This is a genomic window from Neisseria sp. S1 (genome assembly GCF_048060015.1).
Taxonomy (GTDB): domain Bacteria; phylum Pseudomonadota; class Gammaproteobacteria; order Burkholderiales; family Neisseriaceae; genus Neisseria; species Neisseria arctica.
On record NZ_JBLUPI010000008.1, the window covers coordinates 1 to 114994 of the forward strand.

The 114994-nt window shown below is 46.7% G+C and carries 122 protein-coding genes, 3 tRNA genes, 1 other RNA gene and 2 pseudogenes (1 of these 128 cut by a window edge); 24 read left to right on the forward strand and 104 right to left on the reverse strand.

Translation table 11 applies throughout. The features are described from left to right. Positions 1-492 precede the first annotated feature (492 nt). The gene (locus ACEPPX_RS07300) at positions 493-1299 is read right to left on the reverse strand and encodes a cytochrome C assembly family protein (protein ID WP_416623517.1); all 807 of its coding nucleotides are present in this window, start codon (positions 1297-1299) and stop codon (positions 493-495) included. Positions 1300-1411: 112 nt separating this feature from the next. On the opposite strand from ACEPPX_RS07300, the gene ffh reads away from it, so the two are divergent. Beyond that, positions 1412-2773 carry a signal recognition particle protein gene (gene ffh / locus ACEPPX_RS07305; RefSeq protein WP_047761883.1) on the forward strand — a complete coding sequence of 454 codons (1362 nt, stop codon included), beginning with the start codon at positions 1412-1414 and terminating at the stop codon, positions 2771-2773. Positions 2774-3141: 368 nt separating this feature from the next. On the opposite strand, the gene ACEPPX_RS07310 is transcribed toward ffh, so the two are convergent. Together ACEPPX_RS07310 and ACEPPX_RS07315 are read right to left on the reverse strand one after the other, a co-directional pair. Beyond that, positions 3142-6069 (reverse strand): Rne/Rng family ribonuclease, encoded by a 2928-nt coding sequence (locus tag ACEPPX_RS07310; protein ID WP_416623600.1) that lies wholly within the window; start codon positions 6067-6069, stop codon positions 3142-3144. 54 nt (positions 6070-6123) lie between these two features. After that, positions 6124-6321 carry a hypothetical protein gene (locus ACEPPX_RS07315; RefSeq protein ID WP_416623518.1) on the reverse strand — a complete coding sequence of 66 codons (198 nt, stop codon included), beginning with the start codon at positions 6319-6321 and terminating at the stop codon, positions 6124-6126. Positions 6322-6610: 289 nt separating this feature from the next. Between ACEPPX_RS07315 and ACEPPX_RS07320 the strand changes: the two genes are divergently transcribed. From ACEPPX_RS07320 to ACEPPX_RS07330, 3 genes and pseudogenes are all read left to right on the forward strand, one after another. Then, positions 6611-7594, forward strand: a complete 984-nt coding sequence (locus ACEPPX_RS07320) for an RluA family pseudouridine synthase (RefSeq protein WP_416623519.1) — start codon at positions 6611-6613, stop codon at positions 7592-7594. A 175-nt stretch (positions 7595-7769) separates the two neighbouring features. Then, positions 7770-8420, forward strand: a pseudogene (locus ACEPPX_RS07325) (HAD-IA family hydrolase). 62 nt (positions 8421-8482) lie between these two features. After that, entirely contained in the window at positions 8483-9463 is a 981-nt protein-coding gene (locus tag ACEPPX_RS07330; protein WP_416623520.1) for a S49 family peptidase, read from the forward strand. A 235-nt stretch (positions 9464-9698) separates the two neighbouring features. Here the strand turns inward: ACEPPX_RS07330 and ACEPPX_RS07335 are convergent, their stop codons facing one another. The 10 genes from ACEPPX_RS07335 to ACEPPX_RS07380 form a co-directional block, all read right to left on the reverse strand. Beyond that, positions 9699-11609, reverse strand: a complete 1911-nt coding sequence (locus tag ACEPPX_RS07335) for a transglutaminaseTgpA domain-containing protein (protein WP_416623521.1) — start codon at positions 11607-11609, stop codon at positions 9699-9701. 396 nt (positions 11610-12005) lie between these two features. Further along, positions 12006-12950 carry a hypothetical protein gene (locus ACEPPX_RS07340; protein ID WP_416623522.1) on the reverse strand — a complete coding sequence of 315 codons (945 nt, stop codon included), beginning with the start codon at positions 12948-12950 and terminating at the stop codon, positions 12006-12008. Next, positions 12934-13845 carry an AAA family ATPase gene (locus tag ACEPPX_RS07345; RefSeq protein WP_416623523.1) on the reverse strand — a complete coding sequence of 304 codons (912 nt, stop codon included), beginning with the start codon at positions 13843-13845 and terminating at the stop codon, positions 12934-12936. The genes ACEPPX_RS07340 and ACEPPX_RS07345 overlap by 17 nt, the downstream gene beginning before the upstream one ends. Before the next feature lie 363 nt (positions 13846-14208). Beyond that, positions 14209-15651 carry a metalloprotease TldD gene (tldD, locus tag ACEPPX_RS07350; protein ID WP_047761898.1) on the reverse strand — a complete coding sequence of 481 codons (1443 nt, stop codon included), beginning with the start codon at positions 15649-15651 and terminating at the stop codon, positions 14209-14211. 633 nt (positions 15652-16284) lie between these two features. Further along, positions 16285-17163: a hypothetical protein gene (locus tag ACEPPX_RS07355; RefSeq protein ID WP_416623524.1), complete on the reverse strand. Its 879-nt coding sequence runs from the start codon at positions 17161-17163 to the stop codon at positions 16285-16287. Continuing rightward, on the reverse strand, positions 17160-18902 hold the full coding sequence (locus ACEPPX_RS07360; protein ID WP_416623525.1) for a bifunctional biotin--[acetyl-CoA-carboxylase] ligase/type III pantothenate kinase: 1743 nt from the start codon (positions 18900-18902) through the stop codon (positions 17160-17162). Before ACEPPX_RS07360 ends, ACEPPX_RS07355 begins: the two co-directional genes overlap by 4 nt. Next, entirely contained in the window at positions 18899-19405 is a 507-nt protein-coding gene (locus tag ACEPPX_RS07365) for an adenylyltransferase/cytidyltransferase family protein (RefSeq protein WP_416623526.1), read from the reverse strand. The genes ACEPPX_RS07360 and ACEPPX_RS07365 overlap by 4 nt, the downstream gene beginning before the upstream one ends. A gap of 239 nt (positions 19406-19644) precedes the next feature. Continuing rightward, a tRNA-His gene (locus ACEPPX_RS07370) sits at positions 19645-19720 on the reverse strand. Positions 19721-19736: 16 nt separating this feature from the next. Then, positions 19737-19813 (reverse strand) — tRNA-Arg (locus ACEPPX_RS07375). Positions 19814-19854: 41 nt separating this feature from the next. Further along, positions 19855-19932 (reverse strand) — tRNA-Pro (locus ACEPPX_RS07380). Between the two features lie 238 nt (positions 19933-20170). On the opposite strand from ACEPPX_RS07380, the gene folD reads away from it, so the two are divergent. From folD to ACEPPX_RS07395, 3 genes are all read left to right on the forward strand, one after another. After that, positions 20171-21028, forward strand: a complete 858-nt coding sequence (folD, locus tag ACEPPX_RS07385; RefSeq protein ID WP_416623527.1) for a bifunctional methylenetetrahydrofolate dehydrogenase/methenyltetrahydrofolate cyclohydrolase FolD — start codon at positions 20171-20173, stop codon at positions 21026-21028. Between the two features lie 216 nt (positions 21029-21244). Then, positions 21245-22114 (forward strand): formyltetrahydrofolate deformylase, encoded by an 870-nt coding sequence (purU, locus tag ACEPPX_RS07390; RefSeq protein WP_416623528.1) that lies wholly within the window; start codon positions 21245-21247, stop codon positions 22112-22114. Further along, positions 22057-22677: a hypothetical protein gene (locus ACEPPX_RS07395; protein WP_416623529.1), complete on the forward strand. Its 621-nt coding sequence runs from the start codon at positions 22057-22059 to the stop codon at positions 22675-22677. Before purU ends, ACEPPX_RS07395 begins: the two co-directional genes overlap by 58 nt. A 121-nt stretch (positions 22678-22798) precedes the next feature. Here the strand turns inward: ACEPPX_RS07395 and rnhB are convergent, their stop codons facing one another. From rnhB to rplC, 33 genes are all read right to left on the reverse strand, one after another. Beyond that, complete coding sequence (gene rnhB / locus ACEPPX_RS07400) at positions 22799-23389, reverse strand: ribonuclease HII (protein ID WP_416623530.1); 591 nt, start codon at positions 23387-23389, stop codon at positions 22799-22801. 200 nt (positions 23390-23589) lie between these two features. After that, entirely contained in the window at positions 23590-24759 is a 1170-nt protein-coding gene (lpxB, locus tag ACEPPX_RS07405) for a lipid-A-disaccharide synthase (RefSeq protein ID WP_416623531.1), read from the reverse strand. A 249-nt stretch (positions 24760-25008) separates the two neighbouring features. Further along, complete coding sequence (locus tag ACEPPX_RS07410; RefSeq protein ID WP_416623532.1) at positions 25009-26184, reverse strand: phosphoglycerate kinase; 1176 nt, start codon at positions 26182-26184, stop codon at positions 25009-25011. Between the two features lie 122 nt (positions 26185-26306). Continuing rightward, positions 26307-27638: a tRNA (N6-isopentenyl adenosine(37)-C2)-methylthiotransferase MiaB gene (gene miaB / locus ACEPPX_RS07415; protein ID WP_047760976.1), complete on the reverse strand. Its 1332-nt coding sequence runs from the start codon at positions 27636-27638 to the stop codon at positions 26307-26309. A 15-nt stretch (positions 27639-27653) separates the two neighbouring features. After that, entirely contained in the window at positions 27654-28028 is a 375-nt protein-coding gene (locus ACEPPX_RS07420; protein WP_416623533.1) for a hypothetical protein, read from the reverse strand. A 228-nt stretch (positions 28029-28256) separates the two neighbouring features. Further along, positions 28257-28643 (reverse strand): 50S ribosomal protein L17, encoded by a 387-nt coding sequence (gene rplQ / locus ACEPPX_RS07425; RefSeq protein WP_047760978.1) that lies wholly within the window; start codon positions 28641-28643, stop codon positions 28257-28259. A 24-nt stretch (positions 28644-28667) separates the two neighbouring features. Further along, positions 28668-29654 carry a DNA-directed RNA polymerase subunit alpha gene (locus ACEPPX_RS07430; protein ID WP_416623534.1) on the reverse strand — a complete coding sequence of 329 codons (987 nt, stop codon included), beginning with the start codon at positions 29652-29654 and terminating at the stop codon, positions 28668-28670. A 25-nt stretch (positions 29655-29679) separates the two neighbouring features. Next, positions 29680-30300: a 30S ribosomal protein S4 gene (gene rpsD / locus ACEPPX_RS07435; RefSeq protein ID WP_047760980.1), complete on the reverse strand. Its 621-nt coding sequence runs from the start codon at positions 30298-30300 to the stop codon at positions 29680-29682. 18 nt (positions 30301-30318) lie between these two features. Continuing rightward, on the reverse strand, positions 30319-30714 hold the full coding sequence (gene rpsK / locus ACEPPX_RS07440) for a 30S ribosomal protein S11 (RefSeq protein WP_002216249.1): 396 nt from the start codon (positions 30712-30714) through the stop codon (positions 30319-30321). A gap of 18 nt (positions 30715-30732) precedes the next feature. Further along, the gene (gene rpsM / locus ACEPPX_RS07445) at positions 30733-31095 is read right to left on the reverse strand and encodes a 30S ribosomal protein S13 (RefSeq protein ID WP_047760981.1); all 363 of its coding nucleotides are present in this window, start codon (positions 31093-31095) and stop codon (positions 30733-30735) included. Between the two features lie 60 nt (positions 31096-31155). After that, positions 31156-31269, reverse strand: a complete 114-nt coding sequence (rpmJ, locus tag ACEPPX_RS07450) for a 50S ribosomal protein L36 (protein WP_003697674.1) — start codon at positions 31267-31269, stop codon at positions 31156-31158. Positions 31270-31292: 23 nt separating this feature from the next. Then, complete coding sequence (gene infA, locus ACEPPX_RS07455) at positions 31293-31511, reverse strand: translation initiation factor IF-1 (RefSeq protein WP_003684714.1); 219 nt, start codon at positions 31509-31511, stop codon at positions 31293-31295. Positions 31512-31515: 4 nt separating this feature from the next. Further along, the gene (secY, locus tag ACEPPX_RS07460; RefSeq protein WP_416623535.1) at positions 31516-32832 is read right to left on the reverse strand and encodes a preprotein translocase subunit SecY; all 1317 of its coding nucleotides are present in this window, start codon (positions 32830-32832) and stop codon (positions 31516-31518) included. Between the two features lie 14 nt (positions 32833-32846). After that, positions 32847-33281 carry a 50S ribosomal protein L15 gene (rplO, locus tag ACEPPX_RS07465; RefSeq protein ID WP_047760983.1) on the reverse strand — a complete coding sequence of 145 codons (435 nt, stop codon included), beginning with the start codon at positions 33279-33281 and terminating at the stop codon, positions 32847-32849. Between the two features lies 1 nt (position 33282). Beyond that, positions 33283-33468 carry a 50S ribosomal protein L30 gene (gene rpmD / locus ACEPPX_RS07470; protein WP_047760984.1) on the reverse strand — a complete coding sequence of 62 codons (186 nt, stop codon included), beginning with the start codon at positions 33466-33468 and terminating at the stop codon, positions 33283-33285. Next, complete coding sequence (rpsE, locus tag ACEPPX_RS07475; RefSeq protein ID WP_047760985.1) at positions 33461-33979, reverse strand: 30S ribosomal protein S5; 519 nt, start codon at positions 33977-33979, stop codon at positions 33461-33463. The genes rpmD and rpsE overlap by 8 nt, the downstream gene beginning before the upstream one ends. 22 nt (positions 33980-34001) lie before the next feature. Next, entirely contained in the window at positions 34002-34355 is a 354-nt protein-coding gene (rplR, locus tag ACEPPX_RS07480; RefSeq protein WP_047760986.1) for a 50S ribosomal protein L18, read from the reverse strand. Between the two features lie 14 nt (positions 34356-34369). After that, positions 34370-34903, reverse strand: a complete 534-nt coding sequence (rplF, locus tag ACEPPX_RS07485) for a 50S ribosomal protein L6 (RefSeq protein ID WP_047760987.1) — start codon at positions 34901-34903, stop codon at positions 34370-34372. A gap of 16 nt (positions 34904-34919) precedes the next feature. Beyond that, the gene (rpsH, locus tag ACEPPX_RS07490) at positions 34920-35312 is read right to left on the reverse strand and encodes a 30S ribosomal protein S8 (protein ID WP_416623536.1); all 393 of its coding nucleotides are present in this window, start codon (positions 35310-35312) and stop codon (positions 34920-34922) included. Between the two features lie 15 nt (positions 35313-35327). After that, positions 35328-35633, reverse strand: coding sequence for a 30S ribosomal protein S14 (gene rpsN, locus ACEPPX_RS07495; protein ID WP_047760989.1), 306 nt, complete (start codon positions 35631-35633; stop codon positions 35328-35330). Positions 35634-35635: 2 nt separating this feature from the next. Further along, entirely contained in the window at positions 35636-36175 is a 540-nt protein-coding gene (gene rplE, locus ACEPPX_RS07500; protein WP_416623537.1) for a 50S ribosomal protein L5, read from the reverse strand. Between the two features lie 15 nt (positions 36176-36190). Then, positions 36191-36514, reverse strand: coding sequence for a 50S ribosomal protein L24 (gene rplX / locus ACEPPX_RS07505; RefSeq protein WP_047760991.1), 324 nt, complete (start codon positions 36512-36514; stop codon positions 36191-36193). Positions 36515-36526: 12 nt separating this feature from the next. After that, complete coding sequence (rplN, locus tag ACEPPX_RS07510; RefSeq protein WP_002215434.1) at positions 36527-36895, reverse strand: 50S ribosomal protein L14; 369 nt, start codon at positions 36893-36895, stop codon at positions 36527-36529. Between the two features lie 228 nt (positions 36896-37123). Beyond that, positions 37124-37387 (reverse strand): 30S ribosomal protein S17, encoded by a 264-nt coding sequence (rpsQ, locus tag ACEPPX_RS07515; RefSeq protein ID WP_047760992.1) that lies wholly within the window; start codon positions 37385-37387, stop codon positions 37124-37126. Then, entirely contained in the window at positions 37387-37578 is a 192-nt protein-coding gene (gene rpmC, locus ACEPPX_RS07520; RefSeq protein WP_047760993.1) for a 50S ribosomal protein L29, read from the reverse strand. The genes rpsQ and rpmC overlap by 1 nt, the downstream gene beginning before the upstream one ends. Continuing rightward, entirely contained in the window at positions 37578-37994 is a 417-nt protein-coding gene (rplP, locus tag ACEPPX_RS07525) for a 50S ribosomal protein L16 (RefSeq protein ID WP_047760994.1), read from the reverse strand. Before rplP ends, rpmC begins: the two co-directional genes overlap by 1 nt. Continuing rightward, complete coding sequence (gene rpsC, locus ACEPPX_RS07530) at positions 37978-38676, reverse strand: 30S ribosomal protein S3 (protein ID WP_047760995.1); 699 nt, start codon at positions 38674-38676, stop codon at positions 37978-37980. The genes rplP and rpsC overlap by 17 nt, the downstream gene beginning before the upstream one ends. Before the next feature lie 9 nt (positions 38677-38685). Next, positions 38686-39015: a 50S ribosomal protein L22 gene (rplV, locus tag ACEPPX_RS07535; RefSeq protein WP_047760996.1), complete on the reverse strand. Its 330-nt coding sequence runs from the start codon at positions 39013-39015 to the stop codon at positions 38686-38688. Between the two features lie 8 nt (positions 39016-39023). Continuing rightward, positions 39024-39302, reverse strand: coding sequence for a 30S ribosomal protein S19 (gene rpsS, locus ACEPPX_RS07540; RefSeq protein ID WP_002215422.1), 279 nt, complete (start codon positions 39300-39302; stop codon positions 39024-39026). A gap of 5 nt (positions 39303-39307) precedes the next feature. Next, positions 39308-40141 (reverse strand): 50S ribosomal protein L2, encoded by an 834-nt coding sequence (gene rplB, locus ACEPPX_RS07545; protein ID WP_047760997.1) that lies wholly within the window; start codon positions 40139-40141, stop codon positions 39308-39310. A 5-nt stretch (positions 40142-40146) separates the two neighbouring features. Then, positions 40147-40461 (reverse strand): 50S ribosomal protein L23, encoded by a 315-nt coding sequence (rplW, locus tag ACEPPX_RS07550; RefSeq protein WP_200900171.1) that lies wholly within the window; start codon positions 40459-40461, stop codon positions 40147-40149. Further along, positions 40458-41078 (reverse strand): 50S ribosomal protein L4, encoded by a 621-nt coding sequence (rplD, locus tag ACEPPX_RS07555; protein ID WP_047760999.1) that lies wholly within the window; start codon positions 41076-41078, stop codon positions 40458-40460. The genes rplW and rplD overlap by 4 nt, the downstream gene beginning before the upstream one ends. Further along, positions 41078-41722 (reverse strand): 50S ribosomal protein L3, encoded by a 645-nt coding sequence (rplC, locus tag ACEPPX_RS07560; RefSeq protein ID WP_416623538.1) that lies wholly within the window; start codon positions 41720-41722, stop codon positions 41078-41080. The genes rplD and rplC overlap by 1 nt, the downstream gene beginning before the upstream one ends. A gap of 480 nt (positions 41723-42202) precedes the next feature. Between rplC and ACEPPX_RS07565 the strand changes: the two genes are divergently transcribed. Beyond that, positions 42203-42616, forward strand: a complete 414-nt coding sequence (locus ACEPPX_RS07565) for an META domain-containing protein (protein WP_053008333.1) — start codon at positions 42203-42205, stop codon at positions 42614-42616. Between the two features lie 242 nt (positions 42617-42858). Here the strand turns inward: ACEPPX_RS07565 and ACEPPX_RS07570 are convergent, their stop codons facing one another. Next, positions 42859-43662: a carbon-nitrogen hydrolase family protein gene (locus ACEPPX_RS07570; protein WP_416623539.1), complete on the reverse strand. Its 804-nt coding sequence runs from the start codon at positions 43660-43662 to the stop codon at positions 42859-42861. A gap of 158 nt (positions 43663-43820) precedes the next feature. Between ACEPPX_RS07570 and ACEPPX_RS07575 the strand changes: the two genes are divergently transcribed. Continuing rightward, on the forward strand, positions 43821-44138 hold the full coding sequence (locus tag ACEPPX_RS07575; RefSeq protein WP_416623540.1) for a hypothetical protein: 318 nt from the start codon (positions 43821-43823) through the stop codon (positions 44136-44138). A gap of 158 nt (positions 44139-44296) precedes the next feature. On the opposite strand, the gene oppF is transcribed toward ACEPPX_RS07575, so the two are convergent. From oppF to ACEPPX_RS07600, 5 genes and pseudogenes are all read right to left on the reverse strand, one after another. Continuing rightward, positions 44297-45292 carry a murein tripeptide/oligopeptide ABC transporter ATP binding protein OppF gene (gene oppF / locus ACEPPX_RS07580; protein ID WP_416623541.1) on the reverse strand — a complete coding sequence of 332 codons (996 nt, stop codon included), beginning with the start codon at positions 45290-45292 and terminating at the stop codon, positions 44297-44299. Next, positions 45289-46260: an oligopeptide ABC transporter ATP-binding protein OppD gene (gene oppD, locus ACEPPX_RS07585; RefSeq protein WP_416623542.1), complete on the reverse strand. Its 972-nt coding sequence runs from the start codon at positions 46258-46260 to the stop codon at positions 45289-45291. Before oppD ends, oppF begins: the two co-directional genes overlap by 4 nt. A gap of 9 nt (positions 46261-46269) precedes the next feature. Then, positions 46270-47178, reverse strand: a complete 909-nt coding sequence (oppC, locus tag ACEPPX_RS07590) for an oligopeptide ABC transporter permease OppC (protein WP_047761005.1) — start codon at positions 47176-47178, stop codon at positions 46270-46272. A 63-nt stretch (positions 47179-47241) separates the two neighbouring features. Further along, positions 47242-48162, reverse strand: coding sequence for an oligopeptide ABC transporter permease OppB (oppB, locus tag ACEPPX_RS07595; protein ID WP_416623543.1), 921 nt, complete (start codon positions 48160-48162; stop codon positions 47242-47244). A gap of 103 nt (positions 48163-48265) precedes the next feature. Then, positions 48266-49927: pseudogene (locus ACEPPX_RS07600) on the reverse strand (ABC transporter substrate-binding protein). Between the two features lie 252 nt (positions 49928-50179). Here ACEPPX_RS07600 and glnE point away from each other — a divergent pair. Then, positions 50180-52876 carry a bifunctional [glutamate--ammonia ligase]-adenylyl-L-tyrosine phosphorylase/[glutamate--ammonia-ligase] adenylyltransferase gene (glnE, locus tag ACEPPX_RS07605; RefSeq protein ID WP_416623544.1) on the forward strand — a complete coding sequence of 899 codons (2697 nt, stop codon included), beginning with the start codon at positions 50180-50182 and terminating at the stop codon, positions 52874-52876. Between the two features lie 259 nt (positions 52877-53135). Next, positions 53136-54107: a TerC family protein gene (locus tag ACEPPX_RS07610; protein ID WP_047761009.1), complete on the forward strand. Its 972-nt coding sequence runs from the start codon at positions 53136-53138 to the stop codon at positions 54105-54107. 83 nt (positions 54108-54190) lie between these two features. Here the strand turns inward: ACEPPX_RS07610 and ACEPPX_RS07615 are convergent, their stop codons facing one another. From ACEPPX_RS07615 to ACEPPX_RS07630, 4 genes are all read right to left on the reverse strand, one after another. Further along, positions 54191-54874, reverse strand: coding sequence for a 2,3-diphosphoglycerate-dependent phosphoglycerate mutase (locus tag ACEPPX_RS07615; protein ID WP_416623545.1), 684 nt, complete (start codon positions 54872-54874; stop codon positions 54191-54193). 198 nt (positions 54875-55072) lie between these two features. After that, positions 55073-55434: RNase P RNA component class A (gene rnpB, locus ACEPPX_RS07620), an RNA gene on the reverse strand. A gap of 44 nt (positions 55435-55478) precedes the next feature. After that, positions 55479-55805, reverse strand: coding sequence for a hypothetical protein (locus ACEPPX_RS07625; protein WP_416623546.1), 327 nt, complete (start codon positions 55803-55805; stop codon positions 55479-55481). Positions 55806-55855: 50 nt separating this feature from the next. After that, positions 55856-56284, reverse strand: coding sequence for a surface-adhesin E family protein (locus ACEPPX_RS07630; RefSeq protein ID WP_047761012.1), 429 nt, complete (start codon positions 56282-56284; stop codon positions 55856-55858). A 70-nt stretch (positions 56285-56354) separates the two neighbouring features. Between ACEPPX_RS07630 and recQ the strand changes: the two genes are divergently transcribed. Then, positions 56355-58667 (forward strand): DNA helicase RecQ, encoded by a 2313-nt coding sequence (gene recQ / locus ACEPPX_RS07635; protein ID WP_416623547.1) that lies wholly within the window; start codon positions 56355-56357, stop codon positions 58665-58667. An 86-nt stretch (positions 58668-58753) separates the two neighbouring features. Here the strand turns inward: recQ and ACEPPX_RS07640 are convergent, their stop codons facing one another. The 5 genes from ACEPPX_RS07640 to ACEPPX_RS07660 form a co-directional block, all read right to left on the reverse strand. Next, the gene (locus ACEPPX_RS07640; RefSeq protein WP_416623548.1) at positions 58754-59383 is read right to left on the reverse strand and encodes a site-2 protease family protein; all 630 of its coding nucleotides are present in this window, start codon (positions 59381-59383) and stop codon (positions 58754-58756) included. A gap of 85 nt (positions 59384-59468) precedes the next feature. Further along, the gene (locus tag ACEPPX_RS07645; RefSeq protein ID WP_047761015.1) at positions 59469-60089 is read right to left on the reverse strand and encodes an L-threonylcarbamoyladenylate synthase; all 621 of its coding nucleotides are present in this window, start codon (positions 60087-60089) and stop codon (positions 59469-59471) included. 180 nt (positions 60090-60269) lie between these two features. Beyond that, the gene (locus tag ACEPPX_RS07650; RefSeq protein WP_047761016.1) at positions 60270-61106 is read right to left on the reverse strand and encodes a PHP domain-containing protein; all 837 of its coding nucleotides are present in this window, start codon (positions 61104-61106) and stop codon (positions 60270-60272) included. After that, positions 61099-61287: a hypothetical protein gene (locus tag ACEPPX_RS07655; protein WP_416623549.1), complete on the reverse strand. Its 189-nt coding sequence runs from the start codon at positions 61285-61287 to the stop codon at positions 61099-61101. The genes ACEPPX_RS07650 and ACEPPX_RS07655 overlap by 8 nt, the downstream gene beginning before the upstream one ends. Further along, entirely contained in the window at positions 61271-61504 is a 234-nt protein-coding gene (locus tag ACEPPX_RS07660; RefSeq protein WP_416623550.1) for an RNA-binding S4 domain-containing protein, read from the reverse strand. The genes ACEPPX_RS07655 and ACEPPX_RS07660 overlap by 17 nt, the downstream gene beginning before the upstream one ends. A 123-nt stretch (positions 61505-61627) precedes the next feature. Between ACEPPX_RS07660 and ACEPPX_RS07665 the strand changes: the two genes are divergently transcribed. Next, the gene (locus tag ACEPPX_RS07665; RefSeq protein ID WP_416623551.1) at positions 61628-61798 is read left to right on the forward strand and encodes a hypothetical protein; all 171 of its coding nucleotides are present in this window, start codon (positions 61628-61630) and stop codon (positions 61796-61798) included. Continuing rightward, complete coding sequence (locus ACEPPX_RS07670; protein ID WP_416623552.1) at positions 61795-62562, forward strand: ParA family protein; 768 nt, start codon at positions 61795-61797, stop codon at positions 62560-62562. The genes ACEPPX_RS07665 and ACEPPX_RS07670 overlap by 4 nt, the downstream gene beginning before the upstream one ends. Here the strand turns inward: ACEPPX_RS07670 and ACEPPX_RS07675 are convergent. After that, positions 62542-62682 (reverse strand): hypothetical protein, encoded by a 141-nt coding sequence (locus tag ACEPPX_RS07675; protein WP_416623553.1) that lies wholly within the window; start codon positions 62680-62682, stop codon positions 62542-62544. The genes ACEPPX_RS07670 and ACEPPX_RS07675 overlap by 21 nt on opposite strands. A gap of 177 nt (positions 62683-62859) precedes the next feature. Between ACEPPX_RS07675 and ACEPPX_RS07680 the strand changes: the two genes are divergently transcribed. Next, positions 62860-63531, forward strand: coding sequence for a glutathione S-transferase family protein (locus tag ACEPPX_RS07680; protein WP_416623554.1), 672 nt, complete (start codon positions 62860-62862; stop codon positions 63529-63531). 203 nt (positions 63532-63734) lie between these two features. Here ACEPPX_RS07680 and phoR read toward each other — a convergent pair whose 3' ends face one another. The 25 genes from phoR to ACEPPX_RS07805 form a co-directional block, all read right to left on the reverse strand. Beyond that, positions 63735-65066 (reverse strand): phosphate regulon sensor histidine kinase PhoR, encoded by a 1332-nt coding sequence (gene phoR, locus ACEPPX_RS07685; RefSeq protein ID WP_416623555.1) that lies wholly within the window; start codon positions 65064-65066, stop codon positions 63735-63737. 2 nt (positions 65067-65068) lie between these two features. Then, entirely contained in the window at positions 65069-65767 is a 699-nt protein-coding gene (gene phoB, locus ACEPPX_RS07690) for a phosphate regulon transcriptional regulator PhoB (protein WP_047761022.1), read from the reverse strand. A 257-nt stretch (positions 65768-66024) separates the two neighbouring features. Further along, complete coding sequence (gene proB, locus ACEPPX_RS07695; RefSeq protein ID WP_416623601.1) at positions 66025-67155, reverse strand: glutamate 5-kinase; 1131 nt, start codon at positions 67153-67155, stop codon at positions 66025-66027. Between the two features lie 73 nt (positions 67156-67228). Further along, positions 67229-67528 carry a DUF2818 family protein gene (locus ACEPPX_RS07700; RefSeq protein WP_416623556.1) on the reverse strand — a complete coding sequence of 100 codons (300 nt, stop codon included), beginning with the start codon at positions 67526-67528 and terminating at the stop codon, positions 67229-67231. 199 nt (positions 67529-67727) lie between these two features. After that, entirely contained in the window at positions 67728-69170 is a 1443-nt protein-coding gene (nuoN, locus tag ACEPPX_RS07705; protein ID WP_416623557.1) for an NADH-quinone oxidoreductase subunit NuoN, read from the reverse strand. 9 nt (positions 69171-69179) lie between these two features. Next, positions 69180-70676, reverse strand: coding sequence for an NADH-quinone oxidoreductase subunit M (locus tag ACEPPX_RS07710; protein WP_416623558.1), 1497 nt, complete (start codon positions 70674-70676; stop codon positions 69180-69182). Positions 70677-70712: 36 nt separating this feature from the next. Continuing rightward, complete coding sequence (nuoL, locus tag ACEPPX_RS07715; protein ID WP_416623559.1) at positions 70713-72743, reverse strand: NADH-quinone oxidoreductase subunit L; 2031 nt, start codon at positions 72741-72743, stop codon at positions 70713-70715. A gap of 17 nt (positions 72744-72760) precedes the next feature. Beyond that, positions 72761-73066, reverse strand: a complete 306-nt coding sequence (nuoK, locus tag ACEPPX_RS07720; RefSeq protein WP_047761027.1) for an NADH-quinone oxidoreductase subunit NuoK — start codon at positions 73064-73066, stop codon at positions 72761-72763. Further along, entirely contained in the window at positions 73063-73725 is a 663-nt protein-coding gene (locus tag ACEPPX_RS07725; RefSeq protein ID WP_416623560.1) for an NADH-quinone oxidoreductase subunit J, read from the reverse strand. The genes nuoK and ACEPPX_RS07725 overlap by 4 nt, the downstream gene beginning before the upstream one ends. Before the next feature lie 11 nt (positions 73726-73736). Next, the gene (nuoI, locus tag ACEPPX_RS07730; protein ID WP_416623561.1) at positions 73737-74216 is read right to left on the reverse strand and encodes an NADH-quinone oxidoreductase subunit NuoI; all 480 of its coding nucleotides are present in this window, start codon (positions 74214-74216) and stop codon (positions 73737-73739) included. 15 nt (positions 74217-74231) lie between these two features. After that, positions 74232-75281 carry an NADH-quinone oxidoreductase subunit NuoH gene (gene nuoH, locus ACEPPX_RS07735; protein ID WP_047761030.1) on the reverse strand — a complete coding sequence of 350 codons (1050 nt, stop codon included), beginning with the start codon at positions 75279-75281 and terminating at the stop codon, positions 74232-74234. Between the two features lie 2 nt (positions 75282-75283). Then, on the reverse strand, positions 75284-77545 hold the full coding sequence (gene nuoG, locus ACEPPX_RS07740; protein ID WP_416623562.1) for an NADH-quinone oxidoreductase subunit NuoG: 2262 nt from the start codon (positions 77543-77545) through the stop codon (positions 75284-75286). Between the two features lie 83 nt (positions 77546-77628). After that, complete coding sequence (locus ACEPPX_RS07745; RefSeq protein WP_416623563.1) at positions 77629-78042, reverse strand: hypothetical protein; 414 nt, start codon at positions 78040-78042, stop codon at positions 77629-77631. Between the two features lie 103 nt (positions 78043-78145). Beyond that, positions 78146-79441, reverse strand: coding sequence for an NADH-quinone oxidoreductase subunit NuoF (nuoF, locus tag ACEPPX_RS07750; protein ID WP_416623564.1), 1296 nt, complete (start codon positions 79439-79441; stop codon positions 78146-78148). A gap of 144 nt (positions 79442-79585) precedes the next feature. Next, positions 79586-79903: a cupin gene (locus tag ACEPPX_RS07755; protein WP_416623565.1), complete on the reverse strand. Its 318-nt coding sequence runs from the start codon at positions 79901-79903 to the stop codon at positions 79586-79588. An 83-nt stretch (positions 79904-79986) separates the two neighbouring features. Beyond that, positions 79987-80460, reverse strand: a complete 474-nt coding sequence (nuoE, locus tag ACEPPX_RS07760) for an NADH-quinone oxidoreductase subunit NuoE (protein ID WP_047761034.1) — start codon at positions 80458-80460, stop codon at positions 79987-79989. Continuing rightward, the gene (locus ACEPPX_RS07765; protein WP_416623566.1) at positions 80460-81716 is read right to left on the reverse strand and encodes an NADH-quinone oxidoreductase subunit D; all 1257 of its coding nucleotides are present in this window, start codon (positions 81714-81716) and stop codon (positions 80460-80462) included. The genes nuoE and ACEPPX_RS07765 overlap by 1 nt, the downstream gene beginning before the upstream one ends. After that, positions 81709-82296, reverse strand: coding sequence for an NADH-quinone oxidoreductase subunit C (locus tag ACEPPX_RS07770; protein WP_047761036.1), 588 nt, complete (start codon positions 82294-82296; stop codon positions 81709-81711). Before ACEPPX_RS07770 ends, ACEPPX_RS07765 begins: the two co-directional genes overlap by 8 nt. A gap of 9 nt (positions 82297-82305) precedes the next feature. After that, positions 82306-82785: a NuoB/complex I 20 kDa subunit family protein gene (locus ACEPPX_RS07775; protein WP_009115715.1), complete on the reverse strand. Its 480-nt coding sequence runs from the start codon at positions 82783-82785 to the stop codon at positions 82306-82308. Then, positions 82776-83132, reverse strand: a complete 357-nt coding sequence (locus tag ACEPPX_RS07780) for an NADH-quinone oxidoreductase subunit A (RefSeq protein WP_416623567.1) — start codon at positions 83130-83132, stop codon at positions 82776-82778. Before ACEPPX_RS07780 ends, ACEPPX_RS07775 begins: the two co-directional genes overlap by 10 nt. Positions 83133-83682: 550 nt before the next feature. Next, positions 83683-85536, reverse strand: a complete 1854-nt coding sequence (locus tag ACEPPX_RS07785) for an ABC transporter ATP-binding protein (protein WP_416623568.1) — start codon at positions 85534-85536, stop codon at positions 83683-83685. 110 nt (positions 85537-85646) lie between these two features. Next, positions 85647-86231 carry a Holliday junction branch migration protein RuvA gene (gene ruvA, locus ACEPPX_RS07790; protein WP_416623569.1) on the reverse strand — a complete coding sequence of 195 codons (585 nt, stop codon included), beginning with the start codon at positions 86229-86231 and terminating at the stop codon, positions 85647-85649. Between the two features lie 129 nt (positions 86232-86360). Beyond that, positions 86361-87089 carry a septal ring lytic transglycosylase RlpA family protein gene (locus ACEPPX_RS07795; RefSeq protein WP_416623602.1) on the reverse strand — a complete coding sequence of 243 codons (729 nt, stop codon included), beginning with the start codon at positions 87087-87089 and terminating at the stop codon, positions 86361-86363. A gap of 130 nt (positions 87090-87219) precedes the next feature. Further along, on the reverse strand, positions 87220-87684 hold the full coding sequence (trmL, locus tag ACEPPX_RS07800; protein WP_416623570.1) for a tRNA (uridine(34)/cytosine(34)/5-carboxymethylaminomethyluridine(34)-2'-O)-methyltransferase TrmL: 465 nt from the start codon (positions 87682-87684) through the stop codon (positions 87220-87222). 50 nt (positions 87685-87734) lie between these two features. Then, positions 87735-88448 carry a ComF family protein gene (locus ACEPPX_RS07805; RefSeq protein WP_416623571.1) on the reverse strand — a complete coding sequence of 238 codons (714 nt, stop codon included), beginning with the start codon at positions 88446-88448 and terminating at the stop codon, positions 87735-87737. On the opposite strand from ACEPPX_RS07805, the gene bioH reads away from it, so the two are divergent. The 4 genes from bioH to ACEPPX_RS07825 all read left to right on the forward strand — a co-directional run bounded on the left by bioH (position 88447) and on the right by ACEPPX_RS07825 (position 93456). Then, positions 88447-89190 carry a pimeloyl-ACP methyl ester esterase BioH gene (gene bioH, locus ACEPPX_RS07810; protein WP_416623572.1) on the forward strand — a complete coding sequence of 248 codons (744 nt, stop codon included), beginning with the start codon at positions 88447-88449 and terminating at the stop codon, positions 89188-89190. The two genes, ACEPPX_RS07805 and bioH, sit on opposite strands and share 2 nt — an antisense overlap. 213 nt (positions 89191-89403) lie before the next feature. Then, positions 89404-90201, forward strand: a complete 798-nt coding sequence (locus ACEPPX_RS07815) for a methyltransferase domain-containing protein (RefSeq protein WP_416623573.1) — start codon at positions 89404-89406, stop codon at positions 90199-90201. A 298-nt stretch (positions 90202-90499) separates the two neighbouring features. Further along, on the forward strand, positions 90500-91474 hold the full coding sequence (moaA, locus tag ACEPPX_RS07820; RefSeq protein WP_416623574.1) for a GTP 3',8-cyclase MoaA: 975 nt from the start codon (positions 90500-90502) through the stop codon (positions 91472-91474). Between the two features lie 314 nt (positions 91475-91788). After that, positions 91789-93456, forward strand: coding sequence for a bifunctional metallophosphatase/5'-nucleotidase (locus tag ACEPPX_RS07825; RefSeq protein ID WP_416623575.1), 1668 nt, complete (start codon positions 91789-91791; stop codon positions 93454-93456). Positions 93457-93667: 211 nt separating this feature from the next. On the opposite strand, the gene ACEPPX_RS07830 is transcribed toward ACEPPX_RS07825, so the two are convergent. The 12 genes from ACEPPX_RS07830 to pyrH all read right to left on the reverse strand — a co-directional run bounded on the left by ACEPPX_RS07830 (position 93668) and on the right by pyrH (position 106323). Continuing rightward, entirely contained in the window at positions 93668-95068 is a 1401-nt protein-coding gene (locus ACEPPX_RS07830; protein WP_416623576.1) for an L-serine ammonia-lyase, read from the reverse strand. Positions 95069-95223: 155 nt separating this feature from the next. Further along, positions 95224-96000, reverse strand: coding sequence for an acyl-ACP--UDP-N-acetylglucosamine O-acyltransferase (gene lpxA / locus ACEPPX_RS07835; RefSeq protein WP_416623577.1), 777 nt, complete (start codon positions 95998-96000; stop codon positions 95224-95226). Between the two features lie 54 nt (positions 96001-96054). Next, a complete protein-coding gene (fabZ, locus tag ACEPPX_RS07840; RefSeq protein ID WP_047761047.1) occupies positions 96055-96510 on the reverse strand; it encodes a 3-hydroxyacyl-ACP dehydratase FabZ in 456 nt (151 codons plus the stop codon). Positions 96511-96523: 13 nt separating this feature from the next. Next, positions 96524-97567 carry a UDP-3-O-(3-hydroxymyristoyl)glucosamine N-acyltransferase gene (lpxD, locus tag ACEPPX_RS07845; RefSeq protein WP_416623578.1) on the reverse strand — a complete coding sequence of 348 codons (1044 nt, stop codon included), beginning with the start codon at positions 97565-97567 and terminating at the stop codon, positions 96524-96526. A 98-nt stretch (positions 97568-97665) separates the two neighbouring features. Beyond that, the gene (locus ACEPPX_RS07850; RefSeq protein WP_416623603.1) at positions 97666-98178 is read right to left on the reverse strand and encodes an OmpH family outer membrane protein; all 513 of its coding nucleotides are present in this window, start codon (positions 98176-98178) and stop codon (positions 97666-97668) included. Between the two features lie 37 nt (positions 98179-98215). Next, positions 98216-100624, reverse strand: coding sequence for an outer membrane protein assembly factor BamA (gene bamA, locus ACEPPX_RS07855; protein ID WP_416623604.1), 2409 nt, complete (start codon positions 100622-100624; stop codon positions 98216-98218). An 8-nt stretch (positions 100625-100632) separates the two neighbouring features. After that, complete coding sequence (gene rseP / locus ACEPPX_RS07860; protein ID WP_047761050.1) at positions 100633-101970, reverse strand: RIP metalloprotease RseP; 1338 nt, start codon at positions 101968-101970, stop codon at positions 100633-100635. Positions 101971-101979: 9 nt separating this feature from the next. Then, complete coding sequence (gene ispC, locus ACEPPX_RS07865; RefSeq protein ID WP_416623579.1) at positions 101980-103167, reverse strand: 1-deoxy-D-xylulose-5-phosphate reductoisomerase; 1188 nt, start codon at positions 103165-103167, stop codon at positions 101980-101982. Between the two features lie 123 nt (positions 103168-103290). Further along, positions 103291-104088 (reverse strand): phosphatidate cytidylyltransferase, encoded by a 798-nt coding sequence (locus tag ACEPPX_RS07870; protein ID WP_416623580.1) that lies wholly within the window; start codon positions 104086-104088, stop codon positions 103291-103293. Between the two features lie 6 nt (positions 104089-104094). Next, positions 104095-104847, reverse strand: coding sequence for an isoprenyl transferase (locus ACEPPX_RS07875; RefSeq protein WP_416623581.1), 753 nt, complete (start codon positions 104845-104847; stop codon positions 104095-104097). Positions 104848-104863: 16 nt separating this feature from the next. Continuing rightward, a complete protein-coding gene (gene frr / locus ACEPPX_RS07880) occupies positions 104864-105421 on the reverse strand; it encodes a ribosome recycling factor (protein WP_047761054.1) in 558 nt (185 codons plus the stop codon). Between the two features lie 182 nt (positions 105422-105603). Beyond that, complete coding sequence (gene pyrH, locus ACEPPX_RS07885) at positions 105604-106323, reverse strand: UMP kinase (RefSeq protein WP_047761055.1); 720 nt, start codon at positions 106321-106323, stop codon at positions 105604-105606. A gap of 66 nt (positions 106324-106389) precedes the next feature. Between pyrH and ACEPPX_RS07890 the strand changes: the two genes are divergently transcribed. Continuing rightward, positions 106390-106590 carry a hypothetical protein gene (locus ACEPPX_RS07890; RefSeq protein ID WP_152667048.1) on the forward strand — a complete coding sequence of 67 codons (201 nt, stop codon included), beginning with the start codon at positions 106390-106392 and terminating at the stop codon, positions 106588-106590. 135 nt (positions 106591-106725) lie between these two features. On the opposite strand, the gene tsf is transcribed toward ACEPPX_RS07890, so the two are convergent. The 3 genes from tsf to ACEPPX_RS07905 all read right to left on the reverse strand — a co-directional run bounded on the left by tsf (position 106726) and on the right by ACEPPX_RS07905 (position 108808). Then, positions 106726-107580 (reverse strand): translation elongation factor Ts, encoded by an 855-nt coding sequence (gene tsf, locus ACEPPX_RS07895; protein ID WP_047761056.1) that lies wholly within the window; start codon positions 107578-107580, stop codon positions 106726-106728. Between the two features lie 134 nt (positions 107581-107714). Further along, on the reverse strand, positions 107715-108452 hold the full coding sequence (gene rpsB / locus ACEPPX_RS07900) for a 30S ribosomal protein S2 (RefSeq protein WP_047761057.1): 738 nt from the start codon (positions 108450-108452) through the stop codon (positions 107715-107717). Between the two features lie 158 nt (positions 108453-108610). Next, positions 108611-108808 carry a hypothetical protein gene (locus tag ACEPPX_RS07905; RefSeq protein ID WP_416623582.1) on the reverse strand — a complete coding sequence of 66 codons (198 nt, stop codon included), beginning with the start codon at positions 108806-108808 and terminating at the stop codon, positions 108611-108613. 315 nt (positions 108809-109123) lie between these two features. Here ACEPPX_RS07905 and ACEPPX_RS07910 point away from each other — a divergent pair, with 315 nt between their 5' ends. The 3 genes from ACEPPX_RS07910 (at position 109124) to ACEPPX_RS07920 (ending at position 111650) form a co-directional block, all read left to right on the forward strand. Then, a complete protein-coding gene (locus tag ACEPPX_RS07910; protein WP_416623583.1) occupies positions 109124-110458 on the forward strand; it encodes a D-serine ammonia-lyase in 1335 nt (444 codons plus the stop codon). 232 nt (positions 110459-110690) lie between these two features. After that, on the forward strand, positions 110691-111305 hold the full coding sequence (locus tag ACEPPX_RS07915; RefSeq protein ID WP_416623584.1) for a 5-formyltetrahydrofolate cyclo-ligase: 615 nt from the start codon (positions 110691-110693) through the stop codon (positions 111303-111305). Positions 111306-111413: 108 nt separating this feature from the next. Then, positions 111414-111650 (forward strand): TM2 domain-containing protein, encoded by a 237-nt coding sequence (locus ACEPPX_RS07920; RefSeq protein ID WP_047761061.1) that lies wholly within the window; start codon positions 111414-111416, stop codon positions 111648-111650. 74 nt (positions 111651-111724) lie between these two features. On the opposite strand, the gene ACEPPX_RS07925 is transcribed toward ACEPPX_RS07920, so the two are convergent. Continuing rightward, positions 111725-112525 carry a mechanosensitive ion channel family protein gene (locus ACEPPX_RS07925; protein WP_416623585.1) on the reverse strand — a complete coding sequence of 267 codons (801 nt, stop codon included), beginning with the start codon at positions 112523-112525 and terminating at the stop codon, positions 111725-111727. Positions 112526-112587: 62 nt separating this feature from the next. On the opposite strand from ACEPPX_RS07925, the gene ACEPPX_RS07930 reads away from it, so the two are divergent. Continuing rightward, positions 112588-113541 (forward strand): YheT family hydrolase, encoded by a 954-nt coding sequence (locus tag ACEPPX_RS07930; protein WP_416623586.1) that lies wholly within the window; start codon positions 112588-112590, stop codon positions 113539-113541. 129 nt (positions 113542-113670) lie between these two features. Here ACEPPX_RS07930 and dinG read toward each other — a convergent pair whose 3' ends face one another. Beyond that, positions 113671-114994: the 3' portion of an ATP-dependent DNA helicase DinG gene (dinG, locus tag ACEPPX_RS07935; protein ID WP_416623587.1), read on the reverse strand. The gene runs 809 nt beyond the window's last position; only the last 1324 of its 2133 coding nucleotides appear in the window; the start codon falls outside the window, past its right edge — the gene reads right to left on this strand; its stop codon occupies positions 113671-113673.

A 114994-nucleotide genomic window follows, 5' to 3' on the forward strand; every position in this document is an offset into this window, starting at 1 on the left:
CACCAAAATTTTATCTGTCAAGACTAAAAGCAACCAATCCGTTTACTCAAAATCCCAACCGTGGTACAATCTACAGTCAGTTTTATTCACCGCCTCAGCAGCGAAGAACCGAACTATACACAACCCATACAAAACCCGTCAACCCCCAAAACAAAAAATCCCCCAGAAAAAATTGCACCCGTCTGTTTTACAACAGAATTTTTTATAACTAAAAATAGACAAAACAGACGATGCCGCCATCGGAAACATCATACCTCTTCGACACCCAAACTCACCCGCACCGCTACCCATTCACCTTCAGCCACCTAGCAAAAACACTACAGTTACCCTCTCTTCCTCTTCCATGAATAGAGCTGCTAAATAATTTTAATTATTTAATATCAGCTAATTTAGATAACCGTCCACCTAAAATAAATGCCGTCTGAAATTCTTCAGACGGCATTTATTTTGATATACAAAGTACTACAACACAGCTAAATAATATTTATTATGTTATGGCAAAATGACTTCAAGCACAAATTTGGAACCGACATATGCCAGCATCAAACTAACAAAACCTGCAATTGTCCACAATGCCGCCTGTTTACCTCTCCAAGAAGTCATATTTCTTTTTAGCAGAAGTCCGCCATAAATCAACCAAGATAATATACCGAAGACAGTTTTATGTGATAATTCTGCAGGTTTGCCAAATACAACCTCAGCAAAAAATGTACCACTAATAACGGAAAATGTTAGCAGTAAAAAGCCAACCTCCATTCCTTGAAACATAAGTTTTTCCAGACTTAGCAAAGGAGGCAGAAATTTGGTAAAGGGGGAGAGGCGGTGTTTGTGCAGATTTCTGTTTAACAATAAAATCAACACGGCCAATAACGTAACAATTCCAAACAAACCATATGCAAGCAATGACCCGCTAACATGCAGTATAAAAGGCCAATTACTAATTTGATAGCCGACGTAATGGCCAGGGAAAATGACTGCTATCAATAATGAAAAAGCGGCGCAAGGATATAAAAGGAGCTGCAACCCCTTTAAGCGGTAAAAAAAACTACCTGCCCAATACATCGTCAACATTAACCAGACAATAAGACTGACGGCATAACCAAACCCCATGACCAAAACTTGATCTCTCAATACCGGCAATGCCAATACTGCTCCGTGTACAAGCAAAATAGGAGCCAATATAGCAAGCTCGGTTTTTAAAGGATAGTGTTGCCGAACACCTTCTTTTTTATATTGAAGCCATGCAAAAACGGCCAATCCGGCATACACCAGTATCAGACAAATCAATATAATAGGCATGACAAACTTTCTACGCGCGCATATTCAGAAGCGCACTCGTGGTGTAAAATACGGTAATTTTATCAAATAACGCCAAACTCGTGGCGGCCATTCTCAATAAGTAAGGAAGTACATGTTAGATAATTTAACAAGCCGCTTTAGTAATGTATTTAAAAACATTCGCGGACAATCAAAACTCACAGAAGATAATATCAAAGAAGCATTGCGTGAGGTACGTTTGGCATTATTAGAAGCTGATGTTGCCCTACCTATCGTTAAAGATTTTGTAAACAGTGTAAAAGAAAAAGCCCTCGGCCATGAAATCGCCGATAGCCTCACACCCGACCAAGCATTTATCGGAGTCGTAAATGAAGCGCTGGTCGAGTTGATGGGTAAGGAAAACCACAGCCTGAATTTAGCCGTTTCACCACCTGCCGTCGTGTTAATGGCAGGCCTGCAGGGGGCGGGTAAGACAACTACGGTAGGCAAACTCTCCCGCCTATTGAAAAATGACCACAAGAAAAAAATCCTTGTGGTCTCCGCCGACGTTTACCGCCCTGCTGCAATCGAGCAGCTAAAACTCCTCGCAAACCAAGTAGGCGTTGACTTCTTCCCCTCCAGCACAGAACAAAAACCAGTAGAGATTGCCCGTGCAGCAGTCGATTATGCAAAGAAACATTTCTATGATGTTCTTATGGTCGATACAGCCGGTCGCTTAGCTATTGATGAAGAAATGATGGCCGAGATTAAAGCACTACATGCAGCCGTCAACCCGGTCGAAACTTTATTTGTCGTAGACGCCATGCTTGGGCAGGATGCCGTAAACACAGCAAAAGCTTTCAATGAGGCCTTACCGTTAACGGGTGTAATCCTAACCAAAATGGATGGCGATTCACGCGGTGGTGCGGCTCTATCTGTCCGCCAAACTACTGGCAAACCGATTAAATTTATCGGTACGGGCGAAAAAGTTACCGGTTTGGAACCCTTCCACCCGGATCGTATTGCCAGCCGTATTTTAGGTATGGGTGATGTATTAACGCTGATTGAAGACGTACAAAAAGGAATTGATGAGGAAGTCGCTGCCAAAATGGCTAAAAAGCTGCATAAAGGCAAAGGCTTCGACTTAAATGACTTCAAAGAGCAAATTCAACAGATGCGCAATATGGGCGGCCTGGAAAGCATCATGTCTAAAATGCCCGGAGAGATAGGGCAGCTTTCCAAGCAGATTCCAGAAGGCACGGCTGAAAAGGCCATGAGCCATGTAGAAGCGATTATCAACTCTATGACAGCCAAAGAGCGGGCTAATCCCTCAATTATTAAGGCCAGCAGAAAACGCCGTATCGCCGCCGGTTCAGGAACCAGCGTGCAAGAAGTAAATAAAATGCTGAAACAATTTGAGCAGTCTCAGCAGATGATGAAAATGTTTAGTGGCAAAGGCATGAGCAAACTTATGAATCTTGCCAAAGGAATGAAAGGCCGCTTCCCCGGTTTATAAATTCCTATCTTACCATTTAGGCCTTGATCATAATTAATACGGATCAAGGCCTAATTTTATAACAACCGCTTTTCCATACATATTCCTATGGAATCACAATTTAGGGAATAAGGGAAACCGTGCACCACTTAATTTAGAAAATAATCTTACTTTTCACAAATAAGCAAATAAGTCAGTGCAATAAACTTTTTGCCAAGCTGAACCAAAATTTAATCATTTTATATTCAGCCACACTTAACTCATACTAAAACGGCTATTAAAAATAACTGCCTCTGCTATTTATATATTCAAAAATATGCCGTCTGAACCATGATTTTCAGACGGCATATTCCGAGAATTACCTAAAACTAACAATATTCACTAACAATCTACTCAATCAGCAAACCAGGTTTATTTGTTTCAACCTGAATTAAAGATTGCTCCTCATGAATCGTTTCAATTGTTTTTGGCAGATCCGAACGGCGCAGGCCTTTAGGTAATTCTAAAGCCGGCATCTGTTTAGCTGCTTCCAAAGCTTCAATACTGGTTTGCACCAAAATCAAACCACCCAAATCAGACTCTTGCACAACACTACTCGACGCTGAATTTGTTAAAGCACTGCTTGAAGATTCTTGCACAAATTGCTCTTTCATCAACTCTTCAGATGGTTTCTTATCATCTTCGGCTTCAATACCTATCAATTGAGCTACAGCTTTTTGTACTTTCGCCGCTGCTTCATTGACTATGGTTTCTTCTGGAATGTTTTCTTCCGTTTCTACAGAAATATCATCCTCAATTGCAAACAACCCAACGGCCACATTATCAGCTTCATCCGATACTGCTGGCAAAACAATGGTTACCGGCTTATCAATAGGTGTATCTGCTTGCGGAACAACCACATCAACAGCCATCGGAACAGGCACGGCAACAGGCTCTTCTGCCGCACCGCCTAACACGTGGGCAACAGCATTTCGCACTTTATCCCCCACCTCCTCAATCATCAAGTATTGCTCGATTTTGGCAGCCGAAGGGATATTACGTTTTTTACTGTTATTGCGACGGTCTCTTTGATTACGGTTGTTACGCTCGTTGCGCTCCGTATTACGGTTACGCTTATGCGCACTATTCTTACCGTCGGCATCACCGCTCAAATTCACCACTATAGGTTCTTGTTTTTGCACATTAGCGGTACTTGCCGCAACAGATGCTACTTTCTCATTTGCCTCTAATGCGGCTACCGGAGCAACAATTTCTTCCTGACGACGCGGCTCATTACGGTTATTGCGGCGGCGGTTATTAGTATTAACCGATTCATTAGCACCGGTGTCTTCTACTGCTACTGAATTCTTTCCGCGTCGCTCCTCTGCGTTACCGTTTGACGCTCCGTTGTTACGGTCACGACCAGTATTGTTTTCACTTTGCTGATCGCGTCGGCCACGCTGGTTACCGCGAGTATCGGCTGCTTCTACAACCTCCGCTTTTTCCTTATCGGTATCGTACTCATTACGTCGACTTTGATTACCGTTGTTTCGGCGGGGATTATGGCGGCGATTCTGCTGTCGACGGCTTTTACCATTCGTCTGCCGTTGGCTTGGACGGGGATTAGCCGCTTGTTTTTCAGGCTCCGCTTTAGTTTCTTCCGAATTGCCAAATACACGGCCAAACCAAGCCTTAATACTATCCCACCATGAACCGCCGGTTGAAGTCTCGCTTACTGTGGGAGCAGGCTGGGTATGCTTCACCCCCTTAACAGCCGGCTCAGGGCGTGCCGCTTTGACTTTATCGCCATTAAAAGGCAGATTATCTTGTTTTTCAGGCTCGGCCACACGCTGGTAGCTAGGTGCCGCATTTTCATCCACATCATCATTACGCACGCGGCTAACGTCATAATGCGGATTCTCCAAATGAATATTCGGAATCAGGAAAACCGATACGTCCAAACGCTCTTCTAATCCGAACAGCTCGGCCCGTTTCTCATTCAACAAAAAGGTTGCCACATCCACCGGTACTTGTGCATGTACCTCGGCGGTATTGTCTTTCATCGCTTCTTCTTGAATGATACGCAATACATGCAATGCCGTTGACTCGATGCCACGGATCACACCGGTGCCGGCACAACGTGGACAGGCAACATGACTGCTCTCTCCCAAAGCCGGCTTCAGGCGCTGACGGCTAAGCTCCAACAAGCCAAAGCGGGAAAGCTTGCCCATTTGCACACGGGCACGGTCTTTTTTCAGAGCATCACGCAGGGTATTTTCCACATCGCGTTGATGCTTAGGGTTTTCCATATCGATAAAATCAATAACTACCAAACCGCCTAAGTCGCGCAAACGCATTTGGCGCGCTACTTCTTCGGCTGCTTCCATATTGGTTTTAAAAGCAGTATCTTCGATATCAGCACCACGGGTTGCGCGGGCAGAGTTAACGTCTACCGACACCAGCGCTTCGGTATGGTCAATGACAATGGCACCACCTGACGGCAGACTGACACTGCGTGAGAAAGCACTTTCGATTTGGTGTTCTATTTGGAAACGTGAAAACAGGGGAGTATGATCTTCATAAAGTTTCAGACGGCCGATATTATTCGGCATCACATAACTCATGAATTCGGAAACCTGAGCATAAACCTCTTGGTTATCAATCAGAATTTCACCGATATCGGGACGGAAATAATCGCGTACGGCACGGATCACCAGGGAGCTTTCCATAAAGAGCAAGTAAGGTTCGTGATGTGCCTTACCCGCCTCTTCGATAGCGTGCCAAAGCTGTAGTAGGTAGTTGAAATCCCACTGCAACTCTTCCACACTGCGGCCTATGCCCGCCGTGCGGGCAATCAGACTCATACCGCGGGGCACATCCAATTCGGCCATCGCACTTTTGAGCTCTTGGCGTTCTTCGCCTTCGATACGGCGCGACACGCCGCCGCCCCTCGGATTATTCGGCATCAAAACCAAGTAACGCCCGGCCAAGCTGATAAAGGTGGTCAACGCCGCGCCTTTATTTCCGCGCTCGTCTTTTTCCACCTGCACGATAACCTCCATACCTTCTTTAAGCACATCTTGGATACGTGCACGACCGCCTTCGTAATCTTGGAAATACGAACGGGACACTTCCTTAAAAGGTAAAAAGCCGTGGCGGTCGGTTCCGTAATCAACGAAACACGCTTCCAGCGACGGCTCAATACGGGTGATCACACCCTTATAAATATTACCTTTACGCTGTTCTTTTCCCAGCGTTTCGATATCCAAATCCAACAGGGTTTGTCCATCGACAATAGCTACGCGCAACTCTTCGGCCTGCGTAGCATTAAATAACATACGTTTCATAAAAACGACCTCGTTCTTTATTTTTAGCACTCACGAGGCGCGTAATCAGTTTTCGACACTTGCTTTGCCACCAATGGTCAGGCCGTCTGAAAACGGCGTGTAGGGCAGGATTCCGGATATAAGAAGGTTAATGTAAAGAACAAGGCACATATCAAAATATGCCGAAAGCCGATGCCGTACTTTCAAAATGCGCATCAGGCCGAAAATCTGAGCCGTATCTTCTTTATCATCGTTCGACGGCATCGCTGCCCGAAAACTGCGCCGTGCGTCTTATGCGCGGGCGGACTTCCGTCGAAAAGGTCAAACTTAACTACCACTCTGCCCTGCTGGCTTGCGCATGACAAAGGAAAATGCTTTGTGGAGTGCGTTTTTAATATAAAATATTTCTATTCGCAATTTTTCAGCTTGCGGCCAAATACTGCCGCATAAACTCTCGGGTAGGCTGTGATTTTTTATACTTTCAGACGACCTCAAAATTAGATTGGTATACTGCATGTCTGAACAGCCAAACCGTTATCGGATTATAGAGAAAATGCCAACAATTAGCAAAGACTTGGTGAACCATCTCACCATTCCCGAAGAAGATGCCGGACAACGTTTGGACAACTTTTTGATCAAAATTTTGAAAGGTGTTCCTAAAAGCCATATCCAACGCATCATTCGCGCCGGAGAAGTGCGTCTGAACAAAAAACGTTGCAAGCCGACCGATCGTATTTCGACAGGCGACCTCCTGCGCATTCCGCCTATACGTATCGCCGAAAAAATCAAGCCTGTCGCGTCGCACAACGCCCCTGCCCGTGAATTTGATATCGTATATGAAGATGATGTCCTGCTGGTAGTCAACAAACCCAGCGGTATAGCCGTACACGGAGGCAGCGGTGTCAGTTTCGGAGTTATCGAGCAACTCCGGCGTGCCCGCCCCGAGGCGCGCTATCTCGAATTGGTACACCGTTTGGACAAAGATACCAGCGGCCTGCTGATGATTGCTAAAAAGCGCAGTGCCTTAGTGAAGCTCCACGAAGCCATCCGAAACGATCATCCGAAAAAAATCTACCTTGCCCTTGGCATCGGAAAACTGGTTCAAGATAAAACCCACGTCAAGCTCCCACTATTCAAATATACCGGCGCACAAGGCGAAAAAATGGTGCGCGTAAGCGAAGAAGGCCAGTCTGCCCATACTATATTCCGCGTATTGCAAAGATATAACGGCGATATCTTGCACCAAATAGGCCTCTCAAACCTTACTTATGTGGAAGCCACCCTAAAAACCGGCCGCACCCACCAAATCCGCGTTCACATGCAATCGCAAAACTGCCCGATTGCCGGTGATGAGCGCTACGGCGACTACCAAGCCAACAAACGCCTGCAAAAAATCGGGCTGAAACGTATGTTTCTGCACGCCGCCGAGCTGCATTTAAATCACCCGCTTACCAACGAACCTTTAAAGTTGATTGCACCGCTACCGCCCGAATTAGAGCAATGCTTGCTGATATTCTCAAACGAAAAAAAAGCCTAAAAGATTCTATAATTTTTCAGACGGCCTCAGATTCGTATGCAAATACCATCAAAGCATCTAAAAAACCGCCAAGGCACAACCATACACTTCTATCCCTCCACGCCTACTAGGAAATTACCTTCTTCTTTTTAGATAGGCCCATACCAATCAAAAAGCCGCGGACAAGGAAACCCTTATGCCTCCAAAACTCATTATCTTCGACTGGGACGGCACGCTTGCCGATACCACCGCACCGATTACCGCCACCATGCAGGCCGCCTTTCTAGAACACGGCTTGCCCGCGCCACCGGCCGAAAGCATACGCAAACTAATCGGATACGATTTGCGCACCATCATATCTATACTGCATCCCGATATCGACACAACCCAACTGACGGCACTGGTACGGACTTACACCACTCATTATCTCAATCCCAACAATCAGAATATGCGCCTTTTCGAGCATGCCTTACCTTGCTTGAATACGCTCAAAGAATAAGGTTATTGGCTGGCAGTGGCCACAGGCAAGGGGAGAAGCGGCCTAGACAGTGCCATTAGCCAAACCGGTACGGCACATTTTTGGTACGCGACGCGCTGCGCCAGCGAATGCCCTTCAAAGCCTGTGCCCGACATGGTGCTTGAAATCTGTGACGAGCTGGGTGTTTTACCTACTGAAGCTCTAGTTGTCGGCGACACTACTTTTGATTTGGATATGGCCGCCAATGCCCGTGCCTATGCCGTAGCCGTCAGCACAGGAACACATACGTCAGAACAACTGCAAACCTCACCCCATTTGGCCATATTGGAAAATTTAGGCGGCCTGCCGTCTCTACTGCAAACTCTATAACGGTTTTCAAAGCCCCTCGATGCGCCTAAAATAGAGCACTTAATTGATTTTGGAATACTACGATGCAATACCGTATCCGCCGTGAAGGCGAACCTGAAAACGGCCAACAACCGGCCGCCACAGAAAGTTGGGAGCGCAATACGTTGCGCGAAGCCCTACTGGAAACTTATAAAGAACAACGCCGCAACCGCATATGGCGCAACATTTGGCGTGTTATATGGCTCCTGTTTTTTCTTTCTCTAATTGTCGGTCTGCGCGGCGGTGCAAGCTCCAATGCGCCAAGCGGCGATCATACGGCAGTTATCCGCTTAAGCGGCGCGATTTCCAATGAATACCAAGACCAAGTCGCCACTCTGCGTGACAGCCTTCAAGCGGCATACTCGAACAGCTCGGTTAAAGGCATCATCATTAGGGCAAACAGCCCCGGCGGCTCCCCTGTTATTTCCAATATTGCATTTGAAGAAATACGCCGTCTGAAAAAAGAGCATCCCGATACACCGCTTTATGTAGTAGCCGAAGACGTCTGCGCTTCCGGTTGTTACTACATTGCTGCCGCCGCAGATAAAATTTATGCCGACCCTTCAAGTGTAGTCGGCAGTATCGGCGTAATCGGCGGCGGCTTTGATTTTACAGGCCTGATGGACACATTAGGCATTAAACGCCGTCTGAAAACAGCAGGCAGCAATAAAGGCATGGGCGATCCGTTCAGCCCCGAAACGCCCGAACAAGCCAAAATTTGGGAACAAATGCTGACGGATATCCATCAGGAATTCATCAAAGCCGTTAAATTGGGACGCGGCAACCGTTTGAAAGAAAAAGAATACCCCGATATGTTCAGCGGTCGTATTTATACAGGCTCCGAAGCCAAAGCCGCCGGCCTGATTGATGATTTCGGTAATGTATACAGCATTTCACGCGATGTTATCGGCGCACCCGAGTTGGTGGATTACACCGAAGAAGATCCTTTAGGCATGCTGCTGGGCCGCCGTATAGGCATGGCCGCGGAAGAAAAAGCCCAAAGTATCATCAATCGTTTATGGTAACCCATACACTGAAAATTTAAAAAGATAATTGCCTTAATATTCGGGAAGCTTTGTTTATCCAACTACACTTCCTTCATTTGTAAAATAATAATGCCGTCTGAAAAGTTTTTCAGATGGCATTATTATTTACAGGCTGTAGCGCAAGCAATAGCCAAATAAGCTTCATCAAATGATACAAAGTAACACAGGCCAAAAAGTTTACCGTTACTACACTACTGTGTTCCTAGCTATTTCCTTAACGCACGTAACGCTTGGCAGCTTTCTTCACTTGTGCCAGCCAACCGCGGCGTACCGCACCAGACGGAGGCTCAACGCCCGCATACAGCCAGTTTTCATATTGGATCAGCAACCGGTCGATTTCGTCATCAGCCATATCATGCGCAGCCATCAAATGGCGCAGCTCGGTCGCACTGGTAGCGGCCAATTTTTCATCTTCGCTACCCAATAATACTGTTTTTAACAGCATAAAACCTTCGACCAGCTCATCAGTATCGGCCCGTCTGCCGTTCTTCCACCAATACCAAACCGGCAAAAATGCCAACAACAACCCGGGCAACAAGACAATCCATAGGGTCTTAAAGTTGAATCCGCCCAACCCTAAGGCGGCAAACAAACTATTTTGTTTATTTTGATCGTAATTTACCACCCATTGCTGCCAATAATACTGGCCCGTATCCGCCCAATTTGCCCATGTACCGCTTCGCTCCACCTGCGCACGTTCGCTTTCAGGCAATGCCTCGGCAACACCGCTTTGCGTGCGCACGGCCGAAACAGCAGCTGTCGGATCAACCCTCAACCACCGCTGTTCATCCGGCAGCCAAACTTCGGCCCACGCATGGGCATCACGGCTGCGCAACTGCCAAAAACCGGCTTGTTCATTAAAAGTACCTCCCTGATAACCGGTCACCACCCGTGCCGGCAATCCGCCCGCCCTCATCATAACGACAAAACTCTGGGCGTAATGCTCACAAAAACCACGACGGGTGCGAAACATAAATTCATCAATACCGTTTCGACCTTCGGTCTTCGGCGGCTGCAGGGTATAAACAAACGAACTGCTGCGGTAATGATGCAATACTTGATCGACAAATTGACGCGGTGACACTGACTGATCCCGCAATTTTTGAGCCAAGGCGCGTGTTTGCGTATTACCTTCGCGAGGCAGGCGGGTATAAAACGCCTGTTCGGCGGTATTCAACCGTTGAACCAAGATATCGCCTACCGAAGCTTGCAAAGTCAACCTACGCAAACCTTCACGGCTTTGTTCCGCCCTCAACACCTGCCCCAAACGCGCACCTATTCCCCGAGGCAGAGATGTGCCGGGATAATCCAATGCGGGCAGCACGCCGTTTTGATCACGCACAATCATTTGGTAAGTGGTTCTGCCTACTGTTGCGGCTTCGGCGTCATCTTCATAACGATTGTCCACCGCATGCCAGCGTATACCGTCAAAATCAGCCATGATGATGGCGCGCCAGTACATATCCTGAATTTCCGGTTGTTGCCCGCTAAAGGTAATATTGGCCACCCATTCATTGCTCTGTACCAGATTGCTGATACTGCCCGGTTCCATCGTATCCGACAAACCCGTTTTAGCTTGCGCACTTTGTTGCGGGATACGCCACAAAGGCTCGCTGCTTCTCGGCACCGCCACAAACAACAATACCATCAACGGTAAAGTAAGCAGTAACGCCTGTCCGCCCCGCTTGGCTGCCTGTTTGAAAGGCAAACCACCCAACAACGCCATACACACCGCCAACAGCAATAAAGTCAGCAACAGCCAAACACCCGTCAGCAGGCTTTGGTTAAGCAAAACACTTGATCCGCTGAGAAAAAGCATCGCCAACACCAGCACCTGCCAATCGCGCCTGCCCGTACTTTCAAACGACTTAAGCATCACCAGCAGCAATAAAAATGCAATCCCGCCCTCACGGCCAAACACCGTTCCCAATTGTTGCCAAACCAAACCGGCTACCATCAGCAACATTAATACCAAAGCCAAACCGTGCACACGGCCGATATGCAAACGCAACAAGGCCAAGCGGAGAAGCCATAAGCCGCCGAACAAAGCCGTCACCACCACAGGCAAAGCACCGGCAAGAGGCAATGCAGTCCACAGCAAAGTGCATAGCAATGCAAACTGCACAGGTGGCGGGGGTGCCTGTTTTAAAAAAACGGGATTTAATATCAACATATCAACTAGAAAATTATTCAAACCTTTTCAGACGGCCTTTACCTGAAAAATAACAGGCCGTCTGAAAATACAGTTATCCGATACCGTTGCATCGGGTGTTTTTAAGCAAATTTTTGGTTTCGCATCTCTCGAAGCACTATTTTCCAAATTTTCAGACGGCCTCAGGTAACCAAAACACCAGCAAGCCCCGTCGATCAAAAATACTTGTTTAACGCTGCAACCAAACATACCAATGCCGCCTGAATAGTTTCAGACGGCATTTGTCGTTTTCTCCTACCCAATGATACAAAACAGCAACAGCGTAAGCTTTATATTTTCCATTCTTACGCCTCGCAACAAATTGCCGCACTACCATAAAGCCAGTGCCGTCAAACACCTTTCCCGCTGTGCGGTTTGGGGAGCAATGGTTTGGTTCGGTAATTCCAACGTATATGCCAAGCCTGCTCTTTCGGCCTCCAACACACGAAAACACAATAATCCGGCCAAACGCTCCTTCGGCGTACCCACCGGATAATCACGGTAGGACAAAACCTTTTGATTTACCGCAGGCGGAATATCCTCAAAACGTTTATCTAGCAGCTCTCCCGTTTTGGCAAAAGTTTTCCAGGCAACATGCTGCAAAGAAGCGCCTTCACGGTGTTCTTGCAAATAAGCCAGATCTTCGCCGCCTTCTTGCATACTGCTTTTTGCAGCAGCATCATCACCGTTTGCCGCAGCTTCCGGAATGTCATGCGGCAAAGGCGCGGGATACACCACGGCATCACTCGGCCAATGCCACACGCATTGCACCATACACAAACCGAAAGGAGCCACACTGGCGGTACGCAGCGACGGTACGCACAAGTAGCCCCGCCGACTCGCCGGTACATGCCATTCGAAACGGCAATCACCTGCCGCATCTACCTGCCAAGTTTGCCAAATAGCACTTTCAGACGGCCTCTGTTGCCATTCTTCCTCATTACACAGCCACAGCCAACGGGCACGGCGGTTGTCTTCGGCGGTCAATAATAAGTGTGCCTGATCGCCGGCAAAAACCTCTTTGGGCATTTCCACGTCAATCTTCATACCCAAGAGCTGGCGCATATTCATCAACACCGCCACCACTGCGAAACCGGCCAACCAAAAGGCTGCCGCATAAGCAAGGTTCACTTGGTAATTCACACCCACCAACCACAACAGTATAACCATTACGGCCAAGCCGACACCCATACGGGTAGGTCGCCATAACAAATCGCGAACAGCGGGAGAACGCCCCGATACGGCAGGCAGGCTACGGTCAGGCAACAGCCACATGATTCAAAATATCCGTCAAAGCCTGCTCGCTATTGTAGCCGGCCTGTAAGGTTTGTACGCGGTGGTTGGTTACCGGCACCCACACTGCCTTGATATCATCGGGAAGCACATGAGCCCTGCCCTGCATAAATGCCCACGCTTTGGCAGCGCGAACCACCGCCAATCCCGCACGCGGGCTTAAACCCAATACAAAACGCCCCGGCTGGCGGCTGGCGGCTACCAAACGGTAAACATAATCCGCGGCTGCCGGTGCGAAACGAACCTCTGCCGCCTGCTGCTGCCATTGCGCCAACACAGCGGCATCACATACCGGCTGCAAACTCGGCAAACTTTGACGGCGGTCGCCTTCTGCATATAGTTGTCTCTCTGCTTCAGCAGCAGGATAGCCCATGCTCAAGCGCATCATAAAGCGGTCGAGCTGTGATTCAGGCAATGGAAATGTTCCCAACTGCTCCGTCGGATTCTGCGTAGCAACTACAATAAAAGGCTCGGGCAAACGATAGGTTTGGCCATCCACCGATACCTGCCGCTCTTCCATTGCCTCCAATAAGGCAGATTGCAGTTTCGGGGATGCTCGGTTGATTTCATCGGCCAACAAGAAACGATGGAACACCGGTCCGGGGTGGAATTCGAAACGTCCTTCGTTCGGACGGTATACATTTACACCCAACAAATCGGCCGGCAGCATATCGTTGGTAAACTGCACGCGACGAAAATCCAAACCCAACACAGCAGCCAAACCATGTGCCAAGGTGGTTTTGCCGACACCCGGAACATCCTCCAATAAAACATGCCCTCCGGCCAACACACAAGTTAAAAGCTGCTGTAAAACATTTTTTTTGCCTAAAATCAGCGTATCAAGTTGGCGCAAAGCCTCTTGGATGGAAGGGTTCATATAATTATCGAATTAAAGTGAAAGTTAATAGAAATAATAATGAGGCCGTCTGAAAAATAAATGCTTGGTCGTTCAGTACTTGCCTGGCATGAAGATACCGTTTGAAAATCAGGTTTCAACCGGTGCTGATCATGCCGCTATAATAATCCATACGCCCCGCATTCTCACCATAATCCCCCAGCTTAATTATTTTTTCACATAATTATTATCACGATTACAACAATCGCTGCAAAAACCGATAAAAAAACGCCGTTTGAAATATTTTCAGACGGCATTTGATTTGGCTGCTACATATCCGGCAACCTATATAACATTTATGTAAAAAACATTATTAAAATACGGCAAAAGATACTGGCAACGCCTTTAAATCTCACTACCGCCAACCGTTAATCCCGCATCAATACGCAACGTGGGCTGACCAACGCCGACAGGCACGCTTTGCCCGTCTTTACCGCATACGCCCACACCACTATCGAGCTGGCTATCATTGCCGATCATGCTCACATGTTTCAATACTTCGGGGCCGCTGCCGATGATCGTTGCACCTTTAACGGGATATTGAAGCTTGCCGTTTTCTACCCACCAAGCTTCCGATGCACTAAAAACAAACTTACCGCTGGTGATGTCTACTTGTCCGCCACCGAAATTGACAGCATACAAACCTTTGTCGATCGAAGCGATAATTTCCTGAGGGTCATGGCTGCCGTTTTCCATAAACGTGTTGGTCATGCGGGGCATCGGCACGGCAGAATAACTTTCCCGGCGCCCGTTACCGGTACTGCGGGTATTCATTAAGCGGGCATTGGTTTCGTCTTGCAGATAGCCGGTGAGAATACCGTCTTCAATCAGCACCGTCCGCCCGGTTTCATTGCCTTCATCATCAATATTGAGCGACCCTCGGCGGTCGGCAATATCACCCTGATCCACCACAGTAACGCCTTTTGCTGCAACACGCTCGCCAATACGCCCTGAAAACACACTGGTCTGCTTGCGGTTGAAGTCACCTTCCAATCCATGGCCGACTGCTTCATGCAATAGTACACCCGGCCAACCGTTACCCAATACAACTTTCATCGCTCCCGCCGGTGCAGGCCGCGATTCCAAATTTATCAGCGCCTGTCCCACAGCTTTTTGCACATAACCGCTGATTACCGCATCATCAAAATACGTCAGATCAAAGCGGCCTCCACCACCCGCACTGCCCTGTTCCCGACGCTCACCTTGCTTGGCAATTACAGTCACAGACAGGCGCACCAACGGGCGGATATCGGCACTGTGTTTTCCATCCAAACGGGCGATATATATCAAGTCGTATTCGCAGGTTAAGCCCGCCATCACTTGTACTATCCGCGGATCAGCCGCTTTAGCCAACGCCTCCACTTTGTTGAGCAAAGCGACTTTCGCCGCAGAATCAAGGCTGGCAATCGGATTGGCAAGCGCATGTACGCTTTTACCATATACAGGCACGGGAATACATGTTGAGTACTCCTGCCCTGCATCAGCAATCACCCGTACAGCCTCCGCACTTCGACGCATAGAATCCGGATGCAGGCTGTCGGCGTAAGCAAAAGCTGTTTTTTCCCCGGCTACCGCACGCACACCTACACCTTGATCAATCTGGAAACTACCTGATTTCACAATCCCTTCTTCCAAATGCCAACTCTCAAACGCAGTACGTTGGCAATATATATCGGCGTAATCCACTTTTCTGTTGCCGATTAAACCAAGACTTTGCTCCAAAATTTCAGGAGCCAAGCCATTGGCGGCAAGCAGGTCTTGTGAAACGGTATGGTAAATTTGCTGCATAGCGGACATAATTATTCTTTAAATAAATCGGAATATACGGATTATACGGTATTCACTACCCGGCAGTCTTACCATTTAATTTACTTATCGAAATAACTGATAACATTTATATATATTAATTAAAAGTTAGCTCTTATATTTGCCTATTGAATAATAGCTACCCATAAGCAAGTTAGTAAGGAAATCATCTTTTAAAATATTTTCACACTCTCCGGCCTAACCATTAACCCACAAAAATAGAACCGTCTGAGAATTTTCAGACGGCCAGCATCACAATATTTCAAACTATTTTATTTTTTCAAATACTTATTTAAAAATTTTAAAAATAATAACAATAAATATTGATAATTATTATCATTTATGTATAATAATTAAAACCAACAAGTCATTCGACTTCGAGGCCGTTAAACATTTTATTCCTCTTTCCCCATATCCGAATTACACGGAGGTTGTATCTAAAGTAATTTAGTGTTCCATTTTTCCTACTCAAAACCGAAAACACCAAACCCGCTATTTTTCATAGTGGGTTTGGTGTTTTTCAGAATACAGTCCGATCTGCCACTGCAAACGATACAGTTTTTCTTCTTATGAAGAAATTAAACAAACTTTTGAGTTTTCCTGCCTAATATCGATTTATTTGCATTTGCTGCGATTGAGTTTACCGTAATTACCCACTACCGCATTAATTCCTTGGGCAGCCTTGTCATCAACCGACATAAATAATACGCGCATCCGTGCCACGCTCAGGCTGCTATCTGCAACAGTGCTGCTTTTATCCTCCTGCTCCACGACATTTGCACCACCGAACCCAGCAGCCGCTACACGCGATACCAACACTTGAGCAGCCGATTTACTACGCACCACGCCGATACTGATGTCACCGTTATGCAAAGTACCGGAAAAACCTTTAGCATTCAAGCTATCCAACCTTGCCAAAGCATCTCCCCCGGTAGGCACCAAAACCCGATAGCTCTTGGCCGGAGCAGATGTCTTGGCTCGTGTGCTACTGCGTTGCTCTACCGTACGGGTCGCTGCATGCGGCCATTGGGTCAACAATCCTTTAATCCGGTGGTAATCATCTTCGTCTAAAGTAATACTGGCACTGCATTGTTGCACAGGTTTGGCCTGCACTTGCTCTGGTTGCTTTTCCTGCTCCGCTTCACGGCGGGCGCGCTCTTCACGAGCTTTACGCTCTTGTTCGCGCCTTTGCTGCTCTTTTTGCTTTTCTTCATTCAATAGTTTTTGGCGCTCCCCCTCCGGTATATCGGCGGCGGCAATGATTTCCGCCAAAGGACGCTCTTCGGTAGCAGTAATCCAAGCATCACGCCCATCATCGGAAGCCATCACTTCAGGTGCTGTTTTCAAATCCGGCACCGCCAGTTCCTGACGGCCTGAAGCAACAGGTACTGTCAGCGCGACTACGGCTTTTTGCTTTTCCGCTACGCGTCCCGCCACCATTCCCCCGAAAACGATAATATTGAGTGCAACCAGTACGGCAAAGAGCCATTTCATTGTTGTTCAATCCAGTTGAGTAATCCGTAAATGACGAGATTATCTACAATTTTAATATGATTGTCCAAGCTAAAAGATTCCGGTAAAGCTTGTGCCACCTTGGCCGCACCACCTCCGGTAATCACCACATCCACCGCTTTATCTGCATTAGTTTTTCCACGCAACCGACTATGCATCAGCATTACCGAACCGCAAACCGCATCCATCATACCGCTGGCCAATGCGTTAGAAGTAGTCGTGGGAAACGGGTAAACTTTCCCGATCGGACGATTAAGATTAGCCGTTTTCAGCGCCATAGCCTCCTTCATCAAATGAAAGCCCGGCATAATCGTACCGCCGAGATAATGGTCATCTTCAGTTAACGCATCTACCGTTACTGCCGTACCACAGCTCACCACCACACAAGCATTGCTGCTAAAACGGCGGCTGCCAAGCACGTTAAACCAGCGGTCGGCGCCATGTTCGGCAACATTGCGGTAATGGTTTCGTATCCCTAAAGCATGTTGCATCGAAGAGAGCCATTCGATTTGCTCAGGCAACTGGGCTGCTACCTGTTCTTTTTTCTGCGTACTGCATACGGCACAACCTATAATCTTTTCTACACCGCCCCCCCGCTCTTGCCATTCTTGTCCCAACTTCGACAAATCACGATAAGGCGCACGACCGACGGAAACAATCTGCCCTTGTTCCACCCATGCCCACTTCAACTGACTGTTGCCGCCATCCAATAATAACAAGCGCCTAGGCTTTACCGATGATAGTTTGGGTAAGTCTTCATTCGGCCGCAAACTGATTTCGCCGCTCACTACCTGTTTATTACCCTGCGAAGTTTCCAAGAGCAAAGCCCCGTGTTCCGACACACCTGTCATCACACCCTCTTCTACCACTTCCCCATCCTTGAGCAAGCGTACGGACCGTCCCATATCACGGCTAGCGGCCTCATAGTCCCCCTTCATCGACATAAAACCTGTCTTTTCAAAACGGGAAAAACCATCTGCCAATTGAGCCAATAAAGCATCCAAAATATTATTTGCAGACAATAGCTGAGATGCCGAAGCTGCCTGTACCGATGTGGCTTGCTCCACCGTTTTTGGCAAAACAAAATTCACTCCTACACCCACAACAGCAATACTTTTACCGCCACTGCGTACAGTTTCAATTAAAATACCGCCCAATTTATCACGACCGATAACCAAATCATTAGGCCATTTGATTTGTACCGCTACACCCAAGCTGTCTAAAGCACGACGACAAGCCAAAGCCGCCACCAATGCCAACGCACCCAGCTCGTGTTGTGGCTTATCAAATACCCATCCGAAGCTGAACATCAGACATTCACCCAACCGATGTTGCCAACGGCGCCCTTGCCGTCCGCGGCCATGCGCCTGTTGGTGCGCCACCACCAAAGCCTGATGCACCCGCTGCAGATTTTGCCTCGCCATTTCTAATAAAAGATCATTGCTGGAAGTGCATTCATTTTTTAATGCCGCCCGAAAACCGTAACGGGCAGCAACATTCTTGACTTTGATTTCATCAAACACAGCCAATGGTCTGACCAAACGCCATTGCCCGTCTTGTTGCCGCAACAACCCCCGGATATGCGGCGGCATCTGCTGCCAGACTACATTAATATGTTGGGGCTGTACCCCTGCAATCTGGCTCAATTCGAAAATATGGCAGGCATTACCTTCTGCCAAAGCCGCCAAAAGCTTCCAATGGCGGGGTTTTAGTACAGTCATGTCTGCTGACCCTCTACCCTACGGATTTTAGCCAAGGTTTGCGTAGTTGAGGTTTGGTATAAAAACGGAATCGAATACACTTTTCCACCTCGAGCCAAGGTTTCCTCCGCACCAACTATTTTTTCGGGTGCCCAATCCCCCCCTTTAATCAAAATATCTGGTTTAATTAACTCAATCAATGCAGCCGGCGTATCATCATCGAACCAAGTAACGATATCCACACTTTCCAATGCTGCCACAACATCTACACGATTTTCCAAGGGATTCACCGGCCTATCACTACCCTTGCCCAAACGGCGTACCGACGCATCAGTGTTTAAAGCCAATATCATAGCCGCCCCCATAGCACGCGCTTGAGCAAGATAAGTTACATGGCCTCGATGCAGAATATCAAAGCAGCCGTTGGTAAATACCAGCGGTCGGGGCAAGCCGGCCAATCTCTGCGCCAATTGTTCCGGCGGGCAGATTTTGCGAATAAAGTCGGGTTGAGGCCAATTTTTCATGATTCGACTTTCCTGTCGGCAAAGGGATTTAAAATTAAAGAATAAGCCCGCATCATACCGAAGCCGCTTTATTTAGACAATTAAAGCCGTCTGAATGATTGCAGCCGGCACTCTATAAGAAATATTATGACATATAGACAAAATCTATACCTATAAACCTTAGTTTAAACGGTATAAATTTAAGTGGTGATAAAGATAAAGTAAACCCGCTTCAAGTTGAAGCGGGTTTTGATATGGATTGGGGTGGCTGATGGGGCTCGAACCCACGACAACTGGAATCACAATCCAGGGCTCTACCAACTGAGCTACAGCCACCGCAAAATAAACTTTTTGGCACGCCCGACAGGAATCGAACCTGTAACCGCCCGCTTAGAAGGCGGGTGCTCTATCCGGTTGAGCTACGGGCGCTCTACCTTGTCGTATCGTGCTTACTCTCACGGTGCTAAAACTGGTCGGGGCGGTGGGATTCGAACTCACGACCCCCTGTTCCCAAAACAGGTGCGCTAACCAGACTGCGCTACGCCCCGACGAGAGATGCGAACTATACCCCACAGTCAAAAAAACGTCAAGCAATCGTACTTAAATAAATTACAAAAAATTTTATATCATTAAATTTTAAAGATATTTAGGTAAAACATACCACTTCAAAGATATAGTACCCCCAATATACTTATCTTTACAAAAAGGTGAAATTGCAAACAAAAAATGCGATAATTGCGCCTGTTTTTTCTTTCCTGCCAACCCAATACATAGAGGTCGCCTACGATGACTGCCCAATTAATTAACGGTAAAGAAGTATCCCAACAACGCCTGCAAATAGTAGCCGAAAAAGTAACCGAACGCCAAGCCAAGGGGCTGCGCACACCAGCCTTAGCCGTGATACTGGTCGGCGACGATCCCGCCAGTGCGGTATATGTACGCAATAAAAAAATCGCCTGCGAGAAAGTCGGCTTCAAATCACTTTCATATGAGCTGCCCGCCGACACCTCGCAAGAAACCCTTTTGAAACTGGTAGATGAATTGAATGCCAATCCGGAAGTAGACGGTATTCTTGTACAGCTGCCGTTACCGAAACAAATTGACAGCCAAGTAATCTTGGAGCGGATTTTGCCACACAAAGACGTCGACGGCTTCCACCCTTATAATGTCGGCAGGCTGGTTGTCAAAATGCCCCTGATGCGGCCTTGCACCCCCAAAGGTGTCATGACGCTACTGGAAACCTACGGCATCAATCCCGAAGGAAAAAAAGCAGTGATAGTGGGGGCTTCGAATATTGTCGGCCGCCCTCAGATGCTTGAGTTGCTGCTGGCGCGTGCCACGGTTACCATCTGCCATAGCAAAACAAAAAATTTGGCCGAAGAGGTTTCAGCCGCGGATATCGTAGTGGTAGGAGTTGGTATTCCGAATTTCGTCAAAGGCGAATGGATCAAACCCGGAGCGGTTGTGATTGATGTCGGCATCAACCGTTTACCAGATGGCAAACTCTGCGGTGACGTAGAATTTGATGTTGCCAAAGAGCGTGCGTCTATGATTACCCCCGTTCCGGGCGGTGTGGGTCCGATGACTATTGCTACTTTGCTTGAAAATACCCTCCATGCCGCAGAGTTACACGATCATGCTTAACCGATCTTGGCGTAGGAATATCTCAACTATAGTCTGAAACATATAAGCCCTAGGTATTCCAAATCCACATCTAAATTAGTAATGGCCGTCTGAAAATACTTTTATAAGTTTTCAGACGGCCTTGCCGTATACACTGCGAAAAAAACCGTTTTAAGCTACAATAACCGTTTTTTCGGGAAAAATTCCGAGCAGACAGTATTGCATAAAGATAACAATATGACCGACTCCTCAAAACAAACCGCTACACTCCTGATTACCGCTCCCGACCGTAAAGGCTTGGTACATGCGATTTCCTTATTTCTTTTGGAACACAACGGCAATATTATCCACGCCGACCAACATGAAGATGCTATTGAGAAATTATTCCTGATGCGCGTAGAGTGGGATATGCAAGGTTTTACTCTGCAAACCCGCGAAGCCATCGAAAGGGCCTTCGCTCCTGTAGCCGACGCTTTCGGCATGAGTTGGCAACTACATTTCTCGCACACCCGCCGCCGTATCGCTTTGTTTACCTCACAATACGAACACTGCCTTTCCGATTTGCTACACCGCCACCGTATCGGCGAATTAAACTGCGATATTCCTCTGGTAATCGGCAATCATGATTCAGTACGCGATTTGGTCGAACGCCACGGTATTCCCTTCTATCATATCGTTACGACACGGGAAAATAAGGCGGAGGCCGAAGCACGCCAATTGGCCCTCTTGGAAAAAGCTAATGTTGATACTATAGTATTAGCACGCTATATGCAGATTTTATCGCCCGTATTCGTCCAACAATACCCGAACCAAGTGATTAATATCCACCATAGCTTCTTACCCGCCTTTGATGGTGCGAAACCTTACCATCGAGCCCATGCCCGCGGCGTAAAGCTGATCGGAGCAACCAGCCATTATGTAACTGATGAGCTGGATGAAGGCCCGATTATCGAACAGGAAGTTACTCGCGTTTCACACCGCGACGATATTCCCGACTTAATCGAAAAAGGCCGTGATTTAGAAAAAATCGTACTCGCCCGCGCGGTAAAATGGCATTTGCAAAGCCGCGTACTTTCTTACAACAACAAAACAGTGGTATTCGACTGATGCTTTATCATTTATTACGCGATATGTGGGATGTACTACGGTTACGCTACCGTGAGCCCGAACATTACCGCTACACACCGCCCGCCATTTTCGGCATTCTGCTGCTCACAGGAGCAGTTAACGCGGCCGGTATGTCGCCCCTTTTCGGTAACAGCAACGGCGCCATTGGCTTCACTCTCTTGCTAAGCGTATCCAAATGGCTAGTGTTGGCACGCGTTATGAGCCGCCTGCTGCACTATTACGGTAGTCCGAAGCTGCCGCTGCTCGGGTTTATTCTGATTACCGAGGCTTTGGTTATCCCCTCTTTGGCAGTCATGTATGTTCCGGCACTCGCCTTTGCAGGATTGTTTTGGCAGGTTTGGATTTTTTGGGTGCAGATTATCGGCTTATCAAGAATGAGCGGACAATCCGGTCTTAAAATCTTAATCGGCTATATCGTTTATCTGATGGTCATGCTGGTGGTGGGTATGTTGATACTTACTCTATTCAACCAAATGGGCTGGCTTGACCTTCATGCACTCTCGGAGCAAGTCAATAGCATGATGCAAGAGCCCAAACCTTAAATATATATGTAAATTATTAAAAATGCCGTCTGAAAATATTTTTCAGACGGCATTTTTAATGCGAGAAATAGCAAACTAACAAGCAAAATCCGCTCACTTTCCAATTGCTTGCACCTGCCATTTATTCAAATAATTTGCCTTGTGCCAAAACAGCACGCACAGGGGCGAAATCTTTACGGTGTTCGGCTAATGCGCCGAACTCAGCCAAGGCGGCCAAATGTGCGGCCGTACCGTAACCTTTATGCTTTTCAAAGCCATACTGGGGATAACGTTCGGCTAATGCATACATTTCTGCATCACGCGCTGTTTTAGCCAAAACAGACGCCGCAGAAATCTGCACTACTTTACTGTCTCCTTGAACAACGGCTTCCGCATTGGCGGCCAAATCCTGCGGCACACGGTTACCATCGATACGGATAAGCTGGGGTTCAATCTCCAATCCTTTAACAGCCCGCGTCATTGCCAGCATGGTAGCGTGCAGGATATTCAACTGTGCGATCTCGCCGACGCTTGCTGATGCCACACACCAAGCCAATGCTTGTTCTTTAATGGCCAAAGCCAGCATATCACGCTTTTTTTCACTGAGTTTTTTAGAATCGGTCAGCCCCGGCAAATCATAATCAGAGGGCAGGATAACGGCGGCGGCAAATACGCTGCCTACCAAAGGCCCCCGCCCTGCTTCATCCACTCCTGCAATCAAAATCTGTTCCATTAATTTTCCAGAAACTATTTCGGATTACACCCACCGGTTATTGAAGTAAGCACTAAACTTACTTGCCTTATACGGTAATTATCAGACTAGGCCCTCTGAAAGATGATGATTTTTTCAGACGGCATCTTTACAAGCACCAAATATCAATTTAAGCAAAAGTTATTTTATTAACTATCCGCGCCAGTAGGCCTGAAAATATGTTATACCCGCGCTTCAGCCAAAACAGCGGCTGCGGCCAATGCAGCCGTGTCTTTTTTCAATAACCGGTGCAGCTGATAAAAATCCTGTTTCAATTCGACCACATCTTGCGGTGATTCATACCATTCGGCAACTGCTGCCGCCAATTTTTTCGGTTTGGCTTGTCTCTGTAACAACTCGGGAACGGCTCTCTTACCCAAAAGAATATTAGGCAGCCCTACATACGGTACTTTTATTTTCCGTTTCACATAAGCATAAGTTAACGGCGAAATCTTGTAACTGATCACCATCGGGCGCTTGCACAAAGCCACTTCAAGCGTTGCCGTACCGCTGGTAACCAATACCACATCAGCGGCCGTACACGCCAAATCTGCATGTGCGCTCATCAACTGTACCGGCAAGCCGACAAACTCATCCTGCCCTAAAATTTCCAACAGACGCTGGCGGGTTGCCGAGGTAGCAACCGGCAACAAAAAGCGTGCGCTCGGATAGCGCTGCAGCAACAATTTGGCGGTTCGGAAAAACAGCGGTGCCATATAGTCGATCTCACTCACCCGACTACCCGGCATCAATGTAAATACCGTTTCCCATAAATCAATACGCATCTGTAGCCTTGCTGCCGTTTGGTCCGCATCTAACGGCAAGGTTTGTGCCATCGGATGTCCGACAAATTCTGCCCGCCCGCCCGCAGCCTGATACAGCTGGGGCTCCATCGGGAAGAGGCATAATACGCGGTTCACCTGATGCACAATGGTCTGTACACGCTCACGCCGCCACGCCCATACGGAGGGGCTGACATAGTGCACTGTTGCAATACCTGCTTTTTTCAGTTTCTCCTCTACCCCCAGATTAAAATCAGGGGCATCGATACCGACAAACACATCAGGGCGGATTTTTTTGAGCTCGCTTACCAAACCTTTGCGGATTTTTAAAATCTCAGGCAGCCGTTTCACCACTTCGGCAAAACCGCGAACTGCTAATTTTTCTTGGTCATACAAGCTTTCGATTCCCTGTGCCTGCATGCGCGGCCCACCGATACCGATAAAACGGACATTCGGACACCGCTCTTTAATCGCTGCCATCAAATGGGCCCCGAGTAAATCCCCTGAAGCCTCGCCAGCACATAAAGCAATTGTAATCAATCGGTTGACTGTCGTATGTGTTTGATTCATAAATTTTCATATTTCTTCGGTAGGCGATATTGTACCGAAATTCCATCCGCCTAGTCGGGGTTTATTTATGCTAGTCGTCCAAGCATGCTATGTCCAAGCCTTTATGGCCGACTGTCCGACTTACAGTTTATGCCTTAGAAAAATAATGTGTTTTAATACATCCATAAAGAGGCCGTCTGAAATTTTCAGACGGCCTCAATCAAATAGAAATATTTTTTAATTACATTAACTCAATATCTCTGTTAAACCTTATGCGCGCTTTTCTAAAACTGCCACTGCAGGCAATTCTTTACCTTCTAAAAACTCCAAGAAAGCACCACCACCTGTTGAGATATAACTAATTTGGTCGGTAACGCCGAATTTGGCAATGGCAGCCAGCGTATCTCCGCCGCCTGCTATAGAGAATGCCGAACTATCCGCAATAGCTTTGGCCAACGCTTCGGTACCTCCTGCAAACTGATCAAACTCAAATACACCTACCGGGCCGTTCCAAACAATAGTGCCCGCTGCTTTCAACATATCTGCCAAAGCTTCCGCCGATTTGGGACCAATATCCAAAATCATATCATCTGCACCAACATCTTCTACCGCTTTCACCGTAGCGGGTGCATCTGCTGCAAACTCAGAGGCAACAACAACATCTACCGGCAAAGGAACAACTCCGCCTTTGGCAGCCATTTTAGCCATAATTTGTTTAGACTCTTCTACCAAATCATGTTCTGCCAAAGATTTACCGATGGGCTTCCCTTGCGCAAGTAAAAAAGTATTGGCAATACCGCCGCCGACAATCAATTGATCGACTTTATCAGCCAAACTTTCCAAAATAGTCAGTTTAGTAGAAACTTTACTACCCGCTACAATAGCTACCAACGGGCGAGCCGGATCTTTTAAAGCCTTACCTAAGGCATCCAATTCACTAGCCATCAACACACCGGCGCAGGCAAGCGGCGCAGCTTGCGCAACCGCTTCTGTAGATGCCTGGGCGCGGTGAGCCGTTCCAAAGGCATCATTTACAAATATGTCGCACAGAGCGGCGTAAGCCTTACCCAACTCCAAATCGTTTTTTTTCTCACCTTTATTGATGCGGACATTTTGCAACATCGCCACTTCACCGGCTTGTAAGGCAGGCTTCTTGGTACGCCAATCATTCAAAACTGCGACATCTTTCTCCAAGAGCTTGCCCAGATGCGACGCTACAGGTGCCACATCGTCTTCAGGCTGGAACTCACCCTCGGTAGGACGCCCTAAATGGGTCATTACAATCACAGCCGCACCATTATCCAAACAATAACGGATAGAGGCCAATGAAGCGCGGATACGGGTATCGTCACTGATCTCTCCGTCTTTAAAAGGGACATTCATATCAGCACGGATTAAAACTGTTTTACCCTGCACATTTTGCTCGGTAAGTTTTAAAAAAGCCATGTCGGTTTCCTTATCGGTAAGTTTGCTAAAATTGAACCAATTACGCTGGATGCGCACATTATGGTAAAGCCTATCAAGAAAACCGCTTTACCTAAGGAGAAAGCGGTTTATCCATATGGCTCTTAAGATTCAGAAGTTACAATTTCGCCACGCAATGAGAAAGTAAAGGCCTCTTTAATTTCAATATCCACCATTTGATTAATCAAGCGGTGGTGGCCGGTAAAATTGACTACGCGGTTATTAGCCGTCCGCGCTTGTAACTGTTCCGGATCTTTTTTTGACACCCCTTCAACTAAACAACGCTGTACCGTACCAACCATAGTTTGATTGATGCGCGCTGTTTCAGCCTCAATCACTTCATTCAAAGCTTCCAAACGGCGTACTTTCTCTTCGTGCGGAGTATCATCCGGCAAATTGGCCGCCGGTGTTCCCGGGCGAGGGCTATAAATAAAGACAAAGCTTAAGTCAAACGCAATATCTTTTACCAACTTCAAAGTTTGCTCAAATTCATGTTCGGTTTCTCCAGGAAAGCCAACGATAAAATCAGAACTCAAACATAAATCCGGCCGGATAGCACGAAGTTTTCGAATAATCGATTTATATTCCAAAGCTGTATATCCGCGCTTCATTGCAGATAATACACGATCGGACCCACTCTGAATCGGCAAATGCAAATGCGATACTAATTTCGGTAAATCCCGGTAACACTCAATAATGCGATCACTAAACTCACGTGGGTGGCTCGTAGTGAAACGTATACGCTCTATACCCGGAATTTCATGCACAACTCTCAGGAGCATAGCAAAATCACATACTTCACCATCATCCATTAAACCTCTGTAGGCATTTACATTTTGCCCGAGCAAATTAATTTCTTTTACCCCTTGCTGAGCCAAATTGGCAATTTCAGTAAGCACATCATTTAACGGCCGGGAAAACTCTTCTCCACGAGTATAAGGTACTACACAGAAGCTACAATATTTAGAGCACCCCTCCATAATAGATACAAAGGCACTTCCTCCCTCTACTCTAGCCGGAGGCAAATGATCAAATTTTTCGATCTCCGGAAATGAAATATCTACTTGAGCCCGGCCTGTTTCCTTCTTCTCCTGAATCATACCCGGCAAACGGTGTAAAGTTTGAGGACCGAACACTACATCAACAAACGGAGCTCGCTTAACAATTGCCTCCCCTTCTTGGGAAGCAACGCACCCACCAACACCAATAATTAAATTAGGATTTTTAGCTTTTAATGGCTTAACTCTTCCTAAGTCTGAAAATACCTTTTCCTGTGCCTTCTCTCGCACAGAACATGTGTTAAACAGAATAATATCGGCTTCTTCAGCTTCACTAACTTGAACCAAATCATCTCCTTCGGCCAATACGGACAGCATCTTTTCACTGTCATATTCATTCATCTGACAACCAAAGGTACGAATAAATACTTTTTTCATCTTAAAATAATTCCACTACTGTTGCTGAGCCGCACGCTGTTGAAAAACATAATGTTCAGGCTCAGTTAAAATCCAAATTTCATTAATATTATTGCTACCGTCTCGACGTATGGCTACTGCTTTTCCCATATAGGCAGCCAGCTTTCCCCGTACAATAAAACGATTTCGCTCATCTCGGATACGCACATCTTGTGTGACCTGTAATACTTTACTATTATCCAGCCAGCCTAAAGTCAAAAGCTGAATCCATGAGATACCATTATGCCCTAAAGCAATATTTGGATAATCGACCTGTTTTAAAACAGCAATATCCATGTCTTCTGGAATAACCCTTTGCGCCCACGTAACCGATGATAAAAACAATATTACCAAGGTCAACCAACGAAACATAAGTCTCCCCTTTACTATCTATTATTGATCTAGCAATAGCTTGAATTTTATCATAAAGCATATACACTCTCGGATAAAATATCAGTCAATTTGGAAAAGACACTATTAAATACAAATTAAGTACTTACATAATGTTTGTTTAGATTCAATGCTTTCTTTATGAGCCAGATTCTTTTTCTACAAAGAAAGAAAACCAGCCTTACGGCTGGTTTTTAACTGAAACATGAATTAGGCTTGTTCCGTTACTTCAATTTCAACGGCTTTATCAACAAGCTCTACTAATGCCAAAGGAGCATTGTCACCCTTACGGAAGCCATATTTTAAAATACGAACATAACCACCATTACGGGCTTCAAATCGCGGGCCCAACTCGTCAAACAATTTCACCACAACATCACGATCACGAGTGCGGTTAAAAGCCAAACGACGGTTAGCCAAAGATGGCTTCTTACCTAAAGTAATCAATGGTTCTACTACACGACGCAACTCTTTTGCTTTAGGCAAAGTAGTTACGATAGTTTCATGGGTCAACAAAGAGTTTGCCATGTTACGCAGCATAGCAGCACGATGGCTGCTGGTGCGGTTTAATTTACGATTACCATTACGATGACGCATGTCATTATCCTTTAATCTACAAACTTACGGCTTTTCTAAGCCTACAGGCGGCCAAGCTTCCAGCTTCGATCCCAACGTCAAACCTTTAGACGCTAGTACCTCTTTAATTTCATTTAAAGATTTACGGCCTAAATTCGGTGTTTTTAACAACTCGGTCTCAGTACGTTGGATCAAATCACCAATATAATAAATATCTTCAGCTTTCAGGCAGTTGGCTGAACGTACTGTCAGTTCCAAATCATCAACCGGGCGCAGCAAAATAGGATCAATCGGAGGTGCTTTCTCTTCAACCTCTTCAACAGGTGTGCCTTGTAAATCCGCGAAAATCGACATTTGGTCGATTAAAATCCGAGCGGCACTACGCACGGCCTCTTCAGGATCGATAGACCCATCTGTTTCGATATCCAGTACCAAGCGATCCAAGTCTGTACGCTGCTCAACGCGTGCAGGTTCTACCTCAAAGCTAACACGGCTGATGGGCGAAAAGCTCGCATCCAATTGAATAGCACCAATTTGCTTATTATCATCGCGTACTGCACGGCGACCTGAAACAGATTGATAACCACGGCCTTGCTCAACTTTGATTTCCATCTCAATGCTGCCATTATCTGATAAATGGCAAATCACATGACTAGGATTGATGATTTCCACATCATGTGGCAAATCAATATCAGAAGCAAGCACGGGGCCCGCTCCTGACTTCTTCAAAGTTAACAATACTTGTTCCCGACCATGTAGCTTGAAAACCACTCCTTTCAAGTTCAGTAAAATATCTACGACATCTTCCTGAACACCGTCTAAGGTGGAATATTCATGCAGCACACCCGCAATGACTACTTCAGTCGGAGCAAAACCATTCATGGATGACAGTAAGATACGGCGCAAAGCATTACCCAAAGTATGGCCAAAGCCACGCTCAAAAGGTTGCATAGATACCTTGGCACGACTTGCAGACAAGGTATTCACATCAATCTGGCGGGGTTTCAAAAATTCAGAAGCGCTGTTTTGCATTTAACTGTCCCTCACTGAGCTAGCGTTATTTAGAGTAGAACTCAACCACCAGCTGTTCATTAATATCGCCAGTTAACTCTGAGCGATCAGGCATATTTTTGAATACACCTTCCATTTTGTTCGCATCAACAGCAACCCAAGAAGGCATACCGATTTGAGCAGCCAAGCCCAAAGCTTCTTGAATACGAACTTGTTTTTTTGCTTTTTCGCGAACGGCAACCACATCGCCTGCCTTCACCTGGAAAGAAGGGATATTTACAACCTGACCGTTTACGGTAATAGCTTTGTGGGATACCAATTGACGAGCTTCTGCACGGGTAGAACCAAAACCCATTCGATATACCACATTATCCAAACGTGACTCTAACAATTGCAGCAACAACTCACCCGTAGAACCTTTGCGGCGAGAAGCCTCTGCAAAATAACGACGGAATTGGCGCTCCAACACTCCGTAAATACGGCGAATTTTTTGTTTCTCACGCAATTGTAAACCATAATCAGACAAGCGGGGCTTACGTGCACCATGCTGCCCAGGGGCAGAATCTAATTTACATTTAGATTCTAAAGAGCGACGTGCACTCTTCAAAAATAAATCTGTGCCTTCACGGCGGGATAATTTACATTTTGGGCCGATATAACGTGCCATATCTCAATCACTCCAATATTAAATACGACGTTTTTTAGGCGGACGGCAACCGTTATGAGGCAACGGGGTAACGTCGGTAATGCTGGTAATCTTGAAGCCAAGAGCGTTGAGCGCACGAACAGAAGATTCACGACCGGGGCCAGGGCCTTTAATGCGAACTTCTAAATTTTTAACGCCATACTCTTGGGCAACTTTACCAGCGGCTTCCGCAGCTACTTGAGCTGCAAATGGTGTACTTTTACGCGAACCTTTAAAACCAGCGCCGCCAGAGGTAGCCCAAGACAATGCATTGCCTTGACGGTCAGTGATAGTAATGATGGTATTGTTAAAAGATGCATGTACATGCACAATACCTTCACTTACGGTTTTGCGTACTTTTTTACGTACACGCGAGGCTGTGTTTGCTTTAGCCATTAATCAAATCCTTAAAAATTATTTCTTACCGGCAATCGCTTTGCGCGGACCTTTACGGGTACGGGCATTGGTACGGGTGCGTTGGCCACGGCACGGCAAGCCGCGGCGATGACGAAAGCCACGATAGCATCCCATATCCATCAAGCGCTTGATACTCATAGTCACTTCGCGGCGCAAATCACCTTCTACTTCATACTTGGCAACTTGCTCACGTAAAGCATCTAACTGGTTCTCGTCCAAGTCTTTTACTTTAGTGCTAGCCACTATACCAGCAGCCTCACAAATCAACTTAGCACGAGTAGCACCAATACCATAAATGGCTTGCAAACCAATTACGATATGGGCGTTATTAGGGATATTTACCCCTGCAATACGAGCCATATTTTTTCCTTTAGGGCAAAAAGTCTTTTACTATACCACGATTTTATTACCAAAGCAAAATTAGCCTTGACGTTGTTTGTGGCGAGGGTCAGTACAAATTACACGTACTACACGATTACGGCGAATAATCTTGCAATTACGGCAAATTTTCTTAACGGAAGGTTGTACACGCATTACTTAATCCTTTCTTTATGTAATTACCGGGCCCGGAATACAATACGAGCACGAGTTAAGTCATAAGGTGTTAGCTCAACAGTAACCTTATCACCTGGAGAGATTCGGATATAGTGCATCCGCATTTTTCCCGATATATGACCAAGTACTACATGATCATTCTCAAGTTTTACCTTGAATGTTGCATTTGGCAAGGTTTCTAAAATCTCACCCTGCATTTGTATGGTATCTTCTTTAGCCATAGTTTTATTTACGAGACAATGATTTCATATCTGAGCGCTTCATCAAATGCTCATATTGCTGAGTCATCCGATAAGATGCAATTTGTGTACTAAAATCCATAGTCACAACCACTAAGATCAGCAAAGAGGTTCCACCTAAATAAAAAGGAACATTTACCGCAGTAGTTAAGAACTCAGGAATCAAACAGATAATTGTGATATATAAAGCACCAAAAAAAGTTAACCGAAGTACTACTTTTTCCAAATATTTTGAAGTTTGCTCGCCGGGGCGAATACCTGGCACAAATGCTCCGCTTTTTTTCAAATTCTCAGCCATTTCTCTCGGACTAAAAACCAATGCCGTATAAAAATAACAAAAGAAAATAATTGTTGCAGCAAATAGCAAAATATATATAGGTTGGCCATGCTGCAATACAGCAGCAGTTTTATGTAACCAACTATCTGTGTTAGTCGCCCCAAACAATCCCAAAATAGTTGCCGGAAACATAATGATGCTAGAAGCAAAAATAGGAGGGATAACCCCTGCCATATTTAATTTAAATGGCATATGCGTAGCTTGGCCTTGAACAAAACGGCTACTACCAACTTGCCTCTTAGCGTAATGTACAGGAATCTTTCTTTGGGCACTTTCAAAAACTACAACTATATATACCAGCAATAAAGCACCTATTACAATTGCCACAGCCGCCAACATGCTCATAGAACCTTGGCTAGTTAGCGTCAAAAGCTTAGAAATGCCTGCTGGGATACCTGCTGCAATGCCTGCCGCAATGATCAATGAAATACCATTGCCTATACCACGTTCAGTAATTTGCTCACCTAACCACATCAAAAACATGGTTCCTGTTACCAAACAAATAATAGTTGATGCAAAAAATTCAAATTGAGGAGCAACAACAATATTTTGCTGATATACAAATGTAGCAACACCAAAACTTTGGAAAACAGCCAGCAATACAGTGCCATATCGGGTATATTTCGTAATAACTCGGCGACCTGCTTCACCTTCTTTTTTCAAAGCTTTTAAGGAGGGAAAGATTTCAGAGGCCAGTTGTACGATAATAGAAGCCGAGATATATGGCATTATGCCGATAGCAAAGATACTAAAGCGCTCTAGCGACCCGCCGGAAAACATGTTCAACATGCCCAACATGCCGCTACTTGCGCTTTCATATAGCTTAGCCAACGCGACTGCATCTACACCCGGAACAGGAATGTGGGCTCCAATACGAAATACAATGAGCGCCCCCAACAAAAATAATAACCGGTTTTTCAGCTCACCAAACTTAGATAGTTCTGATGAAGATTGTCGATTAGCCACGTTCGATCCTAGCTTTACTCTTCTACTTTACCACCAGCAGCTTCAATTGCAGCTTTGGCACCTTTAGTTGCTTTAATGCCTTTCAAAGTCACTGCCTTATTAATTTCACCAGAAGCAATAACTTTAACACTCAATGCATTAGCTGAAACCAAACCAGCCTGCTTAAGTGATAGAACATCAATTTCTTCTACAGCAACCAATGCAAGCTCACCTAAACGAACTTCCGCAGCTGAAGATGCTGTCAAAGATTTAAAGCCACGCTTAGGCAAACGGCGTTGTAAAGGCATTTGACCGCCTTCAAATCCTACTTTATGAAAACCGCCTGCACGACTTTTTTGGCCCTTATGACCACGGCCCGCAGTTTTACCTAAACCGCTACCAATACCACGACCAACGCGGCGCTTTGCATGAGTAGCACCTTCTGCAGGCTGAATAGTATTTAAAAACATGTTATGACTCCACTTTCAAAAGGTAGCTGATCTTATTGATCATGCCACGATTTTCGGGGGTATCCAATACTTCAACAGTATGTTCACGACGGCGTAGACCCAAACCACGAGCACAAGCACGATGTGACTCAATAGTACCAATCAAGCTTTTAGCCAAAGTCACTTTAATCTTTTTTTGCTCACTCATGCTCAGCTCCCAAAATTTGTTCTACGGTCAAGCCGCGTTTTGCTGCAATATCAGCAGGAGTATATAGTTTTGACAAGCCATCCAAAGTTGCACGTACAATATTATATGGATTAGTAGAGCCGTGTACTTTTGCGGAAATATTATGAATGCCCATTGCATCAAATACCAAACGCATGGGTCCACCAGCCTTTACACCACTACCTTCTTTGGCAGGTTGCATAAAGACACGAGTCGCACCATGGCGGCCAATTACTTCATGATGAATAGTGCCATTTTTCAACGGTACTTTGATCATATTACGGCGTGCTTGATCCATAGCTTTTTGTACGGCTACAGGAACCTCTTTCGATTTACCTTTACCCATACCAATACGACCATCGCCATCACCAACTACTGTCAAGGCAGAAAAAGCCATAATACGGCCACCTTTTACTACCTTAGTGACACGGTTAACGGCAACCATTTTTTCTACCAAGCCGTCACCGCGTTCTTCAATTTCATGTTTTGCCATCTCAAGGTCTCCAAAATCTTTATTAGAAGCTCAAACCGTTTTCACGTGCAGCTTCAGCCAAAGCTTTTACACGACCGTGATATTGAAAACCAGAGCGATCAAATGCAACTTTTTCCACACCGGCAGCTTTTGCTTTTTCAGCAATACGCTTACCAATTAAAGCTGCAGCTTCAACGTTACCACCGGACTTCAGGCTATCACGCACCTCTGCTTCCAAAGTAGAAGCCTGAGCCAATACTTTATCACCCTCAGCACTGATGATTTGGGCATAAATATGGCTATTTGTACGGAACACGCACAATCTTACCATTTTTAAATCCGCAATACGGGCACGGGTTTTGCGTGCACGGCGGAGTCTTGTCGCATGTTTATTCATTAGTAAGGCCTCAATTATTTCTTCTTAGCTTCTTTCATCACTACGACTTCACCGACATAGCGAACACCTTTACCTTTATAAGGCTCAGGCGGACGGAAGTTGCGAATCTCAGCTGCAACCTGACCGACAACTTGTTTATCTGCACCAGTCAGCACAATCTCCGTCTGTGAAGGAGTTTGCACGGCGACACCTTCTGGCATCTCATAAACAATAGGATGAGAAAAGCCCAAAGACAAATTTAATGTGGTTCCTTGCGCCTGTGCACGATAGCCCACGCCAATCAGCTGAAGTTTCTTTTCAAAACCTTCTGATACACCTTTCACCATATTGGCTACTAAAGCACGGATCGTACCAGACATGGCACCTGCATGTTTACTGTTGTTAGCAGCTGAAAAAGTTAACTGACCTTCATTCAGCTCAATAGATACATCGGCAGTCAAGGGTAATGACAACTCGCCATTTTTGCCTTTTACTGTCAATTTATCTGTTCCAAATTTTACTTCTACGCCAGCAGGAACAGTTACTGGATTTTTCGCTACGCGAGACATCTAAAACTCTCCCTTATTAGGCAACCACGCACAATAACTCACCGCCAATACCCGCAGCACGAGCTTTACGATCAGTCATCACACCTTTAGAAGTGCTAACAATCGCAACCCCTAAACCATTCATCACAGTTGGGATTTCATCTGAGCCTTTGTATACACGCAGACCAGGGCGAGATACACGTTTGATTTGCTCAATGACAGGGCGACCTGCATAGTATTTCAAGTGAATTTCTAGTACCGGCTTCACATCTGCAGAAACAGCAAAATCTTCGATATAACCTTCCTCTTTCAATACCTTAGCGATAGCACATTTCAGTTTCGAAGAGGGCATTGCTACAGCAACTTTATTCGCACGCTGAGCATTGCGAATACGGGTCAACATATCGGAAATAGGATCATGCATACTCATTTATTTTAACTCCTATTACCAGCTGGCTTTAATAACGCCCGGAATTTCGCCACGCATAGCGATTTCACGGATTTTAGTACGGCCCAAGCCAAATTTACGGAATGTGCCACGAGGACGACCTGTTAGAGCGCAACGACGACGCTGACGAACCGGAGCGGCATTTCGGGGAATTGCTTGCAATTTCAAACGAGCTTCAAAACGCTCTTCAGGAGTAGCGCTAGAATCATTGATTACAGCAAAAATAGCCTCACGTTTAGCGGCATATTTTTTTGCCAATGCAGCACGCTTCAATTCACGATTTATAAGTGCTTTCTTAGCCATGTTTATCCTTTAAACGGAAACTTAAATAGTGACAGCAATGCTTTTGCTTCTTCATCGGTCTTAGCCGTAGTAGTGATGGTAATATTCAAACCGCGCAAAGCATCAATTTTATCGTATTCAATTTCTGGAAAAATGATTTGCTCACGAACACCCATGTTGTAATTACCACGACCATCAAATGATTTACCGCTTACACCACGAAAATCACGTACACGAGGCAGAGCAATAGTCACCAAGCGATCCAAAAATTCAAACATTTGGTCACGACGTAGAGTTACTTTACATCCAACTGGATAGTTATCACGGATTTTGAAGCCTGCAATTGATTTGCGAGCAACAGTTACTACTGGCTTCTGACCTGCAATTTTTTCCAAATCAGAAACGGCATGCTCCATTACTTTTTTATCTGCAACCGCCTCACCAACACCCATATTTAAGGTGATTTTTTCAATACGAGGCACTTCCATAATTGATTTATAGCCAAACTGCTTAATCAATTCAGGTACAACAGTGCTTGTATAAAATTCTTTCAAACGTGCCATGTTAGTTCAACTCCCTTACGCACCGATTTCCGCACCATTGGATTTGAATACACGAATGCGTTTTACTTTGCCTTCGCTTTCAACCAATTTAATGCCAACACGATCCGCTTTTTTAGTTTCAGGATTAAAGATGGCCACATTCGAAATTGCCAAAGGCATATCTTTAGCAACAATACCACCTTCAACACCACGCATAGGATTAGGCTTTTGGTGACGTTTAACAGTGTTTACACCCTGAACCACCACTTTCTCACCCAAAACACGGACAACTTGACCTTGCTTGCCTTTATTTTTACCGGCAATCACGACAACTTGATCACCTTTAATAATCTTATTCATTGCTAGCCTCTCTTATAAAACTTCGGGTGCCAATGAAACGATTTTCATGAATCGCTCAGTACGCAATTCACGGGTAACCGGGCCAAAAATACGTGTACCCAAAGGCTCCAACTTATTGTTCAACAATACTGCAGCATTGTTGTCAAATTTAATTAACGCCCCATCAGGACGACGAACACCTTTTGCAGTACGAACAACTACAGCATTGTACACATCGCCTTTTTTAACACGGCCACGTGGCGCCGCATCCTTTACGGCCACTTTAATAATGTCGCCAACCGAAGCATAGCGACGCTTAGATCCGCCCAACACCTTAATGCACATAACGCGACGCGCACCAGAGTTGTCAGCCACATCCAAGATGGTCTGCATCTGAATCATGTTAATACCTTTAAATAAACCAACTTAATTTACCACTTTCAATTAGAGCAGCCCAAAGAAAATTTGAACGCTCCGACTGAAACCATTAATGGTTCAAGTAAACCAGTCTTGGGCCCCGAAGGGAAGAAACTTTCAGAAGAAAACTGAAAGATAAGAAACGAAGTTTACAGGCAAATTAAAATTCCTGCAATACTTCGTTTCTTACTACACACTAAACTGTCGTAAAATTTAAACAGTACGTGCTTTTTCTACCAATTCGGTAACAACCCACGATTTGGTCTTTGACAACGGGCGAGTTTCAGAAATAACCACCACATCACCAATACCATATTGATTCTGCTCATCATGAGCATGAATTTTGGTAGAACGACGGATAATTTTACCATATAAGGGATGCTTCACTTTACGCTCCACCAATACAGTTACTGTTTTATCCATCTTATCGCTAACCACTTTGCCTTGCAAAGTACGAACATTCTTAACTTCGCTCATTACTTGGCACCTTTTTCAGTTAAAACGGTTTTAATACGAGCAATGTTACGGCGTACTTTTTTCAACTCGCTGGTTTTTGCCAACTGGCCAGTTGCATGCTGCATACGCAGGCCAAACTGTGCTTTCAGCAAGTCAAGCAGATCAGCATTCAATTGCTCAACAGATTTGTCTTTCAATTCATTGGCTTTCATTATTGACCTACCTGTCTTACTACAAATACAGTCGGAATCGGCAACTTGGCAGCCGCCAGCTCAAAAGCTTCACGAGCCAACGCTTCCGGCACGCCATCCATTTCGTACAATACTTTGCCTGGTTTAATTTCAGCAACATAATACTCAACGGAACCTTTACCGCCACCCATACGAACTTGGATTGGTTTTTCAGTAATTGGCTTGTCTGGGAAAACACGAATCCAAATACGGCCACCACGTTTAATGTGGCGTGTCATAGTACGACGTGCAGCTTCAATCTGACGTGCAGTCAAACGACCACGACCAACAGCCTTCAGACCAAATTCACCAAAGCTAACTTTATTACCGCGTGTAGCAACACCTGTATTACGGCCTTTATGCTGCTTGCGGTATTTCATTCTAGTTGGCTGCAGCATGACGACCACCTGCCTTTCTTTGTTTCTTCTCTTGCTCAGGCTTAGCTTGGGCTTTCTCATTACCTTCGCCAGTATAAACCCAAACTTTCAAACCCAAAACACCGTAAGTAGTATGCGCTTCGCTAGTTGCATAATCCACGTTTGCACGCAAAGTATGCAACGGCACACGTCCTTCACGATACCACTCACTACGAGCAATATCAGCACCATTCAGACGACCAGAGGTCATAATCTTGATACCTTTAGCACCAACACGCATTGCATTTTGCATTGCACGTTTCATAGCACGGCGGAATTGAACACGTTTTTCCAGTTGCTGGGCAATGCCATCTGCAATAATTTGAGCATCCAACTCAGGTTTACGAATCTCTTCAATGTTTACGTGAACAGGAACACCCATAAGTGCCTGCAGATCACGCTTCAACACTTCAATATCCTCACCTTTTTTACCAATTACTACACCCGGGCGAGCTGAATGGATGGTAATACGAGCCGACTTAGCAGGGCGCTCAATTACAACACGACCAACGGATGCATTAGCCAGACGCTTGCGCAAATAATTGCGAACATCAATGTCTTGCTTCAAGACAGTAGAAAATTCGTTACTTTTGGCAAACCACTTAGAAGACCAGTCTTTTGTTACCGCCAAGCGAAAACCGGTAGGGTTAATCTTTTGTCCCATAGCTTTTCCTTAGTTGCCAACTGTCACATTGATATGACAAGTTTGTTTTTCAATGCGGTTACCGCGACCTTTGGCACGAGCTTGGAAGCGTTTCAGACTGGGACCCTTGTCCACAAATACTGTTACAACTTTCAATTCGTCAATATCAGCACCTTCATTATGTTCGGCATTTGCAATAGCCGATTCCAGCACTTTTTTAACTAACTCAGCGCCTTTTTTCGGGCTGAATGCCAAGATATTCAAGGCTTGGGCAACATCTTTACCGCGAATTAAATCTGCAACCAAGCGTGCTTTTTGTGCAGAAATGCGGGCGTTTTTATGTTGTGCACTTACTCTCATGATTCACCTTATTTCTTTTTAGCCTTTTTATCAGCCAAGTGGCCTTTAAAGGTACGGGTCAATGAGAACTCACCCAACTTATGACCAACCATATTGTCGCTGATAAATACAGGCACATGTGTACGGCCATTGTGAACAGCGATGGTCAAGCCGATAAAATCGGGCAAAATGGTAGAACGGCGCGACCAAGTTTTAATTGGACGCTTGTCGTTGCTTGCACGAGCAGCATCTACTTTTTTCAGCAAATGCAGGTCTACATATGGGCCTTTTTTTAATGAACGAGCCATATCAATTAACCTTTATTTGAATAACGGCGGCGGACAATCATATTATCCGTGCGTTTATTGTTACGAGTACGGTAACCTTTAGAAGGCGTACCCCATGGGCTAACCGGTTCACGAGCTTCGCCAGTACGACCCTCACCACCACCATGCGGGTGATCAACCGGGTTCATTACAACACCGCGAACAGTCGGGCGAATACCACGCCAACGGTTGGCACCAGCCTTACCGATTTTCTTCAGGCTTTGCTCTTCATTACCTACTTCACCAATAGTAGCACGGCAATCAACGTGGATTTTACGCACTTCGCCAGAACGCAAACGCACTTGTGCATACACACCTTCTTTAGCCAACAATACGGCAGACGCACCAGCAGAACGCGCGATTTGCGCACCTTTACCAGGCTTCATTTCAATACAGTGGATGGTGGTACCAACCGGGATATTGCGAATCGGCAAAGTATTACCTGATTTGATAGCAGCCTCAGAACCTGAGAGCAATACTGCACCAGCCTGAATGCCGCGAGGCGCAATAATGTAACGGCGTTCACCATCGGCATAGCACAGCAGAGCGATGAATGCAGTGCGGTTTGGATCATATTCAATACGTTCAACTTTAGCCGGGATGCCGTCTTTGTTACGTTTGAAATCCACTACGCGGTAATGGTGTTTATGGCCACCACCTTTATGACGAGTTGTGATATGACCGTTATTGTTGCGGCCGGCAGTTGAATTTTTCTTTTCAACCAGTGGTGCATAAGGTGCACCTTTGTGCAAACCTTCCGCAGTAACGCGAACCATGCCGCGACGACCAGCAGAGGTAGGCTTCATTTTTACAATAGCCATTTTACTTATTCCTTATCTGCAGCTGCAGCAGCGGCTTCCAAGTCCAGCGATTGGCCGGCAGCCAAGCTCACATAAGCTTTTTTCACATCGCTGCGACGACCAATAGTACGGCCGAAGCGTTTTACCTTACCTTTTGTAGTAACGGTAGTAACGGCAGCAACTTCAACACCAAACAACAATTCAACAGCAGCTTTAATTTCTTGCTTAGTTGCATTAGGCAACACTTTGAAAGTCATTTGGTTACGTTTCTCGGCCAGCAGGTTGCTCTTTTCAGAAACAACAGGAGCCAAAATTACTTGCATCAGGCGTTGTTGGTTCATACCCATTGCTCCTCCAGTTGTGCAACCGCTTCTTTAGTGATCACAACTTTTTTGTAGCGCAACAGGCTGTAAGGATCAGCTTGCTGAGCTTCCAAAACCAATACGTTCGGCAAATTGCGTGAAGACAGGTATACGTTTTCATCCAATTGCTTTGTAATGAACAATACTTGCTCCAAACCCAAATTTTTCACTTGTTCAGCAAACTCTTTGGTTTTAGGGGTTGCGGCAGACAATTCGTCAATCACAAATAAACGCTCGTCACGTACCAGCTGAGACAAAATAGCAGCCATACCGGCACGGTACATTTTACGGTTTACTTTTTGAGTGAAGTTTTCAGACGGCTTATTCGGGAACGCACGACCGCCACTACGCCACAGCGGAGAAGAAGTCATACCGGAACGTGCACGACCAGTACCTTTTTGGCGCCATGGTTTTTTAGTAGAGTGTTTTACTTCTGCACGTGTTTTTTGGGCACGGTTACCTGAGCGAGCATTTGCCAAAAAAGCAGTTACCAGCTGATGAACCAATGCTTCGTTGTATTCACGGGCAAACAAAGCATCAGAAGCAGTCAGACTGCCTGACACTTGGCCTTTTGCATCAATTACTTTCAATTCCATTACGCACCTACTTTCACGCTAGGACGCACTACTACGTCACTATTAACGGAACCGGGTACCGCACCTTTAACCAAAAGCAGCTGACGTTCTACATCAACGCGGATAACTTCCAAGCATTGAACGGTAGCTTTGGTGTTGCCGTACTGACCGGCCATACGCTTACCCGGGAATACACGACCCGGATCTTGTGCCTGGCCGATAGAACCAGGAACGCGGTGAGAGCGTGAGTTACCGTGTGAAGTACGTTGTGAACCGAAGTTATGGCGCTTGATGGTACCGGAAAAACCTTTACCTTTAGAGGTACCGGTAACATCAACCAATTGGCCTGCCTCAAACATAGCGACAGTGATTTCATCGCCGGCTTTCAGGTCGCCCAATTTTTCCTCAGTCAAAGCAAACTCAACCAAACCACGACCGGCTTCCACACCGGCTTTGGCAAAATGGCCTGCTTCGGCCTTGGTTACGCGGTTAGCTTTTTTCTGACCAAAGGTAACTTGAACGGCAACATAACCGTCAGCATCTTTGGATTTTACTTGTGTAACGCGATTAGCAGACATATCCAACACGGTTACCGGAACAGATGCACCTTGTTCGTTAAACACGCGGGTCATGCCCACTTTGCGTCCAACCAGACCTAAAGTCATGATTATTTTCCTTTTAAAATAAAGGGATCAGCTACGATTGGCTGACCAATTCGGACAAAATAAATACTTGGTAAAAATACCAAGCATCGAAATATATCATAAAAACAAATCAATTTTCAAGTAAAATCTTGTCTTTACATATCATGGAACAGCTATAAACCAACACTTTATTTATCTGAAGAAGCCTATGCGCTTCATTAATCAAAATTGCACTTATCCGCACATGACATAGCCATTTCAAAGCATGAAAAACTCTCAATCTGATATAAACACCATAATAAACATAATAAAACCTCTGCTACCTCCATGCATTAATAAAAATAAAATTATTGACTCGTAAAAAGTTGTCGTCATATCACTCTTCGTGTATTTCGCCCGTTTAGAATTTATCCTCTAATAAACTTAACGAGTTACTTTACGATATATATACAAGCCGTCTGAAAAGATAATTTTTATATAAATTCCGAAGGATGTTTTGCTATGAAAAAGCTTTTCTTACTACTGCCGCTTTTAAGCGGCTGCGTCATCCCGATTATAGCCCCGGTTCCCCAAAGCACATTTGCCAATCCTCTCTTAGCTAACCAATGGCAGATTACCGAAGCCAACGGTGAACGCATTGAAAACACATCCGCAACTTTATTATTAAGAAAAGACCGCTACTTCTCCGCCGAAACCGATTGTAATAATTTAATGGGAAGCTATAGCTTATCGGGTAATTACGAACTGAATTTTGCGATGCCTGCATCCACGCGTATGTCTTGTCGTGATATGCGCAATGAAGTGCTGATATCTGCCGCACTACCTAAAGTAAACAGTTACCGCTTAATTGGAACCGGTATTGAAATGCTGGATAAAAACCGTCAACCCGTATTACGCGCCATACCGAAACAATAAACTATCCGTGTCTCAACCGCTACACAATGCTGGTGAAATACTCATGTAACATGGTTTTTAACAGTATGAGAGTCGGCATAGTCAGTACCGTTCAAAACGGTATTGCTTTATTTAAAGTTTAATTATCGAATATCGATAAAAGTGAAAAACACAGGCCGTCTGAAAATTTTCAGACGGCCTGTGTTTTTCAGTAAGTGACTTTATCAGAATACGTCCCTGACCAGCATATTCTTTTAGCCAACTTACAAACAACGGTGGCCCAATGCAGGCAGACGGTTACGTACACTCAACAAACGCGCTTCATCCAAAGTAGCACTAACCACGCCCTCACCTTCAGGCAGAACAGCCAATACATCCCCCCACGGATCAATAATCATGCTATGCCCAAACGTACGCCGCCCGCTTTCATGTTTACCGCCCTGCCCCGAGGCAATCAAATAACATTGGTTTTCAACCGCACGGGCTTTCAGCAACAACTCCCAATGCGCCTTACCCGTCGTATAGGTAAATGCCGCCGGCAACAGCATGACATCAAAAGGCAGCTGGGCACGGAAAAACTCAGGGAAGCGCAAATCATAACAAACGCCTACCGCCACCTTTACCCCTTCAATTTCCCAAGAAGGTACACGATTGCCGTTTGCAATGGTATCCGATTCTGCGTAACGCTCTCCTAAACCCGAATAGCCAAAAAGATGCATTTTATCGTAACTGCCAATACACTGCCCGTCTCGCCCGTATACCAACATCGTATTCAAGACCTTACCCGGCTCACTACTTTTTAAAGGCACTGTACCGCCGAATAAAACAATACCGTGCTTGCCCGCTGCTTCGCTCATGGCCGTCTGAAAATCACCGCTACCCAAAGGTTCGGCAAAAGACAATTTATCAGTATCACTTGCCCCCATAATCGGCCAATACTCGGGCAGCAATACCCAATCGGCCCCACCTTCCGCAGCCTCGGCAACCAAACGGCGCATGACAGCGATATTATCCGACGGGCTGGTGGAAGATACCATTTGTACGGCGGCGGCTCGGATATTTTTCATGGTGATTTCCTTGTCGTGGATTTGCATTTGGCTAGGATATTTTGACAGATGTTCTGCTACACTTTTAAAAGCATACATATATCCATCTTAGCTTATTGATAGGGAATACCTTCCCTTGCATATGAATGCTGCTTTTTCCATCGTACAAGAAAACCGCTATGAAAAAAACCGCTTTTGTTGTTACCGCCCTTTTACCAGCACTGGCATTAGCCGATGTCAATCTCTACGGTACTATCCGCAGTGGGCTAAGCGTCTCCCAAACCCAAATCGGCAACACGCACTTCAGCCACAGCTCCGTGGATGATTTAGGCAGCTATATCGGGATACGCGGCAACCATCCTATTGGCAGCAGCAACATGATTTGGCAGTTCGAGCAAAACACACCAATCGGTCAAAACGGTTCATTACGCGAGCATTTCCGCAATCGTAAAGAACGTAACAGCGATAAAGGATGGTTTGTCGGTATTTCCGATTAAGAGTTTTACAAAACAATTTGGATTTTTAAATCCCAGGCCTAACTTTACTCGAACCTCTAGGCCATGCCGGCTACAAAGCCGACTTAGCGTTCCCTATAAATAAAATGCCGTCTGAAATTTTCAGACGGTATTTATTACTTTGTTTCAACAACAGAATATTAATCTGCGGCGTGATACTTCACACATGCTGCACGGTGTGCCGGCCCACCTTTTAATTGCGGTTTTTCTTTGGCACACAGTTCTATAGCTTCAGGGCAGCGTGTACGGAAAACACAGCCCGAAGGCGGGTTAAGGGGGCTGGGCAAATCACCCGGCAACAATTCTATATGTTTGCCCCGCTCAATCTTCGGATCAGGAATCGGTACCGCACTCATCAAAGCACGCGTATACGGATGTGCGGGGGCGCCATATACAGCCTGATCTTCGCCCAATTCGACGGCATTCCCCAGATACATCACCAATACACGGTCGGAAATATGCTTCACCACTGATAAATCGTGGGCGATAAAAATCATCGCCAAGCCCATTTCGCGTTGAATCTGCTTAAGCAAATTTACCACTTGCGCCTGAATCGATACGTCCAATGCCGAAACCGGCTCATCACAAATCAAGAGCTTGGGTTTCAAAATCAAGGCACGGGCGATACCGATACGCTGGCATTGGCCGCCCGAAAACTCATGCGGGTAGCGGTTAATCTGATTAGGCAGCAAGCCGACTTTACCCATCATTTCCTTCACCCGCGCCATCACTTCGGCTTTGCCAAGTTCAGGGTAAAACGTTCGCAGCGGCTCGGCAATAATATCGCCGACGGTCATACGCGGATTCAGCGATGCTAACGGATCTTGGAAGATCATTTGGATATCCCGCCGCTTCAACCGCAGTGTTTTTGCATCCAGCTTGGTCAAATCCTGCCCCTGCCACAAAACACTGCCCGACTCGGCTTTCACCAAACCGATAATCGCGCGTGCCAAAGTGGATTTGCCGCAACCCGACTCACCCACCACACCAAGCGTTTCTCCCGGTTGCAAATCAAACGACACACCGTTCACGGCCTGCAACAAAGCGGGTTTTTGCCAAGGCCAGCTTTTGGCTTCGCGAACACGGAATACAACGCGTAAATCGCGTACCTGCAATAAAGGCTGGGGCTGCTTCATACATCCGCTCCTTCCATCTGCCAAAAACAGGCGCGACAGCTGCCGTCTGCTTGTTGCGTTAACGGCGGCTCACTGTGTCGACACATATCGGTTACATAATTACAGCGCGCTTGAAACGGACATCCCGGCGGCAATGCCGCCAAATTGGGCGGGTTACCCGCGATGGTTGGCAATTTGGCTTCCTCTCCATCCAACCGCGGTACAGCCCCCAACAAACCGATGGTGTAAGGATGGGTCGGCCGGTAGAAAATCTGCTCGATACCCCCGTATTCCATCGTTCTACCGGCATACATCACCAAAACATGATCACAAATACCCGCTACAACACCCAAATCATGGGTAATCATAATAATGGTCGTGCCAAAATCACGTTTCAAATCGTTCAGCAAAGCCATAATCTGCGCCTGCACGGTTACATCCAAAGCAGTAGTCGGCTCATCGGCAATCAACAGCTTCGGACGGCACAGCAAAGCCATGGCAATCATCACCCGTTGGCGCATGCCGCCTGAAAACTCATGCGGATACATATCGATACGCTTTTTTGCCTCGGGGATTTTTACCGCTTCAAGCATACGGATGGCTTCGGCACGCGCCTCGGCCTTACCCATACCTTTGTGCAGCATCAGCACTTCGGTAAGCTGCGCACCTACTTTCATATAGGGGTTAAGCGAAGTCATCGGATCTTGAAAAATCATCGAAATTTCGCTGGCACGGATTTTATTCAATTCTTTTTCGGGCAAACCGACCAATTCCCGCCCGTTAAATTTTACCGAACCTTTTACCTTACCGTTTTTCGCCAACAAACCCATCACGGCAAAAGCGGTTTGCGATTTGCCCGAGCCGGATTCGCCGACTATCCCCAACGTTTCGCCTTCGTGCAAATCGAAATTGAGTTTGTTGACGGCGGTTACATCGCCGTCTTCGGTGCGGAACACCACCTGTAAATCTTTTACGCTCAACAAGGCCATTGTGTTTTCCTACCTGTCTTTCGGGTCGAGCGCATCGCGCAAACCGTCACCGATAAAGTTAAAGCAAAATAGGGTGACTACCAAAAACACGCTCGGGATCAGAATCTGCCACGGTGCCACCTGCATGGTTTGTGCGCCCTCTTGCAGCAACGCCCCCCAACTAGTCATAGGTTCCTGAACGCCCAAGCCCAAAAAGCTCAAGAACGATTCAAACAAAATCATGCCCGGCACCAGCAAAGAAGCATAAACCACTACCACACCCAAAACATTGGGAACGATATGGCGGAATACGATCGCCGTTTTCGATACGCCGCCCACTTCCGCGGCTTCGACAAACTCTTTACGCTTAAGACTCAGCGTTTGACCGCGCACGATACGCGCCACGTCCAGCCATGACACCAAACCGATGGCTACGAAAATCAGCACCAAATTACGACCGAAAAAGGTAACCAGCAAAATCACGAAAAACATAAACGGAAAGGCGTTGAGAATTTCCAAAAAGCGCATCATCAGCATATCGGTTTTACCGCCGAAAAAGCCCGACACCGCGCCGTATACCGTGCCGAACAATACGGCCACCAACGCGCCCGCCAAGCCCACCATCAGCGAAATACGACCACCCATGGCCACACGCACCAACAAATCGCGCCCGAGCGAATCGGTACCGAAATAGTGTCCGCCCTCCATCTGCGGCGCCTGCTGCATCGCCCCCCAATCGGTATAATCATATGCAAACGGTGAAAACAAAGGAGCCAGTAGCACGAATGCCGTTACCAATATCAATACCGCCATACTGGCCAAGGCGGCACGGTTTCGCTTAAACCGCCGCCAAGCATCCTGCCAAAGGCTACGTCCTTTCACTTCGGCTGCTTCTGCCAATGTTTCCACGGCGGCAAGCTGGTTTTGGGTTAGTTTCATAATGTGTTCTTAATCGTTATCTATCGAGGCCGTCTGAAAATATTTCAGACGGCCTGATGGTTATCAATAGCGTATTTTCGGATCTATGACCGCATACAGAATATCTACCACCGCATTGAATGCAATGGTTAATACGCCTACCAAGATAGTCAAACTCAACACCATACCGTAATCACGGTTGAGTGCACCGTTCACGAACAATTGGCCGATTCCGGGCAAACCGAAAATGGTTTCAATCACAATCGAGCCGGTAATGATGCCGACAAATGCCGGGCCAAGATAGGAAATCACCGGCAACATGGCGGGGCGTAAGGCATGTTTCAAAACGATTCTGTGCAAAGGCAGCCCTTTAGCGCGCGCCGTGCGGATAAATTGGCTGTTCATCACCTCAATCATCGAACTGCGCATAATACGGGCGATACCGGCTACGTAAGCCAATGCCAAAGCTGCTACCGGCAATACCAAATTAGCCGCCGCCCCACCGTTCCAGCCGCCTGCGGGCAACCATTTCAGGCCGATGGCGAAAATCAACACCAGCAAAGGTGCTTTTACAAAATTGGGAATCACCACACCCGTCATAGCCAAGCTCATCAGCAGATAATCCAACCATGAATTTTGCTTCAGCGCGGCAATCACGCCCAATACAACACCCAACACCAAAGCAATTAAGAACGCATAAATGCCCAACTCCAACGAAACCGGAAACGCTTGGGCAAGCAGCTCGTTAACCGAATAATCTTTGTATTTGAACGACGGGCCGAAATCGCCCTGTGCCAGTTGTTTGAGATAATTGACATACTGTATGTGCAAAGGGGCGTTCAGATTGTATTTGGCTTCGATATTCGCCAACACCTCGGGCGGCAAGTTTCGTTCACCCGTAAACGGGCTGCCCGGCGCCAGCCGCATCATAAAAAACGATACGGTAATCAAGACCAAAAGCGTGGGAATCGCCTCAAGCCCCCTGCGGAAAATCAGTTTCAGCATAACTTTCTTTCATACTCCATTACCAAAGACGGAATATCCGTATGGCCAATGATAAGTAAACTTTCAGACGGCCTATGCCGTCTGAAAGTATGCCGCGGATACATTAATGCTTGGCAACCGACATATATTTCAAATGGAAATTATCCATCGGATCTTTTATAGAATATCCCTCTACATAAGGTTTAACCAAGCGCACATTGGCATAGTGGTAAACATTGATATTGGGCATATCCTTATCCAATACGGCCTCCGCCTGACGGTAAAGATCCGCACGCTGCTCCGTGCTGATACCCGGCTTGAGGGTTTCGGCCATCAAACGATCGAACTCGGCGCTACTGTATTTACCGTGGTTGTTGCTATTGCCCGTTTTCAGAATATTCAAGAAAGACGAAGGCTCGTTATAGTCGGCACACCAGCCTGATCGTGCCATTTGGTATTTACCGCTGCGGCGGCTTTCCAAGTAAGTTTTCCATTCTTGGTTGGACAAATTCACATTTACAAAACCCAAAGTCTGCTTCCACAATGCAGCGGCAGCCACGGCGTTTTTCTTGTGGTTTTCATTGGTGTTGTAAAGCAAATCAAACGAAAGCGGTTTGGCTTCGCTGTAACCGGCCTCGGTCAAGAGTTTTTTCGCTTCGGCAACGCGCTGCTCTTGGCTCCACCCTGCCCATTCGGGTTTATTGGGGACAAGGCCTTGGGTAGCTGTGGGTGTAAATTGGTAAGCCGCCGTTTCGCCGCGTCCGACCACTTTTTCGGCAAAAGTATCGCGGTCTAAGGCCAATGCCAACGCACGGCGCACACGGGCATCGTCAAACGGCGGTTTCACCGTATTTGTTTCATAGTAATACACGCACAAAAGCGGGCTGGTTTTCATTTCCTCACCCATTTCTTTTTTCAGGGCTTGGAATTGATCGCTGGGCAAGTCGTTATAGCTGAAGTCCACCTCACCCGCTTTATAACGGTTTACATCAGTAGGCGGCGAAGAAATCGGCAGGAAAACGGCGCGGTCGATTTTCGTATTGGCATTATCGTAATACCCAGGATTGCGCTCGAGCACGATTTGGCTGTTTACTTCCCAGCTCTTGAGTTTATACGGGCCGTTGCTGACAAAATTTTCAGGAGAAGTCTATTTGTCGCCATGTTGTTCAACCGCTTTTTTATTCACCGGCTTCACTGAAGTATGTACCAACATATCGGGGAAATAAGGTACCGGCTGGCTGAGGGTGATTTCCAAAGTGCGCTCGTCTACCGCTTTCACGCCCAACGTATCGGGAGCTTTTTTACCGTTCATCACATCGCCGGCATTCAATACGTGCGCATCATCCAAATAGCTGGCATAAGGCGAACCAGTTTTCGGATCGACCAAACGGCGCAAGCTGTAAACAAAATCTTCGGCGGTAACGGGTGAACCGTCGCTCCATTTTGCATCACGCAGTTTGAATATCCACACTTGGTTATCGGCACTTTCCCAAGATTCGGCCATACCCGGCGCGGTATTTCCGTCTTTATCGGTCGAAGTCAGCCCTTCGAGCAGCTGGGTCAGCAAATGTGACTCCGGCACGCCTGAAACTTTATGCGGGTCAAGAGACTCAGGCTCCGCACCGTTGTTTATGGTAATGCTCTGTGACCCCTCAGAAGCACCGCCTGCCGAACCGGAAGCCGCCGGCGCAGCAGTTTGCGCATTATCTTTATTACACGCACTCAAGCCAAAAGCCATACCCAAAGCCAGCAACAACGCGCCCGGCCGTACGATAGAAGAATTCATTCTCACCACTCCTTATTGATTGCTCCGGCAAGCCCGGATTCTCGTTCAAACTTACAATGGTTTACATTTTTGTGGCAATTTATTTCAATCGTCAAGCATTTTTTCACTCAGTCATACGAGTAAAAGGCACGGTAATACTGGCTATATTTCATTATTTTTTGCTATAACGGCAAGGCCGTCTGAAACTTTCAGACGGCATTAAAGATTGATATGATAAGATTTTATTGTCTACAAACGTAAAGCCCCTCCGCCATGACAGCCACCGAATCCGCCCGCCGATATTCACAATATCTTGCCCGCCACCTCGACAACGGCAACCTCAAACCCGAAATACTCTCCCCCTGGCTCGACAAAGTACTCAGCCTTGAAGACTTTCAAAATTTCACCGATTGGCAGACCTTAAAAGAGGCGGAAAACGAAGCAGAAATCGCCGCACAACTCCGAATCCTGCGGCGTTATGTGATGGCCCAGATTATCACCCGCGACCTCAACCGTAACAGCGATTTGGCAGAAGTTACCCGAACCATCACCCTCTTTGCCGACTTCGCCGTCAATACCGCCCTCGACTACGCTTATGCTTATTATCAAAGCATGTACGGTACGCCGATAGGCCGGCACAGCGGACAACCCCAATATCTCAGCGTGGTAGCGATGGGCAAGGCGGGGGGATACGAATTAAATGTTTCTTCCGACATTGATTTGATTTTCATCTACCCCGAATCCGGCGATACCGACGGCAAACGTGAACGGAGCAATCAGGAATTCTTCACCAAAGTCGGCCAAAAGCTGATTTCTCTGCTCAACGACATTACCGGCGACGGCCAAGTTTTCCGCGTTGATATGCGTCTGCGTCCTGACGGCGACTCCGGGGCATTGGTTCTCAACGAAACCGCCCTCGAACAATATTTGATTACCCAAGGGCGCGAATGGGAACGCTATGCTTGGTGCAAAGGCCGTATCGTCACCCCCTATCCCAACGATATCAATGCGTTGGTGCGCCCGTTTGTTTTCCGAAAATATCTCGACTTCAACGCCTACGAAGCCATGCGCGGGCTGCACAAGCAAATCCGCCAAGAAGTGAACCGCAAAGGCATGGCCGATAATGTCAAACTCGGAGCGGGCGGCATACGCGAAGTCGAATTTATCGCCCAAATTTTCCAACTTATCCGCGGCGGGCAAGTACGCGCCCTGCAACTGAAAGGCACACAGGAAACCCTGCTCAAACTGCAAGAATTGGAAATGCTTGATGCCGAAACCGTCCAAACCTTACTCTCAGCCTACCGCTTCCTGCGCGATGTAGAACACCGCCTGCAATATTGGGACGACCAACAAACCCAAATGCTGCCCGACAACCCCGAACAGCAGCAATTGCTCGCCGAAAGCATGGGCTTTGCCGACTATGCCGCTTTTTCAGATGGCCTCAACACCCACCGCAGCCGCGTTAACGCCATATTCAACCAAATCCTCGCCGACCCTGCCGAACAAAGCCATACACTAGACGACTGCTGGCATTGCATTTGGCAGGAAAACCCCGATCCAGAGGAACGCTTCAACCAGCTGTCCGCCCACGGCTTCGAAGCCGGCTTGATTGCCAAACGGCTCGACCAAATCCGCTCCGGCCACAAATACCGTCAGCTATCGAGCACCGCACAGCCGCGCTTCGATACGATTATCCCGCTATTGGTACAAGCCTCAGCCGCACAAGCTAACCCGACCGACACCCTGTTGCGTCTGCTCGATTTTCTCGAAAACATCAGCCGCCGCTCGTCGTATCTCGCCCTTTTACACGAACATCCGCAGGCATTAAACCAATTGGCCGCCCTAATGAGCCAAAGTTCATGGGTTGCTTCTTACCTGATGCGCCATCCGATTCTGCTCGACGAATTACTCAGCGCCCAGCTGATGGACACCGTTTACGATTGGCCCAAACTTGCCGCCGAACTTTCAGACGGCCTGCACAACGCCGCCGGCGACACCGAAGCCCAAATGGACGTTTTGCGCCATTTCCAACATACCCAAGTTTTCCGCCTCGCCGTACAAGACCTGGCCGGTCTGTGGACGGTAGAAGCATTGTCCGACCAACTCTCCGCACTGGCCGATACCATTTTGGCTGCTGCCATACCCTGCGTATGGGCAGACACACCCAAAACCCACACCGACACACCCAACATCGGCATCATCGGCTACGGCAAACTCGGCGGAAAAGAGCTCGGCTATACCTCCGATCTCGATTTGGTTTATGTGTATGACGACCCGCACCCCGACGCCCCCGATATTTACGGACGCTTCGCCCGACGCCTCACCAACTGGCTATCCGCCGCCACCGGCGCAGGCTCGCTCTACGATGTCGATTTACGCCTGCGCCCCAACGGCGACTCGGGCTTTCTGGCCTGCACTGTCGCCGCTTTTGAAAAATACCAACGCGAAAGCGCGTGGACATGGGAGCACCAATCACTTACCCGTGCCCGCTTTATCTGTGGCAAAGCCGAAATCGGCCAAGCATTCGATGCCTTACGTCAAGAAATCCTTACCCGTCCGCGCAACCGCAGCGAACTGGCTACCGAAATCATTGAGATGCGCGAAAAAATGTTCGCCACTCATCCGCCGCAAGAGTACAACGTCAAATACGCCCGCGGCGGTGTGGTTGATGTCGAGTTTATCGTGCAATACCTGATTCTCGCCTATTCGGGCGAACACCCTCTGCTACTCGACAACTACGGTAACATCGCCCTGCTCAATATCGCCGCCGATGCCGGATTAATCAGCCACACACTGGCCGAACAAGCCCGTACTGCCTACCGTTTTTACCGCCAACAGCAGCACAACACCAAACTGCGCGATGCGGAAAAAGTAGAAGTTACCGAAGAAGTGCAAGCCTATTACCAAAGCGTACGCGACTTATGGCAGCAGGTATTCGGCGAAGAAGTGAAGTTTGAAAAGGCCCGATAACCCCCTTACTTAAAAATAATATGCCTATGCCGTCTGAAAATTTTCAAACGGCATAGGCATATTGTTGGATATTCCATCTACAACCTTCCTATTATGCCAAACGCAAATAAAATGCCACGATTGCCGCCGCATCTAAATAAATTTTTTACAATTTCCAACCCAACCTACTAATTTTAAAATAGAATCCTCCCACCCGTTACCATACGGATATGCTACAATCCTGCACATCTATTTTTTATTAAAACGCAGAAAGACACACATGGTTTCAGAAGCCTCGGTCGGATCGCCGTTATTTTACGGCGTCTTTTTTATTGCTGTTTTGGTGATGATCGGCATCGACATGCTGACATTGAAAAAAAGCGGCGCCCACAAAGTCAGCCCTAAAGAAGCACTGGTATGGTCGGTGGTTTGGATAGCGGTTTCGATGGCTTTCGCCGGCTGGCTGTATTGGGAACTCGGCCATAACCAGGATTACGGCCATGCCGTTGCCTCGGCCAAAGTAATGGAATTTTTAACCGGTTATATTCTGGAAAAATCCTTAGCGGTGGACAATCTTTTTGTTTTCCTAATGATATTCAGCTACTTCAAAGTACCGCCGCAATACCAGCACCGCGTACTGCTTTACGGCGTGTTGGGCGCGATTATTCTGCGTGCGATTATGGTATTTGTGGGTGCCGCACTGGTGCGTGAATTCGAATGGGTTCTGTATCTATTTGGCGCATTCCTGCTCTATACCGGTATCAAGATGATTAAACACGATGACGAGGAAGAACAAGATCTGTCTGACAACCGCATCTTAAAATGGCTGACCAAACACATCCGTGTGAGCAAAGAATTGGACGGCGAGAAATTCTTTACCGTTGAGAACGGCAAGCGCATTGCCACGCCTTTGTTTTTGGTTTTAATCATGGTAGAAATCAGCGACGTTGTGTTTGCAGTCGACAGCATTCCCGCCATTTTTGCCGTTACCAAAGATCCGTTTATCGTGCTGACTTCCAACATTTTCGCCATCTTGGGTTTGCGCGCCATGTACTTCTTACTGGCCGATATCGCCGACCGCTTCATCTTCTTAAAATACGGTTTGGCTTTCGTGCTCAGCTTTATCGGTATCAAAATGCTGATTATCAAATGGGTACACGTCCCGGTGGGTATTTCGTTGTCAGTCGTATTCGGCGCTCTGGGAGCATCCATCCTCACTTCGCTGGTGTATAACCGCAAAACCAAAGGATAATCCTTAATATAAAGAAAATGCCGTCTGAAAATTTTCAGACGGCATTTTCTTTATATTATGCGGTACAAAGTATACGCTTATTTTTACAAATAAAACTTCTCAATCACTTTCAGATTTTCATCCAACTTATATACCAACGGTTGGCCGGTCGGAATTTCCAAAGCCATAATGTCTTCGTCTGAAATGCCTTCAATATGTTTGGCCAAAGCACGCAAGCTGTTACCGTGCGCCGCCACCAATACACGCTTGCCGCTGATGATGGCGGGAGCGATTTGGTCTTCCCAAAACGGCAGCACACGCTCCAAAGTGACTTTCAAGTTTTCACCGTCGGGTACTACATCGCTGGGCAGGTGTTCGTAACGGCGGTCGTTATGGGCAGAAAATTCATCGGCCGGATCCAAAAGCGGCGGTAACGTATCGTAGCTCCGACGCCAAATATGTACTTGCTCGTCACCGTATTTTTCTGCCGTCTGCTTTTTATCCAAACCTTGCAGTTGGCCGTAGTGGCGCTCGTTCAAACGCCAAGTTTTGATTTGTGGCACCCACAGCTGGTCACTTTCTTCCAAAACGATATTACAGGTTTTAATAGCGCGGGTCAGTACTGAGGTGAAAGCAATATCAAACAGATAACCTTTTTCTTTCAGCTTGCGGCCGGCGGCAGCGGCTTCGGCCAAACCTTGTTCGCTCAATTTTACATCACGCCAGCCGGTGAAAAGGTTTTTAGCGTTCCATTCGCTTTGGCCGTGGCGGATAAATACTAGTTCCATGCAATTGCTCCGGGGTTGGGTTAGAGGGATTGTCATGCGCTTTATATCATAAAATAGCGTATTTGTTGACTGTGCAGCAGGCATATCTTGATATGAAACAATCATATCCCTTGCCGCCAACCGTATGATGCCGCAGATACCAATAGGAAAAAGCCGCCCGCATCATAATATTGTACGGACGGCTTTGAATTAAGGCGGCATATGGGCTAAACGATAAGCCGGGTTCTGTCGCGGACAGTCATTCCTCTAGGCGTACCATTGCTGATACGCTCCAGCAACCTACCCGAACACTCGGCGAGCAGCGTCATCGTGTTCTGTTTGGTCTTGCTCCGAATGGGGTTTAGCCTGCTGCGCCTTGTTACCAAGTGCACGGTGCGCTCTTACCGCACCTTTTCACCCTTACCTGTGCTGCCTCAAAGCAGCCATCGGCGGTATTGCTTTCTGTTCCACTTTCCGTCGCGTTGCCACGCCCGGCCGTTAGCCGGCATTCTGCTCTGCGGAGCCCGGACTTTCCTCCCCGCACGCTTTACGCAATGCGCGGCGACTGTCTGTTTTGCCCATATGCGCGAGAATTATAACACGGGCAAATGTTACAACGCTTTTTTTATTGGGCAGTACCGCTTGCACGGGCGGCTGCCCATGCGGCATTCAAACGCGCGCCGGCCTCCTGAAGCGCATTGTCGTTTTGTGCTTTGGCTGCCGTAGCTGCCTGCAGCTCACCTTCCAAACGCGTGATTTCGGCTTGGGTTTGCTGCAAACGTGCCTGTGCCGCAGCCAGATCGCGTTGCAATGAAACGATTTTGCCGCCGTTACTGTTTTGCGCGCTCAAGGCTTGGCGAAAAGCCGCTTGCGCACCCAACAAATCATTGGCCGCATCCGCCCAAGCTGGCAAACTGGCCGCCAAAAGAGTGATACACAGCAATTTTTTCATGGTGTACTCCTATAGTTTAAAAAATCTTACCTTACCAACCGCAACCGTCATCAGCGGCATACGGTTTCGTACTGTTTTTCGGTAATCGAACCGTCCATCACCGACATCGGGCGCAAGTCGGTGGCTGTATAGCGCTGGTTCATCAATACTTGGCCGCGCTCATCCAGTAATTGTAAGGCAGTGAGACGGTAAGTTTTGTTTCGGCAGTTGATTTCCCACTCGCCGACCGCCGTTTTATAACGCGGCGTATTCACATAACGCTCTTCCGACGGCTTCAATACGGTCTTCTTATCACGGAAAGTCGCCAAATTTCCGCTGCGGCGGACGCTGGCGGTATCTATGCTGGCCTGGATATTACCGTTACTGGTAACCCCGATTTCTTTCCAGCTGCCCGACACATTCGGCCCGGTAGAGGCACAAGAAGCAAGCAAAACGGCCAGCAGCGGCGCAACCGCGGGGCTAAGGATACGGATATTCATGGCTTTCCTTTCAGACGGCCTGTAAAAAAGATAAAATGGCAGCTTTGTATCATATAACGGATTTCGCTTTATGACCAACCCGCCCGCCGCACGGCAGATTTTGCACGATGTATTCGGCTTCCCCGAATTTCGGGGCAAGCAGGAGCAAATCGTCAACACGCTGGCCGGCGGCGAAAGCCTGTTGGTATTGATGCCTACGGGCGGCGGCAAAAGCCTGTGCTACCAGATTCCGGCCTTGATGCGCGAAGGAGTGGCGGTAGTGGTATCGCCGCTGATTGCATTAATGAACGACCAAGTAGCCGCCCTGCATGCGGCGGGCGTCGCTGCCGCCAGCGTGCATAGCGGAACTTCGAGCGAGGAAGTGCGCCGTATTGCCGAAGAGATTGCAACAGGCCGTCTGAAACTGTTGTATGTTGCGCCCGAACGCTTGGTGAGCGAGCGTTTTTTACGTTTTCTCGATTACAACACCATCAGCCTGTTTGCCATCGACGAGGCACATTGCGTGAGCCAATGGGGACATGATTTCCGCCCCGAATACCAGCAGCTCGGTATCTTGGCCGACCGTTATCCCGACATTCCGCGCATCGCCCTCACTGCGACGGCCGACGCCGAAACCCGCGCCGATATCAAACACTATCTCAAACTGGAAAACAGCCCCGAATTTATCGCCAGTTTCGACCGCCCCAACATCTACTACCAAGTCATTGAGAAAAACAACGGCAAACGCCAGTTGCTCGAATTTATCCGCAAACAGGCGGCAGGGCAAAGCGGTATCGTATATTGCCTGAGCCGCAAAAAGGTAGATGACATCACTGGTTTTTTATGTGAAAACGGCCTCGACGCCATCGCTTACCATGCCGGTATGAGTATGGAAATGCGCGAAGCCCACCAACGCCGATTTACCCGCGAAGACGGTGTTATCGTAGTGGCTACCGTGGCCTTCGGCATGGGTATAGACAAGCCGGATGTCCGCTTTGTCGCCCACCTTGATATGCCGCAAAGTATCGAGCATTTTTATCAGGAGTCCGGCCGCGCCGGGCGCGACGGCCTGCCGGCTGTCAGCTGGTTGTGCTACGGTCTTAACGACTGGGTAATTCTGCGCGAACGCATCCAGCAGGGCAACGGTAGCGATATACAAAAACAAATCGAGCAGCAAAAACTCGATGCTATGTTGGGTGTATGTGAAACCGCTGACTGCCGCCGCACGGCGTTACTGCAACATTTCGGCGAAACTACCCAAGCCTGCGGGCATTGCGACAACTGCCTCCACCCGCCTGTACGCTTTGACGGCACAGTATTGGTGCAAAAACTACTCAGCTGTGTATACCGTGTAGGACAGAACTTTGCAGCAGGCTACGTTATCAATGTATTACGCGGCAAAACAGATGATTGGATCAAAAGCAACGGCCACGACAAACTCTCTACCTTCGGCATCGGCGACACGCTGTCCGACAAAGAATGGCGCGGCGTAGTCCGGCAATGTATCGGTTTGGGCTTGCTCAACGTCAATGTGATGCAACATCAGGCATTGCAGCTTACCGAAGCCGCCAAAACCGTACTCAAAAGCAGCACACCCGTTTGGCTGCGCCCGCTCAAACGCGACAAAACCGCCATCGAAAAACCGAAAGACGAATGGCTGCGTACCGAACGCGAAGAACGCATTTGGCAAGCCTTACGCCAATGGCGAATCAGCAAGGCCAAAGCCGAAGAAGTACCCGCTTATGTGATTTGCGGCGACAAAACTCTACGCGACATCGTTGAAAAAATGCCGCAAACCGTGGCCGAGCTACATGATATTTACGGGCTGGGCGAAGCGAAAATCCAAAAATTCGGTTTGGAAATCCTCGAGATTTGCTCCTTAACACATCACATGCCGTCTGAAAACGTACCACCCGTATCCGATACACTCGAAGACAACCGAAGTCGTGCCCTTCGTACCGCCCTGCTGGAATGGCGCACCCGTCAGGCGCAAACAGAAGGCTGCGCCCCGAGTAAAATCTGTGCGGACGAAAGCATTGAAGACATGCTTAATTACACGCCCGCCAACACCCTCGATCTGCAAGGCATTTACGGTTTGGGCGAAGTACGCGCCGGGAAATACGGTACGGATATTTTAGCCGTTTGCGCTCCTTTTTCAGACGGCCTTTCCGAAGAGGCTGCACAGCGACGCCGGCTGATGCGTTCCCTGCTGCAATGGTGTTCGGAAACAGCAGCAACAGAAGGCATAGAAGAATATCAGGTATTCAGCAAAATCACCTTGCGCGCAATCGCCGCCAAGCAACCGCAAACCTTAGCCGAATTGCAAGCCGTACACGGAGTGGATGAAACGAAAGCTGTCCGATACGGAATGGAAGTTTTACAAATTTGCAAGCGCAAAGAGTAAAATAGTAGCACTCCAAATACACAGGCCGTCTGAAACTATTTTCAGACGGCCTGTGTGCTTTGAACTCTATCGGGCAAAGCAATATCTTATCTTACCAAGCTCAGCACCAGCGATACCAAAGGATGCATAATCGCACCAAGTACGCCGGTAAACATCATAATGACCAAAATCCACATACCGTAAGGTTCGATTTTTTGAAAAGCCATCGAAGCCTTAGGCGGCAGGAAAGTATCGACAAAACGCCCGCCGTCCAAAGGCAGAATCGGCAGCATATTCAATACGAACAGCAAAGCATTAATGGTAACGCCGAAATTGGCCATCTGAGTCAAAGGATATTGGAAACTGGCCGGCACCCAAGGTGCCAACATCATCACAAATGCCCAACCGAACATCATCACCAGATTGGAGAGCGGACCCGCAATCGCCACCATCCGCATACCGATACGGACATTGCGTAAATTTCTCGAAACCACAGGCACGGGCTTGGCCCAGCCAAACATAAAGCCGGTAGTAAAAAACAGCAAGGCAGGCACAACCACTGTACCAATCGGATCAATATGTGCCAACGGGTTCAGCGTCAGCCGACCCAATTGCTCGGCCGTACGGTCGCCGTAGTAACGCGCGGCATAACCGTGTGCGGCTTCGTGTACGGTTATCGCCAACAATACCGGCAGCACCGCCAATAAAAAAATACCTAAATTAAAATTACCACCCATTCGGGATTTCCTTTCTTAATTTTCAGACGGCCTGCCATATACAAGGCCGTCTGAAATATATTTCCACCAACAAAAACCAGTGTGCTTACAAACCGAATAAAGCCTTATCTCCCTTGCCCTCACGCACCAGCTCCACACCGTCTGTCATATCGATTACGGTTGTCGGATCAGTACCGCACCAGCCACCGTCTATCACCAAATCAACGCTGTGTTCGAGACGGTCACGGATTTCGTATGGATCGGACAATGGCTCGGCGTCTTCCGGCAACATCAACGTGCAGCTTAACATCGGTTCGCCCAGCTCCTGCAACAATGCCAAAGCGATTTTATTATCCGGCACGCGCAAGCCGATGGTTTTGCGTTTGGGGTGTAGCGTTCGGTTGGGTACCTCTTTGGTCGCCTGCATAATAAAGGTATAGCTGCCGGGAGTAGCCGCTTTCAGTTGGCGGAACTGGCTGTTATCGACTTTGGCATAAGTACCGAGTTCGCTCAAATCGGCGCACATTAAAGTGAGATGATGTTTTTGATCGATTTTGCGGATATTCAAAATACGCTCCATCGCATCTTTATCGCCAAGCTGACAGCCCAACGCATAGCAAGAGTCGGTCGGGTACACCACCACTCCGCCTTGTTTCACGATTTCCGCCGCCTGCTTAATCAGGCGTTCTTGCGGATTATCGGGATGAATGGCAAAAAATTGCGCCATAGTTTATGTTCCTTTATTCAATATTATCTGTTATGGGTATATTTGTAGCGGGATAAGGTTAATCATGCAAAGGCAAAGACATGAATCAGATTGTGTTATTTAAGTACGCTTTCACACCCACACTACTTTTTGCATCGGCAGGCCGTCTGAAAATATCCGACTACGGATGCTTATCATCAATTAGGTATCTCTAAAACATGTCCATACCGGCGTACAATTTTCCGGCAACGGCGGGCAAACGCCCAATACACCGCCGCTGTAATCGCCTTTACGGTGAAAATCGCTGCCTACGCTGGCCATCAAGCCGAAACGTTCAGCCAGCAAAGCATAATTGAGACGGTCGTTTTTATCGCAATTGCCGCTATGTATTTCGATACCGTGTCCACCCAATGATTTAAATTCTTCAAATAAATTGCGTTTGGCCGTTGCCGAAAAACCGTAACGCATCGGATGGGCAATCACCGCCAAGCCGCCGGCCGCTTTAATCGCTTCTACGCAATCGGCCAAACTTGCCCATTCGTGCTTTACGCCGGCCGGTTTGCCGTCCCCCAGATAGCGGGTGAACGCCTGCTGCTTGTTACGCACCACGCCTTGTGCAATCAAGAATTCCGCCACATGGGTACGCGATACCATCTCGGGATTGGCCGCCAACGCCAATGCACCGTCATATGCCCCTGTTATGCCTTTTTTTTCAAGCTTTTCGGCAATCTGTTCCAACCGTTTCAAACGGCCTTTACGCACTTCGGCCAAAAGGTGCTGCAATCCGCTATGATTGTCATCAAAATCCAAACCAACGATATGCACGCTACGATGCCGCCAAGTTACCGACACTTCTACGCCGTTGATAAAACGCATACCAAGAGCATTTGCTTGTGCGCGGGCTTCAGCCAAGCCGCCGGTATGGTCGTGATCGGTTAAAGCCAACATAGTACAGCCGTTGGCATGCGCCGAACGTACTACCTCGAACGGGGGCAAAGTGCCATCCGAAATATTAGAATGGCAATGCAAATCAATCATGATCGGCCTCTTTTTCGGCCTGCTGCTCCTTCAAAAGGCGTTGCTGCGCATCGTACCGGGCCTTTTCTTTCCAATAAATGGTTTGGATACACGCATCGCCGCACTCGCTACCGCAACATTCCCAATCCTCGGGACGTATCGGCTCAGGCAGCAGGTCTTCCGGTTTAAGCATCCGGGTCATAGCCGTTTTCCACTTCCAACACCGCTCCGGCAAATTCAATTACTTCGCCGCCGCGGATTTTAGCTGTTTTTCGGGTTTCCACTTCGCCGTTACGCAACACCTGCCCCTCGGCAATCACAGCCTTGGCCTGCCCGCCGCTCTCAGCCAAACCCGCAAGCTTTAGGAGGTCGCACAAGGCTATATATTCGTGGTCTTCAAGGTATACGGTGGCATACATGTTTTAAGTTCCGCAAAAATATATTTTAAGTTTCTGCCTGCGGGCGGCGCCCTAAGCAGAGATCGGGATATTGTATTTGTGTGCATTTTACGCGAAAACAAGGGAAGCGGCAGAATTGTGGGAATGTTTTCGAGACAACCCGGTATTCTATCAAGCCGCATCCCGAAGTTGCCGCCTACCCTCAAAACCAAACTTCATCTAACCCAACACAGTCTGCCTGCCGATACCCTTTTCAAACAAATAACGGTACAATTCACGCTGACCAAACGATTGCATGAAGACATAATGATATGAGCGCAAAAATCATCGCCGTTGCCAACCAAAAAGGCGGCGTCGGCAAAACCACTACTGTGGTCAACCTTGCCGCTTCGCTGGCCGATAAAAAACAACGTGTTCTCGTGATCGATCTCGACCCGCAGGGCAATGCCACTACAGGCAGCGGGATCAACAAAGGCAGCCTCGACGCCGGCGTCTATCAAGTGCTGCTTGGTGAAACCAGTGTTAAAGAAGCCGTTGTCAGAAGTGAGGCGGGCCGTTATGACGTATTGGCCGCCAACCGTGCTTTAGCCGGTGCCGAGATAGAATTGGTTCAGGAAATCGCCCGCGAGATGCGTCTGAAAAACGCATTGGCCGATATCAGCGCTGATTATGACTACATCCTCATCGACTGCCCGCCAACACTAACCTTACTGACACTCAACGGCTTGGTTGCCGCACAAGGCGTTATTGTCCCGATGGTTTGCGAATACTATGCGCTTGAAGGCATTTCCGACTTAGTCGCCACCGTCCGTAAAATCCGCCAAGCAATCAATCCCCAACTGGATATTCTCGGCATTGTGCGTACCCTTTATGACAGCCGCAGCCGCTTGGCGCAGGAGGTAACCGAACAGCTGCAATCGCACTTCGGTAAGCAGCTTTTTACCACTACGATTCCGCGAAACGTGCGTTTGGCAGAGGCTCCCAGCCACGGCCTCCCGGCTCTTGCCTATGATGCCAAGGCCAAAGGAACGCTTGCCTATCTCAACCTAGCCGATGAATTATTGGCGCGTACCCGCTAACCAAAAATCCGGAATATCAGGCAAACCGACATTCAGGCCGTCTGAAACCTTCAGACGGCCTGAATATTCCCCGCAACATATTGCAGCCACACTCCATAACCCAACCTGTCGCAAATCCACCTACGATATTTCGGCTTAGCCTGCTATTTTCAAACGCTTTTTATGCAGACTATTGAAAATAACAAAATATAATATTAACCTATCGAATTATTTCAATAAAATAACGGCAGCCAAACAAATAAGCCACAAAGGCCGCTGCTCCGACGTCACATTACGAAAATATAAAATGGGAAAAATATGCTGAAACTCCACGCCTTAGCGCAATCGCGCTCTTTACGTATCGTATGGCTGCTTGAACTCCTCGGTCTCGAATACACCCTTTGCCAACACGCACGCCACCCCGGCACCCTCTTAGCGCCAGATGCGCTTAAAAAAGTACATCCTTTAGGTAAAGCGCCGATTCTGCAAGACGGTGATATGATCTTGGCCGAAAGCGGTGCAATTACCGACTACCTTATCCAAACATACGGCAATGGCCGTTTCATGCCCGAGCGCGACCATCCCGATTATTGGCAATACCAACGCTGGCTGCATTATGCCGAAGCATCGTTAATGCCGCTGATGCTGATGTCGCTGGTATTCCGAAAAATCGAAACTGCACCGATGCCTTTTTTAATTAGGCCGGCGGCTAAAAAAATCAACGAGGAGGCGCAGTCTCGCTTTTTGCGCCCGCAAACTACCCAGCATCTACGCCATGTCGAACAAGCTTTAGAAGGAAAAAACTGGCTTATGGGGGACTTCATCAGCGGTGCCGATATCATGATGAGCTACCCTCTTCAGGCCGCAGCTGCCCGCTCCAGCCTCGGTATGTATCCCAACATCCGCAGCTATTTGGCACGCATTGAAGCCAATCCAGCCTACCAACAAGCTGTCGGCAAAGCCGGAAAGCCCATTCTGCAACTGGCTTGATCGATATACTGCCAATCTGATACGGCATGGCTCTGCATGAATTAGTGTAAGATATTCGACTTACTACCTGGTTCCGTATCAACATAACAGACACTAAACAAAGATGCCGCCTGTATTTTCAGACGGCATCTTTAATCAATATTTTTGTTTCAAAAATAAATTCATCCGACCCTACTCAAAAATTATTCAAAAAACAAAGCCCGTTAAGCACGAGAGGGAGGAACGGCTTGCTTAAATATCACTGAAAACTCACTGCCTACACCCACCTCACTAGTAATTTGTAATGCAGTACCATGCTCTGCCAAGGCATGCTTGGTAATCGCCAAGCCTAAGCCTGTCCCCCCACTGGAGCGGCTTCGTCCTTTATCGACCCGATAAAAACGTTCGGTCAAACGGGGCAGATGTTCGGCTGCAATACCAGGGCCGTTATCTTTCACAGAAAAGCGAATCGGCTGCAAGGTAAAAAGGTTCTCCGACGGAACCAGCTCTAAGCTGATTCGTATGTGCCCGCCTTCCGGTGTATAACGTACGGCATTGAATACCAAATTGCTCAGACCGTTATACAAATCGGTATAAATACCGCCTATCCACAAATCAGGGATAATATCGGTCTCAATAGTATGCTTGCCTGCCGACAGTGTCTTACCGTCTTCTGCCAACAAACCCACCAATGCGGATAAATCGATAGGAGTATGTTCGCCTTTTATGCCCGATTCCAAACGCGATAAAGTCAGCAGATCTGCCAATAGCGTTTGCATTCTGGTACCCTCTTTTTGCATCAAACCGATAAATTGCCGGGTTTGCTCACGGGGTAAATCAGGCATATCCGCCATGGTTTCTAAAAAACCGTTTATTACTGTTAAAGGTGTACGCAATTCATGAGATACGTTGGCGACAAAAGCTGTGCGTGTGGCATTAAGCTGCTCTGCCTCACTGATATCGCGGGTAATAAATAATTCTTCGTCTCCCTCGAATTCGACACGAGATACTAATAAAGTCCGCTCAGTTAACCCGCCGTTTTTCGGCATAGTGATTTTGATATCCGGCATTTCCTGAGGCGTATGCTGTAAATAATCCAAAAATGCGGGGGTACGCACCAAATTTTTCAAGATTCCCCCCCAATCGGAATGTGGGTTAAGATTCAAATGCTGCACGGCAAGCGAATTCATCCAAGTAATTCGCCCTTGTTTGTTAAGAATCAAAATACCGTTGGGAATGGTTTCTACCGCTCGATTAAAACGTTGCAAAGCCGAACCCAACTTTTGTTTGCGTTTTTTACGGCTTTTCGCTTGGCGCAGAAGCGTATTAAAAACTTGCGCCCACATGCCGTTTACTTGGGGAATACTGCTTATTTTTGGAGATGCCAGCCAGCCTACCAATTTGAAAATATAGTAAAACTGCCATATCAGCCACAAAGTTAACCAACAACAACAAAGCAGCAAAAGACCAGTTAGACCTTTTGCTGCATAACCTATCAATGCCAATACGGATAACCAAAACAAACCGTTAGCGATGTGTTTCCAAACAAATCCCACGTTCAGGCGGCCTCTTTATGTGAGAACCGATAACCGGCACCGCGTACTGTTTGTACAAACCGATCAAATCCCGTCGGTTCTAAAGCACGCCGCAAACGGCGTATATGTACATCTACTGTCCGCTCTTCAACAAATACATGATCGCCCCACACCAAGTCCAACAATTGGCGGCGGCTGTACACGCGCTCAGGGTGCGTCATAAAAAAATGTAACAGCTTGAATTCCGTAGGTCCGAAGCTGACAGGCTGTTCATTCCCATACACCCTCTGCTCAGCAGGGTCTAATTTCAAACCTTTAATCTCGATTATTTCACTAGTTTTTTGTGGTGCACGGCGACGCAACAAAGCATTGATGCGTGCAATCAATTCTCGTGGTGAAAACGGCTTGGTCAGATAATCATCCGCACCTTGGTTCAAGCCCTGCTCCTTATCAATATCTTCGCTACGGGCCGTCAGTAAAATAATTGGCAAATCTTTACTGCGCTCATCTTGCCGAAGCTGCTTGGCTAACTGAACTCCCGATTGTCCCGGCAGCATCCAATCCAATAAGGCAACATCCGGCAATGCTTGGTCCAGCTTTTGTCGGGCTGCTTCCGCGCTGGATGCAACTTCCACTTCAAAACCCGCCTGTTCTAAAGTAAACCGTATCAATGCTTGGATAGATTCTTCATCTTCAACTGCCAACACACGAACTTTAGCCATGCTTTTCTCCAATTATTTTAGGCAACCTAAAAGGTAGCGATCCAAATTCATTATGATGACAAGCATAACGCACTCAAATGACGCTAATGTGACAAGCAAGCAAACTATGACATTTTATTGAATATTTTGTGACACTGCCGCTGCTACTTAATACAACTCTTTGATCTTAATATCACACACATAAAATAGTCAGAATGATTCAACCGGCTGATACCTAAATGGTTCTGAAAATAATCTATGGCCGTCTGAAAACCAATTTACCACGGTCTGGCCATATTATCTCGGTGTATCAACTCGTCTTCCATGATATAGCCGATTTTAGCTTCAATCTGATCCGAAGGCGTACGCAGTATTTTTTGTGTTTCCGAGCTGCTGTAATTACACAAACCTCGGGCGATTTCCTTACCTTCTGCATTCACCACGGCAACTAATTCGCCGCGATAAAAGTGTCCCTCTACCCGAATACATCCTACCGGCAGCAAACTGGCATGCTTTTCTACAATTGCCCGCTCTGCACCTATATCTACGGTTAGTCTGCCGCAAAGTTGTACATGACCAAGCAACCATTGCTTACGGGCATTAATACGGTTATGTTCACTGGTAAACAACGTACCGATTGACTCTCCTCTAGCCAAACGTTCCAACACGGCCGGAACCCTCCCGCCAGCAACCACTGTAGCCGCACCGCTTAATGCGGCACGCTTGGCTGCCATAACTTTGGTATACATACCGCCGGTACCAACCGCACTGCCGGCTCCGCCTGCCATACGCTCTAAATCGGGGTGTTCCGCCGCAATACGCCCAATCAATTTCGCCTGTGAATTTTTACGCGGATCACTATCATACAACCCTTGCTGATCAGTCAGAATCACCAAAGCGTCGGCTTCCACCAAATTAGTGACCAAAGCTCCAAGCGTATCGTTATCCCCCAATTTGATTTCATCAATTGTAACCGTATCGTTTTCATTGATAATCGGTACAATCCCTTTTTCCAACAAAGTGCGTAATGTACTACGGGCATTCAAATAGCGGGTACGATTACTTAAATCTTCGTGCGTCAGCAAAACCTGGGCCGTCATGATACCGTAAGGAGCAAAAGCTTCTTCATAAGCTTGGGCAATCCCCATCTGACCAACTGCCGCAGCTGCCTGTAATTCATTGACCGCTTTCGGACGCTTGTCCCAACCCAAACGCTTGATTCCCTCTGCAATTGCACCACTGGATACAAAAATCACCTGTATACCTTGCGCTTTTAAGCCGGCAATTTGTGCAGCCCAATTACTCAATGCCTGTTTGTCCACTCCCTTACCTTCGGCAGTTACCAAACTGGACCCTACTTTGACAACAATCAAGCGGGCTTGGGAAAGATTTTCAATTGATTTTTGCATCATGCTATTCCGTGCGATTTCCGTAAAATCGATCAACAACCAACTTCAAGGCAATATTTTCAGACAGCCTATCCTATTCTTTGTGTTTACTATGCCAAAAATAGCGCCATACAAATGCAGGAAAGGCGCAAACCAAATATAGGCAGGCTACCGTTACATAAAACTCCCAATCTTGGGGGTGTACACTGCCGGCACGAGATTCCAATAAGCGGGCTAATAAGCCTGTAATAACAAAACCTACGGCCAATTCCGGCAGGTGATGGATAAAGCGTTTTTTTACCAATTTAAAAATACCGAAAAACCGGCTAGTCAAAAAAGGAGCATTAGCAAAAATCAATGCCAATATCAAAAGGGTATACATGGAAGCGGTCATCTTACAATTATCCTGAAATTTAAAACCGTGGCTTTATCAGTGTTACAGAACCAGATCAAACAGCTATCAAAAGATTCAAACAGATCAAGCATTATTGGTTATTAAGATGTCCAATAATATTCAGACGGCCTGTTACACAGGCTGTATCTTAGCAAAAACGGCAACCTTCGTGGGTTGCCGTTATCCAATATAGAAAATATTACAATGTGCTTTTCAATGCCTGAACACACCAATTCATCACACTTTGCGGCATTACGCCCCATACCAACAGCAATAATGCATTTACGGATAACAAAGCTTTGGCAAAAAAGTTACTACCCAAAGGCTCTTCATGTGTATTTTTATCGAAATACATCACTTTTACTACACGCAGATAATAGAAGGCACCAATCAGAGACATGACAACAGCAAATACTGATAGCCATACATAGCCTTGCTCCAACAGCGTTTTAATCACTGCAAATTTGGCATAGAACCCCATCAATGGCGGGATACCGGCCATTGAGAACATCGTCAGCAGCATCAAAAATGCATACCAGGCATTGCGTTGGTTCAAACCGGCTAAATCGCTGACTTCTTCGCATTCCAATGCTTCATTCGACAACAACATCAATACACCGAAACCTACCAATCCCATAACCACATAGGCAATCGCATAATACAGACCGGCAGTAAAGCCAACGGCACCAGCCATAAATGCCAACAAAATAAAACCCATATGAGAAATCGTTGAGTAAGCCAGCATCCTTTTGATATTGGTCTGCATGATAGCGACCAAATTACCCACCAACAATGAAACCACTGCTAAGATGGCCAACATTGGAGCCCAATCTTGAGAGACAGTACCCAAGCCGGTTTCTAAAATTCGGAAAGCGAATACAACTGCTGCAACTTTAGGTGCTGTACCGACAAAAGTCGCAACCGAGGTAGGCGCGCCCTGGTATACATCGGGTACCCACATATGAAAAGGTACGGCACCCAGTTTGAATGCAACAGCCACTACGATGAAAACTAATCCCAAGCGTAACAACCAAATATTAGATTGCCCTTCGTGTGCTGAAGCAAGTACAGAAGCGAACTCAAGTGAGCCGGTTGCACCGTATACCATAGAGATACCGTACAACAATAGACCTGAAGCCAAAGCACCCAGTACGAAATACTTCAGTGCTGCTTCCGCAGCATTTCCGGAATCCCGGCGCAAAGCAATCATAGCGTACAGAGAAAGTGACAACAATTCCAAGCCAATATATGCCGTAAGGAAATGCCCCGCACTCACCATTACGCTCATGCCAGTTAAAGCGAACAAGGCTAAGATATAAAATTCGCCATTAAAGATTTTTCGGCTTTGATTATATGGTTTGGCATAGATCAACATAGCAAACATTGCCGCATACATCACCATTTTGGAAAGCTGCGACATTCCGTCTGCAATATACATTCCACTAAACGTAGAAACGCTTTGCGGCATCCATACCATCCACTGGGTAGCGGCAGTTACAACCAGAGTAAGCAAGCTGAGAATATGGGTCAGATTACGATTCTTATCACTCGTCCACAAATCCACCAGCAATACGATACCCAATGCCGAAAGCAAAACAATTTCAGGCATGGCCGGGATTAAATTCAAATCAGTCCAGTTCATTCACACACCTCAAATCTTGCTTTGTGCTACTTGTACAATCAAGTCGTTGGCCGCTTGATGTACGACTTCAATAAAGGCTTGCGGATACAAACCCATACCCAAAACCGCCACAGCCAAAATCGCCAATACGGCAAATTCGCGGCAGTTGATATCTTTCATTTCTTTCACTTCGGGATTCGTAATCGGGCCAAAAATAACACGTTTATACATCCACAAAGTATAAGAAGCACCATAAATAAGTGTCAAAGCTGCCAAAGCACCAATCCAGAAATTTACTTCGACGGCACCCATAATTACCATAAACTCACCTACAAAGCCGGAAGTTGCAGGCAGGCCCGCATTTGCCATACCGAAAAGCATCATAAAGGCAGCAAATTTAGGCATAACATTTACTACACCGCCATAATCCGCAATATTACGAGTGTGTAACCGATCATACATTACACCGATACACATAAACATTGCTGCAGATACAAAGCCATGCGAAATCATCTGGATAATGGCGCCTTTGAGTGCCCAATCATTCAGATAGCCGCCACTAAATAAAAACATACCCAGCGTTACAAAACCCATATGGCTAATAGAAGAGTAAGCCACCAGCTTTTTCATATCTGTTTGCACCAGTGCCACCATACCGATATAAATCACCGCAATCAATGACAGTACAATAATTACCGGTGCAAAATACCGTGAGGCATCCGGCAATATCGGCAAAACAAAGCGAAGAAAGCCATAAGCACCAACTTTCAAAGTAATGGCAGCCAAAACCATCGAGCCACCTGTCGGTGCTTCAACGTGAGCATCCGGTAACCAAGTATGCACAGGCCACATCGGTACTTTGACAGCAAAAGATAAGAAGAAAGCAACAAACAACAACTGTTGGATGGTAAACGGAATTTGTTTCAAGTTTTGCAAATCAGTAATTGCAAAGCTGCCCCCGGCCTTGAAAGAAAGATAAATCAAAGCTACCAGCATTAAGAGCGAGCCTAATAAGGTATATAGAAACAGTTTTACGGATGCATATACACGACGTGGGCCACCCCACATACCAACGATTAGGTATAGAGGAATCAACATACCCTCAAAGAACACATAAAATAAAATCGCATCCTGAGAGGAAAAAGCACCATTAATCAAGCCCGACATAATCAGAAATGCCGCCATATACTGTGCTGGGCGCTTTTGAATAACCTCCCAGCCGGCAAGTACAACCATCAAAGTAATGAAGCTATTGAGAATAACAAACAATACCGAAATACCGTCCACACCTAAGGCATAATTGATATTAAGCGCAGGAATCCAGCTATGGAACTCTGTAAATTGGTAACCGCCGTTTAAACGATCAAAGCCTGTAAATAGAGGCAGCGTTATCAGAAAACCGGACAAAGCACCAATAAGGGCCAGAACCCGAGCGATGCCTGCACGGCTATCGGAACCGGTAGCCAATACCAGCACACCCGCTGCTATCGGCACCCAAATGGCCAAACTGAGTAAGTTATCAAACATATTCATAACCTGTTTATTCTAAGATTGATTCCTACATTACCCGGCAAACAAACGCCAGAACGTCATACCTACCAACACCAGCACACCGAAAACCATAGCTGCTGCATATGTGTAGATAAAACCGCTTTGCATTTTGCGGATTTGTGCGGCAATAGCACCCACAAATTTGGCCGAACCGTTCACAATACCATTGTCAATAATGGCGGTATCACCAACTTTCCAGAAAAAGTTACCTAATGCACGCGAACCCTTGGCAAAAACATTGAAATAAATAGCATCTAAGAAATATTTATTTTCCAAAATTTTATAAATAGGGCTAAATGCCGAGGCAATCTTCGCAGGTAAATGCGGAGCTTTCACATATAGAACCCACGCTAACAAGACACCGGCAATTGCCAAGTACAGAACTGGAGTATGCAAGCTGTGCGCTACCATTGCTAACGGTCCGTGGAACTCTTCTTTCAAAATAGCCATTGTAGGATGTAATTCGGTATTCACATAAATAGCATCTTTGAAGAAATCACCATACAACATAGGTTCGATAGCGAGATAACCGATAATGACGGAAGGGATGGCCAATAAGATTAGAGGTAAGGTAACTACCCACGGACTTTCATGGGGGTTATCGTTTTTACCTAAACCGTGGTGATGCCCATCGTCATGATGTGCATCATGATGCTCAGGCAAATCACGCCATTTTTCTTTACCGTGAAAAACCATAAAGTATTGGCGGAAAGCATAAAAAGCAGTTACGAATACACTAGCCAATACGGCAAAGTACGCAAAAGTGCTACCTGGCAATGTGCTAGCATGAGCCGCTTCAATAATTGAATCTTTTGAATAAAAGCCTGAGAAGAAAGGAGTGCCAATCAAGGCAAGATTACCCAACAGCATAGTAATCCAAGTAATCGGCATATATTTCTTCAGATTACCCATGTGGCGCATATCTTGATCATGGTGCATTCCAATAATGGCGCTACCGGCTGCCAAGAACAATAGAGCCTTAAAGAAGGCATGCGTCATCACATGAAACATAGCAATCGAGTATGCCGAAGCTCCTAAAGCAACAGTCATATAACCGAGCTGCGATAGCGTAGAATAAGCCACCACACGCTTGATATCGTTTTGAATGGTGCCCAAAAAACCCATAAACAAAGCAGTAATCGCACCGATCACCATAATTACGCTTAGTGCCGTCGTGCTTAATTCATACATCGGCGACATGCGCGATACCATGAACAAACCTGCTGTTACCATTGTAGCTGCGTGAATCAATGCGGAAATCGGTGTCGGGCCCTCCATGGAATCTGGCAGCCAAACATGTAAGGGAAATTGAGCTGACTTGCCCATAGCACCTACGAAAAGCAACAGGCAGGTTACCGTCATCAACGACCACTCAACACCAGGAAACAACTGAATAGTTGCATTTTGAAGATTAGGCAAATAAGCAAATACATCGGCATAACGCAGACTACCCCCGAAGTAAGCTAATACTAAGCCAATACCCAACAAGAAACCAAAGTCGCCAACGCGGTTTACTAAAAATGCTTTTAAGTTAGCAAAAATGGCACTCTCTCGCTTGAAATAAAAGCCGATCAGTAAATAAGACACTAAGCCGACAGCTTCCCAGCCGAAAAACAGCTGAATGAAGTTATTACTCATCACCAGCATCAGCATTGAGAAAGTGAATAAGGAGATATAGCTGAAAAAGCGTTGATAACCAACTTCTTCATCATGCATATAGCCGATAGTGTAGATATGTACCATTAGTGACACGCTGGTTACTACCACCATCATCATGGCAGTCAAACTATCTACTAAGAAACCGACTGAGAAATCCAAACCACCCATTGTCAGCCAGGTATAAACATTTTCATCGTATTTAGTACGGCTACCGTCAATAAAACCATACAACACATAAGCCGACAACACCGCAGAAACAGCTACGCCCAGAATGGTAACTGTATGTGCACCGGAACGACCGATTTTGTTGCCAAACAAACCTGCTATCAGCGAACCGACTAACGGTGCTAAGGCAATGGTCAGATATAAGCTCATATTATCCATTATTCTTATTCTCCCGATTAACCTTTAAGGCGGTTTAAGTCGGCTACATTGATGGTATTACGATTACGGAATACCAATACCATAATAGCTAAACCGATTGCTGATTCCGCAGCGGCCACCGTCAATACGAAAAATACAAAAATCTGGCCGGCGGTATCGCCCAAATACTGTGAAAATGCGATGAAATTGAAATTGACGGCCAAAAGCATCAACTCAATCGACATTAACAAAACTAAAACATTTTTACGGTTCATAAAAATGCCCATAGCACTAATGCCGAACAATAATGCAGCCAAAACTAAATAATGGGTTAAGGTAATCATGCTTTGCCCTCACCTTCTGGTTGGCCGTCTGAAACAGCTGTAGTATTTACAGGCTCAGCTACTTCGGCTTTCATTTTCACCATACGTAAACGACCTTCTTTTGCATTTACTTTAACTTGGTCAGCGGGATTAATATATTTGGGTTGGTAGGTTTTGCGATGTACCAAAGCAATTGCCGCAACCATACCTAACACCAGCAATACAGCGGCCAATTCAAACGGTAACAAATATGTTGTATAAATTTGGCTACCTAAATCACGAATGTTACTGTAGTCGGCCGGAATATCCTGCATTGATCCAAAAGCAGCCAGATTCGTTTTTGGATTAATCAGAATCATGATAAGCACCACTGCCATTAACACACCAACCGTGCCTGCTACTGGAGCATGACGCCAGAATCCTGCGCGCATTTCTTCGATATCAATATTCAGCATCATTACAACGAACAGGAACAACACCATCACTGCACCAACATATACCAGCACCAATACAATCCCAAGGAACTCAGCTTGCATCAGCATCCAAATCATGGCACTCGTACAGAAAGTAAGTACAAGATAGAGAGCTGCATGTACTGGGTTTTTAGCAGTAACAGTTTTCAGCGCACCAAATAATACAATGGCAGCAAATACATAAAATAAAATAAGGGAAAACGTCATTTCACGGCTCCTTAGCGATACGGCGCATCAGCTGCTTTACGCTTGGCGATTTCGCTTTCGTAGCGGTCACCAATGGCCAGCAGCATCGGTTTTGTATAGTAAAGGTCACCACGCTTCTCACCGTGATACTCTAAAATATGTGTTTCCACGATCGCATCTACCGGACACGCTTCCTCACAGAATCCGCAGAAAATACACTTAGTTAAATCAATATCATAACGGGTGGTACGACGCGTGCCGTCTTCTCGCTGTTCAGATTCAATATTGATTGCCATCGCAGGACAAACAGCTTCACACAATTTGCAGGCAATGCAGCGTTCCTCTCCATTCGGGTAACGGCGCTGTGCATGCAATCCTCTGAAACGAACTGATTGAGGTGTTTTTTCCTCAGGAAACATAATGGTTTCTTTACGGGCGAAAAAGTTTTTAAGCGTTACGCCCATTCCTTTTATAAGCTCACCCAGTAAGAAAGTTTTTACTAAATTAGTCATCTTACTTCTCCTCCCTTACTTCCACAAAGACAAGGGCGAAATCATCCACAGGCCAAGTACTACAATACCGAGGAAACCTATCGGGATCAGTACTTTCCAACCTAAACGCATAATTTGGTCATACCGGTAACGTGGAAAAGTCGCGCGAATCCAAAGATAACCATACAGAATCATGGCCATCTTAATAAACATCCAAATCACACTAGGTGTACCGATAATGCCCCAACTTTGAGGGAAAGGTGATAACCAACCACCGAGGAACATTAATGAAGTCAACGCAGCGATCAAAATCATAAAAATGTACTCGGCAAGGAAAAACAAGGCAAAGGCAAAACCTGAATACTCTACGTGGAAACCCGCTACAATTTCAGACTCACCCTCTGCCACGTCAAAAGGCGCACGGTTGGTTTCTGCCACAGCTGAAATCAAATAAACAATAAACAGCGGGAAAAGAGGCAGCCAATTCCAAGAGAAAATCGAACCGCCTGCTATACCTTTACTTTGCGACTCCACGATATCGGCAAAATTCATACTACCCGATACCATCACTACCCCTACTAACGCAGCACTCATAGCAATTTCATATGAAATCGTTTGTGCTGAAGAACGCATTGCTCCCAAAAAGGCATACTTTGAGTTAGAAGCCCATCCAGCAATGATTACGCCATATACAGATAAAGAAGTAATCATCAAAATAAACAGCAGGCCTGCATTTACATTCGTCAATACCCACTCACTGCTGAAAGGAATCACAGCCCATGCTGCAAATGCCGGAGCAAGCGATAGCATCGGGCCGATATAAAATAGAGCTTTATTGGAGGTAGACGGACGAGTTACCTCTTTAAACAAGAGCTTCAATACATCGGCAAACGGCTGAATCAAACCGAAAGGGCCCGTTACATTCGGCCCTACTCGCAGCTGCATATAACCAATTACTTTACGCTCAAAATAAGTCAGATAAGCAACTGTCAGAATCAGCGGAATCAGGATAATCACAATTTTCAACACAATTGAAACAATCAGGCCGATTTCGTTACCCAACAAGGTTTGAAAAAATTCTTGCATGATTAACCCCGTACCAACTCGATGGTATTCATCAACGCACCCAACGCAGCATTTTCAGTATGAAGCGGGAGGTACACAACATTTTCAGGCAAGCCTGTATCAGATAAAACAGTAACTTTAATACGATTACCGTTTTGCATTGCATAAACCCGTTCACCTTCTTGCAAACCCAAAACCGATAAAGTAACGGGGTTCACTCGAGCTGCCGGCACTTGAGCATGGCTGGTTGCTTGTAACGGTTCAGAACGGCGTACCAAAGCATCAGTATGATAAATACCGACTCCTCCGACACGTACCAACAACTGATTACTATTTTGGCGGGAACTACCCAGCCAACTGCTTTGATTACTCAGCTTTTCTGATAAATTTGCTTTATCGACTGCAACTTGCAACACTTGCTCACTACTGTCGAATTCAAAGCCGGCCAATTCGAATACATTGCCTAGTACACGCAGTACTTTCCATAAAGGGCGCGAATCGGCAAAACCTTTTACCACTCCATGGAATGATTGCAAACGGCCTTCCATGTTTACAAAACTACCAGAAGTTTCGGTAAAAGGTGCGATGGGCAGCATTACGTCACAAACTTCACGTAATGTTTCGCTTTCAAACGGTGTAAATGCCATCACACTTTGTGCCTGCTTTAATGCAGCAACGGCTTGTACACCATCAGCGACATCAATTTCAGGTTCCACATTCAAAAGCAATACGGCTTTTTTCGGCTCTTGCAACATTTGTTGAATGCTGTGCCCGATATTCAAACCCAACACATCAGCACCTACGCTATTGGCAGCTTGAGGCAAAATACCCAAAACTGCTCCAGTAACAGCAGCAAGCTTCTGAGCAGCTACATAAATAGCCGCATAATCAGGATGGTTTTGAACTTCCGCTCCCAATAAAATGGTTGCTTTTTCAGCTTGCTTCAGATTATCGGTGATAGCACTTTGCGTATCATCAGCCAAGTTACCTAACAAATCTACCCAATCATTCGGATGAGTGACCTTACGGGCAAATAACGGCATATGCAATTCTTCATGACTGGAAGCCACCAAGCTCAATGCCATACCGTTTTTGGCTGCACGGCGCAAACGAGCGGTCAACAATGGCTGCTCTTTACGCAGATTAGCACCAACAATCAGTACGGCATCGTTGGCTGCCAAATCTTGGATACTTTGTCCCAACCACTGCGCACCCTTGAGGCCATCTGAAAGACGATTGTCCTGTTGCTGCAAGCGTGTGCTGATATGTTTGATACCCAAACCTTCGGCAAGCTTTTTGGTCAGGTATAATTCTTCAACCGTATTCATCGGATTAGCCCAAATACCGATTTGGTCTTTACCATCCTCTTTTGCAATACAATCTAATGTTTTACGAACGTATTCCAATGCAGTCGACCAATCCACTTCATGCCATTTCCCGCCGTGTTTGATTTTCGGCGTTTTCAAACGGCTTTCATGATACAGGCTTTCGTAAGAGAAACGATCACGATCCGAAATCCAACATTCGTTAACCGCCTCATTCTCCAACGGCAACACTCTGCGGACGGTGTGATCCTTAGTTTGCACAATCAGGTTGCTACCCAAAGCATCATGCGCAGAAATGGTCTTACGACGGCTTAGCTCCCAAGAGCGGGCATCATAACGGAATGGTTTGCTAGTCAGCGCACCAACCGGACATAAGTCAATGACATTACCCGATAATTCGGTTTCCACGGCTTTACCGATAAACGGCATAATTTCAGAAAACTCACCGCGGTTTGCCATTGCGATTTCCTGCATACCGGCAATTTCTTCTGTAAAACGTACGCAACGGGTACAGTGAATACAACGGCTCATTTCGGCTGCCGACACCAATGGGCCCATATCTTTGCCGACTACCGAGCGTTTCTCTTCCTGATAGCGGCTTGAAGACTGACCATATCCGACTGCTAAATCCTGTAATTGACACTCGCCACCTTGGTCACAAATCGGACAATCAAGCGGATGGTTAATCAACAAAAATTCCATTACCCCTTCTTGTGCCTGTTTGGCTTTAGGAGAATGGGTATGAACTACCATACCGTCTGTTACCGGTGTGGCACAGGCAGGTAGCGGCTTGGGTGCTTTTTCTACTTCTACCAAGCACATGCGGCAGTTAGCGGCGATAGATAACTTTTTATGGTAGCAGAAATGCGGAATATAAGTGCCAAGCTTGTGCGCCGCCTCCATTACGGTGGTGCCTTGCTCTACCGATACCTGCTTACCGTCAATTTCGATTTGTAACATGGTGTGTTTCCTACGTTACCTGGTAAATATTAAATATCTTAAAATTAATTAAATAACTTTAAAAAATAGTTATAGCGATAATTTCAATTTTTAGAATGAAAGCTTCCAGATATCCTAATACCCCGATCAAAGATATCACGTGAGAATTCTCTTTCATCTGGATGATTAGTATGCAATCTCATACGCACGGGTTTACTTCTGCCGCCCATTTTTTTATGATCCCTACCAATTTTCTCTATCACGTCCAATGAACCGATGTTCTTAATCACCAATTTAATGGCTTCTGTACGCTCAATTCCTACTTTAAAAACCAACATATTAGTAGCTAGAATCATTTCATGCATAGTTTCAGGTGGCAAATCAGGAACTAAATCATTAATCCTATTTTTACAATGAACACAAATCTCTGCTACTCTGTCTGCCACGGAGAAAATGAATAAATTCTTTTGTTTATAAGTTTTCCAACACAAGAAACATTGTTTACGAACTATATTCATCTTAACAACGCACTCTTAAATTTACATGATTAAAAGATGTAATTTTAAAACAATAATATTTATTATTTTCAGATGAAATTAAATATCATACCATCCGAATAAATTAACACCATTTATGTTCTTTGGCAGGCTTGCCGTGTTCAATATAATGCTCGAACTCATGGCGGAAATGTTTGGTAAAGCTCCGTACCGGGAAAACCGCTGCATCCGCCAAGGCGCAAATCGTTCTACCTGCCATATTGTTACCGATAGAATCAAGCAACTCTAAATCTTCCGGACGTCCTTTACCTTCAGCAATACGGTGTACGATGCGGTAAAGCCAACCAGTACCTTCCCGACAAGGGGTACACTGGCCGCAAGACTCTTCATGGTAAAAATAGCTTAATCGCTCCAACGCGCGAACCATACATACATCTTCATCCATTACGATCACGGCACCCGAACCAAGCATAGAACCGGCCTTAGCGATGGAATCATAATCCATATTCAAGGTCATCATAATCTCACCGGGCAACACGGGAGCAGAAGAACCACCAGGGATCACGGCTTTAAGCTTTTTGCCGTCTTTCATACCGCCGGCCATTTCTAACAATTTGGCAAAGGGCGTTCCCAAAGGAACCTCGTAATTACCCGGACGGTTCACATGACCGGAAATAGAGAACAACTTTGTACCACCCGCATTCTCAATACCTTGGTCGGCAAAATTTTTGCCACCATCGCGAATAATAAAAGGTACCGAAGCAAATGTTTCGGTGTTGTTAATAGTAGTCGGTTTACCATACAGACCGTATGAAGCCGGGAAAGGCGGTTTGAAACGCGGTTGGCCTTTTTTACCCTCCAGCGATTCTAGCAAAGCTGTTTCCTCACCACAGATATATGCGCCATAACCATGTGCAGCAAAGAGTTCGAAATCAAACCCCAAACCCATAATATTTTTACCCAAAAAGCCCGCTCTGCGAGCCTCGGCCAATGCCTCTTCAAACCGCTGATACCCTTCAAAAATCTCACCGTGGATATAGTTATAACCAGCCTCTGCACCCATCGCATAGCCGGCAATAATCATACCTTCAATCAATGCGTGCGGATTGAACATAATGATGTCACGATCTTTAAATGTACCTGGTTCGCCTTCATCAGTATTACAAACTACATATTTTGCACCTGGAAAAGAACGGGGCATAAAGCTCCATTTTAAGCCGGTAGGAAAGCCAGCACCGCCCCGACCACGCAAACCAGAAGTTTTCACTTCGGCAATCACATCATCTTGTGAGATTTTCTCACTCAAAATTTTACGTAAAGCTTGGTAACCGCCGCGCGCTTCATAAGCAGCCAACGTCCAACAGTCAGACTGTAGGGTGTCGACTTGATCAAAAATAACACCGGATTGATAAATAGCCATTTTTTCTACCTACTTTTATATTCATACAGCATCATTATTAATGCCGACATGGATGTCCTACCGGGTATCAGGGCTTAAAACCAAATTCTTTAATTTCCTACAAATATTTGGTTCTGCTCTTTTCAAAATCTTTAGCAGCCTAGCCTAAATACTACCTTCCTTTTCAACCACCAATATCCGTGCTTCGCCTTGCGGGTGGGCAACGTGTTCGGTACCAATACCGGCGAAAAAGATATCTCCGGTTTGCAAACGAACAATATGTTCTTGTCCACCTTCACGATAGTGCATATCTACCGTACCGCCCATCACAACAAATACTTCTTCACCATCATTGATATGCCATTTGTAGGGCTGATCTGTCCAATGTAGGCGTACCGTGATTCCGCTCATGTTCGCGATATCTAAAGCAGCCCAGGCACGGTCACCATTAAACTCAGCAGAACGTATTATCCGATGGTTCATGAGGTTATATCCCAAATTATTCAACAATATCTTTTAAAACTACTTATCTGGGTTCTAGGCGTGAGTCCGTGTAAAATTGCGGCTTACTGCAACTCCGACAGTTTTGCCTCAATGGCCTCTTCAGTCATGAAGCTACACATTTTATGATTGTTTACCAACATTACAGGTGCATCACCACAAGCACCCATACACTCACCTTCTATTAGAGTATAAAGGCCGTCTGAAGTAGTTTCACCAAAACCGATACCCAATTTCTGCTTAAGGTATTCTGCAGCATTTACTCCCCCGCGCAGCGCACATGGCAAGTTTGTGCAAACGGTAAGCTTATACTTACCTACGGGATGGAGATCGTACATATTGTAAAAAGTAGCCACTTCATAAGCTGCTGCCGGTGCAATACCAACATAATCAGCCACATATTCAATCGTTTCAGGGCTAAGATAGCCCTTCTCCACTTGGGCAATACGCAATGCACCCATAATGGCTGAACGACGTTGGTCGGCCGGATACTTCGCCAGCTCGGTATCGATTTGTTTTAAAGATTCTGTGGATAACATTATCGGTCTACCTCTCCGAATACGATGTCTTGCGTACCGATGATAGCAACCACGTCTGCCAACATATGGCCGCGTGCCATTTCATCCATACCTTGCAAATGAGCGAAACCAGGTGCACGGATTTTCAAGCGATATGGTTTATTAGCGCCGTCTGAAATCATATAAATACCAAACTCGCCTTTGGGATGCTCGACGGCAGTATATGTTTCACCTTCTGGTACGTGCATACCTTCAGTAAAGAGTTTGAAATGGTGGATCAAATCTTCCATCCCCATCTTCATATCAGTGCGCTTGGGTGGAGCGATTTTGTGGTTATCAACAATCACTGGCCCGGGGTTGGCTTTCAGCCACTGTACGCATTGTTTGATAATACGGTTAGACTCGCGCATTTCATTAATACGGCAGAGATAACGGTCATAACAGTCACCGTTCACACCCACCGGAATATCGAAATCAACTTTGGCATAGGCATCATACGGAGCTTTTTTACGGATATCCCACTCCACCCCAGAACCACGCAACATCACACCGGTAAAACCTTTTTGCAATGCGCGCTCAGGGCTGACTACACCGATGCCGACAGTACGTTGTTTCCAAATACGGTTATCAGTCAGCAAGCTTTCATATTCATCTACGCAGGCAGGGAAACGTTCGGTAAATGCTTCGATAAAATCAAGCATTGTTCCTTCACGCGCTTCATTTAGCTTTTTCAACACCTTCGCATTGCGGAATTTGCTAGACTCATACCTAGGCATAAAATCCGGTAAATCACGATATACTCCGCCCGGACGGAAATAAGCAGCATGCATGCGTGCTCCTGAAACCGCCTCGTATAAGTCCATCAACTCTTCACGCTCACGGAAAGCATACAGAAACACAGTCATTGCGCCGATATCCAACGCATGTGAACCGATACCCATTAAATGGTTCAGAATACGGGTGACCTCCGCAAACATAACCCGGATATATTGTGCGCGCTCCGGCACCTGAATACCTGCCAGTTTTTCAATTGCCAAACAGTAAGCCTGCTCGTTGACCATCATCGACACATAATCGAGGCGATCCATATAAGGTAAAGCTTGCAGATAAGTACGGGTTTCAGCCAGTTTCTCGGTGCCACGATGCAGCAAACCGATATGCGGGTCGGCACGAACAATGGTTTCTCCATCCAGCTCAAGAACCATACGTAATACGCCATGAGCTGCAGGGTGTTGTGGGCCGAAGTTGATGGTGTAATTTCTTAATTTGTTAGCCACCGTAATTCTCCTCGCGGACGATGCGCGGGGTGATCTCGCGCGGCTCGATGGTTACAGGTTGGTAAATAACGCGTTTTTCAGTTTCGTCGTAACGCATTTCTACATAACCGGAAATAGGGAAATCTTTACGGAAAGGATGACCGACAAAACCGTAATCGGTCAGGATTCGGCGTAAATCGGGGTGATTATTAAACATAATACCGTATAAGTCGAAGGCCTCCCGCTCATACCAGTCGGCACTGTTGTAGATTTCGGTTACAGAATCCACAACAGGAAAGGCATCGTCTTGCGCCCATACTCGTACGCGAATACGTTGATTGTTACGAACCGACAACAATTGGCTGACAACAGCGAAACGTTTACCCTCCCAAGGCTCATTTTTATAGGTACTGTAATCAACGCCACACAAATCCACTAACGACTCAAAGCCTAAATCAGCATGATCACGGAGCGTAGTCATAATTTCAAGGTAATGCTCAGGACGGCACTCAACGGTTACTTCCTGCAATGCCAGCACTACTTTATCAGCTTTATTGCCCAATACATTTTGGACAACCTGATACAAATCATTCACATGCATCGTGTTCTCCTAGTTACGGGCAATGGTATAAGTGCGCTTAATTTTGCCCTGAAGTTGGATCAAGCCGTAAATCAAGGCTTCCGCAGTGGGTGGGCAACCGGGCACATAAACATCTACAGGCACAATACGGTCACAGCCCCGCACTACCGAGTAAGAATAATGGTAATAACCGCCGCCGTTAGCACACGACCCCATAGACAATACCCAGCGCGGCTCTGCCATTTGGTCATACACACGACGCAATGCAGGCGCCATTTTGTTGCATAGAGTGCCCGCCACAATCATTAGGTCGGATTGGCGCGGAGAAGGACGGAAAATAATACCGAAGCGGTCTAAGTCGTAACGCGAGGCCCCTGCCTGCATCATTTCTACGGCACAGCAGGCCAAACCGAACGTTACCGGCCACAAAGAGCCGGTACGGACATAATTGAGCACCGTATCCGCACTAGCGGTTACGAAACCCTTATTCAAAACGCCTTCTATTCCCATTCCAAAGCGCCTTTCTTCCATTCATAGATAAAGCCTACCGTCAGAATAACGATAAACACAAACATCGACCAGAAACCGAATGCGCCCAAATCCTTAAAGACTACGGCCCACGGAAACATAAATGCAATTTCCAAATCAAACAGAATAAACAAAATCGCCACCAGATAATAGCGCACGTCGAATTTCATACGCGCATTTTCGAATGCTTCGAAACCACATTCGAAAGGTGTGTCTTTTTCAGCGTAATGGCGTTTCGGACCGAGCAGATTACCTAGGGTCAGAAATACAATACCGGCAATCAAACCGATAATGATGAAAATAAATACGGGAAAGTAGTTAGCCAACATGTTGGATACACCTGATTCGTTAACGTAAATAATGCTGGTAAAACGCCTTTCATTGTAGCTAATTTCAAACGGCTTTTAAAGTTACTATGTAATTTTTTCCTAAAATTCCTTAATATTTTTATTTATTTTAAGATAATGGTTATCATTTAATTAAAAATATTGCCACAAGCCACCATGATTTATTAACAATATAAATCAGATTTTATTTTTACATAATATTTTTGTAATGAAATTTTAATAGCACTACATGGCTTTACCTTGAGGCAACTCATTTCAAAAAGAATAATTTCCTATAATACTATTTCAATATTTAAAAATTTAATTTTAAAAATCAGTTTTTTACAACTTAAAAAACTTAAGGCTTCATATTCGCTTCACCTCAAATCCAACAGTATCACTTTCACAGAAAGACAAACCCTGGAAATAACTATATCAATTAAATATTTATCCACACCCTCAATGAATAAAGTACAAAGGCTTAGAGTGTATATCCTACAAAATATCAGGCCGTCTGAAAATATTTTCAGACGGCCTGATATATTTAAACTACTCACATATTATGTTGTTCTTCACTTAGAAAACCACCGCTTTGATGGGTCCATAATTTTGCATACAAGCCGTTTTTCTCAAGCAATTCGAGGTGGCTGCCTTGCTCAACAATGCGCCCTTTATCAAGAACAATCAATCTATCCATCGCAGCAATAGTTGATAAGCGATGGGCAATCGCAATAACCGTTTTATTTTCCATAAGCTTATCCAAACTTTCTTGGATAGCCGCTTCTACTTCAGAATCTAAAGCACTGGTCGCCTCATCCAGCAATAAAATAGGTGCATCTTTCAACATCACACGGGCGATTGCAATCCGTTGGCGCTGCCCTCCCGACAGCTTAACGCCCCGCTCTCCTACATGCGCATCATAGCCTCTGCAGCCCTTTGCATCCGACAAGGTAGGAATAAAATCTGCTGCTTCGGCTAATTCTGCAGCACGGTAAACATCTTCGTCAGTCGCGTCCGGGCGGCCGTAAACGATATTGTCACGTACAGAACGATGCAACAACGATGTATCTTGCGTTACCAAGCCGATACTGCTGCGCAAACTTTCTTGGGTAACCGAGTGAATATTCTGTCCGTCAATTTTGATGGCACCGCTATTGGTTTCATAGAATCGCAACAGTAAATTAACGATTGTCGATTTGCCAGCTCCCGACCGCCCGATCAAACCGACTTTCTCACCAGGCTTGATGACCAAGTTGAAATCATTCAACAATAATTTGCCTGGCTCGTATGAAAAATCAACATGATCAAAACGTATTTCACCGGCAGTTACCTGCAACACCCGGGCATCGGGCGCATCAAGAATGGTTTGTGGTTTAGATAAAGTGTTCATTCCGTCTTGTACGGTACCGAGATTTTCAAATAATCTGGCCGATTCCCACATAATCCATTGAGACATGCTGTTCAATCGTAATGCCATTGCTGTAGCCGTAGCTACGGCTCCTACACCTACCGAGTCGTGATACCACAACCACAATCCGAGCGCCGCGGTTCCCAGTGTTAAGGCCGCATTCAAGCCATAGCTGACAGTATCCAAACCTGTGGCCAACCGCATCTGTGCGTGTACGGTCACCATAAATTCGCGCATAGAGGCTTTAGCATAAGCAGCCTCGCGTGCCCCATGGGAAAACAGTTTGACTGTGGTGATATTGGAATAAGCATCGGTAATGCGTCCGGTCATCAACGAACGAGCATCAGCCTGACGCTGCGCGGTTTGGGCCAAACGCGGAATCATCAGATACATCATTAGGACAAACAGTACCACCCAAACGATAAAAGGCAGCAGCAACCAACCGTCCAGCGCAACCAAAATGACGCCCGAGGTAATAAAATACACCAGCACATATACCACCATATCGGCACAAGTCATCACCGTATCGCGCACAGCCAAGGCCGTTTGCATAACCTTGGCCGACACCCGTCCGGCAAATTCGTCTTGATAAAAACCGAGGCTCTGATTCAACATTAAGCGGTGGAAATTCCAACGCAGACGCATCGGAAATACACCTTGCAAAGTTTGTAAGCGTACATTCGATGCCACAAACGACCAAACGATGCTCAAAAGCAGCACTGCCGCCATAGCAACCAATGCCGTTCCTTTTTCCGCCCAGAGCTCAGAAGGGGTATAGTTGCCAAGCCAATCCACCAACTTACCCATAAATTGAAACAACACGGCCGATAAAACACCCAACCCTGCCGACAATAACATCAATACAAACAACCAAATACGCAAACCTTCAAGGTTAAACCAAATAAAAGCCGACACACTTTGCCCTTGCGGCGTTTTCGGTTCGGCATCGGGGTAAGGATCAACACGGGATTCAAACCAATGGAAAACTTTTTGCAACATATCATGCTTGCCTTTAAAAAGGTTTCAGACGGCCTTTTCCCCAATTCGGAATCAGGCCGTCTGAAAGAAACTTCTACTTTAACTTTTACACCTTTAAATACCGGGTCAAATTATTTCAGCAGATTTTTCAATGCCAAGCGCACACCTTCGCTAACATCGGTACCGGCTGCAATTCCTTTGACGGCAGCTCGTGCTTCACGCTCGTTATAACCCAAAGCCAGCAATGTACTGACGATATCATCCGTTTCATCCACTACTGCCTCCGGCACAAACAAACCTCCGGCCACACTTTCACCTACCAGTTTTCCGCGCAATTCCAATACCATACGTTCCGCAGTTTTTTTACCGATACCGGGGGCGGAAGACAAGCGTTTCACATCTTCTTGCGCAACAGCCTGCGCCAGCTCATCCGCACTCATGGCCGATAAAATCCCCAAAGCGGTTTTGGCACCGATACCGCTTACCTTTACCAGTTGGCGGAAAGTAGCCCGCTCATTTTGACTGGCGAAACCAAAAAGTAAATGTGCATCCTCACGCACAACCAACTGTGTATACAGCTGAACGGTTTCGTTTAAAGGCGGCAATTGGTAAAAAGTCTGCATCGATACGTCTACCTCATAACCGATCCCGCCAACATCTATAACTATCTGCGGCGGGTGTTTTTCAATTAATGTTCCGGTTAATCTGCTAATCATAAAGACGCACTCTCAATCCAATAACGGTTTTCCATACCGATATTTATTATATTTGAAGTAAAAGAAATAAGTTCAGACGGCCTGCAGATTAAACCCAGGCCGTCTGAAACATTAAGAAAGACCGCCTGATTAAATGGCGGTTTGTACTTGACGCTTTACCGTATCGGCATGCTCTTGGCGCGTAAACGGCCCCATACGTACCACATACTGATTGTTTTGCTTCACCATAATAACTTTCTGACTACCCGCTACACTTTTAAGCTGGCGGTTGGTTTTGGTGAGATAACTTTTCGCCTCGGCTTCTTTGTTGAAGCTCTTAAGATTGACATAAATATTACGACCGCTGCCTTGCGCACCGGAAGAAGCAAGAGTTTCGCGGCCCGGAACAATTTGTTCCACGCGTACATTGGCCGTACCTTTGCTCATAAAGCCCAACTTCTGCGCTGCCGCCTTAGATACATCAATCACACGGCTGCCATGGAAAGGGCCGCGGTCATTGATGCGTACTATAACGCTTTTTCCGTTAGAGAGATTGGTTACACGCGCATAACTCGGAATCGGCAGGGTTTTGTGCGCCGCAGTCATAATATTCATATCATAACGCTCGCCACTTGAGGTTTTCCGGCCATGAAATTGGCTGCCGTACCAAGATGCTTTACCGGTCTGACTAAACTCTGCTACTTTTCTCAACGGTTGGTAACGTTTTCCGGCTACCTTATAGCTTAAATTTGCACTTCGGTGCAATTTTTCCGCTTTTACTACGGCATTAGGCTGCAAACTCGCACTAGTACCCACCGCACTTATATTACGGGCAGGCTCGGCTGCAGCCGGCTTCATAAATACCGTGCCCACAGCCATAGCCGCAAACACGCCGACAAAAAAAGTATTCTTCGCTTTAGTCAAAACAGAGTCCAATTCTTGAGTTGATAATGTTTGTTGCCGATAAAGCTTTCAACAGCCCTATCCGGCGGCAGACAAGCACTGCAAATCAGCTGCCTCCTGCAAAATCAAGCTGCCGCCATGCCTCGAACAGCATAACGGCAACGGTATTCGACAGATTCATACTCCTGCTGCCTTCTTTCATCGGTAGACGTAATTTCTGCTCTACCGGCAAGGCATCTAATATTTCAGACGGCAAACCCCGGGTTTCCGGGCCGAATAGAAAAACGTCACCACTCTGAAATGCAACCTTATCCGGCCGCTGGCTGCCTTTAGTGGTTAAAGCAAAAATCCGCCTGCCGGCCAAAGCCGTCATACAATCTTCAAAATTTTCATGTACTGTCAGGCTGGCAAACTCATGATAATCCAATCCGGCCCGCTTCATTTTGCTCGAATCCAGAGGAAAACCAAGCGGTTTTACCAAATGCAAATCTGCTCCAGTATTAGCACATAGGCGGATGATATTACCGGTATTCGGGGGGATTTCAGGCTGGTATAAAACTACAGTAAACATATAAATCAGTCACTTAATCAGAGGTACTATGCCGCAAAGCAGCAATTGCGTCAAAATTTTTTCATTTGTGCACGTGCCAAACTCCAGCAAAAAATACGCTGGGCACCCGCCCGTTTAAGTATTCGCGATAATTCTGCCAATGTTGCGCCTGTGGTCACAACATCATCGATTAACAGCAGCTTACGGTTTTTAACCAAAGATTTTTCCACTTCAAAAGCATGGCGGACATTTCGCTGGCGATCAGCACGTTTCAGCGTACTCTGGGGCGCATGAGGGTGTCTGAAAACCGTATTCCGATGCAGCACCTGCCATCCGTAGATACCGGCCAACCGTACAGCCAACTCATCGGCTTGGTTGAAGCCTCGGTAAATCCGACGGCTCTTGCTTAAAGGCATCGCCAACACCGCATCGACTTCCACCTCATCCAGCCAAGACGGCGGATGCTGTCGCATGATTTCCACCAATGCCGGCAAAACGCTCATATCTCCCTGATGCTTAAATGCATGCAAAAGGCTGCTCAGCGGCGGTTCATAATACACAGAGGCCCAAATTTTCTCAAACGGGGGAGGCCTCTTCTGACATGCGCCACATATTGAGGCTGTTACGCTAAATTGCAAACAAAGCGGACAAGAGCGTTCGCTATCGAGCCTCAAATTTTTCAAATCACCCGAACATGCTTCACATAAGCCGTCTGCCGCTGAAACATGGCATAATACGCAGCGCTTCATATCGAAAAATCTGCGCCACCAAGAGAATCCCTTCATGCACCAACCTACAAAAAAAATTTACCTGCTTCACGGCTGGGCAGCCAACCGCCATATTTTTGATGACTTGATTCCACGTCTGCCAACCTCATGGGAGGTCCATGCGCTTGACTTACCCGGCCACGGCAGTGCGCCCTTCGAGGGCTATTTCGATGTAGCTGAAACGGCCGAAAAATTCGCTGCCGAAATTACAGAGCCCGGCTATTGGCTCGGTTGGTCTCTCGGCAGTCAAATCGTGCTGCATCTGGCCGCACGCTATCCTGAGAAAGTACATGCGTTATGCCTAACCGCCGGATTTGCCAAATTCCAAGCGGCTCCCGATTATCCGGAAGGGCTAACTAATCCGGCACTGGCCAAAATGGTGGATTTATTCCAGCAGGATTATCGCAAATACATAAAACAATTTCTAGAGTTACAGTTTCTATACTCAAAAGAACAGCATCCGATATTGGAAAAGGTTCTACCTGATATAGTAAAACATGGTGCGCCGGCCGCCTTACAATCGGCTCTAGATGCGGTAGCCGTAAGTGATGCACGACCGCTGCTTCCCGATTTAAAGATTCCGACCTTACTAATTTTCGGCGGCAAAGACAGCATCACACCGGTGCGCATGGGCGAATACTTGCATAAGCACTTACCCTACAGTGAGCTGCATATTATTGAAAAAGCCGCACATGCGCCCTTTCTAACCCATGCCGAACAATTTGCAAATTTATTACAAGCATTTTTCGAAAGGCATTAAACATCATGTAACCAGGCAAACTCAAAGCCATATTTTCAGACGGCATCACTTTTAAATATCCTAAATAATCACGGCAACAGGCCGTCTGAAATATTAAAGTACATATCAGCCGATTAAAAACACATTTAGGCCACCGCCAACTATCCAATGTCATGACTATTTAGTTAAGTGCTCCGAATCCATACAAATTAATATATTTACCGCCAAACCATTATGAATACATCCGACCACTGGCAAATCCACCGTCATCTTGCACAAAACTTCAACGAACGGTTACAAATCATCCGCAGGGAACCGCAAAATATTACGCTTGTGGGTGCGGATGCCGATATCAGCCGCAGCCTGTTGGCAGCCCGTTACCCAAAAGCTGTTTTTACGGAGTACGATCCCCGCCCCGACTTTCTAAGTGCGTCGGAAGCCGCCCGCAAGCCCAACTTATGGCAAAAACTAATCGGTAAGAAAATTCCGCAACATCAACAGATATTAACAGAACCCCTGCCCGAAGCAGCAGCCGATATGTTGTGGGCCAACTTAAGCCTGATTACCGCGACCGAGCCAACAGCTGTGTTTGATAATTGGGCACGCCATCTGAAAACTGACGGACTATTGTTTTTTACCCATTTCGGCATTGATACCTTGCGCGACCTCATCAGCCGCCTCAACGCACGCGGTATCAACTGTAGCGCCCCCACTCTGCTCGATATGCACGATCTGGGGGATATGCTGTTTCACCACGGTTTCTATGATCCCGTTATGGACACCGCCCAAATCGAACTCAACTACCGCACAGCCGAAGCATTCTGGCAAGATATGAATACCCTTGGGCTATGGCAAGCATTACAGTTTGACGATGAAACGGCAGCACGCCATGCCGTAGACCATATGTGGCACAGTGGCGAACTACATAGCATCACACTAGAAACCGTATACGGCCATGCCCTCAAAAAACTACTGCTGCCCGAGGGAGAAAGCCCTGTACAGTTTTTCCCACGCAATGCCACCGACAAATAAGGGCAACCGGCTTATTTTGCATGACAAAAACATATAAATTGCTGATTAGCCGTAATATTTCACTCAAATCCGGTGTTGGGTTTGTTATAATCGCAAAATACGCAAGTCATCGGATAGGGTGTTCTTTTGAAGCAGCCGGACTTCACGCCTGCCCCGAACAAACAATCCTCCGAAAGAACTAGCGACTAAATACAATGCAGCATCAACAAAGACTGTAAACAAACATAAAATAAGCGCAAGGAATACCTTTTAAAACAACGCGCTGCTAAAACACAGCACACACCAGAACGAGAAAACCATGTTAACCGACGCATTTGGCCGAACCGTAGACTACCTGCGCATTTCCGTAACAGACCGTTGCGATTTGCGTTGCACCTATTGTCTGCCCAAAGGCTTTAAAGGTTTTTCCATCCCCAAAGAATGGCTCACCATCGAAGAGCTTGGGCGCGTAGCCTCCGCATTTGCCCGATTGGGAACCAAACGCTTCCGGCTCACCGGCGGAGAACCGCTTTTACGCAAAGGCTTAGCCGAATTAGCTGTGGAAATCAACCGCCAACCCGGTGTAGAAGATATTTCACTCACAACAAACGGTACGCAATTAGGCAAACATGCCCACAGCTTGCGGGAAGCAGGTGTACGCCGTCTGAACATCAGCCTTGATTCACTGCGCAACGACTGTGTTAAAGACATTACCGGCACAGATTGTCTGCCCCAAGTTTTGGAAGGCATAGAAACTGCGAAAGCAGCCGGTTTCGAGCGCATTAAAATCAACATGGTTCCACTCAAAGGCGTTAATGACAACGACTTGGACGACATGGTAGCTTTTTGTATCAGAAACGGCTTTATCCTCAACCTGATCGAAGCCATGCCCATGGGAACAACGGGACAAGCGCACGCTAAAGTAAATCTACAGCCGGTACTGGCAGAACTACAACAAAAATTTAACCTGACCCCCTATCAAGGCACAATCGGCGGCGGTCCTGCCCGCTATTGGCAGAGCCGCAACGGTGAATTTACTCTTGGCTTGATTACACCGATGAGCCAACATTTCTGTGCAACCTGTAATCGTGTCCGTCTCTCTGCCACCGGCAATATCCATCTCTGCCTCGGACAGGAAGACAAAGTTGCCCTACGCCCTATGTTACGGGACGGTTGTACCGATGCCGAACTGGAGCAAACTATAAAGAATGCACTCCTACTTAAACCTGAAAAGCACGAATTTGTCGAAAATCCTAAAAAAATCATCCGGGTTATGGCTTTAACAGGCGGCTAGGCCGAAACAGCCGCACGGCAAACAACTTAAAATACCTACGGCAATGACTTTTTACCGTAGGTATTTTTACTAGACGAATACGTTTCCGAAAACTCTTCAACAAAACAGAGTAATAATCGAATAATTTTCAGGCAACAATAAATATGCACACCACCCAAATATTCATTATGAATAAACAATGTATGGCAAATTATCATACCGTTATTTACTAACTGTTTGTTCCATATTTTAAAATATAAGGTTTTTCAACCCCAATATAATTTAACTGCATACAAGGCTTAAAACGCCTCCTTGAATATTATGGAGTATTACCAATGAAAAAAACGCTTTGCACTTTATTTATGTTATCCGCCGTAAATATGGCGGTAGCAAAAGAGGTGAATATTAAATTCTTAGGAACATCGGATGTTCACGGCCGTATCGTACCGTGGAGCTATGGTGCTGATGTAGAAGACCGCTCAGGTTCATTTTCTCAAATTGCAACTTATGTCAATCAGGTTCGCCAAGATCCTAAAAATAAAAATGTAATTTTGGTTGATATTGGTGATGCTATTCAAGATAACCAAGTTGAAGTATTTGCCAAAACACCAGAATATTACAATGATAATCCGGTTCCCAAAATATTGAATGCGATGGGATACGATATTTTCATTCTTGGCAATCATGAATTTAACTTTGGTATGCCGGCATTAGACGCTATTGTAAAAGATATTAAAGCTAAAACATTAGCGGCTAATTTTTACTATAAAGATGGCCGTCGCTATGCGGAACCCACGATGATTATCGAACGCGAAGGAGTTAAGCTCGGTATTATCGGCTTAACAACGCCGATGTCTGCAATTTTTGAAAAAGATACAGGGCATTTGGATAAAATGAAATTTACTTCACCGATTGAAGAAACCAAAACCCAAATCGCAGACTTAAAAGCAAAAGGTGCGGATGCCATTATAGTGCTTGCCCACATGGGAATCGAAAATGAAAATGAGATTCCGGATACAGGTGTTGCCGATTTAGTAAATTCAGTAGATGGTATCGATGTCATTATTGCTGGGCATATGCACAAAAATATCCCAAGTGAAACAATTAAAAACACATTAATTACTGAACCTCACCGTTATGGAACCGTAGTTTCCGAAGTCGATTTGAATTTTGATGTAACTGAAAACGGCAAAGTAAAATTACTCTCTAAAACCTCTAAAACCGTACCTGTAAAAGATTTTGCAAGCGATCCTACAATCGAAGAAATTTATAAACCGTATCATGATGAGCTGCGTAGAATGAATAATGTAGTCATCGGTGAAACAGCAAATGACATGGTTCCGCAAGGTAAAAACCACGGTGTCTCTATTGCATTCTCACAAGATACTGGCATGTCTTCTTTTATTACTGATGCCCAGTTACATTATAGTAAAGCCGATGTTGTTTCTTTCGCTTTTGATTATGAAACCGTGCGTTTGGATAAAGGTCCGATTAAGAAAAAAGATATTATTTATAATTACCGATATGCAGGCGGGGATGTAACCGTTTATGAATTAACCGGCAAACAGCTTAAACAATATATGGAATGGTCGGCCGACTATTTCGACACCATTGAAGCAGGTGACAAAAATTACCGCTACAATGAAGTGCGTGGTAAATCCAAATATGTCACCTTTGATATTTTTGGCGGGGTAAATTACAACATTGATCTGCGCAACCAAAGCGGGAATAAGATTACCGGCTTAAAATTAGCCAATGGTAAAAAAATTACCGATGATATGAAATTGAAAGTCGGTATGAATTCTTACCGTTTTGGACAACTCATTAAAAAAGGCGGTATTTTTGAAGGGCAAACTATCCCTGTATTATGGGAATCTAAAGTTGCAATGGGGTCCGAAGCCGGAACAATCCAAAACATGATGATCGACTACCTATCCAATGTGAAAAAAGGCAAAATTGACGGACGCTCCCACCAGCGCTGGAAATTAGTAGGTTTAAATTAATTTAAAAATAACAAGGCCGGAATTTCAACATTCCGGCCTTGTTATTGAGTTGGGCTATTTTATTCGCAAATAATGAAGCCGTATAAATAAACGGTTTTCTTAAAGATCATTTATAAATCAAATCCGGTTCAAACCCAAATATACTGAGGCCGTCTGAAATATTTCAGACGGCCTCAGTATATGACTGAAAAATAAAACCGTAACAGCGCAATCAACATTCCACTACACGTACCGATACCGGTACGGGTTTTTGCTGTAAGGTAACGGCTAAGCCGGCCAACGAGGTTTCTTTATAAGTCGATTTCATATCACGCCCGGTTTGCAGCATGGTTTGAATGACTTCATCTAAAGAGACCTTTTTCCCGGTGCCGTCTTCCAACAATGCCAAAGCACCCAATTTCAAAGCTTTTTCGGCAGCAATTCCATTACGCTCGATACAGGGGATCTGAACCAAACCGCCAACCGGGTCACAAGTGAGGCCGAGGTGGTGTTCCATGGCCATTTCTGCGGCATTCTCCACCTGTTTCGGTGTTCCGCCAATTGCTTCCGCATAAGCACCTGCCGCCATCGAACACGCCACGCCGACTTCACCTTGGCAGCCGACATCCGCTCCGGAAATAGATGCATTGGTTTTATACAAAATGCCAATCGCCCCGGCAGTCAGCAGAAAATTTTCTACGCGCTCTTGGCTCGCATGCGGGTTGAATTTACGGTAATAATGCAATACTGCCGGAATAATGCCGGCGGCACCATTGGTCGGTGCCGTTACCACCCGCCCACCAGCGGCATTCTCTTCGTTGACTGCCATCGCATATACCATCGGCCACAATTGCGTATTTACAATTTCAGTCTCACGCAACACTTTGAGCTTGGCCGCCAATTGCGGGGCACGGCGGCGCACATTCAGGCCACCGGGCAAGTTACCGTCAGACCCCAATCCGCGCTTAATACAACCTTCCATCGCATCGGCTACTGCGGCCACACGTGCGCGCACTTCCGCCTCACTACTGCCGCTCAAGGCCATTTCATTGGCGAGCACCACTTCACAAATATTCAATTGTTCTTCACGGCAACGCGCCAATAATTCGGCTGCGCTTTTAAATGGATACGGCACGGCCGTTTCAACAGTCTGTTCTTGCCCGAACCCTTCTTCGGTTACTACGAATCCGCCACCCACCGAATAATAAACCTGACTAATTAAACATTCACCGTTTGCATCATAAGCACTGAAACGTAATCCGTTAGGATGTAACGGTAAGGTTTCATCACCGTGTATCAACAAATCGGTATCCGGGTAAAAAGCCAAGGTACGGCCGCGCAAATGTAACTCATGCCGTTCGCGGATACGTTGCAAACGGGCAGGCATATCAGCCAAAGGAACATTATGCGGCAAGCTTCCTTCCAAGCCGAGCAAAATGGCGTCAAACGTACCGTGACCTAAGCCGGTTAAAGCCAGCGAGCCATAAGTTTCGGCAACAATACGCTGGACTGATTCCAACAGACCGTTTTGTTGCAAACTGTCTGAAAATGCTGCTGCAGCCTTCATCGGGCCGACCGTATGGGAACTGGAAGGGCCTAAGCCGATTTTAAAAATATCAAAAATGCTGATCATGGTGAAAATATCAAATCCTCAAAACGTCATCATACTGCGGTTATACCGATACGCCTAGCCTTAACAAGGCAGACCACTTAAAACAGATAGCCTGGCCGATAAAATATGCCGTCTGAAAACTTTTTCAGACGGCATAATGCTTCGGATTTTGCAGTCTAACGGATGATACCGCGCGTAGATACTTTGAAAAAGTCTTTAAATACTTTCAGTTCTGGGGCTGTATCACTGAGTTTTAAAACTTCCGCCTTAGCCTCTTCCAAGCCTAAGCCCTGACGGTAGAGTACTTTGTAAACATTTTTTATGTTCGATATTTGCTCTGCACTGAAGCCACGGCGGCGCAAGCCTTCGGTATTCAAACCGGCCGGTTCCGCCCGGTAGCCTGCCGCCATAACATAAGGCGGTACATCTTTATGTACGCCGGCGGCAAAAGCAGTCATGGCATGGTCACCGATAATGCAGAATTGATGTACTAAGGAATAACCGCCGAGCAATACCCAATCGCCTACGGTTACATGGCCTGCCAATGAAGCATTGTTAGCAAAAATAGTATGGCTGCCGACTACGCAATCATGTGCCAAATGTACATAGGCCATTATCCAGTTATCATCACCAATACGGGTTTCACCTATACCCGTTACCGTACCGAGATTGAAGGTCGTAAATTCACGGATGGTATTGCCGTTCCCGATAATCAGGCGTGTAGGCTCACCACGATATTTTTTATCCTGCGGAACAGCACCCAGTGAAGCAAACTGAAAAATTTTATTATTCTCGCCTATTGTGGTATGCCCCTCAATCACAGCATGAGGGCCGATTTCAGTACCCGCCCCGATTTTCACATTTGGCCCGATAACGGTATAAGCACCAACCTTTACGCTGCTGTCCAACTCTGCCTTAGAATCAATAAGGGCGGTAGGATGAATCAAAGTCATGCACCTCTCCTATGGTTTTTAAGGCCGTCTGAAAAGCTTTCAGACGGCCTATAATTACATTTCTACTTCACGCTTAGCACACATAATTTCGGCTTCAACAGCCACTTGGCCTTCTACTTTGGCCGTTGCCTTGAATTTGCCGATACCACGCTTGCTGGTAATTAGTTCAACCTCAAATACCAACTGGTCTCCCGGAATCACCTGGCGCTTGAAGCGAGCATTATCAATCCCCGCAAAGAAGTAAATTTCATTCGGATTACGTCCGCCTTCGCTGAGAATTGCCAAAGCCCCACAAGCTTGTGCCAATGCTTCAATAATCAACACACCCGGCATCACAGGAAAATCAGGAAAATGACCTTGGAAATGTGGCTCATTCATGCTGACATTTTTTAAGGCTGTCAAGCTTTTCATGCTTTCGAAAGCCGTAATACGGTCAAGCAGTAAAAACGGATAACGGTGTGGAATTAATTTTTGAATGTCTTTCACTTCAATAGGTAGTTGGATATCCATGGGTTTGTTTTCCTTATTCATTATCTGATTGCAAAGCGGCAAGGCTTTGTTCCAGTTGTTTGATGCGCTTTGACATATCGCTCAAATGGCGGACATGAACAGCATTGCGGGCCCACTCTTTATGAGTTTGCAAGGGATAACAAGTAGCGTAGTGACCCGGCTCTTTAATCGAATGAGTAACGGCCGTACCGCCGCCGATAGTGGTTTTATCGGCAATTTCAATATGACCGACAAACATGGCGGCACCACCGATGATGCAATACGATCCGATTTTTGTACTACCGGAAATACCGGCACATGCAGCAATAACGGTATGCTCGCCGATTTGACAGTTGTGCCCGATTTGAACCTGATTATCGATTTTCGTACCTTTACCGACAACCGTATCGGCCATAGCACCTCTATCAATCATACTGTTAGCACCGATTTCCACATCATCGCCTAACACTACGGCACCAGTTTGCGGGATTTTAAACCATGAGTCTCCCGCAAAAGCCAAGCCAAAACCATCGGCACCGATAACGCTTCCGCCATGAATCTCCACACGCTTTCCCAATGTACAGCCATGATAAATCACAACATTTGGATGCAGTACCACCTCATCACCCAAGCGGCAGTCATGCTCCACGACTGCTCCGGCCAAAATACGGCAACCCTCACCTAATACGGTATGACCACCGATATAAACATGGGCGCCGATTTCACAGCTGGCCGGTACTGTCGCCGTCGGCTCGATAACCGCTGTCGGATGCACGCCAGCCACAGCTTTTTCCACCGGTGAAAACAGTCGTGCTACTTTGGCAAAGTATAAATAAGGGTCGTCTGCAACAATCAGATTACGCCCCGCAAACTCTTCCGCAACTTTCGGGGATACGATTACCGCCCCTGCATGACTCGCGGCTACCTCTGATTTATATTTCGGGTTGGCCAAAAAGCTTATATGGTCGGCGGTTGCAGATGCCAACGGTTGTACTGCGGCAATAGCCACATTGTCGCCGTGCCAAGTGCCGCCCAGTGCTGCGGTTATTTCGGATAAAGTATAAATTTGCTGATTCATAAATGCAGGTTGCTTCAAAACAGTAAATATCTACATACCTAAGGAAATAATCATATGTTTTTAATATGATTTTCCTTCACATATTTTTATAGTATGTCTTATTGTGCATTAAGCGCTTTAATCACGCTGTCGGTAATATCAAACTTACTGTTTACATATACCGCATCCTGCAAAATCAGGTCATAACCTTCTTTTTTAGCCAGATCGACAATCACCCGGTTGGCACTTTGCTGCAAAGCGGCAAATTCCTCATTTCGGCGCAAGTTATATTCTTCGGCCAACTTGCCTTGCTGCATGCGGAACTGTTGAACCAGCTCTCCTAACTGGCGAACGACTTTTTCACGCTCCGCACCTTGCAACTTACCTTCTTGTAATTGTTTCTCCAGAGCTTCACCTTGCTTTTGCAACTTCTGGAGTGACATTTGTTTGTCTTTGAATTCTTTTTCCAAAGTCGTCTGAATGCGCTGCGCCTGACGTGATTCCTGATATACCCGCTCGGTATTGATAAAACCGAGTTTTTGAAGGTTCTCCGCCGCTAAAGCAGGAGCTGTCAATACACAGCCCATAACAGCTGCCATACTCCAACGGACGAAACAACTATTTGCTTTCATCATACCCATTCTCTTCTGTAATAGTTTTTACCCGGTTTTAGAATGTAGTGCCGAGCTGGAATTGGAACCGTTGGATCTCGTCACTATCTTTTTTATTCAGCGGATAAGCATAACTAAACTTCATCGGGCCTAAAGGCGACAACCACGTTACAGCAACACCTGCAGAATAACGCAACTCTTCTTTGAAAGTAGAACGGTGCGATTCTTTGCCGTATACGCTTTGCGATACATTATTGACTTTATAATCGCTATTAGTCGTAGAACTGCCGGTACCCCCGTATGTTTTACCGTCCCAAACACTGCCCGCATCGGCAAATGCGCTTAAACGGACAGTACGGGAATCTTTAACGCCCGGCATTGGGAACAGCAATTCAGCAGAAACGTTAGCCTTTTTATTACCACCGTAACTGATTTTATCACCGTCATCATCATAAACTTTCGGGCCGAGCGAACCACTTTCATATCCGCGTACAGAACCCAAACCACCACCGTAATAGTTTTCAAAGAACGGTAATTCTTTGGTTTTACCATAACCGTTGGCATAACCGACTTCTCCCCCCAACATCAGGGTGAAATCTTTATTAAGCGGGAAGAACCAGGTTTGGTTATGCGTGAGGCTATAGTATTGTAAGTCTCCACCTGGCAATCCACCGTTCAGATTCACGCCGGTAATGTAGCCGCGTGTCGGCCATAATGCATTATCTGTTTTATTACGCCCCCAACCTACACCGCCTTTAAGAATCCAGCCTTTGAATTTACCGATACCTTCGGCACCTTCACCATACTGTTTAATAAAGTCTTTATAACGCTTCGGTGCCCCGGTATAAGTGTTTACCGTCAGGTTTTCTGCACCCAAATTAAAGTTAACACGGTCATACTCCGTAACCGGCACACCCATTCTGATACCGGCACCGAAAGTGGTAGTTTTATATTGCTGGGAGCTTGAGGAGGCTTTACGCGGGTCATAAACACGCCCGTAAAGATCATAACCCAAGCTCACGCCATCGGGTGTGAAATAAGGATCGGTAAATGACAATGAAGCGTTTTGGGTAGTTTTACTGCGCGAAGCCCGAGCAGATACAGATTTACCCGTACCGAATAAGTTATCCTGAGCCACACCCAGCGACATTACCAAACCTGTATCCTGAACCCAACCGGCACTTAAATCGAGGGAACCGGTAGAACGTTCATTAACCGACATGTTCAAATCTACTTGATCCGGCGTGCCGGCTACGGGGCGGGCATCAAATTGGACGTTATCAAAATAGCCCAGCAATTCAACTCGCTCTTTCGAACGTTGCAGCTTAGAGGTATCGTAAGGTGCCGACTCCATTTGGCGCAACTCACGACGTACTACTTCATCTCGGGTTTTATTGTTACCGGTAATGTTGATTTCATTTACATAAATCTTACGCCCCGGTTCTACATGCAACACAAAATCTACCACTCGGGTTTCGGGATTCGGCACCGGCTGTACATTTACTTCACTAAAAGCATATCCCGCACTACCCATAGCCGTCTGAATTGCCTGTAAGCTGTTGACCATGCGCTCACGTTCGTACCAACGGCCTTCTTTCATAGTCAGCAGTTTATACAACTCTTCTTTCGGCACATCTCGAGTATCACCCTCAATCTGTACCTTACCCCAACGATAACGCTCACCCTCATGTACCGTCACATTGATGGTCTGCTTGGTTTTATCATCATTGGTTTGCACATCGGCATTAAGTATGCGGAAATCGAAATAACCGTTATTATGATAAAATTCGGTTACACGCTCCAAATCTTGTGAAAATTTCTGCTCATTGAACTGATTGCTCTTGGTTAACCATGTCCACAAACCACCCTCACTAAGTGACATTTGATTACGCAGTTTGCGATCTGAATAACGCTCGTTACCCTCAAAGCTGATATCAGTAATTTTGGTACTAGCTCCCTCATTGATTTTAACGTCAACCGCAACACGGTTACGCGCCAAACGGTTTACTTCGGTCGTAATCTCAACAGACTGTTTGCCACGACTGATATATTCCTGTTTTAAGCTGGCTACCGCCTGATTCAAAGTTGCTTGGCTAAAAGGTTGTGACTGGGCCAAACCCATAGCGGCAAAATTTTGTTGAATGGCGTTGCTAGGCAACATTTTCGCACCACTAATATTAAGCGTGCTGATAGTCGGACGCTCTACCACGGTCAACAATACCTGATCACCCATCGTCTCGACACGCACATCATCGAAAAAACCAGTCGCGTAGAGGGTTTTGATAATTTCCTCACTCTTGGCATTGGTGAAGGTATCGCCGACTTTTACCGGCAGATAGTTGAATACCGTGCTCGGCTCGGTCCGCTGCAAACCTTCGACGCGGATATCCTGAATAGTAAAATCGGCCAATGCCAGCGGCGAAAGGCTCAGCATCATCAAGGTTGCGGTAAGGTGTTTCAGTTTCATCATAAGTTTTATCCAAGCAAACGGGTAATGTCGTTAAAGAAAGCCACCAGCATCAGCATCAGCATTGCTGCCATGCCCAAGCGCAAACCCAACATTTGAATGCGCTCGCTCAAGGGCTTACCTCTTATCCACTCGGCGGTATAATACACCAAGTGACCGCCGTCCAAAACCGGAATCGGCAATAAATTCAATACACCTAAGCTAACGCTTACCAGTGCTAAAAATTCCAAATAACTTTGCAAACCCATAGCTGCCGTACGTCCGGCAACATCGGCAATCGTCAGCGGCCCGGAAATGTGACTGGTTGAAGCTTGGCCTGTCAGCAATTTACCGAAAAATTTTACTGTCATTACCGAGTAATTCCACATCTTTTCAGTACCCATTGCAAAGGCTTCTCCAATGCTGGGCATATATTGATGGCGGATTTTTTCATCCCACGCTTTATCCCGCTCTGCAGCTACGCCTACTTTACCCGACAACATTCCGTTAGCGGACATCTCCGAATCAGGGCGCAATTGGGTTTTGGCGACAGCACCATCACGACCGTATGTAATCTCTAGGTTTTTACCCGGGCTGTTCCGAAACAATACCACCCAGTCTCTCCAGTCGGATAACTCGCGACCATCAGCAGCAAGTAAAACGTCGCCTTTTTTCAAGCCTGCGCGCTCAGCAGGACTGTTAGGCGCAACCAAACCGATTTTATTGGTTAACTTAAACGGTACGAAGCCGATATTGCCTTCCTGCTTTGCCACATTTTTAGCAGCCTGCGTACCTGCAACATCAATCGTGCGTGTGGCGTTAGTAGCATTTTCTGTTTGCACATCTACGGCAACCTGGCCTGCTTCCAAATTCAAGACTATTTCTGCTTGAGCATCCGTCCAATCTTTCACTTTGGTACCGTTTACCGACAGAATTTTGTCGCCAGGCTGAAAGCCTGCTTTTGCAGCAATACTTGCCGGCTCGACCATACCTACATACGGGCGTATTTCTGTAACGCCGAATGAGAAGCTCAAACCGTAAAACAATACTGCCAACAGTAAATTAGTAAGCGGGCCGGCTGCTACAATCGCGATACGCTTTGCCGGGTGCTGTTTGTCGAAAGCGTAGGGTAAGTCGGCTTCTGGCACCGGGCCTTCCCGGGTGTCGACCATTTTGACATAACCACCCAACGGAATCGGTGCCAAGCACCATTCAGTATCTCCCCGCTTTTTCTTATAAAACGGCTTGCCGAATCCGACACTAAACCGCAATACTTTCACGCCAAACAGGCGCGCAACGGCATAGTGGCCAAATTCATGCAGGCTCACCAAAATCAAAATAGCAACAATAAAAGCTAAAATAGTCAAAACTAATCCCTAACCCTGCAAACCGGAAATATATTGTTGCGCGTGGGAACGGGTTTCCGTATCCTGCGCCAACAAACCGTCCAAATCATTTAGGCCGTCTGAAAATTCCTGCTGTAAACAATGTTCCACTACTTGTGCAATATCAGTAAAGCGGATCTTACTCTGCAAAAAAGCGGCTACCGCCTCTTCATTAGCGGCATTCAACACGCACGGCGCACCACCGCCCGCATACATTGCATCATAGGCCAATTTCAAACAAGGAAATCGGACAAAGTCGGGCTTGCTAAAAGTCAAACCGCCTAAACTACCGAAATCCAAAGCATCCACACCCGACTCGATACGCTCAGGCAATCCCAAACAATAGGCTATCGGCGTTCGCATATCAGGAGTTCCCATTTGTGCCAGTACCGAACCATCCAAATAGCGTACCATACTGTGAATCACACTTTGCGGGTGAATTACGACTTCGAGTCTGTCGGGCGGGCATTGGAATAACCAATGCGCCTCAATCAGCTCTAAGCCCTTATTCATCATAGTGGCTGAATCTACCGAAATCTTCTGTCCCATGCTCCAGTTAGGATGCTTCACTGCTTGAGCCGGCGTAATACTTACAAAATCAGCCAAATCGGTATTTAAAAAAGGGCCGCCCGAAGCAGTCAGGATGATTGACCGTATCCCGTGTTCATCCAATCCGCCCCGATAATTCGTCGGCAATACTTGGTAAATAGCATTATGCTCGCTATCGACCGGCAAAACCCGGGCACCACTATCTTTGGCCGTCTGCATAAACAGGGCACCGGACACAACCAAGGTTTCTTTATTAGCCAGATAAATAGTCTTGCCTGCACGGGCAGCAGCCAATGCCGACGGTAGTCCTGCCGCTCCGACAATCGCAGCCATCACCGCAGTAACCTCTTCTGCCTCTGCAACATCAATTAAAGCCTGTCGACCATACAATACCTCAGTTTCACAGTGCACCTCAATCAATCGTTGCGAGAGCTGTGAAGCATGTTCGGCATCCGCCACCACGGCGTATTGAGGGCGAAAGGCCAAACATTGTTCGGCTAATTTCTGTACCTGTTTGTGGCCGGCCAAAGCAAAAATACGAAATTTGTCGGGATGTCGTGCCACTACATCAAGCGTACTCTCACCGATGCTGCCGGTACTTCCCAAAACGGTTAAGACTTGTCGGGTCATGATTTGGTTCTTAATTTAAAAACCGCACTAAAATATTGATGCGATCTTGATATTTATATAACCGCCTAAAAAAAGGCAAATTCAGACGGCCTGCCGAATATGCAATGCCGTCTGAAATATTAGTTATGCGAATAATACTGTCATTGCAGCATAAACGCTCAATACTGCAATTAAGCTGTCGACACGATCAAATACGCCGCCGTGTCCGGGCAGCAGGTTACTACTGTCTTTAATACCGGCAGAACGTTTCAACCAACTTTCCAACAAGTCGCCCCCTACGCTGACTACCGTCAGTATCAAACCAATACAAATTGTGCCTATCCAAGAAGTATCGAAAGCCAACCAACCTGCATTCATTACCAATGTCAAATAAACGGCCACACATAACGCGCCACCGATTGCCCCTTCCCAACTTTTTCCCGGGCTGATAGCAGGCGCAAGCTTGCGCTTACCGAATGCTTTACCACAAAAATATGCGGCGATATCCGCAATCCATACCAAACCCATCACAGCCAGTAGCGAAGTTGCGGCTTCTGTACTCGGCCGCAAGGTAACCAATGCAAACCAGAAGGGGACCATCAATATCCAGCCTACGCTGTAAGCTTTCCAATTTGCCTGTAGCTTCCATTTTTTAACCAGCCATAACGGCATGGCAACCAACCAGAACAACAATACAGCCAACCAGACTATTGGTGGCAGAACCCAATTACCGGCATAAGCAACCACACCGAATAATGCGGTAAAACCCAAATAACGATGGTTTTTCTCGCTGCTAAAGCCGCTCATACGGGTATATTCCCACAAAGCCAGCAACGCAATCAGCCCTGAAAATAACGCCCAAAGCACATCGGAAGCATAAAACAGCATACCCAGCATAAGGGGCAGCAATATTAGAGCAGTAATCACACGTTGTTTTAACATAACAATCTATTCTCCCCTTTGTTGCTCAGGCGGCAGTTGCTCTGATGTCCGGCCGAAGCGACGCTCTCGGGTTTGGTAGGAAGCAATCGCCGTATCTATGGCGGCATCGTCAAAGTCAGGCCATAAAGTGTCGGTAAAATATAGCTCGGTATAGGCCAACTGCCATAAAAGAAAATTACTGATGCGCGTTTCTCCGCCGGTTCGGATAAATAAGTCCGGTTCAGGCGCCCCGCCCAACATCAAATGGCGCGCCAAACCTTCTTCGGTAATCTCCCCGGCTCCTTCTGCAATTAATTTATTAGCCGCCTGAAGGATATCCCATCGGCCGCCATAATCCGCGGCAATCGCCAAGGTTAACCCTGTATTGTTGGCAGTCAGTACTTCTGCCTGCTCGATACCGCGGATAATCTCGGCATTAAACCGGCTACGATCCCCAATCACACGAAGCCGCATATTGTTTTCATGCAAACGCACCACTTGTTTTTGCAAAGCCTGTAAAAACAGCCCCATCAGAAAAGAAACCTCTTCTTCCGGGCGCCGCCAATTTTCGGTAGAAAACGCAAAAACAGTTAAATGCCGTACACCTAAAGCAGCACAACGCTTTACCATATTTTCAAGCGCATTCAATCCCTTTTTATGCCCCATTACACGCGGCAGCAGACGTTTTTTTGCCCAACGGCCATTACCATCCATAATCACGGCGATATGGCGCGGAATTTGAGTGTGCTCGAGTATGGTTTGCGTACTACTACTGCTCATCAGGCTACTCCGATATTTAAATAGCCATCAGATCTTCTTCTTTAACGGCAAGAAGTTTATCAACCTCGGCGATATATTTATCGGTCAATTTTTGGATCTGCTCTTCGGCGCGGCGTGCATCATCTTCCGATACTTCTTTATCTTTCAGCATACGTTTGAAATCATTATTCGCATCACGGCGCACATTGCGGATGGCCACGCGGCCTTCCTCTGCTTCTCCACGCACTACTTTAATCAGGTCTTTACGGCGCTCTTCGGTCAGCATAGGCATCGGCACGCGGATCAAATCGCCCACAGAAGCAGGATTTAAGCCTAAGTTTGAATCACGGATAGCCTTTTCAATGGGAGCGGCCATATTGCTTTCAAAAGGTTTGACTCCGATAGTGCGTGCATCAATCAAAGTTACATTGGCTACTTGGCTGACAGGCACCGGGCTTCCGTAATACTCCACTTCTACTTGATCAAGCAAGCCGGTATGGGCGCGACCGGTACGAACCTTAGCCAAGTTTTCTTTTAATACTTCGAATGAACGCTGCATTTTGCTTTCAGCAGTTTTTTGAATTTCATTAATCATATTTTCATTCTCTTAAACAGATGATAAACAATAATAGGGCAGAGGCCGTCTGAAATCTATTGTAAAGTTTTCAAGCGGCCTGAATATTTGATAAGAGCGCATAGTACCGCGCCTGAAGCTTTACGACAAGCAAAGCACATTACTCAAGGGCAACAGGCCCGTTATCAGGCCTGGCCAACAGATTAATAATGTACCAAAGTGCCTTCATCTTCGCCTTGAATCACACGCTTGAGCGCACCTTCTTTAGCAATAGCAAACACGACAATATTGAGCTTTTGCTCACGGCATAAGGCAAAAGCCGTCGCATCCATAACGCGCAGATTTTTGCTGATAGCCTCATCAAATGTGATGGTTTGGTAACGCGTTGCACTTGGGTCTTTTTTCGGATCAGCCGTATAAACCCCATCAACATTTGTCGCTTTCAACATGATATCGCAGTTCATTTCTGCACCGCGCAAAGAAGCTGCCGTATCGGTAGTAAAGAAAGGATTACCGGTACCCGCGGCAAAGATAACCACTTTCCCTTCTTCCAAGTATTGGATGGCTTTCGGACGGGCATAAGTTTCAGCTATTTGCTGCATAGAAAGTGCAGACTGCACACGGGCTTTTACACCTAGTGATTCGAAGGCATCCTTCAAAGCCAAGGCATTCATCACCGTCGCCATCATGCCCATATAATCGGCTGTCGCCCTATCCATACCTTGTGCTTGAGTCGCCACACCACGGAAGATATTACCGCCGCCAATTACCACGCCGACCTGTACTCCCATATCGATTATTTCTTTTACCTGTCCGACAATCTGCATGATGGTTTCGCGGTTGATGCCGAAAGCATCTTGACCTTGCAATGCTTCACCTGAAAGTTTCAATAAAACGCGTTTGTATTTGGTTTGCTGAGTCATTCGAATACCTTGCTTTCTTTAAGAATAGGGCTTTATTGGCAGGCCGTCTGAAACCACGGTATTTTGTTGAAAAATACAGCAATGGTTACAGCCTTAGAAATTTCTACTAATGTAAGGAAGCAGCCTTACATCTGCGAAGAGTTGGTGAAAATGGATTTCTATACAAACAGCAGCTTGCTGAAAGCAACCGCTTACTTTTTAACAATGCTTTATCGTCGTGCATTGTACTCTGATTTTACGTTAAAAATTGCAAAAGCCACTCGTTGATTTGACAATCGGACAATCTGGCAGAGATTATACAACCAGCATCAAAACATAATAGCCGGCAACCCTAACATATATTTTTTGCCAAAAAAAAGCACCCCGATTCGACTGAATCCGAGTGCTTTTTTCAAAGCAGCCTTACACTTTGGCAGCAGCAGCTACTTCAGCAGCGTAATCCACTTCTTTTTTCTCAATACCGTCACCTACTTTGTAACGCACAAACCGCACAACTTCAGCGCCGTTCTCTTTCAAGAATTGAGCTACGGTTTGATCAGGATTCATCACGAAAGCTTGGCCGTTCAGAGTCACTTCAGCCAAGAATTTCTTGATGCGGCCTTCTACCATTTTTTCTGCGATATCGGCAGGTTTTCCCGATTCGATAGCTTGTTGGGTGTAAATACGACGCTCTTTTTCAACGGTTTCCGCATCCACTTCGCTTTCAGATACACATTGCGGCTTAGCAGCAACAATGTGCATGCCCACCTTACGGGCTACGTCTTCGGCACCTTTGTATTCAACCAATACACCTTCGGTAGCCAATGCACCATGGATGTAAGCAGTCAGGTTATTATCGGTTTCGATAATTTCAAAGCGGCGTACAGACATATTTTCACCCAATTTGGCAATAATTGCTTTACGCTCTTCTTCTACCAAGGCACTCAGCTCTTCCAAAGTAGCCGGTTTTTTCTCAGCAGCAGTTTTTGCTACTGAATTAGCAAATGCCACAAAGCCTGCATCTTTGGCAACGAAGTCGGTTTCGCAGTTTACTTCAACCAATACGCCGACATTACCTTCTATAGCATAAGCCAATACGCCTTCGGCAGCAGTACGACCAGCCAATTTACCGGCTTTCGCACCAGATTTAATACGCAGGATTTCTTCGGCTTTTTCCATATTGCCTTCGGCTTCAACCAAGGCTTTTTTGCATTCCATCATGCCCAAACCGGTAGCGGCACGCAAATCGGCAACCATTTTTGCGGTAATTGCAGACATTTTCTTACTCCTAAATTTTTAGCGGAATGCGGCGGCCAATACCACCGCATCAAAAACTGACTCAGGCCGCCTGCCTTTAAAAAGCATTCAGGCCACCTGAAAAAAGGGGCGTTGCCCCTTTCGCATATACTGCTTTATTCGGCAGTCTGCTCGGCAGCAGCTTGAGCAGCTGCAACGGTTTCCTGTACGGCTTGGTTTTTGCCTTCCAATACTGCATCGGCAATACCGCGGCAATACAGACGGATAGCTTTGGCAGAGTCATCGTTACCCGGGATAACGTGTTTCACACCGTCAGGGCTGTTGTTAGTATCAACAACGGCAATCACCGGAATACCCAATTTTTCGGCTTCTACCAAAGTACCTTTTTGGTAACCGGTATCGATTACGAAAATCGCATCCGGCAAACCTTTCATATCTTTGATACCGCCCAAAGAGCGCTCCAGTTTTTCAACTTCGCGCTGCATGTCGAGAATTTCTTTCTTATTAAAGCCGCTTTCGGCAGCTTTTTCCAAGATGGCTGATTTCTCTTCCAAGCGTTTGATAGATTGTTTAACGGTTTTGTAGTTGGTCAACATACCGCCCAACCAACGGTGATCTACGAAAGGCATACCGGCACGGGTAGCTTCTTCGCGGATGATGTCACGCGCCTGGCGTTTGGTACCTACGAACAATACGGTACCTTTATTGGCTACCAAACGGCGTACCACGTCTTGTGCTTCTTGGAACAACGGCAAGGTTTTTTCCAAGTTTACGATATGGATTTTATTGCGGGCACCGAAAATGTATTGTTCCATTTTCGGATTCCAGTAACGGGTTTGGTGGCCGAAGTGAACGCCTGCTTCCAGCATTTGGCGCATAGTAACTTGAGACATAATATTCCTTAAAGGGTTAAAGCATACACTTGTGCGCACAGAACTTATTGATTAATAAGCACCCTTTGGCGCAAAGTGCGAGCGTTTCAAAAAATAAAAAAACCGCTTCCGAAAGAAAGCTGCGAAATTATATAAGAAACAAGGCCGTATGAAAAGTTTTATTGTGCCTTTTCATTTTTTTGCTGTTGCAGCTTTTCCAATCGGTTACGCCGCCGGGTTTTTACTACCCAAAACACAAACAAGCTAGGCAGTACCGACCAAAATATCAAATAAATCAGTACGCGTGCGATACTGGGTTGGGCGGCGGCAAACATGATGGTAACAAACAAATAGCCGATAGCCACAATGTGCCACATAGTTTCCTCCTTAAGTTTCCGTACCGGAAAGCCGGCTTACGTTTACCCGGTGAAAAATGAAGCATTCTACACTGAATCCACCTGCCTTTGCCTGCTTGCCAGGTGGCCGGCTACTTTACACAATAACTAAAATAGTGCCAGTTCAACCAAGGGAAATTGATAATCCATATTGCACCGACGGCCTGTTTTCGGTTAGCCTGCTCCAAGCCTCAAATAAATTAATCTTGCGCCATAACTCCAGAAGTTGTTTGCCCGACTGATTTTAATGTGTGAACAACACTATCTATTTAACTTTCAAACAGGCCGTCTGAAAATATGTATCTGCACCTTAACGACCAAGATCCTTTAATCAAGCAGCTTGCCTCCGCTCAAGAAACCGAATGGTTTCCTGAGCTGCCTCCGTATGATGAGGCCATCAGCGATGTGCCGTTTAACAAAACCGACGTAGATGACGCCGCCCGGCGCCTGCAACGCTTCGCCGCCTATATTCAGACGGCCTTTCCCGAAACCGCAATGGCCGGGGGGATAATTGAAAGTCCGCTCTACTTATTACCCGAATTACAACAAATATTAACCGATCGGCACGGCCTTACCGATACCGGACGCCTTTGGCTGAAAGCCGACCACCAACTGCCTGTTTCCGGCTCGATTAAAGCCCGGGGCGGTATTTACGAAGTACTGCATCATGCCGAAAAATTAGCCGTTACCAATGGGCTGATAACGCATCAATCCAATTATGCGATGCTTGCGGCAGCACCTGCCAAAGCCCTGTTCTCACAACACGAAATTGCTGTCGGTTCCACAGGCAATCTGGGGCTTTCCATCGGAATTATGGCGGCAAAGCTCGGCTTTAAAGCCAGCGTGCATATGTCTGCCGATGCCCGCCAATGGAAAAAAGACAAACTGCGCGCGGCAGGCGTTACCGTAGTCGAATACACCGGAGATTATGGCGAAGCCGTCGCCTCAGGTCGCGCACAGGCTGCCGCCAATCCCCACTGCCATTTTGTAGACGACGAGCATTCCGCCCAATTATTTTTAGGCTATGCCGTTGCGGGAGAGAGGCTCAAACAGCAGTTTGCAACACACGGTATCGAGGTCGATAGCGACCACCCTTTATTTGTTTACCTGCCTTGCGGCGTCGGCGGCGGGCCTGGCGGCGTTGCCTTCGGCTTAAAGCTGGCGTTCGGTGAGAACGTACACTGTTTCTTTGCCGAACCCACACATTCGCCCTGCATGATGCTGGGGGTATACAGTGGCCTGCATGACCAAATTTCCGTTACCGATATCGGCCTTGACAACTGCACAGCCGCTGATGGTTTGGCCGTAGGCCGCCCCTCGGGATTAGTGGGACGTGCCATGCAGCGCCTCATCAGCGGCTACTATACGGTAGATGATGGCGAGCTATTCCGCTTACTCGCCCTACTGGCCGACAGCGACGGCCTATTTGTAGAGCCTTCTGCCGCCGCGGGCATTGCCGGCTACGGGCGCATTCTGGCGGAAAACTCGGCATACCGCATCAGGCAACGCTTCAACCGCAGCCAGTTAGCCAATGCTACCCATTTGATTTGGAGCACCGGCGGCAGCATGGTTCCTGACGATGAAATGCAAAACTATATCCAACAAGGACGGAACCTCCTAGCACAAACTTAACAATTCGCCAGGCTAAGCTTACTAAGCCGCCGATTGCTTTTAATCAAGAAATGCCGTCTGAAAAACTTACCAAACGCTACCCGCACATATTTTTCTTTTTCAGACGGCCCTTATACCTAATTTGGCCTTAACGGCATATCATTTTGGGTGTTACAGGCCAATTGCACGATTACCATAGGATATTTGCCACACGGTTTATCCGCCTGTCCGTTAACCTATCCTCACGACCATCATGCTGAAAAACGAAAAATCCGCCCTACGCCGGCAATTCCGTCTCGCCCGCAAAGGCTTGAGCTCAAGCGAGCGCACCCGTGCCACGCGCAAAGCCAACCGCAATCTTTACCGATATATCAAACGCCATGCCCGCATCGGCATCTATTGGTCGGTAGGCAGTGAATTAAGTCTGCATGACTTTGCCCGCAAAGCAAGACAACGCGGTGCACAAGTTTATCTGCCCTATATCGAAGCCGACGCTTTACGGCTTTGGTTTACCCCATACCCCGAAACCGATGCCAAAGCCGAATGCAAACGCCGCTGCCGCCGACCGGATATTCCGCAATTTATAGGCCGGAAAATACGCATCCACCGCCTAAACCTGTTGCTGCTGCCACTGGTAGGTGTTGACCGTTGCGGCTATCGGCTTGGACAAGGCGGCGGCTATTACGATGCATCGTTGGCTGCCGCACGCCACCGTCTGCAACCGAAAAAAATCGGCGTCGGATTTGCCTGCCAATATTATGAAGGCCGCTTTCCGCATGAACCGCACGATATGCCGCTGGATGCTTTTGTATCCGAAACCGGCCCGAAACGGTTTACCGCCTTTTCGACAAACCCGAACGGCCGATAGCAGCCCGTTTGTTTTTTGCTTTTCTTTACCGATATTTAAACTTTAATTTTCGCCGCTACTGCCCCATTTATCGAGCATAACGTTTTTAATTAAGAAGGAAACAATCCTATGCAACCGGTTTCTTACGCCGCATCTTATCCGCATACCTGCAATAAAGCCCTTTATGTTGCCATGGCTTTACTGTTCGGCTCGTTCGGGGTACACAAATTTTGCGCCGGACGTGTATGGATGGGTATTTTATACTTCTTGTTCAGCTGGACATTTATCCCCGGAGTCATCGGCATTATCGAAGGCATTTTGGCAGCCTTCAAACCTACGGACTCAATGGGCGCGATCGTTGTGTAACGTTTGGTAGCGGAAAACACTCAGGCCGTCTGAAACATAATTTCAGACGGCCTGTTAATATACCAATACGGAAGTTACTGCGGAAACGGCATACTGATATTCGCTGCGCGGAGATTTTCGACCACCCGTTCATTCAAATCACATTGGAAATCCCACCAATCGGCCTCTTCCGTCCATGCCCATAAGGTGATTTCAATCGATCCGGATCCCAAATTGGTTATCTGTACCGTAGCCGGATTGACCGTTTCTATATTTTTCGGATGCTCGGTAGCCGCACGTAGCACGGCCGCCTTGGCCGCTTGCAAATCCGCACCATAACCCACGCCTACCACCACCTGCGCCCGCCTTTGCGGCAATGATGATTTATTGACGATACTGCTGCTCATCAATACGCCGTTGGGAATAATCACCTCTTCGTTGGCATCGGTCCGCAAAGAAGTTTGCACGATTTTAATTTCCAAAACATATCCTTCTTTATCGCCCGCGCGAATAAAATCACCCACTTTAAACGGTCGGAACAAAATAATCAGCACGCCTGCGGCAAAATTGGAAAGCTGGTCTTTCAAAGCCAAACCGACCGCCAAGCCCGCACCGCCGATCAGCGCCGCAACAGAATTAGTCGGCACACCGACCTTACTGAGCGCAGTCATCAACACAAAAACCAACAACAGGATATTGAGTACATTTATAATAAAACCCGCCAAAGTTTTATCCACCTTCGACCGGGCAAATGCTTTTTGTACCAAAGCGACAATCCTGCCGACAATCCATTTTCCAACCAACAAAATCACCAAGGCTTCCAACAGGTCTCCGCCGAACAACATCGTTTTATCAGCCCACCTTTCCCAGTGCAGCCAATTATTTGTCGAGCCCATAAAACGCTCCCAATCAAATCATTTATAATAAAACAAATTATACCATAGGGACTTATCTCAACATGGCAACCCCGGTTCCGCACAACCTACCCATTCTGCACACACCCCGCTGGCTGGTGGGCGGTAATTTGCAAACACTCTATGCCAAAGCACTTCAACCGCCCCCACCCCTCTACCGCCGCGAAATGCTGCCCGACAGCACAGGGCAAACGCTGGTCGCCTATGATTTTATCGACAGTGCGGATAAAGACGCACCATTGGTGGTTTTATTTCACGGTTTGGAAGGCAGCAGCCGTAGCCATTATGCGGTAGCGTTGATGGAAGCAGTAACCCGTCGCGGTTGGAATGGAGTAGTCGCCCACTTCCGCGGTTGCGGCGGCGTTCCCAACACTGCTCCGGTTTACTACCACTCGGGCGATAGCCGCGAAATCGGGTTTATGCTGCAAACATTAGCCGCACGTTACCGCACTATCTATGCAGCGGGCGTTTCGCTCGGCGGTAATGCTCTGGCAAAATATCTCGGCGAAGCCGGAGGCTGCGCTATTCCAAAAGCCGCCGCGGCTATTTCGGCTCCACTCGATTTGACTGCCGCCGGAACGCGCTTCGACCGCGGCACGACACGCCTGCTCTACACCCGCTACTTTCTCAATACCCTTCTGCCCAAAGCACGCGCTTTTAATTTCAATACCGAATACTTAAACCGCTGCCGCACCTTGCGTGATTTCGACAATGCCTTCACCGCTCCGCTACACGGCTTTGCCGATGCCGCAGATTATTACCGGCGAGCATCCAGCAAACCACTGCTACACGATGTCGGTATTCCTTTATTGTTGCTCAATGCGGTAAACGACCCTTTCCTACCCCCCGAAGCTTTGCCGTCTGAAAAAGAGGTTTCTAAATATGTAACCCTCTACCAACCCGCACAAGGCGGCCATGTCGGCTTTGTCAGCGGTAGCGGGCGCGGTCATCTCAATTGGCTGCCGCAAACACTGCTGGCTTACTTTAAACAAATATGAGTACATTTAATTATTTAATACTCTCCAAACATTCCTAATACAGAAAACAAATGCCGTCTGAAAGATTTTTCAGACGGCATTTGTTTTCCAGATACTACGCTAACATCAATATCATTAGGGATAAGATAGTCATCCGATACGCTTAAACGGCGGCAAACACGCCAATAACTGCTTACCGTAACGCTGTGTGCGCACACGGTTATCCAATATAGTCACCCTTCCATAGTCGCTTTCTGTGCGAATCAAGCGGCCTACCGCCTGCACCAGCTTGATACTCGCTTCAGGTACGGTAATTTCGATAAACGGATTGCCTCCGCGCTGCTCAATCCAACGGCTTTGGGTTTTCTCAATGGGATTATCGGGCATGGAAAACGGCAACTTGGCAATCACCACCTGCACACAAGCCTCACCGGGCAAATCAAGCCCCTCTGCAAAACTGTCTAACCCGAAAATAATGCTGGGCCGCCCGGCCTCAATCGCTTCGTAATGCTTTTGTAGTAAAACGGCTTTGGAAAGCTCACCCTGTACCAACAACAGCGGCAGATAATCGGCAGGCAAACGCAAAGCGACATCTTGCATTTGCCGGCGCGAACCAAACAACACCAGCGTACCAATGGGCTCTTCGAGAGAAATCAGCTTCGGTAGCCATTCGACAATTTCATCGGTATGGGCGGCCGGATCTTTCGGGCTAGCGGACAGCGGTGGGATATACAATTCGCCTTGGGCATCGAAATCAAACGGGCTGGGCAGTGCCAAGGTGGTCGTTTCAGGCAGCCACTGCAATCCGGTTTGACGCATAATCAGGTTGAAATTACCCAATGATTGCAAGGTGGCTGAAGTCAGCACCGCTCCGGCTGCACGACGCCACAAGCAATTGGCCAAATGACTGGCACTGCTGATAGGGCTGGCATTGAAGATATAATCATTTTTCTCGCCCGTCGAACGGCTCACCCATTTGGCCAACGGTTCTTCGCCTTCGGCAGGCACGGTTGCCATCAAATCCCATACGGCACTGATTTGTTCGGCACGCGCCACAAACATACCGAACTCGCCGCTTAAACGGTCTATCAGCGCGCCGTCTTGCTCTTTATCGCGGCGGGAAGCGGCAAGAGCATCATTCAACCCGTAAAGATGTTTGAGCAAACTGCGTGCGGCCATGGCGGTATTGGAAACCAACAACTCTAACGATTCGGGAATCTTACCGTCCTGCCACAACCAAATGGATTCGTTGTTTTCAGACGGCATCAAATCAGGCTCGTCTCCCAAGTGGTATTGCCATTCGTGCAAACTTTCCAATAAAGCGGCTGCCGCTTCGTCGGCCAAATTCGCCATTTCCGCTTTATCCGTCACCATGGCTATTTTGCCGGTGAGGGCCGGTAATTTTTCCAAAGTCCACGCGGCGGTGTTCCACGAATGCTCGGCGGCAAACTGACTGAGGGCTTTTTTAGGCAGA

Bases quoted from the DNA above. Each gene is read 5' to 3' on its own strand.
- rplB (WP_047760997.1), bottom strand. From the start codon at position 40,141: ATGGCTATTGTAAAAATGAAGCCTACCTCTGCTGGTCGTCGCGGCATG.
- ACEPPX_RS07925 (WP_416623585.1), bottom strand. From the start codon at position 112,525: ATGGGCTCGACAAATAATTGGCTGCACTGGGAAAGGTGGGCTGATAAA.
- ACEPPX_RS07355 (WP_416623524.1), bottom strand. From the start codon at position 17,163: ATGAAATGGCTCTTTGCCGTACTGGTTGCACTCAATATTATCGTTTTC.
- ACEPPX_RS07395 (WP_416623529.1), top strand. From the start codon at position 22,057: ATGGCATTTGCAAAGCCGCGTACTTTCTTACAACAACAAAACAGTGGT.
- ACEPPX_RS07575 (WP_416623540.1), top strand. From the start codon at position 43,821: ATGAAAAAAACCGCTTTTGTTGTTACCGCCCTTTTACCAGCACTGGCA.
- ACEPPX_RS07665 (WP_416623551.1), top strand. From the start codon at position 61,628: ATGTTTTCGAGACAACCCGGTATTCTATCAAGCCGCATCCCGAAGTTG.
- ACEPPX_RS07640 (WP_416623548.1), bottom strand. From the start codon at position 59,383: ATGGGTGGTAATTTTAATTTAGGTATTTTTTTATTGGCGGTGCTGCCG.
- lpxA (WP_416623577.1), bottom strand. From the start codon at position 96,000: ATGACTTTGATTCATCCTACCGCCCTTATTGATTCTAAGGCAGAGTTG.
- tsf (WP_047761056.1), bottom strand. From the start codon at position 107,580: ATGTCTGCAATTACCGCAAAAATGGTTGCCGATTTGCGTGCCGCTACC.
- nuoK (WP_047761027.1), bottom strand. From the start codon at position 73,066: ATGATTACCTTAACCCATTATTTAGTTTTGGCTGCATTATTGTTCGGC.
- nuoN (WP_416623557.1), bottom strand. From the start codon at position 69,170: ATGAACTGGACTGATTTGAATTTAATCCCGGCCATGCCTGAAATTGTT.
- rplN (WP_002215434.1), bottom strand. From the start codon at position 36,895: ATGATTCAGATGCAGACCATCTTGGATGTGGCTGACAACTCTGGTGCG.
- rpmC (WP_047760993.1), bottom strand. From the start codon at position 37,578: ATGAAAGCCAATGAATTGAAAGACAAATCTGTTGAGCAATTGAATGCT.
- ACEPPX_RS07785 (WP_416623568.1), bottom strand. From the start codon at position 85,536: ATGTTGCAAAAAGTTTTCCATTGGTTTGAATCCCGTGTTGATCCTTAC.
- ACEPPX_RS07930 (WP_416623586.1), top strand. From the start codon at position 112,588: ATGGCAACCCCGGTTCCGCACAACCTACCCATTCTGCACACACCCCGC.
- rpsB (WP_047761057.1), bottom strand. From the start codon at position 108,452: ATGTCTCAAGTTACTATGCGCCAAATGCTGGAAGCAGGCGTTCACTTC.
- ACEPPX_RS07680 (WP_416623554.1), top strand. From the start codon at position 62,860: ATGCTGAAACTCCACGCCTTAGCGCAATCGCGCTCTTTACGTATCGTA.
- ACEPPX_RS07775 (WP_009115715.1), bottom strand. From the start codon at position 82,785: ATGGGAATAGAAGGCGTTTTGAATAAGGGTTTCGTAACCGCTAGTGCG.
- rnhB (WP_416623530.1), bottom strand. From the start codon at position 23,389: ATGGAACAGATTTTGATTGCAGGAGTGGATGAAGCAGGGCGGGGGCCT.
- ACEPPX_RS07655 (WP_416623549.1), bottom strand. From the start codon at position 61,287: ATGACCCGGATGCTTAAACCGGAAGACCTGCTGCCTGAGCCGATACGT.
- lpxD (WP_416623578.1), bottom strand. From the start codon at position 97,567: ATGAATCAGCAAATTTATACTTTATCCGAAATAACCGCAGCACTGGGC.
- oppC (WP_047761005.1), bottom strand. From the start codon at position 47,178: ATGAAACTAACCCAAAACCAGCTTGCCGCCGTGGAAACATTGGCAGAA.
- rplX (WP_047760991.1), bottom strand. From the start codon at position 36,514: ATGAATAAGATTATTAAAGGTGATCAAGTTGTCGTGATTGCCGGTAAA.
- rpsH (WP_416623536.1), bottom strand. From the start codon at position 35,312: ATGAGTATGCATGATCCTATTTCCGATATGTTGACCCGTATTCGCAAT.
- ACEPPX_RS07710 (WP_416623558.1), bottom strand. From the start codon at position 70,676: ATGTTTGATAACTTACTCAGTTTGGCCATTTGGGTGCCGATAGCAGCG.
- ACEPPX_RS07795 (WP_416623602.1), bottom strand. From the start codon at position 87,089: ATGGCTGTGGGCACGGTATTTATGAAGCCGGCTGCAGCCGAGCCTGCC.
- ACEPPX_RS07770 (WP_047761036.1), bottom strand. From the start codon at position 82,296: ATGCATGTGAATGATTTGTATCAGGTTGTCCAAAATGTATTGGGCAAT.
- ACEPPX_RS07910 (WP_416623583.1), top strand. From the start codon at position 109,124: ATGTATCTGCACCTTAACGACCAAGATCCTTTAATCAAGCAGCTTGCC.
- ACEPPX_RS07920 (WP_047761061.1), top strand. From the start codon at position 111,414: ATGCAACCGGTTTCTTACGCCGCATCTTATCCGCATACCTGCAATAAA.
- ACEPPX_RS07570 (WP_416623539.1), bottom strand. From the start codon at position 43,662: ATGAAAAATATCCGAGCCGCCGCCGTACAAATGGTATCTTCCACCAGC.
- nuoL (WP_416623559.1), bottom strand. From the start codon at position 72,743: ATGGATAATATGAGCTTATATCTGACCATTGCCTTAGCACCGTTAGTC.
- rpsD (WP_047760980.1), bottom strand. From the start codon at position 30,300: ATGGCACGTTATATCGGCCCAAAATGTAAATTATCCCGCCGTGAAGGC.
- ACEPPX_RS07340 (WP_416623522.1), bottom strand. From the start codon at position 12,950: ATGTGGCTGTTGCCTGACCGTAGCCTGCCTGCCGTATCGGGGCGTTCT.
- infA (WP_003684714.1), bottom strand. From the start codon at position 31,511: ATGGCTAAAGAAGATACCATACAAATGCAGGGTGAGATTTTAGAAACC.
- recQ (WP_416623547.1), top strand. From the start codon at position 56,355: ATGACCAACCCGCCCGCCGCACGGCAGATTTTGCACGATGTATTCGGC.
- rplD (WP_047760999.1), bottom strand. From the start codon at position 41,078: ATGGAATTGAAAGTAATTGATGCAAAAGGCCAAGTGTCAGGCAGTCTG.
- ACEPPX_RS07630 (WP_047761012.1), bottom strand. From the start codon at position 56,284: ATGAATATCCGTATCCTTAGCCCCGCGGTTGCGCCGCTGCTGGCCGTT.
- ACEPPX_RS07625 (WP_416623546.1), bottom strand. From the start codon at position 55,805: ATGAAAAAATTGCTGTGTATCACTCTTTTGGCGGCCAGTTTGCCAGCT.
- ACEPPX_RS07915 (WP_416623584.1), top strand. From the start codon at position 110,691: ATGCTGAAAAACGAAAAATCCGCCCTACGCCGGCAATTCCGTCTCGCC.
- nuoI (WP_416623561.1), bottom strand. From the start codon at position 74,216: ATGACTAATTTAGTAAAAACTTTCTTACTGGGTGAGCTTATAAAAGGA.
- ACEPPX_RS07650 (WP_047761016.1), bottom strand. From the start codon at position 61,106: ATGATTGATTTGCATTGCCATTCTAATATTTCGGATGGCACTTTGCCC.
- ACEPPX_RS07875 (WP_416623581.1), bottom strand. From the start codon at position 104,847: ATGAGCAGTAGTAGTACGCAAACCATACTCGAGCACACTCAAATTCCG.
- nuoE (WP_047761034.1), bottom strand. From the start codon at position 80,460: ATGTTATCCACAGAATCTTTAAAACAAATCGATACCGAGCTGGCGAAG.
- bamA (WP_416623604.1), bottom strand. From the start codon at position 100,624: ATGAAACTGAAACACCTTACCGCAACCTTGATGATGCTGAGCCTTTCG.
- ffh (WP_047761883.1), top strand. From the start codon at position 1,412: ATGTTAGATAATTTAACAAGCCGCTTTAGTAATGTATTTAAAAACATT.
- ACEPPX_RS07870 (WP_416623580.1), bottom strand. From the start codon at position 104,088: ATGTTAAAACAACGTGTGATTACTGCTCTAATATTGCTGCCCCTTATG.
- rplQ (WP_047760978.1), bottom strand. From the start codon at position 28,643: ATGCGTCATCGTAATGGTAATCGTAAATTAAACCGCACCAGCAGCCAT.
- rplV (WP_047760996.1), bottom strand. From the start codon at position 39,015: ATGAGAGTAAGTGCACAACATAAAAACGCCCGCATTTCTGCACAAAAA.
- rplC (WP_416623538.1), bottom strand. From the start codon at position 41,722: ATGACTTTAGGTCTGGTTGGACGCAAAGTGGGCATGACCCGCGTGTTT.
- tldD (WP_047761898.1), bottom strand. From the start codon at position 15,651: ATGCAGCAAATTTACCATACCGTTTCACAAGACCTGCTTGCCGCCAAT.
- rpsK (WP_002216249.1), bottom strand. From the start codon at position 30,714: ATGGCTAAAGCAAACACAGCCTCGCGTGTACGTAAAAAAGTACGCAAA.
- ACEPPX_RS07365 (WP_416623526.1), bottom strand. From the start codon at position 19,405: ATGAAAAATTGGCCTCAACCCGACTTTATTCGCAAAATCTGCCCGCCG.
- ACEPPX_RS07610 (WP_047761009.1), top strand. From the start codon at position 53,136: ATGGTTTCAGAAGCCTCGGTCGGATCGCCGTTATTTTACGGCGTCTTT.
- ACEPPX_RS07310 (WP_416623600.1), bottom strand. From the start codon at position 6,069: ATGTTATTTAATGCTACGCAGGCCGAAGAGTTGCGCGTAGCTATTGTC.
- ACEPPX_RS07825 (WP_416623575.1), top strand. From the start codon at position 91,789: ATGAAAAAAACGCTTTGCACTTTATTTATGTTATCCGCCGTAAATATG.
- ACEPPX_RS07830 (WP_416623576.1), bottom strand. From the start codon at position 95,068: ATGATCAGCATTTTTGATATTTTTAAAATCGGCTTAGGCCCTTCCAGT.
- ACEPPX_RS07345 (WP_416623523.1), bottom strand. From the start codon at position 13,845: ATGAACCCTTCCATCCAAGAGGCTTTGCGCCAACTTGATACGCTGATT.
- ACEPPX_RS07615 (WP_416623545.1), bottom strand. From the start codon at position 54,874: ATGGAACTAGTATTTATCCGCCACGGCCAAAGCGAATGGAACGCTAAA.
- nuoF (WP_416623564.1), bottom strand. From the start codon at position 79,441: ATGGCTATTTATCAATCCGGTGTTATTTTTGATCAAGTCGACACCCTA.
- rplE (WP_416623537.1), bottom strand. From the start codon at position 36,175: ATGGCACGTTTGAAAGAATTTTATACAAGCACTGTTGTACCTGAATTG.
- proB (WP_416623601.1), bottom strand. From the start codon at position 67,155: ATGCAAAAATCAATTGAAAATCTTTCCCAAGCCCGCTTGATTGTTGTC.
- pyrH (WP_047761055.1), bottom strand. From the start codon at position 106,323: ATGACTCAGCAAACCAAATACAAACGCGTTTTATTGAAACTTTCAGGT.
- ACEPPX_RS07815 (WP_416623573.1), top strand. From the start codon at position 89,404: ATGAATACATCCGACCACTGGCAAATCCACCGTCATCTTGCACAAAAC.
- phoB (WP_047761022.1), bottom strand. From the start codon at position 65,767: ATGGCTAAAGTTCGTGTGTTGGCAGTTGAAGATGAAGAATCTATCCAA.
- fabZ (WP_047761047.1), bottom strand. From the start codon at position 96,510: ATGGATATCCAACTACCTATTGAAGTGAAAGACATTCAAAAATTAATT.
- ACEPPX_RS07700 (WP_416623556.1), bottom strand. From the start codon at position 67,528: ATGACCGCTTCCATGTATACCCTTTTGATATTGGCATTGATTTTTGCT.
- lpxB (WP_416623531.1), bottom strand. From the start codon at position 24,759: ATGAATCAAACACATACGACAGTCAACCGATTGATTACAATTGCTTTA.
- ACEPPX_RS07850 (WP_416623603.1), bottom strand. From the start codon at position 98,178: ATGAAAGCAAATAGTTGTTTCGTCCGTTGGAGTATGGCAGCTGTTATG.
- rplR (WP_047760986.1), bottom strand. From the start codon at position 34,355: ATGAATAAACATGCGACAAGACTCCGCCGTGCACGCAAAACCCGTGCC.
- trmL (WP_416623570.1), bottom strand. From the start codon at position 87,684: ATGTTTACTGTAGTTTTATACCAGCCTGAAATCCCCCCGAATACCGGT.
- ACEPPX_RS07755 (WP_416623565.1), bottom strand. From the start codon at position 79,903: ATGAACCATCGGATAATACGTTCTGCTGAGTTTAATGGTGACCGTGCC.
- nuoG (WP_416623562.1), bottom strand. From the start codon at position 77,545: ATGTTACAAATCGAAATTGACGGTAAGCAGGTATCGGTAGAGCAAGGC.
- ACEPPX_RS07745 (WP_416623563.1), bottom strand. From the start codon at position 78,042: ATGAATATAGTTCGTAAACAATGTTTCTTGTGTTGGAAAACTTATAAA.
- rpsM (WP_047760981.1), bottom strand. From the start codon at position 31,095: ATGGCTCGTATTGCAGGGGTAAATATCCCTAATAACGCCCATATCGTA.
- oppD (WP_416623542.1), bottom strand. From the start codon at position 46,260: ATGGCCTTGTTGAGCGTAAAAGATTTACAGGTGGTGTTCCGCACCGAA.
- glnE (WP_416623544.1), top strand. From the start codon at position 50,180: ATGACAGCCACCGAATCCGCCCGCCGATATTCACAATATCTTGCCCGC.
- ACEPPX_RS07410 (WP_416623532.1), bottom strand. From the start codon at position 26,184: ATGGCTTTTTTAAAACTTACCGAGCAAAATGTGCAGGGTAAAACAGTT.
- moaA (WP_416623574.1), top strand. From the start codon at position 90,500: ATGTTAACCGACGCATTTGGCCGAACCGTAGACTACCTGCGCATTTCC.
- rpsN (WP_047760989.1), bottom strand. From the start codon at position 35,633: ATGGCTAAGAAAGCACTTATAAATCGTGAATTGAAGCGTGCTGCATTG.
- folD (WP_416623527.1), top strand. From the start codon at position 20,171: ATGACTGCCCAATTAATTAACGGTAAAGAAGTATCCCAACAACGCCTG.
- rpsE (WP_047760985.1), bottom strand. From the start codon at position 33,979: ATGGCAAAACATGAAATTGAAGAACGCGGTGACGGCTTGGTAGAAAAA.
- ACEPPX_RS07780 (WP_416623567.1), bottom strand. From the start codon at position 83,132: ATGTTGGCTAACTACTTTCCCGTATTTATTTTCATCATTATCGGTTTG.
- ispC (WP_416623579.1), bottom strand. From the start codon at position 103,167: ATGACCCGACAAGTCTTAACCGTTTTGGGAAGTACCGGCAGCATCGGT.
- ACEPPX_RS07660 (WP_416623550.1), bottom strand. From the start codon at position 61,504: ATGTATGCCACCGTATACCTTGAAGACCACGAATATATAGCCTTGTGC.
- ACEPPX_RS07565 (WP_053008333.1), top strand. From the start codon at position 42,203: ATGAAAAAGCTTTTCTTACTACTGCCGCTTTTAAGCGGCTGCGTCATC.
- oppF (WP_416623541.1), bottom strand. From the start codon at position 45,292: ATGAAGCAGCCCCAGCCTTTATTGCAGGTACGCGATTTACGCGTTGTA.
- rpmD (WP_047760984.1), bottom strand. From the start codon at position 33,468: ATGAGTGAGCAAAAAAAGATTAAAGTGACTTTGGCTAAAAGCTTGATT.
- nuoH (WP_047761030.1), bottom strand. From the start codon at position 75,281: ATGCAAGAATTTTTTCAAACCTTGTTGGGTAACGAAATCGGCCTGATT.
- rplW (WP_200900171.1), bottom strand. From the start codon at position 40,461: ATGAACCAACAACGCCTGATGCAAGTAATTTTGGCTCCTGTTGTTTCT.
- purU (WP_416623528.1), top strand. From the start codon at position 21,245: ATGACCGACTCCTCAAAACAAACCGCTACACTCCTGATTACCGCTCCC.
- ACEPPX_RS07670 (WP_416623552.1), top strand. From the start codon at position 61,795: ATGAGCGCAAAAATCATCGCCGTTGCCAACCAAAAAGGCGGCGTCGGC.
- ACEPPX_RS07330 (WP_416623520.1), top strand. From the start codon at position 8,483: ATGCAATACCGTATCCGCCGTGAAGGCGAACCTGAAAACGGCCAACAA.
- rpsQ (WP_047760992.1), bottom strand. From the start codon at position 37,387: ATGAGCGAAGTTAAGAATGTTCGTACTTTGCAAGGCAAAGTGGTTAGC.
- bioH (WP_416623572.1), top strand. From the start codon at position 88,447: ATGCACCAACCTACAAAAAAAATTTACCTGCTTCACGGCTGGGCAGCC.
- miaB (WP_047760976.1), bottom strand. From the start codon at position 27,638: ATGAAAAAAGTATTTATTCGTACCTTTGGTTGTCAGATGAATGAATAT.
- ACEPPX_RS07360 (WP_416623525.1), bottom strand. From the start codon at position 18,902: ATGACTGTACTAAAACCCCGCCATTGGAAGCTTTTGGCGGCTTTGGCA.
- ACEPPX_RS07905 (WP_416623582.1), bottom strand. From the start codon at position 108,808: ATGTGGCACATTGTGGCTATCGGCTATTTGTTTGTTACCATCATGTTT.
- rpsC (WP_047760995.1), bottom strand. From the start codon at position 38,676: ATGGGACAAAAGATTAACCCTACCGGTTTTCGCTTGGCGGTAACAAAA.
- ACEPPX_RS07645 (WP_047761015.1), bottom strand. From the start codon at position 60,089: ATGGCGCAATTTTTTGCCATTCATCCCGATAATCCGCAAGAACGCCTG.
- ACEPPX_RS07805 (WP_416623571.1), bottom strand. From the start codon at position 88,448: ATGAAGGGATTCTCTTGGTGGCGCAGATTTTTCGATATGAAGCGCTGC.
- ACEPPX_RS07430 (WP_416623534.1), bottom strand. From the start codon at position 29,654: ATGCAAAACAGCGCTTCTGAATTTTTGAAACCCCGCCAGATTGATGTG.
- ACEPPX_RS07320 (WP_416623519.1), top strand. From the start codon at position 6,611: ATGCCAACAATTAGCAAAGACTTGGTGAACCATCTCACCATTCCCGAA.
- ACEPPX_RS07420 (WP_416623533.1), bottom strand. From the start codon at position 28,028: ATGTTTCGTTGGTTGACCTTGGTAATATTGTTTTTATCATCGGTTACG.
- rpmJ (WP_003697674.1), bottom strand. From the start codon at position 31,269: ATGCGTGTACAACCTTCCGTTAAGAAAATTTGCCGTAATTGCAAGATT.
- ACEPPX_RS07315 (WP_416623518.1), bottom strand. From the start codon at position 6,321: ATGCCGTCGAACGATGATAAAGAAGATACGGCTCAGATTTTCGGCCTG.
- frr (WP_047761054.1), bottom strand. From the start codon at position 105,421: ATGATTAATGAAATTCAAAAAACTGCTGAAAGCAAAATGCAGCGTTCA.
- ACEPPX_RS07300 (WP_416623517.1), bottom strand. From the start codon at position 1,299: ATGCCTATTATATTGATTTGTCTGATACTGGTGTATGCCGGATTGGCC.
- ruvA (WP_416623569.1), bottom strand. From the start codon at position 86,231: ATGATTAGCAGATTAACCGGAACATTAATTGAAAAACACCCGCCGCAG.
- rplO (WP_047760983.1), bottom strand. From the start codon at position 33,281: ATGTTTTTAAATACTATTCAGCCTGCAGAAGGTGCTACTCATGCAAAG.
- rplP (WP_047760994.1), bottom strand. From the start codon at position 37,994: ATGCTGCAGCCAACTAGAATGAAATACCGCAAGCAGCATAAAGGCCGT.
- rpsS (WP_002215422.1), bottom strand. From the start codon at position 39,302: ATGGCTCGTTCATTAAAAAAAGGCCCATATGTAGACCTGCATTTGCTG.
- oppB (WP_416623543.1), bottom strand. From the start codon at position 48,162: ATGCTGAAACTGATTTTCCGCAGGGGGCTTGAGGCGATTCCCACGCTT.
- rplF (WP_047760987.1), bottom strand. From the start codon at position 34,903: ATGTCTCGCGTAGCGAAAAATCCAGTAACTGTTCCTGCTGGCGTAGAA.
- ACEPPX_RS07725 (WP_416623560.1), bottom strand. From the start codon at position 73,725: ATGACGTTTTCCCTTATTTTATTTTATGTATTTGCTGCCATTGTATTA.